Source organism: Gluconobacter oxydans DSM 3504 (genome assembly GCF_000583855.1).
Taxonomy (GTDB): domain Bacteria; phylum Pseudomonadota; class Alphaproteobacteria; order Acetobacterales; family Acetobacteraceae; genus Gluconobacter; species Gluconobacter oxydans.
On record NZ_CP004373.1, the window covers coordinates 2,625,280 to 2,740,622 of the forward strand.

Sequence of the window (115,343 nt, forward strand, 5' to 3'; positions counted from 1 at the left end):
GCGCCGAGACCGTAGGCATGATGAAGAAGGGCGAGATGACCATGATGCGGGCAATGCCGCGGCCGAAGAACTCCTGATCGTACAGGACGGCCAGCAGCGTTCCGCCGCCGACGCTGATGATCAGGACGCCCGCAACCAGTACGAACGTGTTCAGCAGCGAATGCAGGAAATCGGGGTCGGTCAGCAGGTACCAGTAATTGTCGATCCCCGCGAAGCCGTGCAGCGTGGGGTCAACGAGGTTGTAGTTCTGCACCGAGTACCACAGCGTCATGACGAGTGGGACGATCGACCACACCAGAAGAAGCAGGACGGACGGGGAAAGGAGCAGGAGACCTGTCCTTTTCCCGCGTGCCTTCGTCTGGTTCAGGACGGTCGCTCCGGCGGGCGGGCTGTGTTCGAGTACGGCCTGCATGGTATTGTTAACCTTGATCGGGCGGCGTTATCGCGCGCGGCCGGACTGGCGGAGCGCGCGGGTGATCGAAGCCTGGGCGGAGGTCAGGGCCTGATCGACGGTCATCTGATCGGACAGGGTCGCAGCAACGGTCTGGCCGACCTGGGTGCCGATGGCCTGGAATTCCGGGATACCGACGAACTGCGCACCGGTATAGGGACGCGGCTGGGCGGTCGGGCCGTTCGGATCAGCCGTCTTGATGGCGTTCAGCACGAAGGACGCGAAGGGGGCCGCCTTGACGTATTCCGGCGCGGCATAGGTGGAGGCGCGGGTTCCGGCCGGAACGGCGACCCAGCCTTTCTGTGCGGCGACCAGTTTCACGTAGTCCTTGGACGTTGCCCACGTAATGAAGGTCTGGGCATCTGCGCTCTGATGGGAGCTGACGGGGACGGCGAGGCTCCAGCTCCACAGCCAGGTCGGGCCTTTGCCATAAGGGCCTTTGGGGGAAGGTGCGAAACCGACCTTGTCGGCGACCTGGGACTGTTTGGGATCGAACAGCAGGCCGCCTGCGACGGTGGAATCAATCCAGATGCCGCAATGGCCGCTGGCGAACAGGGCCAGATTCTCGTTGAAGCCGTTGGAGGTGGCGCCCGGAGGACCGTCTGCCTTCAGAGCCGAGACGTACCAGTTCAGGGTCGCTTTCCACGCATCGGACGTCATGGTCGGCTTCCAGGACATGTCGAACCACTGCGCACCGAACGTGTTGGCGAGCGACGAGATATACGCCATGTTCTCGCCCCAGCCCGGCTTGCCGCGCAGGCAGATACCGTAGACCTGATTGCCCTTGTCCGTGATCTTGTCGGCGAACTGGCGGATCTGGTCGTAGGTGGGCGCGTCGGGCATCGTCAGACCGGCCTTCTGGAACAGGTCCTTGCGGTAATAGGTCATGACGCTTTCGGCGTAGAACGGCAGGGCATAGAGCTTGCCATCCGTCGTCAGGCTGTCGCGGACGGAGGGCAGGATGTCGTTCACGTCATAGGTGGCGTCCGGCTTGAGTTCGGTAAGCCAGCCCTGTTTGGCCCAGATCGGCACTTCGTAGTTGCCGATGGTGACGACATCGAACTGACCGGTTTTCATGGCGATATCGGTCGTGACGCGCTGACGCAGGACGTTTTCTTCCAGCGTGACCCAGTTCAGGTGAATGTCCGGATGGGCCTTCTCAAACTCCTGGGAAAGCTGCCGCATGACGATCATGTCACCATTGTTGACGGTGGCGATCGTCAGCGTTCCGGCGGCTTCGGCGCTGGACAGGGCGGAGCCCGTGAGCAGAAGGGCGAGAGTGCAGATGGCTGTGCGTGTGGCTTTGAGACGGGACATGGAAATCGGCCTCTGGAAAGGGATGGTGATGCGTTTCGGTAGGGCGGGAATGGCAGAACGGGTCGGACGGTTGTGCCGTCAGGCGGTGTTCTCCTTTTCCAGAACGTCACGCATCTGCTGACGCCAGGTGAGCTGCTGCGAGAGCATGTTGTGCGTGATGCTGCACTTGGCGGCGTGATAGGCAGCGAGGCGCGGGTCGGGGACGATCTCGTCTCCCGCGTGGCTCATCTGTGCCATGGCCTGTCGCAGATCGGTGTATGTTCCGCTTGCGACCGCGCCTAGGATGGCGGCGCCCAGCAGGACGGAATCCGGCTCCGCAGGGAGCAGGATGCGGCAGCCGGTAGCGTTGGCATGTTCGCGCAGGAAGACCGGGTTTTTGGTACTGCCGCCGGTCGCGAGGATGGTGTCGATCCGGTAGCCCTGCGCGTTGAGAGCCTTGATGATGTCTTTCGTGCCGTAGGCGAGGCCCTGCAAGGTGGCGAGGTACAGCCGGGCCAGATCATCGACCGTGTCTGACAATCTCAGACCACTGATCATGCCGGTCAGGTCAGGATCGGCATGGGGGGAGCGGTTGCCGTGGAAGTCTGGCAGCACGTGCAGGTCGGCTGTGATCGTCCCCGGCAGGCTGTTGCGTTCCAGAGCCTCGATCCGTGCGTTCAGCAGGGCGTAGACGCTGGTTCCCGCGTCTTTGGCTTCCTGCCTGAGCGCAGACCCAAAGGTATGGCTGGAAATGACGAAGTCGATCAGCGCGCCCGTCGCAGACTGCCCCGCTTCGTTCAGCCACATTTCAGGAACCATGGCGTTCCAGTAGGGGCCCCACACACCGGGCACGAAACGCGCCTCTTTCGACACGGCCATGTGACAGCTCGACGTCCCGCAGATCAGCGATATTGAGCGCTCAAGTTGATCGTCCGAGAGGGAGTCTTCGGTATTCAACCCGAACAGACCGATGCCACCGGCATGGGCGTCAATGGCGGAAACGCCGACGGGGATACCGGCTGGCATTCCCATTTCCGCAGCTGCTTGAGCGTTCAAGCAACCATCGACAAGACCGCCGAGGGGACGAATGTCGTTCCCGATGCGGCTGAAGCCGTCGCGTGCGAGGTCTTCAAGTCCAATGGACTGGAAATATCCTTCGTTCCAGCGGTTTTCGTGGGCGAGATAGGTCCATTTGCAGGCTGTCGAACAGGCCGAACGTGATAGCGAACCTGTAGCGCGCCATGTCAGGAAATCGGGAAGATCGAAGAAATGGGCCGCCTGTTCATAGACCTGAGGAAGATAGCGCTTCAGCCAGAGCAGCTTCGGCGTTTCCATTTCAGGGGAAATCGTACCGCCAACATAGCGCAGCACGTCCTGGCCACTGCTGTTGATTTCGCGCGTTTCTTCAAGGGCGCGATGGTCTGCCCAGAGAATGATATCCTGTCCCGGTGCGCCATCGGGATCTACCGAGAGACCCTGATCGTCGTCGCCAACGACGACGAGGGAGCAGGTTGCATCGAAACCGATGCCAATGACCTGTCCAGGTTCGTCAAGCATTTCCAGAGCGCTGCGGGTCGCTTCGCAGACGGCGGCCCAGATATCCTGCGAGGATTGCTGGGCATAACCGGGGCGCGGTGTCCATGTCTGGATTGGCCGGACGGAGGAGGCTTTCTTAAGTCCTTCAAGCGTGAAGAGACCCGCCCGGGCACTGCCTGTTCCAACATCAATTCCCAGAACCAGATCCATAGAATCACACCCAGATCTTAAAAAGCACAGACGGGACACGAGAAAAGATATACCCGAAGTCCGCCTAACGTTTGTTCGCGATGAAATATCACATTTCAACAACACAAACTATCGTTATCGATGTTACATATAACCTTCATGCTGTCCAGAAGCGGGCGGGAAGTTTTTCTGACAAAACTTGATTGCCCGTCTGAGAGCACGCGATGCGCACGCGGACTTGTGGATCCATGGCGGGTTCAGGCTGCTAGGAAGAACAGAACCGTGATTTTGAAGGCTGACAGATATGTCCCATCCCGATCTTTTTTCTCTCTCCGGTGCGCGCGCCCTTGTGACCGGGGCGTCACGGGGAATTGGCCTGACGCTGGCAAAGGGGCTTGCCCGCTACGGGGCTGAGGTTGTCCTGAATGGCCGGAATTCTGAAAGTCTGGACTCTGCGCAGTCCGGGTTCGAGGCGGAAGGATTGAAAGCCAGTACGGCGGTTTTCGATGTGACGGATCAGGATGCGGTGATTGACGGCGTCGCGGCGATTGAGCGGGACATGGGACCGATCGATATTCTGATCAATAATGCCGGGATACAGCGCCGAGCGCCTCTGGAGGAATTTTCGCGCAAGGACTGGGATGATCTGATGTCAACCAATGTCAACGCGGTTTTCTTCGTCGGCCAGGCGGTGGCGCGGCACATGATTCCCCGCGGACGGGGCAAGATCGTCAATATCTGTTCCGTCCAGAGTGAACTCGCCCGTCCGGGAATTGCGCCCTATACGGCCACCAAGGGAGCGGTCAAAAACCTGACAAAAGGTATGGCGACGGACTGGGGCAGGCACGGACTTCAGATCAACGGGCTGGCACCGGGGTATTTTGCGACGGAAATGACCGAAAGGCTCGTGGCGGACGAAGAATTCACGGACTGGCTGTGCAAACGGACGCCGGCAGGACGCTGGGGTCAGGTTGAGGAACTGGTCGGAGCAGCAGTATTTCTCTCTTCTCAGGCTTCAAGCTTCGTCAACGGGCAGGTGCTGATGGTTGATGGCGGGATTACCGTATCACTGTAGCCTTTCTGCGGGTGACTCTGTTTCAATTTATCAGAACTGTGTTAGGGGGCATTGTCTGTCGGGTTTGTGATGGAATGGTTTTCGATAAGATGGCTTCTTATGTCGGGATGCCACAGGAAAGTTGACATTTGATGAGCTCCATCTTTGCCATCTCGCTTGCGACCGCGGCCATTGCGGCGGTTGTCATTCTTATCGCCCGGTTCCGGATCAACCCGTTCATCGTCCTTTTTTCCGTCTCGATCCTGCTGGCCCTCGTTGCGGGTATGCCGGCTGACAAGGTCGTGGGGTCGTTCGAGGCGGGGGCAGGGCATGTGCTGGGGCATGTCGGAACCGTCATCGCCCTTGGCACCATGCTTGGGAAAATGCTGGCGGAGTCCGGTGGCGCCGATCGTATCGTCCTTACGATCTCGACCCTGTCGGGTCGTCGGCATGTCGACTGGGCCATGATGCTGATCGGTCTTCTGGTCGGCCTACCCGTATTTTTCGAAGTCGGCTTTGTGCTTCTGATTCCGCTAGCGTTTGTTCTGGCGGATCGGACGCAGACGCCTTTACTGCGTGTCGCTCTTCCCATGGGGGCTGCGCTGTCCATCACGCATGCTCTCATTCCACCGCACCCGGCCGCGCTTCTGGCGCTGAGCGCCTATCATGCAGATATCGGAAAGACCATTCTGCTTGGCATTGCGATCGGAACGCCGATTGCGGTGATTGCCGGGCCAGTCTTTGGGCGGTTCGCTTCCGCAAGAGTGATCCCCGAGGGGCCCAATCCGCTCGCAAAGCAGTTCGTGAACAGTAAGCCGCCAGGAAATCTTCCGGGGTTTGGCATCACGGTTTTCACAGTGCTCTCTCCCGTGATCCTGATGCTGGCCGGTTCGATGGCGGACCGCGTTGCCGCGCCTCATACGACCTTCAATAATATTCTGCATTTCATTGGCAATACGGATATCGCTCTGCTGCTGGCGACGGTCCTGTCATTTTATGTTTTGGGTCACGCACGGGGTTTTTCGCGAGAGACTGTTCTGCGATTTACAAATGAGTGCCTGGGGCCGACCGCCCTGATCATGCTCCTCGTTGGTGCAGGGGGTGGCTTCGGGCGTGTCCTCGTTGATAGCGGAGTTTCACGATCCATCACGGATACGGCACTGGGCGCTCACGTCCCTCTGCTGGTTCTGGCCTGGATGCTCGCTGCCATTGTGCGTGTTGCGTGCGGCTCCTCGACCGTTGCGATGGCCACAGCATCAGGGATCGTGGCCCCCATTCTTGCACGCTCAACAGGTGTGTCGGCCGAGTTGATGGTTCTGGTGACGGGTGCAGGCTCGGTTGCTTTCGGGCCCATGAACGACGCGGGATTCTGGCAGTTAAAAGAATATCTGGGCCTGACGGTTCCGCAGACCCTAAAGACGTGGTCGGTTCTCGAAACACTGATCGCCGTCTGCGGCCTGGTGTTCTGTATGATCGCTTCGATATTCGTTCATTAAGCTTTCCCAGCCCGTTCTGGCGGCAGACAATGCGCTGCGTATTTGACGCATGCTTGCGTGGTTGACGGGATGGGACGGGGCGAGAACCCGTTCAGGCGCTAGGGTATAATGAGGCCACTGCTTGTTGGGAAAAGCTTAATTTTCAAGGGGTTTCTTACCGGACCGAGTGGTGGGCGCAACAGGGATTGAACCTGTGACCCCTACCATGTCAAGGGAGGTGGAAATCTCTCAAAATGGCAGTTTTCTGCGGTAAAATAGATAGAAAGCTACGAGACTGCACGGGTTTTGCACTTCACGTCAGCATCCTGCCCAGATTTTCAACATAAAACTGAGCAGGAAGATTCTAGCGACAGGCCTGGAGATGCACTGAAGAGGGGCCGGCGTTTAAGGATGCATCAGGACATCTTCGGGACTCTCGAGATATCTCCTGACGTGCCTGAAGGCGTCCTGAGCCCCCTGGATACACCGCGCAGGGTCCAGTTCCGGCGCATGATCAATGGCTTCACGAAACCTGTTCCATGACAGTCCCCGGCCTTCTGGATCGGGGGCGAGGTGTCGGGCACCGAAGCTTGGTGTAAAGCCGATTTTCTGCGCAAGTTTTATGAGAAAACCGGCGCCGAGCTTGGATCCTTCCCCGACATACAACCATCCGGCTGCCACGGAGGCGTCCTCCACCGGCAAAAAGGTTTGGCGTGCCGGAAGAGGCTCGCCAAGATCGTTCAGATCTTCCTGAAGCATCGAAAAGCGGTTTCTGGCTGTAAGATCCGGGATGATGCCGGCGAGCACCTCATGACGATACAGAGGGTCAAGATGCTGGTGAAACCGATACTGCAGGAGCACAAAGTCGCGATAGCCCTTGGTCGTGGCAAACATGTTCCGCGACATGATGCTCTGATCCAACGTCTCATGCGTTGACGTTGTCGCTTCCTTGAGGCGGCGCGACAGGGGGAGTGTGTTCGTTTCGTTCATCAGGCTACGGGCCTTTCGATAAGATGCCGCTCTCTGAATGGGAGGCCGCAATTTAAATGCCGATCGGTCCGATGTGATCAGGAAAATACACTCGTATTGTTGCGAACGATAATCATAAGCAACAACGGTGAATTCCGGTTGACGGACGCTTTTTAAGGACCTTACATGCGATCGATTCTCATTTGCAATGCCTGAGGTTTCCCGCAATGCCAAGGTTCTGTCCACGACCACGTCGCGTCTTTTTTTCCTATATGCTGGCGACCACGGCACTGGCCTGCGCCTGCGCCTGCGTAGCACCTGCCGTTGCAGCGTCGGTTAATACCGATCCGAAGACGTCCAAATCTGCTGTTTCAACAACCACGTCCAAAAGCAGCGCGAGTACACCAACGTCTCCACAGGTCTCGATTGCCCTGCCGGCCGTGAAGGTGAAGGGGGCTCAGGACATCATTGATTCGATGAAATTCGATCCCGATGCAGATCACAGTTCGGTCGGCATGGCTGGTGTTCTCACGACAACGACCACTTACAAGACTTTTCGTGACCGGCAGATCGACAGCCTGGAAGATTATTCCCGTCGCGTGGATGCGTCCGTGAATTACAGTGCCGGGAATTCCAGCATCAACATCCGCGGCCTTGATCAGAACCGCATCCAGACAACCATTGATGGCGTTCGCATGCCCTGGGCGAATGATGGTGCCTATGCCGGGTCGTTCAGCACCGCGCAGGGTGGTGTCAGCGCTTTTGATTTCAATTCCCTCGGCGCCATTGATGTGGTCAAAAGCGCAGATTCCAGCTTTTTCGGCACAGGTGCCCTCGGAGGCGTTATTGCACTCCGGACACTGGATCCGGAAGATATCCTCAAACCGGGAAAGACCTTTGGCGGCATCACGAAGCTGACTTATAACGGCTCCGCTGAAGCGGCTCTCCTCGATCAGGCTTTTGCAGCCCGATACAAGAACACGGTTTTCCTGCTCCAGGGGGGCTATCAGAACGGCAGCGAGACAGGGAACGAAGGAAACATCTACGGTTACGGGCGCACCCGAACCGCTAAAGATCCTGCCAGTTATAGTCAGGGCAGCTTCCTAGGCAAAATCCGTCACTATTTTGAGGGCGGTCACCGGATCGGTCTGACTGGCGAATGGTTTGATCGCAATTACAATGAACGAACACGGACGTCTGAATCCACGGCCACGGACCACTACACAACCAAAAGCGAAAATCAGCGCTCGCGCGTCTCAGGCAATTACGATTACCAGGGCGAAACACCGACTTCGCTTTTCAGCGAGGCTCATCTTCTGGCGTACTGGCAGCAGATCAAGACCGATACCGATATTCTCAACAACGATACTGCCAAGGCTTCGACCTATAGCCATGAGCATCTGACGCTGCCGGTGCAGTCCTATGGAGTGAAAGGTTCAGCCACCAACAATGTCTTCACCGGTCCACTCCATCACGCCATTACCTATGGTGGTGAAGTTTTCCTGACCGATACCTACCAAACCCAGACCGGCCAGCAGGCGACATCCAGTCCTTATCTGCATGATAATTTCTCGGACATGCCGAAAGTTCATGGCACTGACCTTGGGGCACTGGTTCAGGATCGTATCGGCATGGGGGCAAAGGAATGGTTCCATATCACCCCCGGATTCCGTTTTGACTACTTCCAGCGCGATCCTCACAATACCGCCTCCTATCAGGCGAATTCGGGCTACACCGGTCTGCCGCATGGAGCTCATGGCTCCCACTTTTCTCCCAAAGTCCTCATCGAAGGAAAAGTCTCGAAGGATCTGACACTGTATGCTCTGTATTCACAGGCCTATCGTGCACCGTCCGCTACAGAAGAATATCTGAATTACAGTACGGCACCTTACTACCAGGTTGTCGGCAATCCCAATCTCAAGCCTGAAAGCAGCAAAGGTTGGGAAGTTGGCTTGAAGTATGGTGATTCCGAGCGTGGCGTCAACGTATCCTTCTACGACAATTATTATAAGAACTATATAGACATGGACGGAATTACCGGTTGCTCAGGTTATTACCTCTGCTACGGCTATACCAATCTTTCCCATGTTCGAATCTACGGTACGGAAGCCAATATCCACTGGGCCTTTGACAAGCACTGGCACACATGGGGGTCCTTTTCCTACACGGATGGACGCGATACCGACATGAACTTCCACCTTGCGTCGGTCGCACCTTTCCGCGGAATTATTGGCTTCGGGTACAAGACTGACCGTTGGGGCAGCGATCTGTCAGCCACATTCGCCACGCATCGAAACGACGCTAAATATCTGACCTCTACCGGAACACTGACCAGTCAGTGGAAGACACCCGGTTATGTCCTCTTTGACCTTACCGGCTGGTACAGCCCTTCTTTCTATCACGCCCTGCGCATTCAGGCCGGAATGTACAACATCTTCAACAAAGCCTATTACAACGCCGCATCACTCCCGTACGGAGCGTCGTCTTCATCTCTCTCCGAACGCTACTACACTCAGCCTGGTCGCTCCTTCAAAGTCACTGCAAGGATCGACTTCTGAAGCAGATCAGAAGCTCCAGAAGACAGATAGAGCTCCTCTGGAGCTAGCTGACTGCTGGTCGATGTTTTTAGAGTTATTGAGGGTATGGGAGTACTTTTCGTAAGTTTCTCATACCCCCTAACTGGAACCCTTCAATTCGATTCCGCGCTCGTCCATCGAATTCACAGGATTGCGGGTCATTCCCCCCGCAGATCCCGCGCCGCGCCGATCATGGCGAGTGTGATTCCCGAGAGTAAGGGAACGAGGATGATGACGGCGGCGAGGAGATCACGCAGCACGGACTTCTGCCAGCAATGCATCGAAATCCTCACCGGTCGGTGCTGTGCCGGGAACGCCCAGCCAGTTTTGCCGCGACAGCAGGCCATAAGCCTCATCGGCGATTGCCGAGAAGGTCGCCCAGGGCATGAAGGTGCGGGCGCCCCAGGTGTTGAAGAACACGCCGTCCGGATTGTAGCCCACAAGAGCGATCGCATGGCCGCCAGCAGGCTTGAGCGCATCGCCGGCAAGCGTATCCAGATCCCACGTCTCACCCAGGCCGAGCGACAGGAAGCCCTGTGGCACCTGCACCCCCGCCAGCACCCCACCAAGGAACGCGATACCGCGCTTGATGCTCATCTCGTCGCTCGGCTGGATGGAGCCGAACGCGGTCAGATAGTCGAGCGTCTGACCCGGCCGCTGGAAGCCCGTCCTTCGCCATGCGTTCAGTTCATCCAGCAGCACAGTACCGTCGTCGTTTGTGCCTGTGGCGGGATCGAAGCCGGTGACGGCGGCATAGTTTGCCAGCACCTGGTCGGTCGAAAGGACGACCAGCCCCTGCGCTGCTTTCGTCCAGGTCGCCACCAGCGCGGCGTGGGCAGCGAACGCGCAACAGCCATATCTGTCATTGCCCCACATCTGATAGGGCACAGACGCGGACCAGTCGCGGGCGTAGGGTACGGTAGGCAATGCGGCTTCCAGAACAGGCGCAAGGCGATAAGTGCGATAGTCGTGTTTGGGGTCTTTTTTCCCGAGGCAGCGGGTCATGCGTTCACCTTTGGGGCGGGGACGTAAATAGGGGCGGCCTGGCCTAGAAGGCGCGCGCGCATTCGCAAGGGCAGGGCGCTTCCAAGCGCCATATTCTCGACCCGCCCGGCCTGATACAGGTCGTTGAGAAGCTGCTCGCCCGTGACCAGCCGCCGGGATGTCGAAAACACGTCGGCAGCTGCGAGCGCGTCGTAAACGTATTCGAAGCAGTAGGCATGGCCGGGCCGTTGCAGGGACTGGATCCGGAAGGCCCAGGCCGCCATCGCCAGAACGTCGTATGACGTGCCCAGCATGGACTTGCAGTAAGTCTGGGCTCGTGCCGCTTCATCGTCCGTCAGGCGGATCGTGAAGGCATGCCCGTTCCGGGGTGGCATCCCGAAGTCTGGATCGGTAGGACCGCCCCCCACAATCCGCGGGTAGGTGGCCGAATAGATCGTCCCGTCCAGCTCGATCGTGGCGTGGCTGTAGTCGCTTTCGAGCCGCCAGCAGATCAGGCGGCCGAATACGTCCGCCGGGTAGTAGAATCGAACCGTCGCGGTCATGCGAACCGCTCCAGCCAGACGCACTCGGAGCGCCGGTTATAATTCACCATATCGCGCCGCTGGCGATGCAGCCGATACGAACGGGCTACGTCACTTTCTGCCCAGATTTCCATCAGCAGGGCCGCAATGCCCTTGCTCGATGTCGGATCTGCAAAGGCATAGTCCCCGAGCCACGGGAATTCGCTTGATGCGACAACCGGTACGGAAGATGCCATGGCGTCGGCCGCCACGATATTGAATGTCTCGGTGAAGGAGACCTGCATGCAGATGTCCATCGTGGCCATCAAGCGCAGGAAATCCGCGTGTTCCTGCCAGCCATGCTCGACCAGTTCATGCCGCGACGCACCGAACACTTCCCGCAGGTTCTTGAGGACCGGACTGCCGTTCCCTTCAACCCGCGTGGCATTGACGTGGAAGCGCAGGGACAGGCCTGCCGCATCAGCAAAAGCCATGGCGGCAATCGCCTGAACCATGTGGTTCTTGAGCGGACGGATAGCACCGAAACAGCCGATATCGATCACATCCGACGGCATGGGCTTGGCGCTGATTTCGCCTCCCGAAGGCGTCGGGTAATAGTTCGGCCCATACGTGACAAGCGTCTCCGGATGAGCGCATGCCGATGCGACAACCTGCATGTCACCGACTGCTCGGGGCGCATTGCACATGACCTCTACGCCACGGGCCAGATACGCCGCCGTCCAGCCAAACGCGATGCCCTCATTGGCGAGGAAAGGCGTTTCGGAATGGTCGCGCACAATCCAGCGGACGCGCGGATGAAGGGCTTTCAGAACGTCGAATTTCTCTGGCACGACCCAGAAGGCCTCGACAATGACATGTGTCGGACGATAGGCCGTCACTTCCCGGTCGATGCAGTTGTTGTCCTGCACTTCGACGGCCTTGGCCTCGATCCCATGGCTGGTGAGCATGTCCACGACAAAGCGCACCGAATTGGCTAGGCCGGAGGAACCGGAGGTATAGCCCCAGTTTCCCTCGCGGCTTTTCAGGATGAAGAGCAGGCGCATCAGGCCGCCACCTTCAGGATGCGGAGAGCCTGAGCTTCCGTCATGGCCGGTTCAGACATGGAGACGACGCCGAGGATGCCTTCGAAGACGGATACGATGGTCTTGAGAGCAGACAGGGCCGTATTCGCATCGGACAGGACGGAACTGGATACCGTGCTGCTCGCGCCTGTGATGGCCGAAGACAGATCGGCAGCGACCGTCTGAAGATCTGCCAGGACCGAGTTGATCGCGCTCTTCATGGTCGTGTCGTCGTAGTTGACCGTCACGCTTGATCCCGCAGCGGTTGAGAAAGCGCTCAGGGCAGCCGAAAGGGCTACCGATGCCGTCTCGATCACAGCGACAGCCGGTGCACCGATCGCCGAAGCTACCGCAGCGATGGACAGGACCGTCGAGACCGCGTTGATGCCGGCCTGACCGTAAGCCTTCACTTTGGCGACGTTGACCGTGATGGTCGTGACGTTTCCGGACTTCGTGACAGTGCAGGCGCCAAGCATGCCGATTGCGGAGCCGGCAAGAATTGTCCCGAGGAAACCGCGGCGCGTCTGGCGCGCAGTGAGGGAATTCAGATCAGTCACAGAGGCCTCCAATAAAAAAACCGCCCCGGAGGGCGGTTGGAACAGGTCATTCATTGGCATCCCCGATCAGGGGAGCATGCTTCTAGAAAAAGAAAATCGCGCGCACCTAAGAGAAAGCCGCGTCAACCAGATACTTTGGGCGGTTCACCCGATTTCGGGTGTGTGGAAGCCGGATCGAGGCCCAGCCTAGCGGCTTCAACGGCGCGGCTGGCATCGGCCGGGATCATCAGGGCCTTGGCATCGGGCTGATAGGCGTTGGTGTTCCAGCCCCTGGACTGTGCCAGGGCGGAGATGGTCTTGTAGAGCAGCGCCATCCTGCTGCCGGCAGCAGGCGGCTTCCAGAACCGCATGGCCAGAGCGGCGGCCGCGATCAGGAAGGTAAGGATCGAGACCAGATCCCCCGCATACTGCGCCGGCAGATACGGCAGGATCGTCTGGAACAGGGAGGTCCAGTCCATTTCAGTTCTCCAGATATGAAAAAACCGCCCGAAGGCGGCGTACTCAGGCGCTGGTCGCTCCGTTCAGCGGATCCGTCGACCCACTGGCGTTCACCCTGGTCAGGATGGCAGCGTAGACCTCGGCCTGGGTCGCGGCCGTGATGTCGCTTACTCCCAGATCTGCGGCTGTGAAGGCGAAGAACCGCGTTTGCAGCGGAGCGGATCCGGCAGCCTGGGCTGCCGATGACACATATCCGCCGAGATATGCGTTGCAGGTCCCGCTACCGATGACAGCCTGCATTGAGATCAGGGACCAGTAAGCCGCCACGGCTCCGGTCGACATCGTCACGTTTTTGGAAAGCGCCATGATCAAAATCCTTTGGCGGTGTATTCCAGCCCCAGCGTGGCTGAACTGGCATTGGCGAACTGGATCACAAACCCGGTGGACGTGATGTTATAGAGGTAAGCCGCACCGGCGGTCGTATCCTGGCCCAGGACGTTCCATTCCAGATGCGGCGCGCCTCCGATGAAAATCGGGTGTGTCGTACCGGCCCGGGTCGGAAACGTGACCGCGACCCGGTTTGAGCTATCCATGGTGACATTCTGGGCAGTCTGCAGGAGTTCGTAGCGTCCGGTCGCCGAGACCTCACCGTAATAGATGCCGCCAGTCGGATAGTGAACGGCCTCCTGGTTGATCTGGTTGGCGCCATGGTCCAGCACGCAGGTACCAGCCGTGCCGCCCCATTCGCCCCAGTAGGTGTCCAGCGCACCGCAGACATTGTTGCTGTTGCCGGACGCGTATTCGAAGCCGCCCGCGATGGTCTCGGGAACGATGATCGTCGCCCGCCGGGAGCGGAAATAGGACACATCGGAATGCACGTAGACCAGCGTAGACGTGCTATCGAGGTTGTTCCCGCTCTCGATATTCATCCCGTCCAGAACCACGTCCCCGCATTGCCGGAAGGACAGCATCGAGCGGTATGTCCGGACTGTTCCGTCGGGTGCAGCCGGGATGGCCATTCCGGACGGAAGCGTATTGGGCACGAAATAGCTTTTCTGCACCCGGACCATGCGGCATCCATAAAGGTCCAGTCCGAAGCCGTAGCCCTGCGTGTCGCAGCCGTCGAAAATCCAGATGGGCGCCTGGTAATTCGTGCCACCGAGAGCCGCAGGATTCAGCCAGGCCCGGACAAACCCCCAGCCATTATAGGCGGTGCAGCCATAGAAGCGCTGCCCTTCCCACGGGACCATGGAATGGAAATCCCAGCCGAAGAGGTAATTATCCACCCGACAGGCCACGAACACGCTGGTGAAATTACCGAAAGTATTGGCCGTGGTTCCGTTGAACCGGAAACCCGCCACCGTCTGCATCGTCCCGTCCGGCCCGTTTGCCACGACGTTGTGCCAGACGGTGTCGCGGGGACAGTTCGTGAAGTTTCCGGCCTGGGTGAAATACCGGAATCCCACATTGCTCCAGGACATGCAGCCGAACAGGCTGAGCGACGCCGCGAACACAGCCGAAACAGCAGGTGCGCCGGAGCCCGACGTATTGGCGTCAACGAAGGTCATGTCCCGGATCTGGAGCGTCCCCACAGCGGGCGTTTCCGTCGTACCGTGCTGTATGACACCGGCACCCCCTGACTTCATCAGGATCGTGGTGTTGTCCTTGCCGCCACCCGAAATCGACAGAGAAACCGTTCCGGTAGAAAGAGGGGTACCGATGAACAGGACGACGCCTGCGGGAAGCTGCAGCGCGACCGAAGGTGCGGGCAGCCCAGATGAGACCGTGCTGCCGATTGTGGCGATCAGGGTATTGATGGCCGGCCCGTCATCCGTCATCCCATCCAGCTGGCAGCCCGCACGCCGGAGTGCATGAGCGTCCAGCAGGACCGTGTCGATCGAAAGGTTGTTTCCGTTCGCAGCGAACAGCGCGGTCGTCGGGCCAATCTGACCATCTGCAGCATCGACCTTGCCGGCAAACTGGGCCGCAACCGTCGGAGACGCCACAATATCTGACGGGTTTCCTGTGGCCATATAGGACCGCCAGGATGGCTGGGAATTCGTAACTGTCGTCACAGTCATTTCTCTCTGTCAGGGAGACGCCAGACGAGTACCCGCAGGCGCAGAAGATGACGGCGCCACAGCGCCCAGAGGAGCAGGCTCACGCCGCAATGGCCGCCTGGAAATCAGGGATATTCGCCAGAGCGCAGGCCGAACCGAGCGGGGAATTGTACCAGCGCTTGTGGTACTGGGCCTGACCGGCCGCATCATCGGCTGCGGGGATCGGCTCAGGGGCCAGAAGGACTTTCGTGGCGCACATGGCCGCGCCGTAGAGCGGCAAGGTGATCATCAGACCGGCTGCGTGCGGCTGACCATAGAGCAGTCGGTTCAGGCCCGATGCGATCCTTGAGCGGGACGGAGCCGGAAGGGAATTCTTCCAGATGTCGTCATGGGTGGCCGGCTCCATCTGCCAGAAGCCCTTGGCCGGCCCACCGTTGAGCTGCTCCAGCCACACATAGCCGCTTTCGACCAGACCGATACCGGTGACGATGTTGAGATGTGCCGGATCATCCAGACCAATCGCCTGGAGTGCCGGCCGGATCCACAGACGCTTGATCTGTGAGAGGTTCAGGCCGGCCATTACAGATGCCACAGCAGGCGTGCCAGGGAGTAAAGTCCCACGGCAACACCGCCTCCGACCCCGGATCCGCCTGCAATGACCATGGCGCGCCGGCTGTTAAGGGAGTCCATCTTGGCACTCAGAGAGGCAAACCCGTTTTTCACGGTATCCTCGAGCGTGGCGACACGATCCGAGAGGGATCCCGTCGTATCTTCCAGATGTTCCTGCTTGGTTTCGATCCTGACAACACGCTCGAGGAGCTCAGTATTGCCAACGGCTTCATCGGGCATGCGGCCCTCCAATAAAAAAGCCGCCTCAAAGGGCGGCTATGTCAGTCAGATCGTGAATGGAGTCAGTTGCACGCCGTTGCGCTGTTCAGAGCTGCAGGGGGCCAGGAGAGCAAGAGCGGCGCGTTGATCCCGCGAACCCGGAATGCGGGTGGCACGTCCGCACGCACGATGCGCCGGCAGGATGTGTGCATCAGGAATATTCCCAGATCCGGATCAGGCCCGAAGCACCCGTCCCCCCGGTCGTGGCGCCGAGCTGACTGCCAGATGCCCCTGAGCCAGAACCATACCCACGGGGCGCATCGGTGGTGATCGCTGTGCTCGTCGTATTGACGGAGTTATTGCCACCCGTCCCGAAAGGACTGTTTGCACCCAGGGCCGGGAGAGGCAGCCCGGGATTGGAGCCGTTTGGAACGAGCAGCCCGTTCATGCCGTTCGCACCTTGGACGGCGTCCAGTACAGTGAGGCCCGTGGCTTCTGCGACCACTGCGGCACCGCCCCCGGACTGGGATGTCCACCCACCGGCGCCCGGAGCAGTTGACGTTCCGGCAATTCCACCTGACCCGCCTCCCGCAGTAAGCCATCCGCCGAACAGGGTGTTGCCACCGGTGCCACCGTTCGCCCCTTCGGCTCCGACGCCTCCCGCGCCGATCGCCAGGGGAACCGCTGAAAGAGTGATCTTGGACAGATCAAACAGGGCACGGATAAACGCCCCGGCTGCTCCCGCTGTGCTGACGGAGGCATAATTCGTCCCTGCAGCAGCCGGGCATCCCCCCGCCGCGCCACCAGCGCCCACCATCTCTACGAGAATTTTCGTGGCCGAAGCAGAAGGTGTGTAGGTGGTGTTTGCGGTATAATTGGTGACCGAAAGAAGCCGGCCACTCTGAACTCCGGAGAAGAAATCCACCCATGACGCCCCGGATGCTCCAGGGACAGTCAGGTTGGCATCTGTTGTCGAACGCCAGTATTTTCCCGCTGTCGTCGCATCCTGAATGACACACCCGATGGGGTAGCCCTCTACAGCAGTCTGAAAGGCTGCATCAAACCGAGGGACCATGCCAGCACAATACTGCTGCAGCAAAGCCGTGGTCATGAAGAGGATGCCGTTCATGTCCCGGCCGTCAGGTGGTGTGCCACCTGCGTCCGTTGGGATCATGGTGTTGGGCGGGAAGCCAAGATTGAAGGACGCTGAAACTGCGTCGGAAGCTGTGACTGGAATCGTTCGGATATTGGCGGATGTTGCGGACGCACCAAATGGAACCGCAATTTTCGTGGGGAAGTTTGCAGACTGCATCAGAGGAGATCCCCGCCAAAATCAGTGTCTTTGATGACAGGTGGAGTGAAAATATAGTTCATCTTCACGCCGCATGGTCGTGGAAGAATGCCGCTTGCAATGATGGAAATATCCACGGGCGAGGGGACGAACTCGAACACGAGGACGCCTTCGTTCCCAAAGAGGGACATCAGGATGGCGTTCAGGGCGGAGATCGTTCCGTCCCAGATGTTTGCAGCTGCCTTGGCAAAGATCAGACGTCGGAAAGCGTCGTCAGACAGGATATAGTTCGAAGTGACGGCCCCACCGTTGTAAAAGGCGCCGCTCCCGAACGTCTCTGCCCCCGGCATTCCTTGCGAAAAGCCGAAATAATCAGTTGTTGAGATCTGCAGAACCCGACTGACGCCGACGATCCGGCCCCAGACATCCAGGCCCCATCCTGTCGCCGTCTGGGGATTCCAGACATTCTCATACCAGTCATCAATCAGGGCTGAGGGGTCTATCGCCTGGTTGAAGCCCTCGATGATCGTGCCCAGGGAAGGGCTGTTGGCGAACTGGGCCTGGATGGTTGCTTCGACATTCAGCATATCACACCAGAGTCACGGAGATATTCGCCGCAGCCAGAGAGGGAGACTGGTTGATATTCAGCGCAACCTTCAACTCGCCCGCTGCTGCTGTCGTGCCAATGGTGATGTCTTCCACCGCTGCCCAGGAGCCGAGGTCGCCAACCGCGCAGTAATACCGTCCCGCAAGAATGGTGCTGCCGATACGGGGCGTGACATTGGCTTCACCGGACGTGAAAGCCGCGATCAGAGCGCTCTGTACCTGCGAAACGGCATCAGAGGGGACTGCAGAAGAATTCGTGATCTGCACAGAGAAATAGATCGGGGTATCGATCGCCACGTCATATTTGACGGTATAGGTCGGTCCGTTTCCCCCATAGGCGGACGCTGGATCCTGAACCGTTACGGATGTGGACCCGGCATAGCTGCAGCCGGGCGACTTTTTCTGAAAGATCGCATAACCGATGGCTGCTGCCGTCGCGCTTCCGGCAACGCAGCAATAGAGCGAATTGGCGGGCAGGGTAACGCCGCCAACGACTGTTTCGGCATTGGTCGGGTTGTCCACCACATACGCATCGGTCACTCCCGAAACGAGTAGCAGATTGCCAAGGACCGAGGCGTTCATGCCCGTGCTGTTGGCCCCGACGCTGTTCTGGCGTCGATACTCGAATGCCGCCCGGTCTTCTCCGGTCAGGCGCTCCATGAAATAGATATAGCCGATGGCGTCCTGCATCCGGCCAGACGCGTTCCGGGGATCAATGCCATTGAAGACGGCCAGGAGCTGGTCGTTGCAATCGCCTATGATGGCGGTTTCGCTGGTGGCGAGCTGTCCCTGAGGCGTATTGAGGGCCGGATTTACGTTCCCGCCAAGTGCCGCTCCGATATCGGCCTGCACACCCGCCAGAATGTCTGTCTCGGCCGGGGCAACATATCCTGCATCCGTCAGGGAAGGAGCGGGGACAGAGGTTGTGGCGTCAGAACTGGACACTCTGCGTCTCTCCTGTCGTGAGGGTGATGGCTATGGCGCCCCCGATAGAGCGGTCTTCACGCGGTCCGATCAGGGCGCATTGCGCGGCCGCAACCCCCGGAACGCTCATTGCTGCGCTTTCAGCCTGAGCGCGAAGAAGGGGAAGGGACGAAGAGCCATCGAAGATCCCGCTATCGAATGGCAGGCCGAGGCTGGTGTCGTACCAGCATTCTCCGAGCCATGTCCGGACGGCAGTGGCTACGTCCTGAAGAACGGAATAGGGCTCGGTACAGACGGCGAGATCACGGTTCGCATCAAGGGACAGATCCCATGTCGTCCGGTCGAGCAATAGCGATTTCATGGAGTATCCCGCGCAACGCGCTCGTGTGGGGATTTATCTGGACAGTAGTTCGTTCTGGGGACAAGTACAAGGCTATTCCGGGGCGCCCGTCTTGCTTCCGCCGCTCTGTACACCGCCGTGAACGTGGCTTTCGAGAGAAACAGACCCCGCCTGCACATCGCCGGTTGCGGTGATGGCGCCCAAGACCTTCAGGTTGCAGTTCACATCCATCTCTGACGCCTGCACCGTGACCTTGCCCGTCGTGACGATCCGGACGCCATCCGTGGTGATCTGGACATAATGCGCAGGAGCGTCGTTCAGGAAACCGCCCACATAGACGCAATCGGCCATGGAGTGCTGACGGAAGCTACCAGGAAGGGCGGGCGCGCGGGTTGCCACCACGTTCGACTGGTCCCGACCTGAGATGATGATGTAGCCAATGTCGCCTGCCACCGGGTCAACGATGACTGCGCAGGCCCCACCCTGAATGCGAAGGTATGGGACGCCATAGATCGTACCGTGCGGAACGGCCGTACCGTCGCTCGTCTGCTGATGGACCATGGGCGTGACGTCCACGGTGCCAACAATGCCATTACCGGCATGCACGGCAGACACTTGGACCAGAACGTCCGTCCCGAGGTCTGACAGATTGCGCCGGACGGCTGCGTCAATGGCACTGCTGTTCGTGTTGCCCTGCGTGATGCCGACGAAAGAAGAGCTTGATCCGGACATCAGTATGCTTTCGCTTGAGGGACGTCCGCCCGGATGGCGGTTATCTGGGTGAACCACGGGCCATTCGGGAGTTCAGAGGCCAGATCATGCGTGATGAGCGTCGGCTTCCACAGGCCTGAAGACGGCATCTGCGGAATGCTCTGCCCCATCTGATTGTTGGTCCATCCCTCGGGGAGATACTCGCTCACGAGCTGGAACGGGATCATGTATTGAAGGGCCGGATTGAAGAAGGACGTCACATTGATGCCGTTCTGATTATAGGCCGCATATCCGACCAGCCCCGTGGATTTGCTGAGCTTGACTGTGGTCTTTTCCTGCGTCCCGTCGCTGGAGCGGCCCCATGCATGCAGGGTCTTGGTTACGGTATCGACCCGGTAAACGGCGTGAATGCTGCGTGCGAGCTTGTCGATCTGTTTCATAAGATCACCAGCTTCATAGAAGGAGTTGATCGTCTGACTGACGCCATGATTGGCAAAGGTCAGTCCTGCCTTGGCAGCCAATTCACTGAAGATCGTCGCGGCAGGGGTTGGCGTGCCATATGACGTTGGAATGGCCGTTGTGACCTTGAGCGGCAAGGTGTCATAGGCCAGAACCTGAAATGCGACAGAAGGTGCGCCGGAGAAGTCCACGAAGGCTTCCGCGATATCTCCGAGGAAGATGGTCGAGAGCGTTCCGCCTGCATCACCAGCCTGGACCTCAACAAGAGCCCCGGAAAATCGCGTGTTTGTCTGATTGCTGACGTTCGTCATGGCCATGACGACAGAAAGCCGGTTCATCATGGCAAGGGTCATCCCCTCGACCCGCAGCGATAGCTGAGAGCCTGTGAGCATCCCCGCATTGGTCACGGTCGCACGCACACGAAGCCCGGAGAGTGTCACCTTGTCCGCCGTGCTGCCCGGTCCAATCGCCCCCGTCGGGACCGTAAACGAGACATCGATCTGTTTTTTGGCGAAGCTGCGAGGGAGGCGTGAGGCGGTGACGGTTGTGGTGCTGCTCACGGGCGGTCCTTTTGGGTAAGAAAAAAGCCGCTTCGAAGAGCGGCTGGTATTAGAGCAGGGTGCAGGGACGGGAAACACGCCGTTGCCATTCCTTACTGGCAATTCTCGGGTGCGCGTCTCAAGGGTAGGAGACCTACCTTGGGAAGATATTTATGAGCCCCAGAACTACAGCTCTGATCATTTTTGCTGCCGGTCTCATGCCTTTGCCGCTCCGGGCTCAGGGCACCACCGTTTATAACGGGCAGACCTATACAACTCTCAGCACAGCTGCTCCGTCGTACAACGACACCGAGCAAGGTGAGCGGGGTGGGGATGCAAAATCACATCACAGATGCGGGCCACCTCCTGGCGGATTTGATCACAGACCACCGCCGGGAATGGATAATGACGGCAATCGACCGCCACCTCCGCCTATGGACAGTAATGGCAGACCACCACCGCCGCCAGACGGCTGCCGCCCGCCGCCACCGCCTGAAGGTTCACCCGGTAAGTTCGAGGGATCGAACCAGTATCCTGACTGATTGCTTCATCGAAAACTGGCCGGTCAGGGGTAACTTCGTGGCCAGACCTCGAGTTTCTGGCTCCGGAAGTGCCTGAAGCAGGAAGGAAAGGGCGCGCTATGAATATCCCATCAAATCGTATTTACAATTAGATTGAGGTTATTAATTTTTCTGTATATACAATAAGCCATGAGATACGATTGGGACGAGGCCAAACGCCTGAGCAACATCGAGAAGCACGATGTTGATTTTCTGAGCGCTGAAGGTTTCGAGTGGGATGTGGCTTTCATCCGGGCAAGCCAGTCTTCGAACGAGCCGCGTCTTGTTGCGCTAGGCCCGATTGGTGACCGTCTTCATGTGCTGGTGTTCAGCATCGAAACCCGGACCGTTCGTATCATCAGCCTGCGGAAGGCCAACAAACGGGAGGTATCGCTCTATGTCTCGCAAGACTAACATCATCATGCCGACTGACGAGGAAGATGCCCGGATCAATCAGGGCATTGCACTCGATAGCGACAATCCGGAGCTTACTGAGGCTGACTTTCAGGCCATGAAGGTGGCAGCAGTGGTCGTCCCGACTTTGGCGAAGGCCAAGCGTGTTCGTGGCCCGCAAAAGGCCGCCACGAAGCGCTCAGTCTCCCTTCGTCTCGATCAGGATGTGCTTGAGAAGTTTAAGAGCACCGGACCAGGTTGGCAGACCAGGATCAATGAGGCGTTGCGTCGAGCCTAAACACTTGCTGCCTCCCCGTCTGGGGCAGCCGTGCTGGATGTGGTCGGCAGCTAACTGGTCGTCACAAAAGTCAGCACATACCGGTCGCCAAGCCCGTCATAGGTCGGGTCGGCGCTGCCTTGGGTGTCCACGAACACGAAGTCCCCACCCAGACCCAGGTAGTCCGCATGCACCACAGGGTTCAGGTTCTGGCAGATGGCGCCCGCCACGATCTGGGTGTCATTCAGCCAGACGTCCATATAGAGCCCGGTCGAGCGCTGGTAGACGTCCAGTCGGACAAGCTGCTGGTTCAGGATCACATTCAGCGTCTGGCTCGCTGTCGCATTGAGCGGGATCTGAACGGCGGTCACAACGTGACTCCCAGAAGAGAAGTCTGCACGGGCAGGGAAGGGGTTGTGGTCTGGACCGTTCCGTTCTGGACAGTCTGAGCCCCCTGCGGCTGCGAGGTGTTGGTATAGGCTGCCGTACCTGTGCTGCGGATCTGTCGGATCATGATTTCCGCCATCAGCATTGTGACGCCCTGGCTGCTTTCCCGGCGCCAGCGATAGCCAATGATATTGGCATTCGTGGCCGTGAACTCGGGCGTGACCCCCGAATAGAGGTTCGTGTCTGCGACCAGGGCCTCAAGGGTTGAGATGAAGGAAGAGCGGACGTGGTTTCCTGTCGTTCCCGTCAGATTGGGAATCAGGGTCGTGATCGCCGAGATGATCCCGTCCGATCCGGTCTCTGTTCCATCGCAGACCATGATGACCCGTGCCGAGTAAGACATCTTCACCTTGTTGTACGAGGCAAAGGCGCCCCCTTCGAGCGGGGCATCCGACACGGTGTAGCTGTTCTCGTACTCGATCCCCATCACTCGTCCGGACGTGAGAAGCTGCGTGTTCCCGCTTCCGAATATGCCCCATTGCTTCGCGGCCTGTGCGGTGAGGTAATTCTGAGCGATCCCGGCGAGGGCCGTGGACGCCGTGGCATCCACCCCGGTCGCGATAGACTGCCCCAGAAGAGCCGGCACACCGACAGCAGCAGGGATATCCCAGACGGACGGCAGGGTGACATCTGCAAAAGCCATCAGGTCTGTCCTTGCGCGTTGATGAGGGGGAGCGTGCGGCGCAGTTCGTTGTGGATGTCCTGCGCGAGTTGCTGAGGGTTGTTTGTGTCCGTGTGAATGTGGATGTCGCCCACATGGACCTGCGTTGAGTTGCCGCCCGGGCCTGCACCCTGCCCGGACAGCGCGGAGGCTGCTGCGTTTGAATAGCGGGTTCCGGCCGTGCCGAAGCCGTCATATCCCGTCTGACCTTTCGATCCTGACCAACGACAAGGGGAGTGGCTTCAGCTGCTCCCCTCTTTTTTTGTTTCCGGAGACTTCATGCAGGACAGAAAGCTGGGCAAGCGCGCCCCGAAACACGATCCGCGGACATACCGCCTCGGCCGGGTGCTGGCCGAACGCCTGCCGGCCGTGCCGGCTGAACGCGACTGGTCGCAGCACGTGCCCTATCAGATGTGGGGCAATGACCGCTTTGGCTGCTGCGCTTTCGCAGCGCATGCCGCCCTGGTGGCGACCTGGACAAAGGCTGCGCAGGGTCTGGTCATGCTCTCGACCGAGATCGTGCTGCAGAACTATGCCCTGGTCACGGGCTTCGTGCCGGCTACAGGGGCGAACGATGATGGCACCATCCTGCTGGATGAACTGAACGCCTGGCGACGGGATGGCCTGCATCGACCGGGGCAGACGCTCGACTATCTGACTGCCTATGGCTCGATAGCACCGACGGACGTCGTCGGGATCCGCCGCGCCATCGCCTATCTCGGCGGGGTGCTGGCGGGCGTGCAGGTGCCGCAAGGCTTCCTCGATCTGGGGCTCGGCGAGACCTGGGACTGGGATGCCATCAGCGACCATACCCCGGCAGGCGGCCATGCCATTGCGCTCGTGGGCTATAACGCGGCAGGCGTCTTCTTCAATACCGGGGGCGCTCGCACTTTCATGCCCTGGGCAACCTTCACGCGGATCGCAGACGAGGCTTACGGCCTGCTGTCGCGTCAGAACTGGCTGGGCGTTCCTGGCACGGCACCGACCGGTGAGGGCTTCGACGCCCTGCTGGCGGAAGTGAGGGCGGCATGAGGGCGCTGGCACTCTCCGGGCTTCTGGCTCTCTCGGCCTGCTCGGCCGGATCCGTTGCACCCGTCACGATCAGTCAGGCTATCGCCGGCGTTCAGGCCGACCTGACGAAGGCCGGCGTGGTCAGCGTGTCCGGCGTGCAGAACTGGACCGCCGATCAGGCTGCCCGGTTCGATGCCAACGTGCGGGCGCTCCAGTGTGCCCAGCATACCCCTGACCCGGTCGTGGCTATGATTGCCGGTCCGGTCACGATGGAACTGTCCGGGACGTTCAGTCAGTCGGGGTCGTTCTCCGTCTCGGAAGCGTCCGCCATGCCAGTCTTCGGATTGCAGGCTGATGCCAGTCGGACGAGGGGGCAGACACTAAACGTCCCGGTGCAGTTCGTGCCCCTGTCAGCACTGCCAAGTGCAGAGGCCGGGCGGCAGGTTGGTTATGCCGGGACGCTTCTGGGGCAGAACGACGCGGTGCGGCAAGATGTGGCAGGACGAATTGAGGCAGACCAAGCAGCACTGGCTGCACATATAGCATTGCTAACTCCAAATTATTCACCAACTTGCTCGACCGAGCCAGAACAGACATTTGTGGGGAGAAAATACATCCCACAATCTCGTGATTGAAAATCAAAATTGGGCGCCAATATAGGAAATTTAAAAGTGATGAAGGGCACTTATATTTTTCTATCTGCGCGCAATTTTTTTATGCAAAAAGGTATGCTCTGAACATGGAAATTTCTAAACCTTGAGTAATGCAGCCCTCAAATGATAGTTATATGATGATGTAGGAATCGGAAATCTAGAGCTGAAAAAATGATCATAAGCTGGAGTAATATAGGAAAGTTATCCGTTAGTATTTTTGCTGTTGGGGCAAGTATTGCAACTATATTCCAAGGTTATTCGGCTGTTGGTGCAGGAAAAGATGCTAAGAAATCTGCAGATACCGCGCAGACACAAGCAAAAGCAACAAAAGATTTAGCTGAAACTCTTAAAGAGTCGCTCACACTAACGGCTCGAGCATACGAAATTATAGAATTTCCTCATAAAGAGGAGATATTGATCAGTGACATTGGTAATATAGATTTATATTACAAAAATATTGGCGTTACTCCTGCTCGCAATATTCATTTTGTGGGCGGACACAAAATAGTAAGTGCAAGCGAGGCAGTAAATATATCAACCAGTGATTTGGTGGCTCTCGATGGAGGAAAAATTCGTACGAGCCAGATAACAGGAGCGGGTTCGGAAAAAACTTATATTAATTTTACTCCCACCAAAAGCGACATTCGACGATTAACTGAGGGGGATGCACTAATTGTATTCGCTCAGGTGGATTACGACGATGTATTCAATTCACATCATAAAACCCAAATATGTACGGAATATTTTTTTAATGTAGCGGGCAATGGTTCTACATTAAAAACATTAGAAAAAGATTGCCATAATTGGAGTGAGTCCACATAATGGATTTTGTAATAAGAAATAAATCCTATATAATATTATTTTTTTGTATCGAAGCGCTATTTCTTTATTCTGCCTTTTCTCAAGATAGCATTTCGCATATAAACCCACCACTTTCTAACCAAGCTACACAACCTGCATCAGGTCCAGGAGAAGGCACACAAAAAGTTCCAGCATTTTGTGAGGGTTTTAGAAAAAATCCTGATGGAAGTTGGACCGTAATTCATGAAATGACCATATCAACAAATAATGGAAAGATAGCTATCGGGCCTGGGCTAACAATTTCGGAGGGAGTTTCTTTTTTTGGAGTAGATATTATTGGTGTATTAAACAGGAGCTGCAGTAATATTGGATCTTGACTCTGGTCACTCTTCCGCTACTACCAAGTTTTAGCTTTCACAATTTCTTCTAGCCGCGTCGTGTAGCGTGCTGATAGCAAGGACTGTCGAGGTGACCAGCTGCGCCTCAGTCCAGTTGATCCTGGTCGAAGCGCACCACTTCCAAAGCGAGCATTCACTGCATCTAGTGCAGCCATGACGCATGCAGACTGCTCCGGATTACGGGATGCGAACATACGCCTCTGGCTGCCGGCAGGGCGCAGATCCGACAGAATTACTCCTGCCTTGAAATAGCGATATCCCGGAAGCCAGATGGAGGGATCGAAGAACTGTTGATTGGCGCGGCTGGCTCCTGATTTCAGGGTTGTGGCGTGCTGATTGACGGTTTCCGGGATGACTTTCGCTCTGCGTTTTGAGCGGATCGCGAGCTATCGCCATTGGGATGGCTACGCGCTCGCGTTCAACCTCTCGAGGAAGAGGAAGCGGCGCATATTGTAGACAATATTGGCCAGGCCGATCCGCATGGTGGCCCGGGTAATACCCACGGTTCGGACGAACAGCCCCATCTGCGATTTCTGATCGGCAAAGACATGCTCGACGCGCGATCGGATCACCGACTTCCCTGCATTGCACCGCTGGATATGGCGGGGCATGGGTTTGAGATGCGGCTTTTTCCTGTGAACTTTCGAGACGAAACCCTCTTTGTCCATGAAGTCCTCATTGGCTTTCGAGCGATACGCGGTGTCTGCCCAAACGGTTGAGGCCGTATTGGTTTTGTCCAGCAGCCCCTCGCGCAGTCTGGCACCATCACTGGCAGCGGCATCCGTTGTCTTCCATTTTCGGATCAGTCGGAACTTCCGGTCGATGGAAACATGCGATTTATAGCCAAAGAACGGAATGGCGAGGTCCGTAGCCGGGAGCGTCCCGTCCTCCTGCCGCTTTGCCTTCGTGAACTTCAGCGTCCAGCGGGCGTGCCTGTCCTTGTGGGACAGCTTTACCGGCTTGTCTTCCCAGCCTTCGGGAATTCGTCCTGCCCGAAGATCGGCTTTCTCTCCGTTGGTATTGCGCTGCTTTGGCGCTGCCACCAGTGTTGCATCCAGGATCTGGCCGGACATCGGCAGATACCCGGCGTTACGCAGGGTGGCGTCAAAGCGCTCGAACAGCTTCTGAACGGCACCAGCCTCGGTCAGACGTTCGCGAAACAGCCAGACCGTTTTGGCATCGGGTACCCGGTCCGACAGTCCCAGACCGAGGAAACGCATGAAGGACAGGCGGTCGTTGATCAGATATTCCGTTCGCTCGTCGGAGAGATTGTTCAGCGTCTGGATGACCAGGATCTTGAACATCATCACCGGATCGAACGGGGGGCGGCCGCCTTTGCTCCTGTCTGAATAGGCCAGAGCCTTCTCCAGATCAGGGCGGAACGCCTCAAAATCCACAGTCCGGGAAAACGCCTCGAGCTGATCGCCAAGCCCGCTTAACCGGGCAAGCCGCTCGTCAACATCAAAGAAACCCGGCTGCTTCATGAGCCATCCCTCCAATCATTACACAAGATAGGGAATTACAGCCAACAATTCAGAGCCAAGGGGTTTTTCGAACCCTCCAGGTTGGTTCAATAGTGATGGCCGCATGCTTCGCGTACCAGGGATCGCCATTGTGCGGATTGGTCTGCATCAGGACGGAGAGGTGCGCGGCCTCGAGGCCTTCCTCTCGCAGCTTTTCTGAAGCCCGGTTCGCATAGTGCGCAATAGCCTCACGGATCTCGTCCCATTTCAGCAGCAGGCGGCCGAACGTCCGGGTCGAGGCGATGCTTTTTCGCGTGGCGGCAATGTCGGACAGGGGAAGGCACGATTGACCACGCAACTCGGCCTGGACCCGGGCGCCCACAACAGTCAGGGTCTGACGGACCGTCTTTGCGTCAAGAGCCACGAAATCGGCAATCGTCTCGATGCCCATGGCCTTCAGCTTCTGCGTCGTCTGCCGGCCGATGCCCCAGACTTCATCGATGTCCGTGCGATAGTACCAATCCTGGCGGATACCTGGATCCGTGAGGTCACAGAGCCCCTCCAGTTCCGCGTGATCCTTCGCCAAGCCGTTGGCCAACTTGGCGATTGTCTTGGTCGGCCCCCAACCCACGCAAGTCGGGATTTTCGCATGATCGAGCACGTCCTGGCGGAGCTGCTGGCAGCGTTCATGCAGATTCCCTGGAAGATTGCTCAGATCGAGGAACATCTCATCGATCGAATAGGGCTCCACGCCAGGCACGCGCTCTGCCAGGACCTGATACATCCGGCGCGACATATCGGCATAGAGAGCATAGTTCGAGGAGTACCAGACGACCGGCCGGCTCTCGGGCCGTTTACGGGCAAGGTGCCAGGCATCTCCCATCTTGATGCCGAGTGCCTTGGCTTCCCGTGTGCGGGCGATCGCACAGCCGTCGTTGTTGCTCAGGACCACGACCGGCTTGCGCTTCAGGCGCGGCTCAAAAGCGCGCTGGCAGGAGCAATAGAAAGAGTTGCCGTCGATCAGGCCGAAAATACGCATCACACGTCCGTTCGGACCAGGCCGGTAGCCACGGCCCAGATCGCGACGTCCGTGTCATCATCGACCTGGACGGATGCGGCCTGAGGTGAGGAAGAGCGTAACCACCACTCACCGGCGCGCTGGGTCAACTCACAGACCCGCAGCTCGTCGCCCACGCTGGCGACCACCACGACACCCGCCCGGGGCGCTACGGCAGAATCCACGACCAGAATATCGCCATGCCGGATGGAACGGCCGAGCAGGGCATCGCCTTCCACGCGAACCGGATACCGACTGGGCTGGCGCAGATCGAGGGCAGCCGACATCAGGTCAATCGTGCCCTCGATGTTGTCGCCTGCAGGGGATGCGAAGCCGGTCGTGCGGTCGCCTTGGTAGTTCATGTTTCTGGCCTCCATAATGAGAACAGAAAGAGAACAACGGCGTGCGCGTCAATGCTCCTGTGAGAACGATTTTGGGAAGCTGTTTGTTTGCAAGGGGATAGACGACGCCACTGAGGGGACGATCATTGTTCCGATGTACCAGGCGCTAATTTTTGCTGTGTCGGGCCGAACAAAATTTGCGGCAGGGCAGCGCAGGCGCTGCCGATTACCGACTCGGCACACCGCCAGGGAAGCGATTCGGGTAGCATATCGGGCTCTCTGGATTGAAGTGCACCAGTTTTGCACACATTCAAGCGCCTATAAGCGCACCAATCTGCACAAACGTGAACGCTCGGAAGAGAGAATGCGATCTAGGTTACTTGGTCTAAGTCGCTGATTTTGTGGGATTTTTTACCGGACCGAGTGGTGGGCGCAACAGGGATTGAACCTGTGACCCCTACCATGTCAAGGTAGTGCTCTACCGCTGAGCTATGCGCCCCCGGTCCGGTGAGGCGGTTTCTAGCTGTGTCCGGAAAACCTTGCAACCCCCTGTGGGACGAAATATGAAAAAAATATGCAAATTCCTGTGCCACTGACGTCCTTCAGGGTGAATCGACCGCGGAATACTGCGATTCCTCTGCTTGTCTCGTCTCCACATTCCGGAAGGAATTATCCGTCGGATTTTCTCGACAGGGCCTCGCTCTCCTTTCATGAACTGCAGCAGAGCGAAGACCGGTTTGTGGACCGGCTGTTTGAAAACGCGCCGGATTTTGGCGCCACGCTGATCTGTGCCGAGTTTCCGCGTGTGTGGTGCGATGTGAATCGCGACTGGCGCGAAGTGGATGCGGAAATGTTTGATCCGCCACCGCCTGATGACGAGGTCCTGCTTACGGCGAAGGTGAAGGCGGGTTTCGGGGTCATTCCGCGCTATGTGTCACAGGGACGGCAGGTTTACGGCCAGCCTCTTCATCTCTCGGAAATAAAGGACCGGATTGCCGCGGCATGGCTGCCCTATCATGAGGCTCTTGCGGCGCTCCTGAGCGAAATGAAGGCGCGGTTTGGCTATGCCGTTCTTCTGGAAGCCCATTCCATGCCCAGGCTGCCTTATGCGCGATCGTGCGATATCGTTCTGGGGGACGTTCATGGCCGAAGCTGCGCCTCCGGCTTGCCGGACATGATTGAAAACATGCTCGGAAGCCTGGGCTATTCCGTTCGTCGGAATGTTCCTTATGCCGGCGGGTATATTACCCAGTATTACGGCCGTCCCGAGCAGAACATCCATGCCGTCCAGCTGGAAATCTGCCGCTCCCTTTACCTGAATGCCGCGACGCTTAAACCCGGGGCCGGGTTTGAGCAGACGCAGCGGAACATGCAGTCTCTCCTTGCCGGGCTGGCGGCGTGGATTGGGAGCGGAGCTCTGTCGCAGTCATCTGCATCGGAAGCAGCGCTTGCGGTTGAGGCATCGTCTTCTTAGCGCGGATATGCTCCTGTCCTTCTTTCCTGTGAGTTACAGAAGACAAGCCGGCCTTTGATCTATAGTTCTGAGAGCCAGGTTCTATGCTTGCAGGCGGGATTTTGCAGTGATTTTTCAGGACAAGGCAGGCTATTCGTTTCTCAGGCGGTCGGAGAGCGGCCACGTTGAGGTTACGACCGAAGAACTGTTCTTCGATCTGATTTATGTTTTCCTTGTCACCCAGATCAGTCACGGACTGCTGCATCATCTGGGCGGGATGGGCTTTCTCCAGACGTTTGTCCTGTGGTTCGCAGCCTGGCTGGGATGGCAGTATACGGGCTGGGTTACCAACTGGTTCGATCCGCGCTCTGCCTCGCTGCGCTGTGTCCTGTTTGCCTCCATGGCGCTTGCCCTCCTGTGTGGCGCAGCGGCTCCGGAAGCCTTTGGAGCAAGAGGGCTGAGTTTTGCGATCTGCTACACGGTCATGCAGACTGGTCGATCGGCCTTTGTGGTGTGCAGATTGCCTCGCAACCACGCGCTTCTTCCAAATTACAAGCGCATTCTGGGGTGGAACCTGATCAGCGCTGCGTTCTGGATCGCTGGCGCATTTTATCCTTCCGACCTGCGTCTCGTATTCTGGAGCACCGCCGTTCTGTGCGAATATGTTTCTCCCATGTTCGGTTTCTGGCTCCCCTTTCTTGGACGCTCCCATACGTCCGACTGGACAATTTCGGGCAGCCATCTCGTGGAGCGGTGTCAGCTTTTCGTTATGGTGGCCCTGGGCGAAACCATCATGGCTTCCGGATTGTCCATGGCGCGGGCGGAGCAGTGGACAGCACCGGTTTTACTCGGGTTCTGTGTAAGTTTCCTGTGCACGGTCGCCATGTGGTGGCTTTATTTCGGTACCTCGATCAGGCAGGCCGAACATGCCATCACGCATTCTTCCGATCCCGGGCGCCTGGGGGCGTATTTTCATTATATTCATGCCATCCTCATCGCTGGCATTATCGTGACAGCTGTTGGCATGGATATCCTTCTGGAAAATCCCCTTGAGGCCGTGTCAGGACCCGCTCTGTCCGTCATGATTGCGGGGCCAGTCCTTTATCTTTTCGGAAGCTGTATTTACGGAAGGATTGTGACGTCCACCTGGTCTGTCTGCCACCTGGTGGGACTGGGTGGATTTGTGATCCTGTTTTTTGCAGGTGCGGCATTATCACCCCTGGTCCTCTGTTCGATTGGCACCCTCATGCTTCTGGCGGTGGCTTGGTGCGTCGAGCAGGGGAAAAGGCAGGCCGCCTGAGAACCGAAAGGATATTGGCGGGCATGACAGAAGTCAGTTTGCCGGATCATTCATTCCATGAGGCTTGCGACGAATTTCTTCTGAATAATCCGGATCAGGCGAGGCATTGGCGGGGCGCTGGATACGGCTCTGGGCTTTCAGTTCGGGAAACGGAATGCTGCTATCGAGAAGCCCGAGATCATAGGCCAGAGAGGCGGTGTATCCGCTGAGCAGGACACGCCAGTCCAGCCGGTAGCGCAGTCTGGCCTGTGCCCGCGTCAGGATGCCCGTCGTACAGTTGTCGGTCAGGGTATTATACCATGCCGGGTGTTGGACCAGTGTGTGGATTTCCCGCAGATAACTCTCGAACAGTCTTCTGCGTTCTTCAGGCGATAGCGTAAGACGATAGAGATAGACGCGCTCATGCCGGACATCCGTCCGCACACCAATAAGGTCCCGTTCGTCGGCTGTGACGTAGAAAATCTCGTAATGGTGGAAGAAGCCGGCAATTGTCGAATACTGGAATTTCTTCTGGCGGCGGGTCTCGATGGACATGGCGACATGCCGCCCATCACGGAAGCCGAAGCTCAGAAAGACATGCGCAATGGCATTGCCGGCCCAGTAGGACGTAACGAGATCCACGGATGAAAGGTCGTCCAGGTTGTATGTCGCGTCGTAATAACGGGGGGTGTAGTCCTGCGTGGTCCGGTAGATGAAGTTCCGGATATTCCGGATATGGGCGACGCTTCCATCCATCGTGACATCAGCGGGGACGGCATATTCCCCCTGCCATTCCCGGTCATTGCGCGGTGGGTCGGTGACATACCAGATGCCAAGTGCGCCACACAGCGTGCCAATACCGGCCCGGGAGGCCAGCCTGTTCGGCAGACGGGACGCGCCGGCGACAAGGAGCGGGAAAAGAACCGTCAGGGCGATGCGAAGTCCATCGGGCTCAAGGGTCGAATAATAAAGCGCGGCCGTTCCAAAGAGAACGAACAGGACAAGTCCCACCCGCCCTGCGATCTTTCGGACCCGTTGCCAGCGGGGTGGCGTCTGCGGGTTCACTGGGCGTACGCCTGTTCAAGGGGAGTATAGGTGCCACCCAGAGAGGTAACCGTTCCTTTTCCGCCCTTGTCGGTTTCGGGTGGAACTGTTCCGTCTTCTTCGAGCTGCCTGATCAGGATGCGGCGGACTTCTGCGGTTGTGACCGGGTTGGACTGGGTCGAATGGCCGGAATGACGTACCACAAGTTCCGACTGCACATCCGAAATATGGGCGCTTTCGTACATGACTACGCCGTCATCGGCGGTTTTCAGGGGGCCATCTCCCAGAACCGGGATAATGGAATGGCTTTCGACGTCCGGAGCGACGGGAATAGCCGCCAGAGACCGGATGAACGAGCTGCGTGGAGACATGCCGTATACGCTGCCGACGCGCCAGGGGCGCATGTTCAGCTTGCGGATTTCCGGCGAGCTTGCGAACACGGCGCGTACAGTCTCCTGAACCGAGACAGGGAACGTCACGAGCCGGCCGACCAGCTGCGCCACGGACAGTCCGGCGACATAGCTTCCATGCTGGGGCGTGGAAATGAAGACGACGCTGCGGGCCTCGGGAAGCGGGGTCGGAAACAGGGCATCACGCAGCAGGGTCTCATCGCGCGGGCGCAGTTTCAGGCGGTCCAGCGGAACGGAGACCATGCCGTTCCAGAGCCTGTCCCCCGTATTCACAACCAGCATCTTGGCCAGCAGGCCGCCCTGACTGTGGCCGATCAGGGTCATTTTTCCCAGAGCGGGATCCGTCTTCGCGCCACCAAGCTGGGCCACGGCTTTTTCGAGCGCCTGACGAAGCTGGAGGGCGGAATAGGGAATGGGGTTTCCCGTCGCGTAGGAAAAGAACCAGAATTCATAATGATTTCTGATGGTTGTGTCTTCCATCAGATCATTGACCATGCTTGCCCATCGCGCCGCGCTGGACGCCGTGCCATGCACGAGCACAACCGGCCGGTGCCCATACTGATGAGGCTCGATGGTCAGCAGTTGCGGGTGATCGCCTTTATTGAACAGGCGCCCGTCGAGGAAACCGCGATATTCGACGGACCAGTCCATCGCGTCATTCAGGCTTTCGGCACGGGCGGTTGTCTGGTCGAACTGGAGCGGCGCTGTCTGGCCGGCGATGGTCTGGTCGATCGGGGTCAGCCGAAGACTGGCGGAAATATGGTCCGAGAGGATCTGCTGCCGGGGCGCGCTCATGATCAGCATCAGGTTCATCGGCACGCGCAGCGAATTGGCGATCTGGAAGGATTTGTTTTCCTGCGCGGTCAGACGGGGCAGGGCTCCTACGGGTTCGCCCAGGCCTTTCTGGCGATAGGTGTTTTCAATCCCACTAACCGCAAGGCGGGAGACGGGACGGATATCGGTGACATCATGTCCATGCCATCGGAGCTGTCCGGGGTCGACGTAAAGGGTCACGGGCCCGGAGGAGAGGCGCCATTCCTGTGAGACCAGATTGACCGGTGTTCCCAGAGCCTCGGTCAGGCCGAACATGTACAGGTCGCAGGCCTGCCGCAGGTGGGGATCGTAAGGGCTGGGGCGCTCGTCTGCAGGGGCATCCGGGTTGATATAGGCGTAGGCATAAAGCGCGGCAGCCATATAGGCCGCACGGTCCTGATGGCGCCGTCCCTGCAGGTAGTTCAGCTCCGCCAGGGCGAAAAGCTGATCGTCCAGTGTGCTGGTATAGAAATGTTTCCGGGTCCGGTCCTGCAGGGCAAGCAGCGCCTGTGCAGGATGGGCGTTCCACAGGGGCAGCAGGTTCTCGCGCTGCAGGACCGTGCGCGTCAGGTTGGTGAGGCGATCTCCGGCGAGGGCGCTCTGGTTCCGGTCCTGATAGGCGGATGTCAGGGAAAGCTGCCGGACGGAGATGGGAGAGGCACAGCCTTCCAGACAGAGGAGCGCGACAAGAGAAAACAGGGCCTTTTTCATGGGTGGACAGCTGCCTTCTGGGCGGGAACATGAAATCCGCCGCCGGTCGCCTTGTAGAGATCGACCGAGGCGTTCAGCCGCTGGAGCCTTGCCGAGACCTGTGCGAGCTGTGCCTGCTGGACGATGGCCTGTGCGGTCAGGAGGTCGATCCGGCTGGCGTAGCCATTTTCAAGCCGCAGCGTCGTGAGGTGCAGACGGTGCTCGTCCGACGCTACCCGGGAGGTGGTGTCGCCTTCGCGGTCTGCGGCGGTCTTCTGCGCCAGAATGGCGTCCCGCACTTCCTTGAAGGCGGAGCGGATGGACTGCTGGTAGAGGATCACCTGCTCGTTCTTCCCGGCTTTTGCGAGCCGGACGCCACTTTCCGTGCGTCCGAAATCAAGAACCGGCGCCGCCATGGCCGCTCCCAGTGTCCATGCGCGACCCGTGGCCCGGTACAGGTTATCGATATCGACGTTGTTTACGCCCGCAAGGGAGGCGAGGGAGATCGACGGGAAATAGGCCGCCCGCGCGAAGCCGACATTGAAATTGCTGGCCATCAGCATCTGTTCGTGCATGGCGATATCGGGCCGGCGCTCAAGCAGCTCCGCCGGCAGAAGAGACGGGGTCGCTTCCGGGACGGTCATGTCCCCGATATTCCGGCCGCGGGGAAGTTCGTTCTGGATGATGCTCTGCGGGGTTTGGCCGATCAGGACCGCGAGAGCGCTTTCAGCCCGGTCGCGCTGATCTTCCATGTCCGGCAGGAGTTCGTGAACGGTATCGCGCCGTTCCCTCACGCTCTCAAGGGTGAGGGCATCCGTGGCACCGACGTCGTATTGCCGCTGGACCAGCGCGAGGAGATCGTCCTGTGTCTGGGCCGTCTGTTTCATAAGAGCGACGTCCTCATCCAGCGCGCGTAGGCTGAAATAGAGTTTCGCAACACCCGCGACGACAGAGAGCCGTGCTGCATCCATCGCATAGACACCAGCGTGAACCCCGGCTTTCGCCGCGTTGCTGAGACTGGCGTTCTTGCCCCACAGATCGAGTTCATAAGTGAGCATTCCGCCGACAAACCCGAGATTGCTGGTCTTGTTCGGAAAATGGAGGCTCTGGTTCAGGGCGCTGACCCGTCCGTTCGCGAACTGTCCGTAGGCATCGGCTCCCGCAATCGACAGCATGGGGAGCTGGTTGGCGAAGGCATAGCCGTACTGGGCTCTGGCCTGCATCAGGCGGTTGCCGGCCAGGGCTATATCGTCACTGTCACTCAGGGCAGTCTGGACGAGCTGGTCGAGAACCGGATCGCCATAGCTGTGCCACCATGTGCGGTCATCGCGCGCCACGGCGGCGGCTCCCGGCCATGTTGCGGGAAGGGGCATCGCGGGGCGTTTGTAATCCGGTGCCAGCCAGGAACATCCCGCCAGAAGCAGCGGGGCAAAGAGAAGCCATCTGCGCATCATGCGGCTCCTTCTGCCGGATCAGGGGTAGGTTCGCGGACACGGAACCAGATGACGTAAAGCGACGGCAGGAAGATCAGGGTCAGGACTGTCGCAACGGCCAGGCCACCCATGATGACATCGGCCATAGGCCCCCAGAAGACGCTCGATGCGATCGGGAGCATGCCGAGAATGGCGGCCACGGCCGTCAGCATGATGGGTCGGAACCGGATCATGGCGGCATCGACCACCGCGTCCCATTCCGACTTGCCGGCCTGCTGCTCGATCTCGATCTGGTGGACGAGAATGACCGAGTTGCGGATGATCATCCCGACCAGCGCCACAAGACCCAGCATGGCGATGAAGCCCATCGGATGCTGCGAGATCAGGAGGGAGGCGACAACACCGATCAGGCCGAACGGCGCAACACTCAGGACCAGCGCGAGGCGCTTGAAACTCTGAAGCTGGATCATCAGCACCGCCATCATGATCAGGAGCATGACCGGCATGACCGCGACCACGGACCCCTGGGACTTCGCGCTTTCCTCAACCGTTCCGCCGACTGCAAGATGATAGCCAGGCGGCAGGCTGGCGTTGAATGCGGCCATTCTGGAGGCCAGTGCGGAGACCGCGGCATCGGGCTGTATGTTGTTCTGGAGCTGCGCCTGAACCGTCATGGTCGGCAGGCGGTCACGACGCCAGATCAGGGGATAGTCTTCCACATAGGAAACAGTCGCTACGGAAGACAGGGGAACGGTCAGGTCGTTCGGAAGGCGGATATCGAGATTGCGCAGCTGTTCGATCGACAGGCGTTCGTCCTTGTTGGCCCGTAGGACGACATCGACGAGATAGATGCTGTCACGCAATTGAGTGACAGTCATGCCGGTGACCGTGGAATTGATGGCCAGAGCAATGGCGGACGAGGAGAGGCCCAGTCGCCGGGCGTCTTCCTGACGGACATCGATCCTCAGTTTCCGCGCGGGATCGCCCCAGTCGAAGTTGATCAGGCGCAGATTATGGCTCTCGTCCATGATCCGCGCGACCTGCTGTGCATAGTCGCGGACTCGGTCCGGGTCGCGGCCGCTGATGCGATACTGCACGGGCCAGCCCACGGGCGGTCCGAGTTCCAGGGCGAACAGGCCATGCACAATGTCCGGGAACTGTCGGCTCAGGGCCTCGTCGAGACGATGGCGGACACGTTCGCGCGCCGCGGCGTCCTTGGCAACGATTACGGTCTGGGTGAAGAAATCGTTGGGAAGCTGTTCGTCGATCGACAGGTAGAAGCGGATGGCGCCGCGCCCGACATAGGAACTCCAGTGGTCGATATCGGGATCGTTGCGCAGCAGGGCGTCCAGCTTGCGGGAGACATCCGCTGTTGCCGTGATTGAGGAGCCCTGTCGCAGCGACAGATTGACGAGCAGCTCTGGACGGTCCGAGGCAGGGAAGAACTGCTTTGGCACAAGCGGTAGCAGGAGCAGGGCCACAGCGAGCGCGCCGAGGCTGGCAAAAACCGTTACCCGCGGATGGTGCATCGACAGAAGCAGGAAACGCCGGAACGTGGTCAGGATCCGTCCGGGTGGACGGGGCGTTGCGGTTCCGGTCGTCGCTTCGGGATGTTCGCGCAGGATCGTGATCCCGATCAGCGGCGCGACCAGAACGGCCACAAACCACGAGACGATCAGGGCGATGCCCACCACGGCGAACAGCGAGAACGTGTATTCGCCCGCGATGCTGTGCGCGAAACCAACCGGCACGAAGCCTGCAATCGTCACCAGTGTGCCCGTCAGCATGGGGAAGGCCGTGGACGTATAGGCGAAGGTCGCGGCCCGTGCGCGGGTCCAGCCTTCCTCCAGCTTGCTGACCATGCTCTCGACGGTGATCATGGCATCATCCACGAGCAGGCCGAGCGCGATGATCAGCGCGCCCAGGGAGACACGCTGAAGGTCGATCCCGAAGATTTCCATGCAGGTGAAGACGACGGCGAGGACGAAGGGAATACAGAAAGCCACCACCGTTCCCGCGCGGCCGCCAAGGCTGAGAAAGCTGATGCCCAGCACGATGGCAATGGCCTCGAAAAGGGCTTCCGTGAAGTCACCGACAGCGTCTTTTACGACCTTGGGCTGGTTGGCGACGAGATGGGCCTCGATCCCGACAGGCATCCGCGCATGCAGCTTCGCCATCGTGGCGGAAATGTTCTTTTCCATCGCAAGGACGTTGCCACCCGAACTCATGGAAATCGCCAGACCGATGGCGTCCTGTCCGTTCACGCGGAACATTGTCTGCGGAGGATCGGAATAGGAGCGGGTAACGGTGGCGATGTCTCCCAGCCGGATCTTGCGGCTTCCCGCATAGACCGTGACGTTCTCGATGTCCTGCACTGAATTGAACTGCCCGGTGGGCTGGATCCGGATCTGCTCCGTTCCGGTGTCGAGCGTGCCGGAAGGCATGAGGACGTTCTGCGCCAGAAGCGACGATGCAATCATCGCGCTGTTGATCCCCAGCCGGGCCAGATGGTGGCTGGACAGATCGACATAGATTTTCTCGTCCTGCGCGCCCAGCGTCTCGATTTTGGCGACATCGGGGACGTGCAGCAGTTCGTCGCGGACCGTTTCGACGTAATCCCTCAGGTCACGATGGGAAAAACCCTGTGCCGTGAAGGCGTAGATGATGCCGAATGTGTCGCCAAACTCGTCATTGAAGAACGGACCCGCGGTTGTAGAGGGCAGGAAGACCTTGAGGTCGCCTACCTTCTTGCGGACCTGGTACCAGATATCCGGAACCTTCGCCTTGGGTGTTCCCGACTGCAGATTGAGCAGGATCGTGGTTTTTCCCGCGACCGTGTAGCTTTTGACGTAGTCGAAGTAGGGCGTCTCCTGCAGCTTCTTTTCGATGGGATCTGTCAGGAGATGGGCCGTTTCCTCGACGGAGGCACCGGGAAGCATGGCCTGTACGACCATGGTCTTGACGGTGAACGGAGGGTCCTCGTTACGCCCCAGGGCGAAATAGGACCTGAAGCCCGCCACACCGATCAGGATCATGAAGAAAAGAACGAGCGCGCGATGGTTGATCGACCAGCGCGACAGGTTCACACCACCGGGGGCCGGAGACTCAGGGGCGGACATCGGCGTCATTCAGCAGCGTGACCTTCTGGTTCGGATAGAGCGCCTGCACACCTGCTGTGACGACGCGGTCCCCGGCGTTCAGTCCGGATGAGACGAGCACATCCGTGGCGGTGTAGCTGGCAATTTCGATCTGTCTCAGGGCAACGGTCGATGTGTCGGCAGCGACGACCCAGACAGCGGGCTTGCCGTCCTGTGCCGTAAGGGCCGAAGGCGGCAGGCGGATTTCCCGACGGTCTGTCAGCGTCATGCGACCGACCACGACCGACCCTAAAGTCATGTCCGCAGGCGGGGACTGCAGAAGTGCCTTGGCCCGGTAGGTCCGGGTCAGCGGATCGGCATCGGGTGCAAGTTCATAAAGATTTGCTGTTGTGCAGAGCTGGGGCTCGGCGTCCAGGCAGACTGAAAATGTCCGTCCCATCAGGCCGGTAGCGCGCACGAGGGAGGCCGGGATGTCGAACTGGATGTCACGCTCGCCACTCTGCGCCATGCGCAGGACCGGCTGGCCCGCAGCAACGACTTCCCCGACTTCAGCCAGGCGGTCCGTGATGATTCCATCGGAATCCGCTGTCAGCTGCGTGTGCTCCACACCTTCCTGTGCAATCCGCATGCGGGCCTGAGCGGACTGAAGGGTGCTCTGCGCCGTATGGTAGCGGCGGATTACGTCGTCATACTCGTTGCGGGAAATGGCCTGCACCGGGAGAAGGGCGACAGCGCGTTTACGGAGCGCTTCCATCTGGATGAGGTCGGCCTTTGCGGCTTCCACGTCTGCGGTCGCGGCGTGCAGGGTCTGCGTCGCGGCCACTTCGTCCAGGCGGGCTACGACCTGTCCGGCATGAACGGCACTGCCGACGCTGACGCTGCGTTCAACGATCTTGCCGGGCAGGCGGAACGACAGGGTCACGGTGCGGTGCGGGGCAACCTGACCCGTCAGGGGCTCGCCGGCTGTGCTGTCAACGGGCTGCACCACCATGGAGCGAACGGGACGGATGTCCGGAGCCGGTGCTTTCTTGTGACAACCTGCCAGAACAAGCAGAAGGCTGCTGCCCAGCATGACGGGCAATCTGCCGGCAGAAGCTCTCATCGGGACGTCTCCGCCGTGCTGGCCTGGGGTGGGACGAGGATTCCGCTCATGACGGCGTTCCAGGTCTGCTCAAGATACTGGTCGCGCTCCTGGGGCGTTGCGAGAACCATTCGCCCGAAGAGCCTCTGCTGGTGGGGCCAGCTCAGAAGAAGGGCGGAGAGCATCCGGGATGTCTCCTCGCACTCACAGGTCCTGTTCAGCAGACCGGCCTTTTCGACCTCACCCAGAAGCTTAAACGTGAGCTTTTCCAGCGGCTCGAAGACATGGGCCCCCGCATGTTCGACCAGATCGGGAAAACGCCATCCTTCAGCGATGAAGGTGCGGCTCAGCGCGATGGTGTCGGGTTGCAGCACGAGATCGATCAGCATGCGCATGGTCTGCCGCAGGGCCAGAAGGGGGTCTGCGGAGACCATGTCCTCTGGAGGAGCCGCGGCTCCGAGAAGGCTCTGCCCGAGTTCGGTGATGACCGTCTTGAACAGGATCTCCTTGGAGGCATGACGCCGGTAGATGGTCTGTTTGCCCACCTGCGCGACGGCGGCGATCTGCTCCATGGAGGTCGCGGCATATCCTTTTTCGCCGAACAGATGCACGGCCGTCTGGAGGATCAGGGCATCAAGTTCTTCGGACATCCTGGTATCAGGCCGTCCTCCATAACGTTTCGTAGCCATGCCATGTCTCCTTGCGGGTGTCTGAGTGGCGTCAGGATGGTCTGCCGTCAGTAGACGAGACGGTTCAGTCTCGCAAGAGTGCGTTCCTTGAATGTCTGTGGAATTTTTATGTCAGCCCGATCGAAAGAACTGCTGCAGTATCGTGGCGACCTGTTTCTTCGACGTTAAAACCGGGCGGCTTTTGTCAGTCTCTACCGTAGGGAGAGCAGACCTGAAGCCTATGCGGTCTGGTCGTTTCCGGGGTTCAGTTTCTTGCGCGCCATCAGTCCCACGATCAGCATAAAGGCGAGGAACATGAAGCTGCTGCTGACGGTCAGGCTCGCGCTGATTGACGTCTTGTAGGCGGCCTTCACCTGATCATGCAGGGCGGGAGAGAGCGTCTGGATGGCTGCCATGCCGTTTTCCAGAAATGTGGGCACATCGATCTTTTCGGGGAGGGCATTCAGGCTGTTTCGCAGCATCAGGGCCATCACGCCCCCTGAAAGCGCCACGCCAAGCGATCCGCCCAGAGAGCGGATGAATGCCATCATGGCTGTGGCGATCCCCAGCATGTTTCCGGGGACGGAGTTCTGGATGATGACCGTCGCATTGGGCATGCCAATGCCCATTCCGACTCCCAGGCATCCAAGGCTCAGAAGGAACGAAAGCGCGGGCGCACCATGACGGGCACACAGCGCAATCAGGGCCAGGGCCAGAAACTCGATACCGACACCGATCACGAGCAGAAGTTCGTAGCGCTGCGTCCTCGATGAGACATAACCGCCCAGGATCGAACTGATCATCATGGTGCCGACCTGTGGCAGCATCATCAGGCCTGAAGTCGCGGGCGTTTCCCCCAGGACGAGCTGATAATAGAGCGGCAGGAAAATCATCGACCCCATCATGGCAAACGACATGATCCCTGTCGCCGCTACGCAGACGGAAAAATCCGCAATCCGCAGAAGGCCCAGACTGACGAGAGGTTCAGGTGCGCGCCGTTCCTGCCAGAGAAACAGCAGGAAAACCGCCGTGCTTCCTGTCAGCAGCAGCAGGGTGAGGGGGGATGTCCAGGACAGGGCGGTTCCGAGGGAATTGAACAGAAGCAGAAAGCCAGCTGTCGCAATCGCCAGAAGCCCGGCCCCCAGATAATCAATACGTGGCCTTTTTTCAGCGCCGCCAGAGGGCAGGCTCAGCATGATCAGCGTAAAGGCCAGAAGTCCGACAGGCAGGTTGACCAGAAAGACCCATCGCCATGAAAGGGCACTGGTCAGCACGCCGCCGAGAAATGGCCCGGTGACGCTGCTGACGGCGAAAGCGCCGGTAAAGAGACCCTGATACCGGCCGCGCTGCTGCGGTGTGACCATGTCGCCGATTACGGTCTGGGACAGGGTCATCAACCCACCGGCTCCGATCCCCTGAAATCCCCGGAACAGGATCAGCTGCCACATGCTCTGGGCCACCCCGCACAGAAGCGAGGCCAGCAGGAAAGCCCCGATGCTGAACCCGAGCAGGGGGCGCCTCCCGAACATGTCGGAAAGCTTGCCGTATAGGGGGGTGGCAATCGTGGAGGTCAGCATGAAAGCCGTCACCACCCACGACATGTGGGCCAGACCGCCCAGATCGCTGACGACCGTAGGAAGTGCCGTGGAGACGATGCTCTGATCGAGCGCCGCCATAATCATGGTCAGGATCAGACCGGCAAAAACGCGGATGCGCGTCGAAGGCGTATAGCGGGATGGGAGATCTGCGGAGACGGATTGCACGAAAAATTCCATAATTTCAAAACGTCAGCAGCGTTTTTCCATAAGGATCACGACTGTCCGGACGCATTACCTGCCATTGGGCTGCAACCTGTCATCCGCGTCGGCCAGCCCGGATCAGCGCTAACGGACCACACCCGTCATGATTGATCAACCGTCAGTCCGGCCTGCTACCGAGGCAAAGAGGACGATCTTTCAGTTCGTCGGGATGAGCCTCCTGCAGATATCGGCTCTGGTTCCTTGTTCGGGCATCACAAAACAGACACTCACAATCGATTGATGGTGCTCATTTATTGTTTGCCATTAAGTGAAGTCACGCCCTTTGACGATGGAGTATATTTTTAAAAACGACTTACTTTAATTCAATAAATAATATGGAAACTCTCATTTTTATTTAACTTTAATGAAGAATGTTATTTTCCGTATTCTGTGGGATGCAGAGGAGTGAGGGCTTCTGCACGTTCGCAACTTCTTTATGGAAATCATCTCAGACGTTTTGTCAGACAGCATGAACATTCACGGACGGCGTCATTGTGGCAGCAGCCATGGAGTAAATACCAAACAAATAATGAAAATCCTGTTTCTGCATCTGAAATACAAACGTTCACATTGGAGGTAAAATGTCGAACGATATTCATATAGGATCAAGGCCCTGGGCCATCAGTGGCTTGATCTTCATTGTGAGCCTGACGCTCATCATCGGTGGAATAGAACTTATTGCTCTCGGTGGAACATTCTATTACCTGATCGCCGGTTTTGCCCTGGCGGCAAGTGCCGCGCTGGCCTGGACACGTCGCAGTCTTGCGCTCTGGGTCGTGGCCGTCACGATTTTCGGAACGCTGGTCTGGTCTCTGGCGGAAGTCCATCTGACGTTCTGGGAACTTGAACCGCGCCTTGTCGCATTCATCGTTCTTGGACTTCTTGTCCTTCTGCCGTGGTTCCGGGGCAGGCTGTTTCCGGTTTCCCGTGCTGCGACACTCACTGTCGGTGGTGTTACCGCGGTAACGTTCCTGACCCTGATTGTCGCAGCATTGCAGCCCAACGGTATCTCCGGGGCCGCACATCTGGCGTCCGGTTCTGACGGCGGATCTGATACATCCGTTCCGGATCAGGACTGGCAGTATTATGGCCGCACTCAGGGTCAGGATCGTTTCTCTCCGCTCAAGCAGATCAACGCCGGGAACGTGAAGAACCTGAAGCTCGCCTGGAGTATGCACACGGGCGACACCATGCGCGCTGGTGAAGATCAGGGTGGCACTGATGGTGGACATGAGTTCAACTTCGAGAATACGCCCATCAAGGTCAACGATACGCTCTATGTCTGCACCGGTCACAGTTGGGTTGAAGCCATTGATGCTGCCACGGGCAAGATCAAATGGAAGTATGACCCCAAGGCCAATACCGGCCCGGACGTCTATCTCGCCTGCCGTGGCGTCGCCTATTACAAGGCTGCCGAAGGGGCGAGCGCAGAGTGCCCGGAGCGTATCATTGCCCCGGTTCTCGATGCCCGGATGATGGCTCTGAATGCCAGAACGGGAAAGCCCTGCGAGGATTTCGGGGAACACGGTTTCATATCGCTGACGCAGTATCTGGGCCATGTCCCCGACGGTTTCCACTTCGTCACCTCCCCACCCATGATCATCAGCGATCGTGTCATCACTGGTGGCTGGATCTTCGACAATCAGGCGACATTCGAGCCTTCAGGTGCTGTGCGTGCGTTTGATCCCATTACGGGCAAGATCGTCTGGGCCTGGGATGTGGGCCACAATCCGCAGACCTGGACGCCAGGGCCCAATGACGAACTGACCCGCGACACGCCGAATGCCTGGGGCGTCTATACGGCCGATCCCAAATTGGGCCTTGTCTATCTGCCGACCGGCAATGCGCCGCCGGATTACTTCGGTGGCCATCGTCGTCCGTTCGATGACAAGTTCAGCAGTTCAATCATCGCGCTGGATGCGAAGACCGGCGAACTGCGCTGGCATTTCCAGACCGTCCATCATGACGTGTGGGATATGGACGTTCCGGTGGGGCCGTCGCTGATCGATCTGCCCGGGCCGGATGGTTCAACAATTCCGGCTCTGGTCCAGACAACCAAGCGCGGCGAATTCTTCATGCTCAACCGCGAGACGGGGGAGCCCGTTGCCGAGGTTGCGGAAAAGAAGACCCCCCAGGGCGCCGTTCCCGGAGACTGGACAACGCCGACGCAGCCTTATTCGGTCGGTCTTCCTTCTGTTTCGCCGAAGGACCTGACAGAGAAGCATCTGTGGGGCGCAACGCCGATCGACCAGATGATGTGCCGCATCCAGTTCCGCAAGGCCGCCTATCAGGGGCAGTTCACGCCCCCGCAGCTGAAGGAAACCATCGTTTACCCTGCGTTTGACGGTGTCGTGGATTGGAATGGCGCGTCTGTCGATCCGGTGAACAAGCTGGTCATTTCCACGGCCAACTATATCCCCTTCATGCTCCGTATGGCGCCGCGTGATGCCGTCGAGAAGGCGGGTTTTGTTCCCCCCTGGGATGGCAGCGGCAACGAACCGCATGTGAAGGGCGGTGTCTACGGTCCTCAGTACGGAACGCCGTATGTCGGCTACGTCCATCCCTGGCTGAACCCTCTTATGGTTCCCTGTGATGCGCCGCCGTGGGGCACGCTGACCGCGATCGATCTCGTCAGCCGGAAAATCGTCTGGCAGCATCCGATCGGCACAACACGGGATACCGGCCCGTTTGGCACGCACAACAATCTGCCGCTGCCAACCGGCATGTTCAACATTGGTGGCACGATGGTGACCGGAGGCGGTCTCGTCTTCCTGGGCGCAACGGCAGACGACTATCTGCGCGCTGTGGATGAAAGCACAGGCAAAGTGGTCTGGAGAGCACGTCTTCCGGCGGGCGGTCAGGCCAATCCGATGTCCTACATGATCAACGGCAAGCAGTATATCGTGATTGCCGCTGGCGGACATGCAGGCATGGGAACGCGTACGGGCGATTATATTCTCGCCTATGCCCTGGATGACGGGCAGACAGCTCAGGCCAACTGAGCCATTCTGGCGACAGGGTTTTCCAAGGCGGAAACCCTGTCGCTCCATTTCATATAGGGCATGTATTCAGACCCACAGGTTCCAAAGCTTTACAGCAGGCTGAACAGTGCCTTGCTCTGTCCCGGCATCGTCTCCCATCCCAACACGAAAATCAGTGCTTACATGCGCGGAAAACAGGCGTTTGATCCGTTTTCTACACGGACAAGTGAGGGACGGCTTTCTGCCCGTTTTATGGGCGTTCAGATGATAAATAATCCCATTTAAAACAATAGATTAGGTGTCCATTGGGACTAAAGTCCATCCCTAATGGATTTCAGTCCGGTTTTTGTCATCAGGGGAGCTATTTTTTTTGGTTCGGTTTTTTGATTTCTAGGCTCTGCGACTTCTTTTCTGAAGAAGGGGAGGCGCGCAGGGAGCCTTTAAATATATGTTGAACCACTCTAACGATCCTGGTCGTAAAAAAGGGGTCCTTTATGTAAGTACCTTAATACTTCTATGGATTCCCTGTGGACTGAAAGCGCAGGAGATTTCGAAAGTACCTGTCACACAGGCGGGCAATGTTCATGACCGTGTGAACTCGTATGTCTCTCCTGCAACAAGCAGTCCTACCAAGACGGTGAATCCGCGCCCGTTACTTGTGAAGCCTGCGCCGGTGGCGGATGGCAGCACAGGGATGGCCCGGACCTCGGATACGACGGAGAACAGCTTTTTTCCGGACAGTTTTCACGACTGGCTGACGCAAAGCACCATGACGGGAGACTGGGGCGGATGGCGCACATGGCTGACGAAAAAGGGCGTCAATATCGGGGGGCACTATTTTCAGGATAGTGCAGGGAACCCCATGGGCGGCGCTTCGAAAAATGTCCGTTATGCGCATGAGGTCGGGGTCAATGTGGATTTCGATCTCAAGAAGCTGACGGGACTTTCGATCGGACTGTTTCACCTCACCGTGACATCACGAGCCGGTCTCGGGCTTGGGGCAAAACTGCCGGCGCTGGATAGCCCGCAGGAAATCTACGGTTCTCCGACCGTACGCCTGTCGCTGCTGTCCTGGGAAATGCCCTGGAACCGGTATGTGACTACGGATGTCGGTGAAATGAACGCCGAAACGGATTTTGAATCCTGGTCCATGTACTGGGGGATGAACAATTATTGCCAGTTCGAAAGCAATGCGATCTGCGGCATGCCCCAGTCAATCGCTTTCAATTCCGGATACAGTTACTACCCGACCGCCCATCCAGGCGCATGGGTCAAATTCTATCCGGCGGGAAATGACCATTATTCCATCCAGTTCGGGGCCTATTCGGTCGATCCCACGATCGGCAATACGCATAACGGCTGGAAAATGAACCTGCATGGCGCGACAGGAACGTTTCTTCCGTTCCAGCTTGTCTGGCATCAGGGTGGGAAAGACGATTACAGCGGGCCGCTTCAGACCAATGTGAAAATTGGCGGATACTGGGATTCTTCCGAGGTGAAGAACGTCTATTCCCAGCTTGGGACTTTCGGAATTCCGGCGCAGTACCTAGTTTCCGCACCTGTTTCCAAAGTGCGGGGACGCTTTGGCGGCTGGTTCCAGTTCGACCGGATGCTGGAGCGTGATGAAAACGATCCGAACCGTGGAACATCGTTTTTCGCGTCCTTCACGTGGGGCGACCCTCGGACGTCTGTTGCGCCCTATTTCGTTGACTGGGGTCTGACACGCAAAGGGACGTTCCCAACGCGGCCGAACGATACGGTCAGCCTTGGGATGAAGATGCTCTGGGTCAGTCCAAAACTCACGAGCTGGGTTCGCGAACTGCAGGGGACGGGGGCTACGGGCATTTACAAACCTTCCGGTGAGCACGCGATCGAGCTCAATTACGGCTGGCGTCCCACCCCCTGGCTGCTGATCCGCCCGGGTGCCCAGTACATCTGGAGTACGGGCGGAACCAATAAATACAAAAATCCATTGATACTGGACTTTGAAACGGGAATCACACTTTGAGTTAATATCCAAAGTAACTATTATAAGAATACCAAGTTATATCACGCCGCCGTGAGGTATCTCGGAATATCTTATTTAAATCTGACTTTATGTAATCACTAGTTCCCATCCGGGAAAGGAAAGGTTCATGGTTAATTCATCCGGGAACGTAATGTTCCGGTGCCTTCATAATGCGACTTTTGTGGAGTGGCTTGTGCTGCTTCTTGGCGTGGTCATCACGCTCGTCGGGGTGGCATTCGTCATCGGCGGAGTAGATCTCGCCATGCTCGGGGGCTCTTTTTATTACGCGATCTGCGGCCTTGTTCTTCTGGCCGGGGGTGTCTTCATCATTCTGGGGCGCACAATGGGCGCGTTCCTGTATCTCGGCGCACTGGCCTACACCTGGGTGTGGTCCCTATGGGAAGTCGGTTTCAGCCCGATTGATCTGCTTCCCCGCGCTTTCGGGCCGACTCTTCTAGGCATTCTGGTCGCCCTGTCCATTCCGGTCCTGCGCCGTCAGGAAGTGCGTTTTTCCAGCAAGGGAGCCGTCTGATGCGCCGGCCATATCTTCTCGCCACAGTGGCTTCTCTGGCACTGACAACCCTGCCATTTGTGGCCCATGCGCAGTTTGCTCCTGCGGGAGCAGGTGGTCCGCCGTCTGCCTCCATTCCGGGGCCGGGCAAAGCCGACGAACCGGCACGGGATGCGCCGCCTGACCCGAGTTATTTCGCTGGACCTTCACCCTATGCCCCTCAGGCTCCGGGCGTGAATGCCGCCAATCTGCCGGATATGGATTCCATCGATGCGTCGGCACTGCCGGCTATGGTGCCACAGCAGAGCGCCAGTCCGGCGCATGACGACTGGGCGACCTACGGACACGACGACAACCAGACGCGCTATTCGCCTCTGGACCAGATCACGCCGGAGAATGTCTCCAAACTGGAAGTCGCTTTCACCTATCACACGGGCAGCTATCCGCGTCCGGGACAGACCAACAAATGGGCGGCCGAGACGACACCGATCAAGGTTGGCGACGGTCTCTACATGTGTTCGGCACAGAACGACATCATCAAGCTTGACCCGACAACGGGCAAGCAGATCTGGCGACACAATCTCAATGTGAAATATGAGTCCATTCCCTACACGGCCGCGTGCAAGGGCGTGACGTATTTCACATCGTCGCAGGTGCCTGAAGGCGAGCCGTGTCACAACCGTATCATCGAAGGCACGCTGGATATGCGGCTGGTCGAAGTGGACGCGGCGACGGGTGAATTCTGCCCCACTTTCGGTCATGGCGGGCAGGTCAACCTGATGCAGGGGCTGGGTGAGTCCGTTCCGGGCTTTGTGGCCATGACGGTTCCGCCAATGGTCGTGAATGGTGTGGTTGTCGTCAATCACGAGGTTCTGGACGGCCAGCGTCGCTGGGCGCCATCCGGGGTCGTGCGCGGCTATGATGTGGAGAGCGGGAAGTTCGTCTGGGCCTGGGACGTCAAGCGCCCTGATGACCATTCGCAGCCGACCGGCAACAACCATTACAGCCGCGGCACGCCCAATTCCTGGGCCGCGCTGACGGGCGATAATGCTCTGGGACTGGTGTATGTTCCGACCGGAAACTCGGCCGGTGACTATTTCAGCGGTTATCGCAGTCCGGAGGAAAATGCCGTTTCCACGTCAATCGTAGCCCTTGACGTCAAGACCGGATCTCCGCGCTGGGTTTACCAGACAACGCGCAAGGACGTCTGGGACTACGACATGGGCTCGCAGGTTACGATGATGGACATGCCGACGCCTGACGGGCAGACGGTTCCGGCCATTATCGTGCCAACCAAGCGGGGGCAGACCTTTGTTCTGGACCGCAGGACGGGCAAGTCCATCCTTCCCGTGGAGGAGCGTCCGGCTCCTGCAGGGAATGTTCCGGGCGATACGCGCGCGCCGACGCAGCCCTGGTCCGTCGGGATGCCGGCCCTGCGCATGCCGGAGCTTCAGGAAAAGGACATGTGGGGCATGTCCCCCCTGGATCAGCTCTACTGCCGTATCAAGTTCCGCAGCGCGCATTATGTGGGTGAGTTCACGCCGCCCAGTCTGGACAAGCCGTGGATTATGTATCCGGGCAACAATGGCGGCAGCGACTGGGGTTCCATGGCCTATGATCCGGAAACGGGCATCCTGATCGCCAACTGGAATGCGTCTCCGATGTATGCCCAGCTCATTACCCGTCGCAAGGCGGACACCCTGAAGCTGATGCCGATCGACGCCGTACATTACAAGCCGGGTGCCGGGGCTTCGGCGGAAGGGAATGGTCCGATGGAAGGGACACCTTATGCGATCACAATCGCGCCGTTCTGGGACCCGTTCACCCGCATGCTGTGCCACAAGCCGCCTTACGGGATGATCACCGCCATCGACATGAAGCATGGGCAGAAGGTTCTGTGGCAGCATCCGCTTGGAACGGCTCGTGCCAACGGTCCGTGGGGCCTGCCGACAGGGCTCCCCTGGGAAATCGGAACACCCAACAATGGCGGTTCCGTTATTACCAAGGGGGGACTGGTCTTCATCGGAGCGGCGACCGACAACCTGATCCGGGCCATCGACGAGCGGACGGGCAAGGTCCTGTGGTCGCATGTCCTCCCGGGTGGAGGTCAGGCCAATCCGATGACGTATGAAGCCAATGGACGGCAGTATGTTGCGATCATGGCCGGCGGTCATCACTTCATGATGACGCCGATCTCTGACCAGATGGTTGTTTTCGCTCTTCCCAAGGGAACGAACTGAAAAAACCGGAGGCCGCATGAGGTGCGGTCTCCGGGAAACGTCGAGGCGCGCCACCTGCCTTGTATGGGACATGAAAAAGGCCGTTTTGCCTGCGAGCAAAGCGGCCACATGTTTTCCCGATCCGTCGGAGAAAGCATTTCGTCTAAACAGGGCGTTCAGGCTGCGTTTCGATCATTTCGGCCATTCACGAGAAAAGGTTCTATGTCGAAAACTCCCAAACTGATTCAATCCATCGAACGCGCCGTGGCTCTGCTTGAAATCATTGCGCAGCAGGGCGGGGCCGCGCGACTGCGGGATCTGGCCGTCATCTCCGGTCTGGGCAAGACGACGGCCCACAACATCCTTCAGACGCTGGAGCAGCTTGGCTATGTCCACCGCCGTCTGGGGGACATGAATTATTATCTTGGAGGACGTATCCTTAATCTCTCCCGCATCGTGGGGAATGACTACGTTTTCCGCGACAAGATGCGCCCTGTTCTGGAGCAGATCGCCCGCGAAAGTGGCGCTACGGTCTATTTCGCGGTTCCCAGCGGGGACAAGGCTGCTTACGTCGATATCGTGGATCTGAAGGATCCGCTCTTCGCTGCATCCCGCCTGCATGACCGCGAAAAGCTCGAGGGCTCCTCGGTCGGGCTGGTGTTCTTGGCGTTTGTGCCGGGACTGGGGAAACGTGTGCTGGCCACGCGCGCAAATGCCCTGAGCAAGAACATTCTGCTGGAAATCGAGAATGTCCGGGTCAAGGGATATGCGCTGGATCTTGAATCCTATCGGCCCGGAATCAATGCCGTTGCCATTCCCTGGCGGGAAAGCAGCGGCGAAGTCCGTTCAAGCATCGCCCTGTCGGGGCCGGCCACGGAACTGCCACGGCAACGCCTGATCCAGCTCGCCTGGATGATGATGAAACATGTCGCAAGTGCCAATCTGGAAGGCTCCAGAAGCGTGTTTGGGAAAACGATCTGACAGCGCTTCCAAGAATTAAAGGGAAACCCGTTTCCTGATTAACAGGGGGGTGATGGCATTGAGTCGCATTGTCTCTGAACTGCTGGATCCGGTGGCGACCCGCGATGTGACCGCCACCCTCAAAAACGGGAGAAGAGCCTGATCCTCTCGTTCTGTAGCCTCAGAAATTAGCCAGTAGCGTTACCTTGAAGCTGCGACCCGGCTGGGTGTAGTACGCTTTCGGGACTGTAATGTTGTCGGGGATGTCCAGCGCGCTGTAATATTTCTTGTCAAAGATATTATACATACCTGCTTGAAGCCGCATGTTGCGATAGAACTTCGGGGAGTACCAGCCCGTCAGGTCGAATATTGCATAACCGGGCGTCTTGTTGACGTTCGATGACATGTCCTCAACCTTGTTGCGGGCTGCGGCAAAGGTTGTGGAAAGGTTGGTTCCCCAGCGATCTGTGACGTAACCGAAGCCGACGATCCCCCGGAAAGGAGCGACGGAGTTGAGGTGGACATGTTCCTGTCTGTCCTGTCCATCTGAATAGGCGAGGGACGTCCAGACTTCCCAGTGATCGGCGAAAGTCCAGTTGGCGCGGGCTTCGACGCCGTAAATACGGACACTCTGGCGATTGATGTACTTGTAGACGCCATAGGGGAAGTTGCCGAGGATTCCGGCTTCTTCCGCCGTTCCCGTCACGCTGTCGATGAAGTTGTGATAATAATTGTCGTAGAAGGAAATGCTCGCACCCTTTTTGGAATTTCCATAACGGGCGCCGATTTCCCAGCCCCTGCTGGTTTCGGGCTTCAGGTTCTGGTTTCCGATGGACGCATAGGTTCCCGTCCCACCATAGGCAAGATACATTTCATTGGCCGAAGGGGCACGGAATGCCTCGGCATATTGTGCGTAGACCGTGAAGTCCTTCAGAAGGCGCGCCTCGACGAGGATCTTCGGGGAATAATGCGATCCGCTCGCCCCGCGCGGTGTACCGCTGTAAATCGCATTGGCGACATAGCTCGGCGTATATTTCGGGCTACGTTTATACCAGTCGAACCGGAAGCCTGGTGTAATATGCAGCCATTCATGCTCGCCATAGCCGATGCGGTCCTGAACGATGGCACCAAGGTCCGTTCCGTGCACATCCGGCATGTCCGACTGGTTGTTATGCAGGAAGTAGCACGCATAGGTCGTGGCCGTGCAGTTATCCTTGCCCGCGGCATATTCGCTTGAATCGGTCAGATAGGCCTCGCCTCCCAGCGTGATCGCGTGGTGCAGGGGGCCGGTGAAGACGTTGGATGTGACGGAGCCAACAGCGCCATAGGACTGGGTGGAGAGGATATCATTGCGGTCATACTCCCCGATCGGAGCTGTCAGGCGATTGGCGGCCGTATCGTTGATCGTGTCCACGTTCTGCCAGTAGGCGGTCAAATGCGCTTCGCTGATGAAGGCCAGGGGATTGGCGGCCTTGTAGTCGTATCCGGCCGAGACGCGGGAGCGTTTTGTCTCTTCCAGCGTGTGATAGCGGCTGTAGGTACTGTTGACGCTGGAAAGGGTGTTTTCGTTATAGTTACGGTCGAAGACTTCCCCTGTCAGCGTCACGCGATGGCCGCCTGCGAAGTAATGATGGATTTTCCCAAGGAAATTGCCCTGCGTATAGGAAGCAGGGTCTTTTCTGGAACGTGTCGTCCCTGTTCCGCCAATATCACCGTGGTTTCCCGTTTCGCTGCCATTCTGGTAGCCGCCCTGGACGAGGATCATGGTGTTGCCGTAACGCGCGGCCAGAGCCTGGTTGAGATAGGCACTTTCGCTTGAGCCATCGTAAGTGGCTTTCGACAACCCGCCGAATGTCCGGTTCTCTTTCAGAATGTCCTCGGGGTTCAGGGTGCGCAGAGCAAGAACGCCGCCCAGGGCCCCCGTTCCGAAGAAGCTGGAATTGGCGTTCTTGACGACATCGATGCCGCCGAGGGCGTTGAAATCATAGGCGGAAACGCCCCCATCCAGACCACGGGCACCGTTATCGGTCCAGGTCGTTCGGATGCCGTCGATGGTGGTGAGAATGCGGTTCTGGTCGAGGCCGCGCATGTTGATGCTGAAATTGTTGGAATTGAAATTGACAGCCGCATCCACGCGCCGGCTGTAGTCCGAAATATTGTCGATCATGCGGGTCTGAAGGGTTTTGAGGGTCGTCGTCTGGGTGAAGACACGCGCCTTGCCGACATTGCTGTAGTCGGCATCTGGATCGATTTTCATGGACTCGAGGACATCTCCCTTTCCGGTCTGCCCCTGTACGCGGACTGGGGCCAGAGCGATGGGAGCGTTCTGCGGGGCAGACGACGTTCGGGCCGTGACGGCAGCAGATTTCTTTTCTTGTGTGTCGGGGAGCACGGACTGGGGCGTCGTATCCTGCGCATATAAGCGCCCGGGACCTCCAGAGCCCATCAGGACAAGAGCAGAGGTGAGGAGAAGCTGGCGTCGGCAGGAAATTCTGCGATGGCGGGAAGGCATGTGACCACGTCCTTGTTGAGAATCTGTCGCAACAAGATGCCAAGGCAAAACGCTTGTCAATAAGATGCGATTGATTCTCATTTTCACTTGTGGCAGCGTTGTCACATCGGATGGGACCATTCCTCTGTTCCTGCCGAAAAACTGCGGAATTCCGGAAGCGAGGAGAGCCAGATGTTCGTTGTTGTGAACCGTTTCAAAGTGCGGCTGGACCGGGAAGCCGACTTCCGGCGCCGCTGGCTGGATCGGGAGGTGCTTCTCAACACTGTCCCGGGTTTCCTCATGATCCAGTTCCTGAAAGGCGGCACCTATTCCGACCATGTGGCCTACGCTTCGCATGCGTCCTGGACGTCGCGCGAGGCCTTTGAGGCATGGCGGGGATCGGACCTGTTCCAGACGGCGCACAAGGATGCCGGCAAGAGCGAACCCCTGACAATCGGGCGGCGGGAGTTCAGTGCCTATGAGGTGCTCCGGACGGTCGAAGGGATGGAGCAGGCCGCGTGATGATGCAGAATTCTGCTCTTTCCCGCCGGCGTCTGGGCCTGTCCCTTGTCGCCATGAGCGTGACAGCCGGTCTCCTGCCAAAAACAGGGGAGGCAGCCACCGGGCGGACGATAACGGACTGCCGTGGCCGTCATGTTGTGATCCCGGGGGCACAGCGCATTGCCTGCATCGGCGGTACGATTACGGAAACGCTTTATGCGTTTGGGCGCTCGCAAAGCATCATCGGCGTTGATCTGACCTCTACATGGCCGGAACAGGCACAGCGGGAAAAGAAAAACCTGGGCTATATGCGGGCGATTTCCGCCGAAGGCGTTCTGTCTCTCAGGCCGGACCTGATCCTGGCCATGAATGATTCAGGCCCGGCCGCTGCGATGGATCAGCTTGCGGCTTCGGGCATTCCGGTCGTGTTCGTGGATGCAACGCACTCGCCGGAAGCGATCGAGGGACGTACCCGTTTTCTAGCCGAAATCGTTGATGCGAAGGCTGAAGGGGAACGCCTGTGCGCCACGATTTCGGACCAGTTCCGAAAGCTGGCCTTATGGCGTGAGGCCCATCCGCAGATGCGGCGTGTGCTGTTCGTGATGCGTATGACAAACAACCGTCCCATGGCCGCAGGGGCAGGAACGGCTGCAGATGCCGTGATCGGTCTTGCTGGGGCGATCAATGCCGGGGCGGGCATGCAGGGCTACAAGATCGTGGATCAGGAAAACCTTGTCGCACTCCGCCCGGATGTAATCCTGACGATGCAACAGGGTGGGGATGCAATCCGGGATGAACTTCTGGCCGATCCAGGGTTCCAGTTAACCCCTGCAGGCAAGAGCCGGGCGATCATTGCCATGGAAGGGGAGCGCTTACTTGGATTTGGGCCCCGCACGCCCCAGGCTGCGCTTGATCTGGCGCGCCTGATTGAAACGGCGGGTCATCCCGTATGACATTATCCCGGCGTCAGGCCCTGATCTTTCTGATCGCTCTCCTGCCATTACTTCTGCTGACCATAATCGCCGCGCTGAATATCGGAGCCACCGGCGTGCATCTGTCGGCTCTATGGCATGGAGTGACGGATCCTGACATCCGGGCAGACCGGATCGTGCTGCTTCGCATCCGCGGACCACGGGTGGTGATGTCGGGCCTGACCGGGGCGGCGCTGGCAGTTGCTGGAGCGGTCATGCAAGGGCTTTTCCGCAATCCCCTGGCCGATCCGGGGCTGATCGGCGTGTCATCGGGGGCGGCACTGGCGACGGCCTGCATGATCGTGCTGGGAGGTCCCTGGCTTGTTTCGGGTGCATGGGGTGTCTGGGCCATTCCTGCTGCGGGAATGGTTGGCAGCTTTGCCGCGGCCTATCTGCTGTATCTGTTTGCGACGCGCGGGGGTGTGACCTCCGTCAGCACGATCCTTCTGGCGGGTGTGGCGCTCGGGGCGTTTTCCGGTGCGCTGACGGGCATTCTCATTTTCCGTGCCAATGATACGGCCTTGCGTGACCTGACATTCTGGACCATGGGCAGCTTCGCCGGCGCGACATGGTCCCGCATCGGGCTGTTATGTCCGTTCCTGTGTGTTGCGGCTGCCGTGACGGCACGTCTGGCCACGCCGCTCAATGCCCTGCTGCTAGGCGAAAGCGATGCCCGCCTGATCGGCTATCCGGTCGAGCGGATCAAGCGTCTGGCCATGGTGGCGGTGGCCTGCGCTGTCGGCCCGACTGTTTCTTTCGTGGGGGCGATCGGGTTCGTGGGCGTCATCGTGCCGCATCTTGTCCGGCTGGTGACGGGCCCGGATCATCGCCTCGTTCTGCCGGGAAGTGCGCTTTTAGGGGCAAGCCTCATGATCGTGGCCGATACGCTGGCGCGCGTGATTGCCATCCCCGCTGACGTGCCGGTGGGGATCGTGACGGCTGTTCTGGGAACGCCGGTCTTCGTCTGGCTTCTGTCCGGCGCCCACGGACGCGAGGTGGTCTCATGAGCCTGGCTCTTCAGGATGTCGTCTGGTGCACGGGCGGAAAAACGATCCTGCACGGGACGTCGCTTCGCTTCGAAGCGGGACAGGTGACGGCCATTGTCGGGCCGAACGGTGCCGGGAAAAGCACGCTGCTCCGGATTGCCAGCGGATTGCTGTCGCCAACGAGCGGAACGGTGACGTTGCAGGGGACGGATTTGAACCACCTTGCTCCGGTACGCCTTGCGGCGATGCGGGCCATGCTGACACAGGAGACTGTTCTGCGGGCACGTTTTACATTGCGGGATCTCGTTGTGATGGGGGCCGGTGTCTCGGCGCCACGTCTGACCTCTCAGGAGCGCACAGTGCTGGCGGAAGACCTGCTCGGTCGTGCCGGGCTTGAGCACTTTGCGGATCGCGATGTCATGGATCTTTCCGGCGGCGAGCGCCAGCGCGCCCATCTGGCGCGGGTCCTGATGCAGCTTGAGGCCGCGATGTCGGACAAGGGGGATGCGCCGGGCTTTCTGCTGCTCGACGAGCCGATTTCCGCGCAGGATCCGGCCCGTCAGCGTCTGGTCCTTGATCTTGCCCGCGCGCATGCCCGTAAGGGAGGCGGGGTCGTGCTGGTCCTGCATGACCTCAACTGGGCCGTAGCCTGTGCTGACAGGATCGTGGTCGTGCATCAGGGCACCATTCATGCGCAGGGACCGCCACAGGACGTTCTGACAGACACTCTGGCCCGGACGGTATTCGGGCTGGAAGAGGGGCGCGTCCGAACCCATGAACGAACGGGCAAGCCCTACATCCTGCCACACGATATCATTCTCAGCTGATGAAAGAGCAAACAAATGCACCAGTATATTGCGATGAACCGCTTCAAGGTAGCGCAGGACAATGCCGAAGCTTTTGAAAAACGCTGGCTGGACCGGGAAGTCCTTCTGAAGACGGTGCCCGGTTTCGTCAGTTTCCAGTTCCTGAAAGGCCCGACGCAGGATGGTCTGACGCTTTATGCATCCCACACAGTCTGGGACTCCCATGATGCCTTCGTGGGATGGACCCAGTCCGAACAGTTCCGGCAGGCGCATACGGGCGCTGGGCAGGGACGAACGCTGATGGTGGGGTCCCCTGTTTTCGAAGGCTTTCTGGTCCTTCAGAACATCCCGGCCTGAAAGGCCCCATTCCCGCCCAGGTTCTTCAAAAAAATGGACGCGGAATGTCCGCCAGTGTTCTATGACGCATCATTCTGATGTGTTGGTGCAGACAAACGGAACATTGGACATAATCATTTTGCTGGGTCTCTTTTGAAGAAACATGAATGGGGTCATCGCACCATGAAGCGGACGGCCGATCTGCCGGACCGTCCGCCCCCGGTCGTGGGGTTTGCAGACCGTTATCTGGGCGGTTTCGTCGACGGGTATCACACGCATGACCGCTCCCAGCTCTCGCTGTTTCTGGGCGGAACGGTGACCATCAGTACGTTGGGGCGCAGTTTCGTACTCGGGTCAGGGCAGGGGATGTGGATCCCCGCCAACACGCTTCATCAGGCAAATTGCCGGACCGATCTGGCATTTCAGGTCATTTACGTTGATCCGACACTGCCGGAAGCCAAAGACCTTCCGTGCAAGATGTTCGACGCCTCATCCCTCATGCGGGGGCTCGTGGATGAGATTATCGCGATGCGATACGAGTTCTCCATGGATGAGCGCATGACGTCCATTGCGCGGCTTCTTGTCGGTGAAATCAGGCGCGCCCCCCCGATTGCGGACCGCTTGCTGTTTCCTGCCGATCCGCGTCTGCTTCGTGTCTGTGAGGCGATTGCTGCCCAGCCCGGAGACTGCCACGACATCGACCACTGGGCGCGGGAAGCGGGCATGGCCCGGCGAACCTTTACCCGACTTTTCCAGCAGGAAATGGGCATGGGGTTCGCCGCCTGGCGCCGGCGTGTCCGGGTGGTCGAGGCGGCTTCCCGCATTGCCGCAGGGCAGTCGATTTCCGAAGTCGCATTCGACCTCGGTTACGAGAACGCCAGCAGTTTCAGCACGATGTTCCATCGAACCTTCGGCGTCTCGCCCCGCATGGTGCGTTCAGGCACGCTGACACCGCCGCTGTAACCGGCGGTTTTCTTCGCCCCAATCTCCCCTCCAGACGGCAACGCAGAGAATTCCATTCTCGGCGATCAGGCAGACTTTGTTCGCGTTCGGGCCAATGGCCGTCGCGTCGGTTGATGCGCTCTGCGAATGTGGTTAGGAGCGCAACTAAGAGTCATTCTCAATACAAAGGCAGACCGCCGACCCTCTGGGTGCAGAAGCCGGTAACGACACATGGGTGGGGTATGCAGCGTAACAGGATCATCTACACGGCGCTTTTTTCGATCGTTCTGAGCGATACGGCGTTTGCTGCCGATCAGGACAGAAAAACCGACACGGACCGGCACTCCGGGAAAACAGCAGTTGGCCACGTCGCACGCAAATCCGTGGAAACACATGCAAAAGACGTCGAACAGATCAGGGTTCGCGGACACCTGGCTTCGACCGTTGCGTCATCCGCAACCAAGTCGAACACGCCCCTGATCGAGACGGCCCAGTCGGTAACGGTCATCACCCGTGACGAAATGGATGCGCGCGGTGTGCTGACCCTCAATCAGGCTGTCCGGTATGCCGCGGGCGTAACTGCGGACACACGCGGCGGAGAAGGGACGCGCTATGATCTTTTCGATCTGCGCGGCTTCACGGTTCCGACTTTTCTGGATGGCCTGAAATTTCAGGACAGTCCAACAGGTTTCGCGGTTGCTCAGACTGATACGTTCCGCCTGGATCGCGTCGAGCTTCTGAAGGGGCCGGCATCCGCGCTTTACGGTCAGTCCAGCCCTGGCGGCCTTACCGCAATGTCCAGCAAGCTGCCGACGGACCAGCGGTTCTACGGCGGTGTGAATGCGACGGGCGGTATGTTCGATCTTTATCGTGTCGATGCGGATGTGGGGGGCTTTGCGACGGATGACGGAATGGTCCGCTATCGTGTGTACGGCACCATCAACGGGCAGCACACGCAGTTGAGCAGGACCGGAAGTCGGCGTTTCAGCATCAGTCCGTCCTTCACCTTCGGCGGGGATGGTCCGACAACCCTGACGCTGCTCGGGAACTACCAGTATGATCCGGAGAATGGTTCCTATGGTGGTGTCCCGCTGATCGGTTCCCTCAAGCGCGCGTCCTACGGTTATTTGCCACGCAATTTCTATGATGGGGATGTCTCTGCGGAAAAGTTCAACCGCAGGCAGGGGGCTATCACCTATATCCTGAACCACCGCTTCAACGATGACTGGAGCTTCAGCACGCGTGGCCGTTATGACGACATCAGAACGGTATATCGCAGTGTCTATGATAACGGGTATTACGACAGCGATGACGGCACCAGCGGCCAGATGCTGTCGCGTTCCGCCTATGGGACGCAGGAGCATACCTATAATCTGGCGTTTGACAGCCAGTTCAAGGGAAAGGTCCGCACGGGGGCGCTGCGTCATGCGCTGATGTTCGGTTTTGATTACATGCAGCAGAAAGCGAACGATACGGAAGCCTATGGCGATGCGCCGGATCTGGATGTGCTGCATCCCGACTATCACATGGCCATTGCTGACCTGACGCCTTATCTGCGTTACGTCACAAAGTCCCATCAGATCGGCGCTTATGGACAGGACGAGATCCGCTGGAAGCGACTGATCCTGACGGGCAGCATCCGCAATGACTGGTATCGCTCCAATCAGACCGAATATTTCGAGCAGTCCAATGACCGGCAGAGTGCGAGCCAGATCACCTGGCGCGCGTCAGGACTTTATCATTTCGACTTCGGTCTTTCGCCCTATATCAGCTACTCAACGTCCTTTCAGCCGCAGTCGGGCACGGTCTCGAATGACGGCGGTGCGACGCTGCGACAGGCCCATCCGTCCATCGGCAAGCAGCTTGAAGGCGGCCTGAAATACCAGATCCCGGGGACGTCGGTCCTTTTTACGGCCGCGGGCTTTCATATCGAGCAGAGCAATGTCCTCGTTTCCGTTGCTAATACAGGATACAGCCTGCAAAGCGGTCTGGTTCATTCCGATGGTTTCGAGTTCGAAGCCCATGCCCAGCCATTCCACAACCTGATGGTCACGGCAGCGGTCAGTTTCCAGAAGGTCAGGGATGACTCGACCGGTAAGCCGCTGATCCAGTCCGGCAAGGGAAACGCGTCCCTGTTCGCCTTCTACACAATGCCGTCCGGCCCGCTCAAAGGGTTCGGTTTTGGCGGGGGTATGCGGTATTCCAACAAAACCTATGGTGGCGAAGCGACCTATGGCAGCGTCTGGCTCCCGCAATATGCCCTGTTTGACGCCTCAATCGCTTATGATCTCAACAACATGTCTCATTCCCTGCATGGCTGGAAGGTCGCTGCCAGTGTTAGGAACCTGTTTGACAGGAACTATATTGCAAACTGCTTCGCCTATGGCGCAGATGGGCAGTACTGTTACTACGGAGAGCGGCGGAACGCTCAGGCCAGCATAGGATACAGCTGGTAATGTTCATGCCTTTCTGACGGAAGGCGGGAACAGGCCGTGCGGTTCATGTGTGAGCCGCACGGTCATATCCTTGTCTTCTGGCAAAGCGCCATGTCACCCATGAGTAAAATTCATACTTAAATGAAATAAAATCATTTTTATTCAACGAACCTCTCAGGCATAAGATTCTGCATCGCTCTGAAACGCAAACTGAAGAAACATTCCTGAATAAAAAAGGGAATAATTCGGGATCTTCAGTAATCTAGGCAGTATCTATCATGTCGGTTGAATTTACATTCAATATCAAGAAAATCCCATTCAATGAAGATTACACGCCCTCAGACAGCACACGTCTGACAACCAATTTTGCCAATCTGGCGCGCGGGGAACACCGGCAGGAAAACCTGCGGAATGTTCTGCGCATGATTGATAACCGTTTCAATTCCCTGGCGCATTGGGACAATCCCAACGGAGACCGCTATTCCGTGGGGGTTGATATTATTTCTGCTGAAATGACGATCAAATCCGAGGGGAAAAATGAGTGTTTTCCTCTGATAGAGGTGCTGAACACCTCTATCTTTGACAGAAAAGACGACAAACGCATCCCGGGAATTGTCGGGAATAACTTTTCATCCTACGTCCGCGACTATGATTTCAGTGTCCTGCTGTTAAATCACAATAAAGATCTGTCAGAATTCAGAACGCCTGAGCGTTTCGGTGATCTGCATGGCAATCTGTTCAAGTGCTTTATCAATTCAGAGTGCTACAAGGCCCATTTCAGGAAAATGCCGGTAATCTGCCTGAGCGTTTCAAGCAACAGGACTTATTATAGGACCAGGAATCATCATCCGGTGCTGGGCGTTGAGTACGAGCAGCGGGAATTTTCGCTGACCGACCAGTATTTCGGGAAGATGGGCATGAAGGTCCGGTATTTCATGCCTGAGAATGCGTCCGCGCCTCTGGCCTTTTATTTCTTTGGCGATCTGCTCTCTGATTATTCCAATATGGAGCTCATTAGCACCATCAGCACGATGGAATCTTTTCAGAAGATTTACCGTCCTGAAATCTACAATTCGAATTCTCCGGCGGCTGACTGCTATCAGCCGAGCCTGAAGCACCAGGATCATTCGGTGACCCGGATTGTCTACGACCGCGAGGAGCGCAGCCAGCTGGCGATCGCGCAGGGCAGGTTTACGGAAGAGAGCTTCATCAAGCCGTATCAGGACGTTCTTGAGCAGTGGTCTGCCCAGTACTCCGTTTGAACACACCAGAACACAAGGTCATCTGTCATGAAAACACTGCTCCCCACCTCAACGGCCGGCAGCCTTCCCAAACCGTCCTGGCTGGCAAAGCCCGAAACACTCTGGTCCCCCTGGAAATTGCAGGGGGAAGAACTGGTCGAAGGCAAACAGGATGCGTTGCGTCTGACGCTGGACGATCAGGATCGTGCCGGCATTGATATCGTCAGCGATGGCGAACAGACACGTCAGCACTTCGTCACCACATTCATTGAACATCTGGGCGGCGTTGACTTCGAGAACCGTCAGACGGTCAAGATCCGCAATCGTTATGATGCGAGTGTGCCGTCAGTCGTGGGTGCCGTGACCCGTGAAAAGCCCGTCTTTGTTGAAGATGCAAAATATCTGCGGGCGCTGACGAAAAAACCGATTAAATGGGCGCTTCCGGGCCCCATGACGATGATCGATACGCTCTACGACGGTCATTACAAAAGCCGTGAAAAGCTGGCTTGGGAATTCGCGAAGATCCTCAATCAGGAGGCCAGGGAACTGGAGGCTGCCGGCGTCGATATCATCCAGTTTGATGAACCGGCCTTTAACGTCTTCTTTGATGAGGTCAATGACTGGGGCATTGCCACTTTGGAGAAAGCCGTTGAAGGGCTGAAATGCGAAACGGCTGTCCATATCTGCTACGGGTATGGCATCAAAGCCAATATCGACTGGAAAAATGCACTGGGAGCAGAGTGGCGACAGTATGAGGAAATCTTCCCGAAGCTGCAGAAATCCAGCATCGATCTGATCTCACTGGAATGCCAGAATTCCCGCGTTCCGATGGATCTCATTGAGCTTGTGCGCGGCAAAAAGGTGATGGTGGGGGCCATTGATGTGGCGACCAATACCATTGAGACGCCGGAAGAGGTTGCCAGCACGCTCCGAAAGGCCTTGCAGTTCGTGGACGCTGACAAGCTTTATCCTTCGACCAACTGCGGTATGGCGCCTCTGTCGCGTCGGGTCGCACGCGGAAAGCTGAATGCTCTGGGTGCAGGCGCAGAAATCGTGCGCAAAGAGCTCTCAGCCTGAGCGGCCGATCCCCTGGTTCAGCGGAACCAGGGGATCACGCAGCATGGACATCCAGGTTCGTCTTCCCCTTCAGAATCAGCGATCTCCGGGGCGTTGCATGTCAGGGATGACATTCCCTGTTCATGCCCGGCTTTGTCTGCCGAGGGCAGGGCACCTGTCCCGGTACTGACAGGGGACCATCCGTCCTGCGTTTCATCAAACATCATCACCCCTTCCGTGATTTCCGATTTTGCTTCTTCATGAATCCGTCTCGCTGGCTGGTCGCACACCCAGAAGATGTGCAATCGCGCAGGTCAGATCAGGACGGTTCAGCGTAGAGAAATGGAACTCGTTGATTCCGTGGGACTGCAGAGTGCGAACCTGCTCTGCCGCTACGATACAGGCCGCGATACGGCAGAGTTCCGGGTTCTTTGCCGTTCCTTCAAACAGGTGCGTCATCCAGGCCGGTACCGTAACCCCACAGAGTGCCGAGAAACGTGTAATCTGGTCATAGTTCGACACTGGCATGATGCCGGGAACGATCGGGGCAGTAATACCGGCCGCCAGACAGCGATCAAGAAAGCGCAGACAGGTCGAAGCCTCAAAGAAATACTGGGTGATGGCCCGGCTTGCACCGGCATCGAACTTGCGTTTGAGATTGTCGATATCGGCTTGGGAGCTCAGAGCCGTAGGGTGTGTTTCGGGGTAGGCAGCAACCGAGATTTCAAAGTCAGCAATGCGATGCAGGCCAGCGACAAGATCGCTGGCATAGGCATAACCACCCGGATGCGGCGTATAATCGGTGCCCGCAGGCGCATCGCCCCGCAGAGCCACGAGATGCCTGACACCGGCCTGCCAGTAGGTGCGGGCAATGTCGTCGATTTCTTCGCGGGTGGCGCCAATACACGTCAGATGGGCGGCCGGCACGAGCGTCGTCTCCTGCTTCAGGCGCAGGACTGTCGCCTGTGTCCGCGCCTGCATCGTGCCACCCGCCCCATAGGTCACCGAGACAAAGCGGGGAGAAAGAGGCGCCAGACGGCGTACGCACTGCCACAAACGCCGCTCCATCGCGTCTGTCCTCGGGGGAACGACTTCGAAAGAGAGGACAGGAACGGGCATGTCAGAATGACAGAGCGACGGATGGTCCGCCAGTGTCCCGGAAAGAAGGCGTTTCAAATTCGTATTCATATCAACTGCATCAGATCGGTGAGGCGGGATGACCGACGTTCAGATGATTTCAACTAGAACTTTATAATGATGAATATAAATGATATGTTTTCATGAATGTATTAATTTAATGCATATAGGCGGTAAGAGATGAGTGTTCTGCAACGCAATCATCTGATGATTATTCAGGAAGTTGCCCGGGAAGGTTCACTAACAGCGGCTGGCGCACGGCTGAATCTGACCCAGCCTGCTCTCAGCCATGCCGTCCGCAAGATCGAGATGCAGCTCGGCGTGAAAATCTGGCGACGCGAAGGTCGGTCCCTGATCCTGACTCAGGCTGGCCAGTGGCTGTTGTCTCTTGCCAACCGGCTGTTACCGCAGTTTTCGCTGGCTGAAGAGCGGCTGGAGCAGTTTGCGAATGGCGAGCGTGGCACATTGAGGATCGGGATGGAATGCCATCCCTGCTACCAGTGGCTTCTCAACGTTGTCTCGCCCTATCTCGAACGCTGGCCGAAAGTGGATGTTGATGTCCGGCAGAAATTTCAGTTCGGCGGCATCGGGGCGATCTTGAGCAACGAGATCGATATTCTCGTAACGCCTGACCCGCTTTACAAGCCAGGCCTGAACTTCACGCCGGTCTTTGATTATGAACTGGTCCTCGTCGTGGGAAGCGGTCACAGACTGTATGGTGTTGATCGCGTCACGCCTGAGCAGCTTGCCGAAGAAACTCTCATCACCTATCCCGTCCCCTCGGAACGGCTGGATATCTATACCCAGTTTCTTCAACCCGCCGGCATCGCCCCCCGTCAGCAGAAACAGATCGAGACGACGGATATCATGCTGGTCATGGTGGCACATGGCCGGGGAGTTGCAGCGCTTCCCCGATGGCTGGTGGATGAATATGCGTCACGCTTCGACCTTCATTCCGTCAGACTGGGTGAAAACGGAATTGCGAAGCAGATCTTTCTGGGGCGTCGGGAAACTGATGCGGATGTTCAGTATCTCACCGATTTCATCGGATTTGCAGCCGATCCGAAAGATTAGAAAGTATTTTTTCTGAGGAGGGAGGACTGCCTTTTCAACAGCACATATATCCCTGATCCCGCTATACTGGCCGCTACTGAGGCCTGCCAGGTTGCTCTCAGAATCATTTCATAGCGATGCCAAAACCCGTGTTCGGGAAACCCATCCAAAGCCATTCCGGGAAGAGAGGCTGCGAATAGTGGGGCAAGACCCACACTAAAAACAAAAGCCAAGGCAAATGGAAACCAAGGTTTCTTTGTTACGCTTGGGCCTGAAAAGGCTTTTGCCACACCGCACAGCAGACCAATTCCAATAATAGAAAAAATAGAAACCAGAACCCAAAGCAATAAATATAATTCTATATTTTTATTGGAAAAACCGGCTTTCGCGTTGCGCATAATGATGAAAACGAGCGCCGAAAGACATATCGATATTACGTATGATGCTTTAGGACTTAAGCGGCCCGACATCCTTTACATCTCTCTCCCGTATTTCAGGATGGGGCCGCAGATTCGATTTTTCGCTACACGCGATTAAATCTTTCTGAATCCCATCCTGCCATCAGGCCAGAGCTATGCTCTGCCCTGATCCAGAAGCCAGTGCCGTGCGGCGGCAATATGGAAGAATTTCCGTGCGGATCCCATGTGATCCACGCCTTGAAATGTCAGGAAGGTGATGTTGCCGCCTTCTGCAAGATAGCCGTTGATCTGTTTGGTCAAGGCATCTTGCCGATCGACTGGAAAGATCAGCGCAGGGTCCAGATTATGGTCGGGGCGCGTGATTTTCGCTCCTGCCTGTTTCCAGATGGGGAGACATTTCTCATTCCAGGGTGTGGCTTTGTTGTCTTCCGAACCGGTTATGATCAGAAGTTTCTGATTGGCCAGCGTGACAACATCGGATGGACGCTGCTGCCCGGCAATGATCAGTCCGGCCGCGAAAGTCTGGGGATGTTTTGCCATCAGCCAGAGCGAGGTCATGGCCCCCATGGACCAGCCCGTGCAATAGACCCTCCTGGGATCAATTTTCAGAACCTTGTCAGACCGGTCCGGCAGATTGGGGTTGCCGTAGTTCCACGTATTGCTCAGAAGCGATTCAACGAGCCTGTATGTGTTTTCGACGTCAGAAGTGTGCTCCCAGTAATCATTCATGGTCGTACGCTCATAACGCGGCGTGATGACCACACATTCATGCTCGTCCTGCACTTCAGGCAGGCTCCAGATACTGGCGATGCACTGTTCAGTCAGCGTCTGCGCGCAGGTTCCATCAGGGCTGGTTCCCGAATGGGTCACGGCCAAAATCAGCGGGTAGGAGCGGTTTTCGCCGCCCTTTTCCAGGAAGGATTTCGGCAGATAAATGCTGTATTCCAGCCAGGCCGAACGCGTATCGTCCCACCACCAGTGGTTCTGTTCCCACGCATCCACACCCCGGATTGCGACGTTGTTGCCGTGTCGGCCGCTATTGCTCCAGACGGTCTGGCTTGCGGCGTAGGTCACCCCGCCGACTGTGCGGACACCATGTTTCTGGACCAGACTTACCCGGTCACTGTCCGTGGTGGGGAGGCTGAGGTCCGGGTCGTGGTGGAATTCGGTAATGACAAACCGACCTTCCACGCTCTTGCCGTCGGGACGCAGCGCTGCTTCGCTGTTGGTATAGATCGCCGAAACGGGGCGAGGGCGGGCAACCGCCGACGTGTCGTTCTTGTCGGGTTCCTGCGGCATTCCGGCGAAAAAGCCTTTGGCTGCAGGAAAGACAGCAGCGGCATAGGTGTCTGTCGTCAGGCTGGCCGGATCAATGGCGACATCATATTCCGCAGCAATACCGTAGACTTTTTCACCGCCGCCAGTGACTTCGCATAATGCGCAGATCCCCTGAAGTCCCGGCGTTTTCTTGCGATGCGGTCCCGGGCCGTCAAAACCGTCTGGTCCAGCGGATGACGCTGCCATGAAACCATGTCCTCCACCGGCCGCGTGGGCCCGCGATGCTCCCAGTCCGATGGTCGAAGCGGTACTGGCAAGAGCGGCGCCGGCGGTCACGAACTTGCGTCTTGAAACAGCGGTCATGGTTTCTCCTGAGCTCGGTTTGGCCCTTGATCTGCGCCCAGCATTAATACTGAGATCTTTTGAAGACAAAACTCCTGAAATATTTTCTTACTCAGCCCGCTAAAGACCTTCGATTAGGCCCATTGCGGGAAGGGATCCGCAAGATGGTCGTAATGCCATGGCATAAAAACGGCATCCTGTGAGGGTGGGACAAGACAGCTCTCCAGTGCCGCCCGGATCGCGGTTTCATCCATGCCGGCGCCGATAAAGACGAGTTCCTGCCTGCGATCGCCATAAACATCGTCCCAATATCCCGCGAGCGTCGCTTTCCAAGCCTCATCGTCCGGCCAGTTCTGATGCGGCACACTGGCCCACCAGCGTCCGGCAGCCTGATGGCGGGCCAGTGCACCGGCAATACTCAGATCCCCGACCCAGTCCGGCCGGGTTGCGAGCCAGAAATAGCCTTTGACCCGCACAACGCCATGCCAGGATTGCGCGATGAAGTCCGCAAAGGCCTCCGGATTGAAGGGGCGGCGGGCACGATAGACAAAACTGCCGATGCCATATTCTTCGGTTTCAGGGCGGTGTTCTGCATGTCCGTACAGTTCCTGGAACCAGGTGGGATGCTGATGCGCGCGATCAAAATCAAAACGTCCCGTATTCAGGATCTGATCCAGCGCCACCCGGCTCTGGCTCGTTTCGATCAGAACCGCATCAGCGTTCAGAGACCGGATGATCAGCCGTGCAGCTTCAGCCTGCTCGGGCGTGGCCGTATCAATTTTGTTGAGAATGATGACATCCGCAAATTCGATCTGGTCGACGAACAGATCCACGAGCGCCCGTTCGTCGTCCTCTCCCGCAACTTCACCCCGGTCCCGCAGAAAATCGGTCGAACCATAGTCCCCCAGCAGATTCACGGCATCCACCACCGTGACCATCGTATCGAGGCGCGCGATATCGCTCAGACTGCGGCCTTCCTCATCGCGAAATTCAAAGGTGGCTGCGACCGGGAGAGGCTCGGCGATGCCGGTTGATTCAATCAGCAGGTAATCAAACCGGCCTTCTGCCGCCAGCCGCGCAACTTCCGTCAGCAGATCATCCCGCAGCGTGCAGCAGATGCAGCCATTGGTCATCTCCACCAGTTTTTCCTCCGTCCGCGAGAGGTTGCTCCCCCCGTTACGGATGAGCTGGGCGTCGATGTTCACATCGCTCATGTCATTGACGATGACGGCCACTCTCAGCCCTTCGCGATTGTGCAGGACGTGATTGAGAAGCGTTGTCTTGCCAGCCCCCAAGAAGCCAGAAAGGACAGTCACGGGCAATCGGGTATCCGACATGAAGGGAAGATCCTTGCAGAAAGAAAGAGGTTGATGCGCCTCTGTTGGTCATTATGTTATAACATAACAATATTAGGGAAAGCCATCCTTCATGCCTGTATGCCCAACACGCGGCCGTCTGGATCACCTGATGTCCTTCAGGGGCATCCTGTCTCCCCATCGCAGTCTTCAGAGTCACGAGATGGATATCCCGCCATCCCTGCAAGAAGCGGCTGAGGCCTATCTTCAGAGAGAGCCACGCCTGCTCATGGCGAAGGGCACGCTCCCCGAAATCGCGGCCCAGCTTCAAGTCCGAGTGCCTGAACAGGCGCGGCTTCTGATGCAAGACATGCTGGATCTTGCTGAACTTTACAGCACTGTTTCCGGACATCGGAACCTGCGTGTCCGGTTGGAACAGATCACCACAGACAGCTGCCGCAAATTCCACGTGGACTGTGTGGATCTGCGTCTGCTGCGAACCTATGTGGGGCCGGGCGTTCAGTGGACAGCCGATCAGGGGCATTCAGTCTGTGAAGCCCCGACAGGTGCTGTCGTTTTCATGAAGGGAAAACATTTCCCGGGATGGGAGGGGGCCGAAAAGATCCTTCACCGCTCCCCACCTCTGTCATCCCGTCCGGCCGCGGAGCGGATCAGGCTTCTTCTCACGATCGACGAGGCAAGTGCCTGCGCTGATGCGAATTTCGACATGGTCGCCTGACACGGCCAGCCTCCCCCTCCGGAACAGCGGGCTTTCCAAACGCATCACATTATATGTCACATATATTCGTGTTATATCACAGATAAATGTGTTCTAAATATCATCTATGATGTTATGAGGGCTCATCGTTCTTATCGCTCGATGAGCTGCCACGCTGTCTGGAGGGTGTTCAATGCGTCAGGATTTCACCATCGGAATCGACAGTGGTTCCACGACGACCAAAGCGGTGGTGTTTTCGCCGACCGGTGCAATCACAGGGACGGGGCGCCGTCGTGTTCCACAGCATATGGACCGGCCGCACCATGTTGAGCGGGATATGCATGAGGCCTGGGAGGCCGTCATCGGTTCGGTTCAGGACGCACTGGCGGATGCAGGGATCGATGGTTCGGCGGTTGCTGCCGTCGGAGTGACCGCACATGGGGACGGTGTTTTTCTACTTGACCGCTCAAGTAGCCCATTGGGGCGAGGGATCATGTCGCTCGACAGCCGTGCTACGGCGCTCCATGAACGCTGGCAGCGTGACGGCCTGTCTGATCTGGTTCTCCCGGTGGCGGGTCAGCGTCCTTATGCCTATTCGGCCAACACACTTCTGGCCTGGATACGGGAAAACGAACCGGAGCGTTATGCGGCGATCGGGTCCGTCATCTTCGCCAAGGACTGGATCCGGTACTGCCTGACGGGCGAGATTGCGACGGATCTGACGGAAGCCAGCACGTCTTTCACGGATCTGCATACACAGAATTACAGCGATGAACTGCTGGAAATCCTGGGATTGCAGGGCATCCGAAAGGCGCTGCCGGAGATGCGTCTGTCCTGTGAAAGCGGCGGCGTCCTGACGCCTGAGGCTGCTTCCCGGACCGGCCTGAGGGCTGGAACGCCTGTTTCGGTCGGGCTGCATGACGTCACGGCCGCGTCGGTCGGTGTGGGTCATACGCAGGCCGGGGATCTTTCGATTACGGCGGGTACGTTCTCGATCAATGAAGTGTTCCGGGACCGGCCGGTCGTCGGGGAGGGCTGGGCCTGTCGCGCCGGATATCGGCGCGGTCTGTGGAACTGCATGGCCATTTCGCCAGCGTCTTCCAGCAACCTTGACTGGCTGGCCCGGCTTCTGAAACCCGACGAACAGGACGCGGCCCGGCAGCTCTCGGCGGAAATGGAAAGCCGCCTGTCAAAACCGGGCGGACGTCATCAGGTTCCGCTGTACCATCCCTTCCTGTTCGGCTCGCCCTATGAAGCGCCGGCCAGTGCTTCGCTATTCGGGGTCCAGTCCTGGCACGACCGGGCGGACCTGTTCCAGGCCATGGTGGAAGGGACGATCTTCAATCATCGCGAGCATGTCGATGCCCTGCGTCAGACAGGCCCGGTCCGCAGGATCGGCGTATCGGGCGGCGGGAGCGGTCAGCCGGTGATTGCACAGATGTTCGCCGATATTCTGGGGGCAGACGTGGAAATACCCGAAGTGCGTGAAGCAGGCGCGCTGGGGGCTGCCCTGACAGCCAGCGTCTCCATCGGACGATACGCCGATCTGGAAGAAGCCGTATTCTCCCAGATCATTCCGATGCAGACATACAGACCCCAGACGGAACGGCGTCGCGTCTATGAAGGGATTTACCGGCGTTATGTCGCTCTGACCCAGGCCATGCGGCCTTTCTGGTCGGATCTTTATGATGGTGGCCCGGCTCCGGCAGAGCCCGTTGCAGAGCCGGCCGGCATGGAGACAGGCGCTGTCCTGAATTATGCCGCAATGGGCTTCATGCCGCAGGAGGCCAGACCATGAAGGGGCTCGCCGCCATACCGGACAACGCCACGTTCGACGTTGCGATCATCGGGGCCGGCATCAATGGGGCTGGCCTGTTCCGGGAACTGTCCCTGCAGGGCCTGCGTGTCCTTCTGGTGGACCGGAGTGACTTCTGCTCCGGTGCATCATGCGCACCCTCACGCCTGATCCACGGGGGCATCAAATATCTCGAGACCGGCGAATTCCGGCTCGTGGCGCAGTCCACGCTGGAGCGCAACCTGCTGCTGCGTAACGCGCCACATGTGGTCAAGCCTCTGCCGACCGTCCTGCCGATCCGTTCCTGGTTTGGCGGCATCGTGCCGTCGTTCCGGAAGTTTCTGAGGCTGGGCGGCAAAATGACGGATCGCGGTGCGCTCGTTCTGGAAGCCGGGCTGCAGATTTACGATTTCCTCGGGCGCCGTGCCCGGGTGATGCCGCGTCACAGCCTGTTCCTCAAGCGCCAGACACGGCAGGAATGGCCGCATATAGCGGCAGATGTCATGGCGACGGCCCAATATTATGACGCCGCCATCACCCAGCCGGAACGTCTCGGTTATGAATGCGTGCGCGACGGCCTGGATGTCGGGACGGACTGCGCGGTTTCGACCTACACGGTGCCGGTGTCTTTTGCGGATGGGGTTCTGGAGCTGCGGGACGAAAAAAGCGGCGAGACGCGCCATGTCCGTCCGCGCCTCATCGTCAATGCGGGTGGAGCGTGGATCGACCGGATCAATGCTGATCTGGGTCAGAAAACCCGTTATATCGGCGGAACGAAAGGCAGCCATCTGCTCCTGCGACATGAGGGGCTTTTGCAGGAACTACGTGGCCGCATGATGTATTTCGGAACGCCGGACGGGCGCATCTGCCTGGCTTATCCGTTCTATGGCCATGTGCTCGTCGGTTCGACCGATCTGCGGATTGATGATCCTGACAGCGCCGTCTGCACCGATGAAGAACAGGATTACATGCTGCGTATGCTCGGCAGCCTGTTCCCGGGCTTCCGGTTTGGCGCGGAGGATGTGATTTACCGCTACAGCGGTGTGCGCCCGCTGCCTGCGACCAATGCAGCCGATCCGGGAGCCATCAGCCGCGATCACATCATCCATGAAGACGTTCTGGACGGCATACCGCTCCTGTCGCTGGTTGGCGGGAAATGGACGACGTTTCGTGGGCTGGCGGAAGAAACGGCAGACAGGGTGCTGGAAATGCTGGGAGCGGAACGGCGCCTGTCCACCCGGGACTTCCCGATCGGTGGTGGCCGCGACTATCCCCCGCCGGAACGGTATTCCGCCTATCTGGACGAGTTCTTCGTTACGCACGGCCTGCCGAGAGCACGGGCGGCCCTGCTTCTGGAGCGTTATGGATCGCGGGCCCGGGCGTTCGCCGTGTTCTGTCAGGAAAAGCCGGATGCGCCGCTGCGCAGTCTGCCGTCCTACACGCGGCGTGAACTGGCCTTCATCGCCACTGATGAACTGGTGCGCACGCTGTCAGATGTCCTGTTCCGTCGCACGCCGATTGCGCTGAGCGGCCTTCTGACGCCGGACGTCGTCCGCGAAGCCGGGGCTATCGTGGGAGAAGCCCTTGAGTGGAGCGCTCAGGAAACAGAGCAGCAGTGTCTGCTGACCTGGCGGGAAGGGCAGGAGCGCCATCAGTTGAAAGGTGAGCTTCCTGCCGCATCGTTTTCACATACAGCCCTGAGGGCATGAACCATGAACCGTTACGAAGAAAAGATTGCCCGCATGGTAGCGGGTCAGGACAGCCGGACCGATTTCATCCTCGCGGATGCCAAGGATTCCGATATGGCGGCCGGGATCAGCGCCACGGGCCTGCATCGCCATCCGGTCTCCATGCAGGGAAAGCGCTCGCGCTTCCGCACCCGGCGCGACTATGTCGACGTGATCAGGACGATCCTCGATCAGGACGTCGTGGACATCATGCTGACTTCGGCTTCGATCCTGGAGACACTGCTGCAGGAAGATGCCTTCGCCGGGACGCGCATCCAGTCGGCCATCCGCGCCAATGACACCACAGATCTGTGGCGGGGCCGGGGAAGCAGCTATCAGAGCCAGAAATCGGTTCCGTTCCGTTCGGCATCGCTGATGAAGGCGCAGACCAATCTCGGTCTGTATTCCATGACCTTCAATGGCGATGCCGAGCAGGACAGTCTGGCGCTGGAGGAATTCGCCCGGTTTCGGGAAGAAGCGGCGGAGCGGCGTTTTTCGTATTTCCTGGAAGTGTTTAATCCCAATGAAGGGCGCATTTCCCGGGCGGATCACGGTTTCTTCCTCAATGACATGATTGTCCGCTCTCTGGCCGGTCTGCGGCGCGAAGAACGGCCGGTTTTCCTCAAGGTGCCGTTCAATGGCGCAGAGGCGCTGACGGAACTCTGCGAATTCGATCCATCAGTGATCGTCGGCATAATGGGCGGCGGAAGCGGCACGACCCGCGACTGTCTGGAACTCCTGCATCAGGCCCAGTGCTGCGGCGCCCGTGCTGCCCTGTTCGGTCGCAAGATCGTGGACGCAGACGATCCCGTCCTGCTGATCGAAGCCATGCGCAGTGTCACGGATGGCGCGCTGTCGCCCATGGAAGCAACCCATCTCTATCATGAGAAAATGGGCAAACGCGGACTGGTCGCCGGGCGCGATCTGGAGATCGACAGTGTGGTGACGGAAACTGTCCTGCTGGAACGGGCTGCGTGACGTTTGCGTGAAGGGTGGGGAACCTTTCGGATGTATCGTTATTTTTGATGATAATAACGTTTTTAGTGTTATTGTTTAGCGATAAAGTGGTTTAGATATCATTGGGGCTGGGAGAATCGTCATGAGCATTCAGCCAGTTGGTCAGTCTTTCGGGAGGTTGGTTGTGGATCAGAAGAGCGTCTGGATCGGGACGAGTTGGAAGATGAACAAAGGGCCGGCCGAAGCGATTGCGGCGGCGCGGGCGCTTGAATCCTTCCAGCCGCCGGAAGGGATCCGGTCGTTCGTGATCCCGCCTTTCACGTCGCTGCGGGATGTGTGCTCGGTGCTGGAAGACAGCGCACTGCTGGTTGGTGCACAGAACATGCACTGGGAGGACCGCGGCGCCTGGACCGGGGAGGTTTCCGCGCCGATGATTGCCGAGTGCGGGGCGTCCATCGTCGAAATCGGCCATTCAGAGCGTCGACAGCATTTCGGCGAGACGGACTGGACGGTGAACCTCAAGGTGAGGGCCGCGCTGCGGCACGGTCTGCGGCCGCTGATCTGCATTGGCGATACAGCGGATGAATTCGAGTTCGGGGTCTCGCAGGAGACGCTGGCACGACAGGTGAAAATTGCGCTGCATGGGGTGTCCAGAAAGGATCTGGGACAGGTCATGATCGCGTATGAGCCGGTCTGGGCCATCGGATCAGCGGGACGTCCGGCCGAGGCCTCGTTCGTGTCCGGGATCCATACCAGGTTGCGTGCTGTCGTGCGTGAACTGGCGGGGGACATTGGCGTGCGCATCCCGCTGCTTTATGGCGGCAGCGTCTCGCAGGCCAATATCCGCGATTACGTTGCATTGCCGGATGTGGACGGTGTGTTTGTCGGGCGTGCGGCGTGGGAGCCTGCAGATTTCATGACGCTGGTGGAAAGTGTGAGCGGGGTTGTGTCCCGCAAAATTGCCGCGTGATGACGGTCATCACGGGATCACGTCCTGTTTCCGGCAGCGGAACAGTCTGACTGAACGTCAAAGAAACGGAGAACAGTCATGCGTATTGCGATTGGTGGAGACAGTGCAGGCGAAGGCCTGGCACGGCTTCTGGTGGAACACCTCTCGACACTGGGGCGGCATGTCGTTGTTGACATGTCCCATCCCGAAGACGAGCGGGCTGAACTGTATTCGGAACTGAGCGAGCGCGTGGCGCTGGCCGTTCTGCAGGGAGAATACGACCGGGGTATCCTGTGCTGCGGGACGGGGATCGGGGTGTGCATTTCCGCCAACAAGATCCCGGGGATCCGGGCCGCGCTGACCCACGACACGTATTCCGCGGAGCGTGCAGCGCTGTCGAACAACGCGCATATCATCACGATGGGATCGCGCGTCATCGGGCCGGAAGTGGCGAAATCCATTGCCGAAGCCTGGCTGGCCTGCACGTTTGATCCGCGCAGTGCCTCGGCACGGAATGTGGCTGGCATTGATGCGCTCGGAAATAAATACCGCCAGCAGGCTCCTGTCGGCGCAAGTTGCTGAAGTAAAACTCCCGGTCTGGAACTGATCCGGCTGGTTCTTTGAAAGAATACACTTATGAAAACGGCATTTGCTTTTGCCGCAATGCTGACGGCTGCGCCATTTCTGGCGCCGCTTGCAGCAGGTCAGGCCCATGCAGCGGATAACAGCGCCCCCCTGCGCTTCGTGCTGATCCCCAAGACCGTGCATCCCTGGTTCGACAAAGCGAATAACGGGGCACAGGCGGCTGCGACGATGATCTCGCAGGCGACGGGGCGGAAGGTCGAGATCGAATACCGCGCGCCGCAGACGGCGGATGTGTCATCCCAGAACGACATTATCGAGCGTGCCATCGCGACCCATCCGGACGGGCTGATCCTCGATCTGCTGGACGAGAAGGGCAACCGCGCGACCATGGACGAGGCCGTGGACGAGAAGATCCCCATGACGGTGTTTGATTCCCTGCCGCCTGAAGGCATGGACATCACGGCCGTGGGCGCGGATTTCTGCGAGCAGGGCACGATGGCGGCCGAGCGGCTGGCGAACCTGGTCGGCAAGAAAGGCGAAGTGGCGATCATGATGGGGGTGCCGACGGCACCGAACCACACGCTGCGGGCCGAGTGTGAAAAGAAGGTCTTTGCCAAATACCCGGACATGAAGGTCGTCGCGACCGGCGTGGACAATGACAGTATCGAGACCGCGCAGAAGCAGGCATCCGCCATCATGCAGGCGCATCCGGATCTGGTCGGATGGGTTGAGTGCGATGCCTCGGGACCGGTGGGCGTCGGCCAGGCCATCCGCGAGAGCGGCAAGACGGGCAAGGTCAAGGAAGTAGGGCTCGATAACCTCAATGACATGATCCAGCTCATCAAGGATGGCGTTGCTGAGTCCTCTGCGTCGAGCCGGCCGGAAATGCAGGGTTACTGGGCCGTCGTGTCTGCCTGGCAGCGGGCCATGGGGCAGAAGACGCCCAAATACATCGATACCGGCATCGATCTTCTGACGAGCAAGAACCTCTGACGCAGCAGAACAGGAAGGGGAGTGACGGTCATGACAGTTCTTCAGATTGAAGGCGTCCGGAAGACCTATCCCGGTGTGGTGGCGCTCGATCATGTCGATCTGACGCTGGAGCCGGGGAAGATCCATATTCTCGCCGGGGAAAATGGTGCTGGAAAGTCCACGCTCATCAAGACGCTGACCGGGCTGGTCGTGCCGGATGAGGGAACCATCCTGATCGAAGGACAGGATGCGCTGCATGACCGGACACTGTTTGAGAAGGTCGCCTATGTTCCGCAGGAGCTGAACCTGTTCGGGCCGATGACGGTTGCCGAGAACATGTTCATGCCGTTTAACCGTTCCGGGTTCGGGCATCTGACGGTGTCGCGCGGGGCAATGGAGAAGGCGGCGGCGGAACTGATCGAGCGGTTCGGCATTCATGCGAAGCCGGGGCAGCTCGTGAACCGGATCAGCGTACCGGACCAGCAGCTCCTTCAGATTGCGCGCGCGGCATGCCGTGAAGAATTCAAGGTTCTGATTCTAGATGAGCCGACCTCGTCACTGACAGCCAATGAAACGGAGCATCTGTTCCGCATCATTCATCGGCTGCGCGACGAGGGCTGCGCGATCGTGTTCGTGTCGCACAAGATGGAAGAAATCTTTGCGCTCGGGGACACGGTGACGGTGCTGCGCAATGGCCGCAGTGTGGGCACCTATCCGATGGCGGAAATGACGGAGGGGCACCTGATCCGGCTGATGTCGGGCAGTTCGGTCTCGCTTGAGGAGAAGTTCCAGCCGCGTATGGCTGCGTCTGAAACTGACGTCATCTTGAGCGTTAAAGATATGTCCGGGCCCGGGTTTTCGGATGCGTCCTTTGTTCTGCGGCGTGGAGAAATCCTGGGCTTTGCTGGACTTGTGGGCGCGGGACGCTCGGAGCTGATGCAGACGATCTTCGGATATCTGCGGGCAACCGGGGGGCATGCCTTCCTCGAAAGGGAGGAAATCCCGAAGGGCCGTACTGATCGGGCCGTGGCTCTGGGCATGGTTTACCTGTCCGAGGAGCGCAAGCATCACGGCATTTTCCCGCTGCTGAGTGTGCGGGAAAATATCAGCCTCTCGGTTCTGGATCGCATGAAGCGCGGCGGAATCATTTCCCCGGCGCGTGAGAACGAGGTCGTGGCCGAAACGATCCGCCAGTTCGACGTGCGGACGTCCTCGGCTGGCAAGAAGATCGCACATCTGTCTGGCGGAAACCAGCAGAAGGCAATCATCGGCCGGGCGATGGCGCGGCGGCCGCGGGTGCTGATTTTCGACGAGCCGACCAAGGGCATCGATATCGGCACAAAATTCCAGATCTACCGCATCATGCAGCAGCTCGCCGAAGAGGGCGTAGGGATCATCCTCGTCTCATCCGAAATGACCGAGCTCCAGCGCTGCGCTTCGCGGATCATCACCATGTATTCCGGCCGGATCACGGGGTCGTTCGATCAGGCCACTACTGACGTCAACACACTTGTCGGCGCGATCATCGGCGCCCCGGAGAACCGTCATGTCGCTTGAAACCACTGTTCCGGCAGCGCCCTCACAGCAGCCGCCGAAGCTCCCCCCACTCAAGGCGCTCGTCTCCCGTCTGGCCGGAAATCCGCTGGGGGGCGTCATTGCGGCGCTGGTCATCATATTCGGGGCGTCCTGTGCGCTTTCGCCGCATTTTCTGACGACCTTCAACATGGTCATCATCGCCCGGGCGCTGGCCTTTATCGGGCTGGTTACCATCGGGCAGTCCATCCTGATGATCCTCGGCGAGCTTGATCTGTCCGTCGGTGCGATTGGCGGGCTTGCGGGTGTGGTGGGTGGCATCCTGATGGTGCAGCTCGGACTCAATCCCTGGCTGTCGCTGGGGCTGTGCCTGCTGATGGGAGGGGCGTGCGGATTGCTGAACGGCGCGCTGATCACGCAGCTCCGCCTGCATTCCCTGGTGCTGACGATCGGTATGGCCGGCGTATATGGCGGTGCCAACCTCGTTGCGACCAAGGGTGTTGCGATCACGGGTGTGCCGCGGGACATCACGTTCCTTGGCCGTGGGCTTGTGATGGGCGTGCCGGTGCCGTTCCTGGTGCTGCTGGTCTGTCTGGCGATCGTGGCATTCGTCATGCTGCGCACACCGGTCGGGCGTTATATTTACGCCATCGGCAGCAATCCTGATGCGGCGCGGATGCTGGGCATCCGGGTCAATGCGATCCGCATGGGCGCGTTCGCGCTGGCCGGGTTCCTTTCGGCGCTGGCGGGCATCCTGATGGTGGCGCGTCTGGGCACGGCCCAGCCTTCCATCGGTGACACCTGGGTGCTGGGGCCGATTGCCGCGGCCGTCATTGGTGGCGTGGCAACGACGGGTGGCATTGGTAGCCCGATCGGGGCGGTTCTGGGCGCCGTCATCATCGGCATCATCGAAGACATCATCGTTCTGTTTGGCATCTCGCCGTACTGGCAGTCGGTCGTCAGTGGAGGGATCGTCGTGCTGGCGATTTCCTTCGATGCGCTGGCCCGCCGCTACCTCAACCGCGATGCCGTCTGAAATCTGACAGGGAGACGTTCCATGACCAAGATCTGCGGTGACGCATCGACTTTCGCAGCGTCCGCCCTTCGGGGGTTCAGCCTTCTCCATCCCGATCTCGTGCGATATGTGCGCGGTGGTGTACTTCGGGCCACCCCGGCCCGTCGCGGGAAGGTAGCCGTCGTCCTGGGCGGGGGCTCGGGTCATTATCCGGCCTTTGCGGGCTATGTCGGTCCGGGCTTCGGGGATGCGGCGGTGGCAGGGGATATTTTCGCCTCGCCCTCCACGCAGGCCATCAAAAGCATTGCGCGCCAGGCAGATCTGGGCGGCGGGATCATTCTCGGTTACGGCAACTATGCCGGGGACGTGCTCAATTTCGGGATCGCAGCGGACCGTCTGCGCGAAGAGGGCTATGACGTCCGCGTTCTGGCGACAGCGGATGATGTGGCAAGCTCGGATGCATCCACACGTGAGAAGCGGCGCGGAATTGCCGGCGATCTGGTGATTTTCCGGATTGTAGGCGCTGCGGCCGAGGCGGGGCTGACACTCGATGAAGTCGAGGAAGTCGCGCAGCGGGTGAACCGTCAGACCTGCACATTCGGCGTGGCTTTTGATGGCTGCACGCTGCCGGGCGAGAAAGAAAAGCTGTTCGAAGTTCCGAAGAACCGCATAGCGCTCGGACTGGGCGTGCATGGGGAGCCAGGTATTGATGAGCAGGATGTTCCGGACCCGGAGCATCTGGCGCATATCCTGTTCGACCGCCTGCTGGCAGAGCTTCCGGAAGGGGCGTCGCGCCGGGTGGCCGTCCTGCTGAACGGTCTGGGCAGCACCAAGCAGGAAGAGCTGTTCGTCCTGTGGGAACGGCTGGTGCCAATGTTCGAAAAGGCAGGTCTGACGCTCGTGGCGCCGCTGGTGGGTGAGTACGTTACGAGCCTTGATATGGCGGGCTGCTCGCTGACGCTGACCTGGCTCGATGAGGATTTGGAACGGTACTGGCGATCCCCTGTAGAATCTGCCGCGTTGAGCCATGGTCAGTTGAGCGGGGACGGGATCACGCGGCTTGAAGTTCCTGAGGAAACCGAGATCCTGTACATGCGCTCCGGAACGGCGCAGGGGCGTCGTGGTGGGGCCTGTGTGGCCGCTGTCATGGATCATCTGGCCCGGACACTGGCGGAAGCGGAGTCCGACCTGGGGCATATCGACGCTGTGGCTGGGGACGGGGACCATGGTCAGGGCATGGCGCGTGGTTCTGCGGCGGCAGCGAAAGTAGCGCGGGCGGCGGCGGATGCCGGCGCTGGTCCAGCGACGGTTCTGGCCTCGGCGGCGGACGCCTGGGCGGACAGGGCCGGGGGAACATCCGGGGCACTTTGGGGCGAAGGGCTGCGGGCCTTCAGTCTGGCATTCGATGACAACAGCCTGCCCGATGCGCAGCAGCTTTCAGGCGGTGCGCGGAACAGCATGGAACGCATCATGGAGCTTGGCCGGGCGAAACCCGGCGACAAGACACTGGTAGATGCCCTGGTGCCGTTTGTTGAAACGCTGGAGAAGGCTCTGGCCACGGGGCATGGGCTTGTGGAAGCCTGGCAGATGGGTGCGCAGGCGTCTCATGAAGCTGCGCAAGCCACGCGTGATCTGCTACCCCGCATGGGGCGCGCGAAAATGCATGGTGAGCGTAGCAAGGGCCACCCGGATGCAGGTGCGCTCTCGCTGGCCCTCTGTGCACGGATCGTAGGGGAGGATCTGGGCAGGGGTCTGGCCTCTCCGGGCGGAGAAGGCGACCAGATAGAGGCGGTTCGTCTGGTGAAAGCCGGCCGGTAATCTATAGCCCGTCCTGAGAAAGGACGGGTCTTACAGATCCATATTGGACACTAAAAAAGGCAGCTCCTTCGAGCTGCCTTTTCTTTTGGTCTGACCGGTAAATGGTCTCAGAAGTTCACGCCAGCCTGCAGGAAGACGTAACGTCCCATGTAGAGGTTGCCATACAGCGCAGAGGCACTGTTATCCGTTGCGCTGGCAACGAAAGGTGGCTTCTTGTCGAGGAGATTGTTCACACCACCCTGGAAGTTCCAGCGGTTCCAGCGATACGTTACCGTCACATCGTGGGAGAAGATCCCCGGGGTACTGGTACGACCGTAGCCATTGGCGCGTGTCAGATCCTCGGTTCCGTCGTTCCAGCGCATGCCACCGATATAGTTCATCATGTAGGTGAAGCCGATGGCCCCGTGCTGCCAGCCAACCGTGGCATAGTCACGAACACGCGGCATACCGTAACCGGATTGATAAAGCATGCGGCCGGCATAGTTGTACCAGGAACCACCGGGCTCATACTGCTGGAGATAGCTGACGAGCTGCTGGAAATTGTTGGACAGCGTCAGCACGTCATGAGGCGTGATGCGGATACGGTAATCGAGGTCGAAGTCGATACCGCTTGTCTTCAGGCCGCCGATATTCTGGTACAGCGCCGAGACGGAGTTGAGCTGACCCGTGCTCGAATTGCGCGTGATATCACTGCAATACGATGTATCAGCTCCCGTGTAGCACTCATCCATGATGTACTGCGTCGGCAGGTATGAGATCATGTTCTTGAGCGTGTAGTGCCAGTATTCGACGGATGCCGAAAGACCTGGAATCCAGCGCGGGGTGATCACCGTACCAAAGGTATAAGTCCGGCCAGTCTCAGGCTTGAGGGCGCTGTTACCACCATAAATGGTCGGGGTCTGACCGGAATATGTGGAGCTGAACGTGGACGTGTTGATACCCTGCTTGGCACAGTTTGCAGCCACGGTTGCAGCCTTGGCGCCATAGGTGGCCGCCTGCACGGAGTCACAGGGATCCGTCGCGGATGCATAGCCGAGAGACTGCCCGCCATACAGTTCATACACATTCGGCTGACGGTAGGATGTGCCAAGTGTCGCACGGAAGCGGATATCCTGGATCGGCGCCCAGTTGATGGAGACCTTCCAGTTCTTCGTGCCGCCGAACGTGTTGTAGGACGAATACCGGCCCTGACCGTCAATCGTCAGATCTTTCGCGAGGAACGCGTTATGCAGCAGCGTCGCCTTGCCTTCGAGATACCCTTCCGTGACGTTGAACCCGCCACCCGTGTAGGAGGCGGAGTTTGTCAGCGTCTCACCGGCTTCGACCAGAGGATCCGGATGATAGGCGAGTTGTTCGCCACGATGTTCCATACCCAGCGCGATACCGAGATCGCCACCATTCGCCCACGGCATGTGAACAACATGGTTGTTGTTGATACGCAGGTTCAGGTCACGCATCTGGTAGTAGTAGTTCTCATGCGTGGTGTAGTTGGAATAGGCTGCAGCTGCCGAAGAAAGCTTCTCATACGGATTGGACAGCACACATCCTGCGGATGCATTGCAGACAGACGGATCGTAAACAAGCGCACTGCTGGAATCACCTGGCGTAACCTGACGCAGGCCGTATGTTTCCAGAAGCTTGGTGTAATTTCCTACGCCCTCGACCTGGTTTGAAACCTGGTTCCAGCCATAGGTGTAGGACAGGTCATAGTTCCAGCCGTGGGTGATTTCACCCTTGAGGCCGGCAATGCCCGTATAGGTGTCAGAGGCGGTTTCGGTGCGGCGGTTACCCCACTCGCCCATGCGCTTGTACATGTACTGGTCTTCACCAGACGTATTGTACGGATCATTTGCCGGAATATAAAGCGTTGTAGGCAATGTGGACGGATAGATACTTCCCGACACTGGTTCCGGCGCCATTGTGGTCGACGAATTACGGTGACTGTAGTTGAAGTTCAGGTACGGCGTAAAATGACTGTTGATGTCATAATGCGCATCGAATGACAGCGTCGCGTCCTGAAGGGAGTTCGTCAGGGACTGGTCATTTCCGTAGTTGTAGCGATCCGCGCTCGTGAATGAACTCAGCGTCCCGTTGCTGTTCGCGATCATGTCGTTGCCGCTGGTCGCACCGATGAAACGGCCTGCCGTCGGATAACCTGAGCCATAGGTCAGGGCAGAGACATCGGATGAGTCATTCTGCTGCACCGGGGTCGCCCAGGAGCGGTTTTTCTGCTTGATGCCGCTCTGCGTCATGTAAGAGCCGGAAACCGTGACATTGCCCTTGCCATGATCGAAATTCCAGCCCTTGTAGCCGGAGATCATGCCGGTCTGGCCGTCCCCCACATCCGTGATGCCACCACGGACCGTAATGTTACCGTCGCTCAGGTTATGCTTCAGCTTGATGTTGATGACGCCGGAAACAGCATCGGCACCATACAGTTCAGAGCCACCATCCTTCAGGATTTCAACACTGGCCACCTGATGGATATTGATGGTGTTCATGTCGAAACAGCTGGACTCACCGTTAATGGCAGCACGCTTGCCATCAACCAGCACCAGAACGCGCTGCTGACCCAGATTACGAATATCCGTGCAACTGACACCATCCGTACCGTTGGTCTGACTGTTCGTCGTTCCTTGCGAGCCGATCGAAGGCAGACGTTGCAGATAGTCACCAAGCGTGGTGGCGCCTGTCTGTTCGATCTGCTTGCTGCTGATGATCTGCACCGGATTGGCGTTCTGGTTGTTGGAGGTGCTCAGCGCAGATCCCGTAACAACCACCGTTTCCGCACGCCCGGTTTCAATGGAGTCAAGAGCGCGATTATGACGGGTCTGAGCTGTAAAGGTGGGGGCCGATGTGCCCGCTGCCACGGCCGAAGGAGCTGTCGTAGCCTGCGTTGCAGACGGTCCAGCTGCAGCTTTGCTGGCAGTTTTCACCGCACTCTTTTTATGAACAGACGCACCGTGTGAGGACGCACGATGATGCGTACTGGTCGCAGTCTGGGCTTCTGCTTTCGCAGAGATTCCCAGCCCGGTTGCGAGGATGGAAGCGCACAGAAGCAGCTCCCTGCGTCGATAAGGAATCATGTGGGCTCACTGTCAGACGATTTTTTTAAGCTCCCCAGAAGTAGTTTTTCATGCGGAACTTTGTCTATCCGGAAACAAGCGTCCTCTGGTGGATCAAAAGGGGCTGTTGCATAAGTGCCATACAATGGTTACATTTATACACATTGAATTTCTTCTTTGTTATTGATGATAATTAAAGACACAAATTCATTTTATCCGGAAACAATGTAGGGAAAATGATATCTATATTTTTGGTTTTTTCAAAACACTTCTATTGAATTCTGGATGTATCGTAGAATCACCAGTGTGACACCCTCGTGACAGAACACAATTATCCAGCACGATCAGATGATAAATGTGATGTGCATATGCTTCCGCGTACCGGGGGAGGTACCCCCACCGGGCCGGAAAGATATCTCCGGCAGGCATTTTCTACTTTTCGGTTCATCATGTCAGTTCAAGCAGAAACTTGCTTCGTGACGCACTAAGCTTCCAGTAGAAACAGCCATCCGTGATGGACATTGCTGAGCATGTCGGGGCCGCTCGAGAGGTCAATCCCGGCCTTGACCAAGCGACTTGTTAAGCCACCCCTCGTTTCTCAAAGGTCTGGCGAATTGTTTTTCCGGAGCTTTTGCCCAGTACTCAAATCCCATGTCGTTCAGGAAACATCTCGGTCCTGCAAGGCTTGCAGTGCGACTTGCGTTGCATGCGTCAATCGTCTCGGGAGCTGTTCAAGAGGAAACCACTTCACGTCTCCCAGGGCTTCAGGTTCCATAACTGCGGCGTTCCCGGTGAAGTCTTCGGCGATATAGACGGGAGCGATCCAGTGTTCATTCCGATCCGGCGCAATCTGATCCACGATACAGAGCAGGCTCATCCGTTCGATCTGAAGACCCGTTTCTTCGAGAATCTCCCGTCTGACGGCCTGCTGCAGGGTTTCAAAGGGGTCAACCTTCCCACCTGGAAGCCCCCAGTGATCACGCTCCGGATCACGCTTCCGATAAACCAGCAGCAAAGAATTTTCCCTGAGAAGAACTGCGCCACAGCCTACACGGGGCATGATTTCAGGATTCATAAACGAAGAACTCCTAGCGGAAAGTTTTTGAAATGCTTTTCATAATGCACTCGCCAAAACGAGCGATACCGACTGTTATCGTCAATAAACTTGAAAGACTTACCTTGCTTCGGGCTCTGCCAAGAGACTGAAGATGAGCGACCTGTATTGGCTGACGGACGAGCAGATGGACCGTTTGCGCCCCTTTCCCCCAAAAGCCACGGCAAATCCGACGTTGATGACCGCCGCGTGCTGAACTGCATCATTTTTATAAATCGGAACGGCTTGGACTGACACGATGAGTCCCAGGAATATGGATCGCACAAGACGCTCTGCAACCGCTGGAAGCACTGGGGTGGAATGGGTGTCTTTATGAAGAGGATGGGTAGCCTTTCTGCCGACAAGGCAGAACTCCGGACGGTTATGATCGATACGACGTCCCTCAGGGCATAACCCACGGCTTCGAGCCTGCGGTTTAAAAGGGTATCCTGGACATCTGACCGGCCGCATCAAAGGGAGCATGAACAGAAGCTGCATGCGGTCACCGACCAGAACGGACGACCGCTGAGCTTCTTCCTGCCAGCGGGACAGATGCCCAACCGTATCCTTCTCCGCCATGTGCTAGGCTACAATCTTCATGTCCTGGCTATGAGACATGGGTTTCAGTTGTCATGAAACTATCAAATGACTGGCCGTCCCCAGTCGCTACAAGCGGACGCATTCACCGTGACGTGGGATGCGCAGTTGGAAGACGAACCCGATAACGTCCTCAGCCAGAATGAGAAAATCATATGGCTCTCACGTCACATCATCCCCCATGAACGCGCCCTGCGCGGCTGGCTCCGCCAGTTCCGGGACATCGAAGTCGATGACGTCGTGCAGGAGTGCTACGCGACTTTTCTGGACGTCCATGTCGAGCTCATCAAAGCCCCGCAGGCTTATCTTTTCCGCATGGCCCGCAATATCGTCCTCCAGCATTATCGCCGCGCCCGCATTATTTCCATTACCGCACTGGCGGATTTTGACGCCCAGAACATCATGGATGAGTCGCCTTCACCCCAGCAGGTGGTCGAAGTGCGGCAGGAGCTTGAATGTCTCCACCAGATGGTTGAACAACTCCCCGAACGCTGCCGGCAGGTTCTCCTGCTGCGCAGGCTTGAAGGGTTATCGCAGAGGCAGGTTTCGGAACGGCTGGGCATTTCGGAGAACATCGTCGAAAAGCAGGTGGCGCGCGGGATCAGAGCCCTGAGCCGCTTCTTTTCCGAGGAACGCCATATCCCCGCAAAAGCCGGCCCGAAACGACACGGAGAGGTTAAGTCAGTCGTTGAAAAGCGATGATCTGAGCGAAAATCCCATCGACGCCATCGCTTTTGAGTGGGTTGCGCGACTGGACAGAGCGCCTTTGTCCAGCCGGGAAGACGCAACGCTGAAGGCATGGCTGGCGCAGGACATCCGCCATCGCGGCGCCTTTACGCGCGCCCGGACCATCTGGCTGTCGGCCGGACGTGTGGCGGCGTTCCAGGGAACGGCCCTGCCGGCCGAACCGCCGGCATCCGCTCCCCTGTCACGCCGCGCCTTCAGCCGGTTCGCGCTTGCCGCAGGCCTTGCCGCCGCGGCCGTCATTCCGGGAAAACCCGCAGAAGCCTCCCGGATCTACCAGGCCCGCTCCGGCCTCCTGCATGTGCAGGAGCCACTCTGCGGCGATCTGATTCTCGATCAGGAAACGGTACTCAGGGTCCGTCGCGGCCCGGGCGCCCCCTGTCTCGATCTGCTGCGCGGACAGGCGCATCTGACCGCGCGAAAAGCCCCTGTACGGCTGAACATGGACGGACTGTCCATCGATCTTCCCGACGGCGCGAGCCTGATCGCCCATGCCTGCGGGGCGGAGAGTGACGCCCTCGTTCTGGGCGGCCATATCCTGACCCGCTGCGCAGGGGAGAAGGAGCGGCGCGTGCTGCACAGGCGCGACTGGATCCGTTACGAGCACAACCGGATTTCCCTGAGCGTCCTGTCTGACGATGATCTGGAACGCGTCACGGCCTGGAGCCGGGGGCTGCTTGAATTCCAGTCCGTGAACGTGACCGACGCCATCCGGCAGATCAACCGCTACAACACCCAGAAAATCGTCCTGAAAAATCCCGCCTGCGCCAACCGCCGGATCAGCGGGATTTTCTCCCTTAGCGACCCCGTCATCTTCGCCCGCATCCTGAGCGAGATTTTCGGGACGAAAACCCTGATCGCCCCCACGGAAATCAGTCTTCTCTGATCCGTCAGACGTCACGGGAAGTAAGAAAAGCTTCACACTCCCGAAGCGGCGGATTTTTCAGCCCTTAACATCTTTTAAGCGAACGTATCCAAACGGGGATTCAATCTGCTGTGTTTCGCTTAAACAGTCGTGCGCAAATTTTTCCTGGCCTCGCCCTGTCCACTACCTGCCTCGCCGGTGTCCTGACCACGCAGGCCGCTTACGCCCAGACCTCCTCGTTCAGCATCAGCCGTATGCCGATTGCCCAGGCGATCATCGCCTATGGACGGGCGGCGAATGTCCAGATCGTCCTCGCCGATCCCGTACGCGGAACCATCATGGGCAACGCAGTTCATGGCACGATGGGAAGTGACAGGGCCCTGGAGCAGCTTCTGGCCGGAACAGGCCTGACCGTCATCTCCCGCCACAGCCATGTCGTCGTGATCGGCCTGCATCAGCCAACGCCGACAAAACCGGGCATCCGCCCGACTTCGGCCCGTAAATCCACGCTCGATGCATCCAGAACCGAAAATGTCAGCGTGCACGCCAACCGCGATTCCACATCCTCCAAGCGCTACTCGGCGCAGATGATCGATACGCTGAGCGCCGAACAGATCCGTACCGTCCCCGATCTGAGCGTGGTGGAAGCGGCACGGCGCATCGTCGGCATTTCCGTGATGCCCAGCACGGATGACAACCGTTCGGACAACAATATCGAAAACATCACCATCCGCGGACTGGACAACTCCTACAACCTCATCACGATCGACGGCGCCCAGCTCGCCAGCGCCAACAACACCTATCGCGGCGCACGGCTCGATCTCATTCCTTCTTCGATGCTGGGGGAGCTTCAGGTCCTCAAAACCGTGGACGCCTATAATGACCCGCAGGGTATCGGCGGGCAGGTGAACATGGTCACCAAGAACGCCTTCGATTACGGCAATACCTTCGACACACAGCTTCTGGGAGGCTGGAACAACCTTGCCGGCAGCGTGGTCCAGCCCATGCACGAGAACTGGCGCGTGGACGGCGCCCTGACCCGGGTTTTCGGCAAGAACAAGGAGTTCGGCTTCGTCCTGTCAGGCAATTATCAGGAACTGCACTCGGCAACCCATGCGATCCTTCCCGGTGACTCCAGCGGTGACGGCTGGAATTATTACACGGCCTCAGGGACGTCCGTCGGATCACCCACCAATACCGATGCCGTGGCCGCAACCGGTCACGCCGTTCCGGTCCGCTCGCAGGACTACGCATTCGATGATGCATACCGCCGTTACAGCCTGACCGGAAAGTTCCAGTACCGCCCCTCACACCGTTTCGACCTGTCCGTCTTCGGCGGATATTTCCACACACTCGATCAGGAAACCCGGAACGAAGCGCTCTCGATGCCGTCCGGAACATGGACCCAGGGCGCCACACCCGACACAGGATCGGTCAGCACCGGCCAGTATCAGTTCGGGATCACCCAGCAGCCCGAAACGCAGCGGACATGGTTCGTGAACGGCAAGATCCACTACGACATCAACGATCGGATGCACCTGAATTTCCTGGCGTCGGACTCCATAGCCTGGGACGACAGCTACAGGACCATGATCAAATACAACACCGGAATGAACGAAAACACGAACAAGACGACATACCAGAGCAATTACGGATACAGCTACACCCTCGATAATGGTGCACCATCCATTTATCTGAACGATCTGACTGCCGCGAATAACGCCGATAATTACAATCCGCGGTACTGGAGATTTTACGGCTTCCACGTCAAGAACGACGTCCGCTTCCTGCGCGGAGACTGGCGCTGGGATGTCGGGCATGGCTTCTGGATGAACGCCGGCGTCACCCAGACGATGACACATGTCACGAACAGCGAAACCTATACCCAGTGGATTCCAAAGGATGCCGCCGCCGCTGCCGAGATCGGCAACATGGATCAGGTCCTCGCAGCCAAAACCCTGACGATGGAATCCGCGCCGGGTCTGAAATATCTGACGCTGAATTATCAGGAAGCCCTGGACAAGCTGCTCAACAACAAGTCCCTGTTCAAGACGACGAACACGATCTCAACGACAAAGCCTGCCTATTACCACATGCAGGAATCCATTACGGCCGCGTATTTCCAGACGGGCTGGCACAACCGTTTCGTGTCCCTGCAGGGCGGTTTCCGGTGGGATCATACCCGTGCGGATATCGGCAATTTCAATGGCATCACACAGAATGGCGTCACGGATTACCTGTATGAGACCCGCGGCGCCGGTTACGATTACCTGCTGCCCTCCTTTCTGGCGACATTCAACCTGAACCCGACCATGAAAGTCCGCGCAGCCTTTACCGAAACCGTGGGACGCCCGAATTACGGCGATTACGGCGCCGCCACCAGCACGACCTTCGACGGCGCCACGGTCAATATTTCCCAGGGTAATCCGAACCTGAAGCCCCGCCATTCCTGGAACTACGACCTGTCCTACGAATGGTACCCGCAGAAGGACACGATCCTCACGGTCGGGCTCTTCTACAAGGACATCCACGACCAGATCTATACCCGCACATCCTACGGCAACATCATGATGGACGGCGCATCCTACGCCGCAGTCATTTCCGAACCCCTGAACGCCTCGGGGGCAGGGATGCGCGGCGTGGAAATGCAGCTCATGCGCCAGCGCTTCGGCTTCCTGCCCGGTATCCTCAAGAATTTCGGCCTGTCGTTCAACGCCACTTTCCTTCAGGGTTTCTACGAAGAAACCATGGATGACGGGACCCAGCGCCGGGTCAACGGCCTGTCGAACCAGCCCTCCCATATCTACAACGCGTCCCTGTTCTATGCCGACAAGAACCTTGAGGCTCGCGTCGCCTATAACCGCATCGGGAAGTCCCTGTATTCAACGTCCGGCACCGCGAAATGGCAGGACATGTGGCTTCAGGAGCGCGGCCAGCTCGACCTTCAGGCCAGTTACCGCTTTTACAAATGGCTTTCCGCCACCGGGCAGGTCCAGAACCTGACGGGAGAAGGCTACGTGACCCGGATGGGACCGCGTGAAAACCTGATCCAGGATCGCCATCCTGCCGGTCGCACCGTCTGGTTCGGCCTGCGCTTTCAGCCGGACTTCTGATTCATGAAACATCTTCTTTCCGCACTCGCCGCGCTTGTATTCGCCCCCCTGTGCCACGCAGCCGACCTGCCTCCGGCAGGTGCGGCCACCGTCATCCGCACCCTTCCGGCAAAGGAGGCCACGCAGGGCGTCGCGAACGACCGGCAGTTCCTCTACGCGATCCAGAACAGCACAATCGGAAAATATGACCGACAGACCGGCAAAAGGGTGGGGGGCTGGTCCGGTGACCCGGCCATCTTCATCCATATCAACAGCTGCGAGGTGCAGGGCACGGAACTTGTCTGCGCCATGTCGGATTACCCGCATCTGCCGATGTGGAGCTCCGTCGAGTGGTTCGACACCAGAACGATGCAGCACACCCGCACCCACAGCTTCGGTCCCGGTCGCGGTTCCCTGACCTGGATCGACTGGCATGACGGCAGCTGGTGGGCCTGTTTCGCCAATTACGATGGCGATGGCGGCGAAGCCCCCCGCGATCACCGCTCGACGCTCCTCGTCAGGATGGATCCCCGGTTCTCCACGCAGGAACAGTGGCTCTTCCCCGAGGATGTTCTCGAACGCTTCGGCCATCACAGTGCCTCAGGCGGCCACTGGGGGCAGGACGGCCTCCTCTACGTCACGGGCCACGACGCGCAGGAACTTTACGCCCTGCAACTTCCCCAGGCAGGCAGCCGCCTGCGCCATGTTGCAACCTACCAGCTCCCCACCCACGGCCAGGCCTTCGACTGGGACGCCCTGGCAGCCAACCGTCTCTGGACGATCGACCGGCAGACCCAGACTCTGGTCAACAGCCAGCTCTCAAGACCACCGACCCAGTAGTTACAGAATGCACTTTAACACAGAGAAAAGGGTATCAACGCGATTGCGTTGACAAAAGCTCTGCCGAGCCGGATTTAGGTTTAGGACTCATAGCCAGAACATGACGGTTGCGGGGAGGCAGATGGCAAAGAAGAAAACGGTCGCGCATCTGTCGTAGCGGGTTGCGACCCGCCGCCAGTCCTTGAGCCTTCCGAACATGATCTCGATGCAACCATCATCTTCTGGCTATGAGTCCTGAGCCGAGGACCATAGGGGATACATCCTCAATGACCTGATCGCGAAGGAAGCCAATGAGGTTCTCAGGCGGCTCTGCAAGCCCCTGCACATCGGCCAGATAGCGGCTGAAGTGATTTAGCGTAGCGCGAGCCAGAGATATGGCGGCTTGAGATGCATAGGTTTCACGCTCCTTCATCCACCTATCGAGCACGATAGCAAAAGGGGTCTACTCGCCTAGCGCGGTTTCCCGGAAGCGCCTCACATAGCCTGAAGGGTCCTTTCCAGCCTTCTCAAGCTGTTCGGATCGATCCTCCAGAAAGTAGTCCATGCCCTCAATCAGGCGGTGTTTGGGGTCAGTTCCACCCATCTGTTTATCGCCACTATCCGTCCTATCTGAGGGGGCCGCGATCTCCCGCTGGGCTTCCAGTGCCTCGGATAAGGGCCGCTCCTCACTCATCCAGTCCGGCTTCCAATCACCGTGGAGAGGCAGGAAGCCTTTCGCGGTCAGACGCTCATCCACTTCAGCCCGAAGAACTGCAAGGGCCTTGTCGTGCCTTCTAAGGGCTTCCTGCTTCTCCCGCGTCCCGAGTGATCGGATAAGTTCGTGTTTGATACCGGATTTGGTTCCGTAGGCTTGCCCTGCATCGGCCCAGCGATCCCGAGGAATGGAAAGCCTTGCCGACCACGTGTTGCCGCCTGTTTTTTCTGGGCCAACATATCCTCACCGTTCTTCACCATGGAAGGACTACCGATGAGGCACTACCGATGAGGCACTACCGAACGAGTAGTAGGCTACTACCGACAGGTGGTCGTAAGTGGCTGATTTTATTGGGGTTCTCGATCTCTGGCGGAGAGAGTGGGATTCGAACCCACGGTACGCTATTAACGTACACACGCTTTCCAAGCGTGCGCCTTAAGCCGCTCGGCCATCTCTCCTGTCGAGCGAGGCGGTGTTTACGAGAGCTTCGGCCTGAGATCAAGTGCCTTTCGGCTGTTCTGGACAAATTTTTCAATAAGTTCAGCGGATTTACAGCCAGGAGCGGCTTCCACCCCCGAAGAAACGTCAACTGCCGGTGCCTGGCTTTCCAGGATTGCGCGTTGGACATTGCCGGGATTCAGACCGCCTGCGAGCATCCAGAATGACGGTGGTGTCCAGTTCCGGGTCAGGGACCAGTCAAAAGTCCGGCCGAGGCCACCTGGACGGTGATCCTGTTCCTGCTTGGGGGCTTCGATGACATATCCTGCCATGTCTGGGTTTGTCGGCAGATCCGAATGTCTGGCGATGCCGCAAGCCTGCCAGACGGGACGTCCGAAGCGGGACTGGATTTCGATTGCCCGTTCCGGGGTGTCATAGATCTGAAGAATATCCAGCGGGACAGTCCGCAGAACCTGTGCGATGAAGTCGTCATCGGATTTCACGAACAGACCGACCCGTAAAGGGCCACCTTCCTGACCGGATGGTGCGCTCTCATGCAGGCGCAGGGCGTCATCAGCAGTTACAAACCGTGGCGAAGCGTCGCAGAATACGAACCCGACCCAGTCAACCTTCAGACGCGCACAAAGCGCCATCGTCTGGGTGTCACGAATTCCGCAGATCTTGACGCCGGTCATGCGCTGGCCAGTTCCTCCATGATGGCTCTGGCGGCCAGAACCGGATCTTCGGCTTTCGTGATGGGGCGCCCCACGACAATCCAGTCGGCGCCGGCTTGGGCAGCCTGTGCAGGCGTCATGATGCGCTTCTGGTCATCGGACGCGCTGCCAGCAGGCCGAATGCCCGGCACGACCAGAACGGGCTCGTCACCCAGAGCATCGCGTAGAGGCGCAATCTCATGCGCCGAACAGACCAGCCCGTCTGCCCCAGCGCTGATGGCCAGTTTTCCAAGTCTGAGCACCTGTTCCTGGGGCGTGGCGTTGACGCCGATGTCCAACAGACCCTCAGCGTTCATGCTCGTCAGAACCGTAACGGCAAGCAGTTTCGGGCGTTTTGTGCCAGCGGGAAAAGCGCTCTCAAGAGCTTCCCGGGACCGGGCGATCATTTCGGAACCGCCACTGGCATGGATGGTCGTCAGGGCGGGTCTGAGCGGGGCGAGGGCAGTCAGACCTGATGCGACGGTATGGGGAATGTCGTGCAGCTTCAGGTCCAGAAACAGTTCGTGCCCGGCCGATACGGTTTTTACCGCATCCAGACCGCAGGCATAGGTAAACTCGAGACCCAGCTTGATGGCGTCGACGTTATTTTTCAGGCTGTCGGCCCAGTGCTGGGCCGTGGAACGGGATGCGGTATCGAGGGCTGCGATCAGTCGTGTGCGCCTGGACATGGTGGAGATCAGACCTTCTGTTCAGGCTGGATGGGAGTGGTGGCGGGAAGGGGGGAACCTGCTGGGTTCTGAAGACGGTCGAGACGCTGATGGAGTTCAACCAGCTGACTTTCCAGGGTCCGGACATGCTGCTCGGCGCGACGTGCGCGCGAACGCTGCTGCATGTCACCGATCAGACCGATCAGGAAACCAAACAGGAGAGCGACCACGCCGACGCCCAGGACGAGGGTGCCAATGGACAGATGCCAGCCGAAGGAAACCAGCCAGATGGGTTCCAGATCCGTATTGCTCAGGGCAAAAACGATCAGGACCGCAAGAAGAATGACGAGAATGAGCAGTCTGAGCATGAACATGGTCCTATCGTGCTACCTGCAGCGCAACAAGACGTGCGGGCAGGAAGATTGATCCCTGTCAGCAGTCATGATGCCCAGTGCAGGCAGTATCATGCGCCAGTGCTGACATTGCGCCAGATGGCGATATCACCCCCAACGTATCACCGAAAGGGATGGCGGTGTCTGAAATCATCCCGTTCCGGTGACCGCCTCCGGAAAATGCTGTCTTCCGGGCTGTTTTGGCAGGCTGAAAACCGGAAGGGTGGGGCCTGTCGGGCTGATGGGGAAAAACACTCCATCCCCTCCAAGGAACCGGACCCGATTGCCAGCGTCTGGACCTTCAGACTGAAAGATCACCGGATTTCGCCCCGCTGGTCAAAACGTAAACATCATGACAGAGTATGGGGCGCCACATTTCCTTGCATTTCAGTGCAATATGAAATGTAGGGAATGATGATGACCGCATGAGGATGCAAACATAATGAGTCAAACATACGCCGACACCGTGACAGGCACTCCTGCCAGCCTGGATGTCTCGGATTCCCTGCCGTCTTCCTCATCTCTCATCATCGGTTCGCAGTATCTCCGGACGTTGTCGATTGACGTACAGAATACCCCGGACGTGTACCGGGAACTGCCGTCGCAGCCTCATATCGGCATGATGGTCGATGTGACAGGACGTCAGCTCGGGGAGCAGCCGACATTCGAGGTCAGTCTGGTCATCCGTGCCCAGGGTTTTGAGCGCGCGCCCACACAGGACGCGCCCAATCCGAAGGTGCTGTATGAACTCAGCGTGGCGTATGCAGGCCTGTTCGGTCTGACGGGGCGTATCCCGCAGGACGCCATCGAGCCCCTGCTGCTGGTTGAGGCACCGCGCTTCCTGTTTCCGCCCGCGCGCAGTGTCATGCTGAACACGGTTCGTGAAGCTGGATTCCCGTCTCCCAACATCCAGCCCATTGACTTCCATGAACTCTGGCAGAGCCGGCGCGCGCAGCAGCGTTAAACCTGGCACGACAGCTTTACCGTTCCGTGTGCGCTCCCAGAGGATCCAGCGTCAATGAAAGATCACATCCTTGCATCTCCGGCTTTCGCGGGCGACCGGCCGCCTCTGTGGGCTGCGTTTGACGCTGAATGGTACCGCACACGCTATGGGCTGCGTCTGCGGGAGGAAGCCAAGGAAAGCGGAGAGGCTGGCGAGCTTGATCTGAGTGACGAAGGGCTGGAGCAGCACTGGAAACGCAAGGGCGCCAGGGCGGGGCTCTCTCCCAACCGTTTTTTTGATGAAGAATGGTATCTGCGCCAGAATCCGGATGTCCGCGAAGGCATCAGTCTGGGGATTTTCGACAGCGGTTTCCTTCATTACTGCGAAAGTGGCTTCCGGAGCCGCTCGCCGCACTGGCTTTTCTCCGAAGAAAACTATTTCAGCTGCAATCCCGACCTGAGCCCCCATGTGCTGGCGTCACAGGGCTTCTGCAACGGATACGACCACTATCTTGCAATCGGCGATCAGGAACATCGCAAGTCGCATGTGTTTTTCGATCCCGAAGTCTTTCGTGCCGCCAGCATGGCGGAACGGCAGCATTATGATTTCGCGATTGGTGATTTTGCCCAGTTCATCAGGTTTTCAGTAGCCGGTCGGCGGCGCAGTTCCTGGTATTTCGATCCGCAATGGTATCTTGAGCGCTATCCGGATGTTGTGGACGCGCTGGAGAGCGGCAGATTCCAAAGCCCGCTTCATCATTACCTGACCAATGGCAATCCAACAGCGTACGATCCCAATCCGTGGTTCAGCGAAACCTTTTATGCTGCGCAGTATCCCGATGTCGGCAATATCGTGGCCAATGGAGGCTTTCGGAACGGCTATGAGCATTTCATCCGTTTCGGCATAGCCGAGAAACGACAGCCACAGGCCGGCGTCGATCTCGCCGCCTTCCTGAGCCAGAGCGGAACACAGCGTCTGCTGCGCAGGCCGGATATCACCGACATCTTCACGCTCTGGGTCCAGTCCCAGGGCAACCCGGTGAACGAGGTCGTTGCTGACATCCCTGCAGAGCAGTGCCAGCTTCTGGATCTTCAGCGGGCGCAGACCCTCATTCCCTCCCTGATCCGCGGCCCCCTGGATTTCCGCCCGGTCACCATACCGGACGTAACGGTCATCCTGCCTGTTTCGAACCAGTTTCTGGAAACCCTTGCGACGCTTGCCGCCCTTCATGCGAACAGTGAGCGCAACCTTCAGATCATTCTGGTGGATGCCGGCTCCACGGATGAGACGGCCCAGATCGAGAGGTTTGTTCGCGGCATTCACATCCTCCGTCCCCCTTACCGAACTACGCATGCCGAACAGGTCGCGCTCGGGCTTGAGCTTGCAAGGGCAGAGGTCATTCTGCTGCTGTCCGCTGGTGTTCAGCCTTTCCCCGGAAGCCTGAATATTGCCCTTGAAGCCTTCGCGAACCCGGAAGTCTACGCCGTAGGCGGACAATCGCTGGGACTTAATGGACGGGTCCGGGAAGCCGGCAGCATCGTCTGGCGCAATGCAGCCTTTACGCCGTTTGGGGAGGGATTGCGGGCGAATGAACCTGAAATCGCCTTCCGGAGATGGGTGGACGCCTTTACCGGCGGCCTTCTGTTCTGTCGCCGGCTTCCATTCCATGATCACAACCGGCTCAATCCCGACTGCATCGGCCCCGAAGCCGAAATGCTGGCGATCTGCCTGTCCCTGCGACAGGCCGGGGGCAAGATCCTCTATGATCCGGATGTGCTCGACCGCTCGGCTTCGGAGCCGGAAATTGCACCAGAACTGCGCGCCCGCAATGAGGCCTGGCTGAAACGCCGCTTTGCAGGACTGCTCTCGAGACAACCCTTTCCGGGAACCAGCCTCATGCGGGCCCGCTCCGCATCCGGAGCGCCAGCCATCCTGTTCCTGTGTGAACGGCTGCCCCATGTCGTTCTGGGCACACCTTTTCTGCGCCACCGCGACATGATGATCGGGCTGAGCCGGCTGGGATATCAGGTGACCGTCTTTCCGCTTGATGGCAGCCTTCATGACTGTGTCTCAACGGCGCTGGATTTTCCGGCAGACATCGAACTGATGGATGATTGTGACCTGTCCGAACTTGCAGATTTCCTGCGCGAGCGGGCCGGATGCTTCGATTATGTCTGGATCGGCGGCATGAAAACGCTCCAGCGAGCCGCGCCGATCCTGCAGCAGCATCCGCAGTCGCTGCCCAGACTGGGAATGGTCGCGGATATTCACGCAAGCCATGCCCGCGAGACCCATAACCGCCGGCTTGTCGGAGCGGTCAATGACCGCGAGCTGCTTTTTGATGATCTGGAGCTCGATATTGACCAGGTCTGGATGACGCAGGCGGTGGTCGCCGGAACGGAAGCCGAGAAGGCCGATCTGGAGGTTCTTGGTCTCACCAATGTGCGGGTCCTGGGTGCGCCGCCCGTGCCGACGACGCTCTCGCCCGGCTTTGGCGAACGCTCGGGCATTCTGCTTGTTCTTCCGGTTTTTGCCAGTGGCGATGCGGTTCATGACGGTCTGCACTGGTTCATCCACGAAGTCCTTTCAAAGCTGGATCGCGGTCTGCCGCCGGACGCAACCGTCCTCCTTGCGGGCCATAAGGCCGCCGGGGTCGATCTCTCCGCTTTCGCGCGATATCGGCGACTGGAAGCCTTCCCGGAGGACGCTGATCTTGCCGCTCTCTACAGGTCACGCCGTATTCTCGTGGAGCCCACCCGCGTTCTGCCAGCCATCCCGCGGGAAGTTCTGGATGCGGCCGCGGCAGGGCTGCCTGCCGTCCTTTCCGAAACAGTCTGCAAGACACTGGGATGGGAAAACGGAAAAGACTGCCTGTCGGGAGGCTTCTGTAATCCGGAGCAGTTCGCCCAGGCCGTGATCGGGCTGTATACGGACATGGATCTGTGGAATACGATAAGCCGTGGAGCACAGGCCCGAATGGAAGAGGAGGCGTCCCGTTCGAATTTTCATGATGGCCTCCGCGAGATCCTCTCCATCGCGGCAGGCACCACGCCTCTTGCAGCCTCGACCGTAACGCCCCGTGCGCACAGGCTGTCCGAGACCGCTCCCGGTTTTGCTCCCGCGCCGATCCGTCTCCAGCCGCGCCGACTTACGACCGAAGGCGATTGAAAGACCGGCTCTCCGGTCTGATTTTGGGTGACTGACACCCCGAACATGGAACACAAGATGACTGCCAATTCCGAGACACTTGATACCGTTCTCCAGACCGTCGATACCCATCTGGATGCTTCGGTCTCACGCCTGTTCGAGCTTCTCCGCATTCCGAGCATTTCCACGCAGCCCGCCCACGCCGCCGATTGCCGGAAAGCTGCGGACTGGATGCGGAAGGAACTTGAACAGCTGGGGATGAAGGCAGAGATCCGCGACGTTCACTGGGCGGCTCCGGGGCACCCGATGGTCGTGGGTCATGACCAGGCTGTCGGCAGCAGCGATGGTCGGCCGCATGTCCTGTTCTATGGTCATTACGATGTGCAGCCGACAGACCCGGAAGCGCTCTGGAATGCACCGCCCTTCGATCCGCGGCTGATCGAGGACGCCTCAGGACGCAAGGTCATCGTTGCCCGTGGCGCGAGCGACGACAAGGGACAGGTAATGACCTTCCTTGAAGCCTGCCGCGCCTGGAAAGAGGTCACGGGGTCGCTTCCGGTCAAAGTGAGTGTTCTTCTGGAAGGCGAAGAGGAATGTGGCGGGGCGAACCTGTTCCCGTTCCTCAAGGAAAATGCTGCCGAACTCAAGGCGGATGTGGCGCTCGTCTGTGATACAGGCATGGCGGATCGCAGGACGCCGGGCATTACGACGTCCCTGCGCGGCATGATGGCCGAAGAAGTGGTCATCCAGTGCGCCAGCCACGATCTGCATTCCGGTCTGTACGGCAACGCTGCCGCCAATCCGATTGCCGTTCTCTGTCAGGCTCTGGCGACACTTCGGAACGCCGAGGGTGGCGTCACGCTGCCGGGTTTCTATGACGGCATCCAGGATCCGTCTCCGGCCACGCGGGCGCAGTGGAGCAGGCTTTTCCCTGATGACCGCTCCCTGCTGGAAGAGGCAGGACTATCGGTTGCGGCAGGCGAAAAGGCCTATAGCGCGATCGAACAGACGTGGTGCCGCCCGAGCTGTGAAATCAACGGCATTTCCGGCGGATATGAGGGTGAGGGGTTCAAGACCGTTCTTCCCGCCAAAGCCATGGCCAAGGTCTCGTTCCGTCTGGTCCCCGGTCAGGACCCTGACCGCATCCGCGAGGCCTTCCGAGCCCATATCCGCGCAGCCCTGCCTTCCGACGCCCACGTCACATTTACGGCCCATGGCGGTTCTCCGGGCTTTGAAGTTTCCCGTGACAGCCGTTTTCTGGCACCGGCCCTGAAGGCCCTGAGTGATGAATGGGGCGTGCCTGCCGCGACTGTCGGCTCGGGCGGTTCCATTCCCGTGGCCGGCGAAGTCCGCGATGCGCTGGGGCTGGATGCCCTCATGATCGGGTTTGCCCAGAATGACGACCGGATCCATTCCCCGAACGAGCAGTACGGGCTGGATTCCTTCCACAAGGGTATCCGTTCCTGGGTGCGCGTCCTCGCGGCGCTGGCAGACGCGGGCTGACGATGAAACACCCGCTGCCGCTTGCACTGACGCTCGGAGATCCGGCGGGGATCGGCCCACAGCTTGCGGCAGAAGCCTGGCGGAGGCTGCGGCATTCAGGGGAAGGGACGTTCTTCTGGCTCGGTGATCCGCGGCTGGTTGAACGCGCCGTGCCCGTGACCTGCATCGCAATGCCGGAAGAGGCGGCAGCTGTCTTTGCTGACAGCCTGCCCGTTCTGCCGGTGCCATGTGAAGTGGAGGTCATTCCGGGCCAGCCTGACTCCCGGAATGCCGCAGCGACGATTACCAGTATCCGTCAGGCCGTTGAGTATGCTCTTGCGGGGCGTGCCGGCGGGGTCGTGACGAACCCGATTGCCAAACATGTTCTGGCCGCAGCCGGTTTTCCCTATCCGGGTCATACGGAATTTCTGGCGGCCCTGTGTGACATGCCGGGAGAAGAGATCATGATGCTGGCCTCGCCCCAGCTCAGGGTCGTCCCGGTGACGGTTCATGTCTCGCTCCGCAGGGCTCTGGAGACACTGACAACCGAACGCATCGTACAGGTGGCGGAGATCGCCAATGCCGCACTCAGGCGTGATTTCGGGATTATGTCTCCGCGTCTGGCAATCGCGGGGCTGAACCCTCACGCCGGTGAACACGGCATGATGGGCGGTGAAGAAATCACAATCGTCCAGCCCGCGCTTGACAGGCTCCGGGCGCAGGGGATCGACTGTCGAGGACCAATGCCGCCGGACACGATGTTCAGCGCCAAGGCCCGGCCGCATTACGATGTGGCGATCTGCATGTATCATGATCAGGCGCTCATTCCCCTGAAGACGCTTGATATGGAAGAAGGCGTGAACGTGACGCTCGGGCTGCCGATTATCCGCACCTCGCCTGATCATGGGACGGCTTTTGATATCGCAGGTCCTGTGACGGAAACCTGCCGGGCGGATGTGTCCAGTCTTCTGGCGGCGATCCGGCTGGCTGGCGAAATGAGCGCTTATCGGGAAGGAAGAGGATCATGATCCGTCTTGGAGTGAACATTGATCACGTCGCCACGCTGCGCAATGCCAGAGGGGGCACGTTCCCCGACCCGGTGGCGGCGGCCGAACTGGCCATCGCATCCGGCGCGGACGGGATTACGGCGCATCTGCGGGAAGACCGGCGCCATATCCGCGATGCCGACATGCCGCGTCTCAGGGCACTTTCCGCACCTTTGAACTTCGAGATGGCCGCGACGGACGAGATGGTCCGGATTGCCTGTGATCTTCGGCCGCATGCCTGCTGCCTGGTCCCTGAAAAACGCCAGGAAGTCACAACCGAAGGCGGCCTGGATGTCGTGGGGCAGAGTGAGGCACTCAAGCCGAAAATCGCGCGGCTGCGGGAGGCTGGCATCCGGGTTTCACTGTTCATCGATCCAGAGGCGCGACAGATCGAAACCGCCGCAGCTCTGGGAGCGCCCGTTGTGGAGCTTCATACCGGAGCTTACGCTCTGGGCGGCAGTGAGGAACTGGAGCGCCTGCGGTCAGCGGCGGAGACGGTCGCAGCCTGTGGGCTGGAACTCCATGCCGGACACGGACTGACTTACGACAATGTGGGCGCGATTGCGGGCCTGACAGGGCTTGCCGAACTGAATATCGGCCATTTTCTGATCGGACAGGCCATTTTTGACGGGCTGGGACCGGTGGTCCGGAAAATGAAAAGCCTCATCAATTCATAAAAGAAAAGAGGAGCGGGACATCTGTCGTCCCGTTCCCCTTTTTGGGGTTCACTTGACCGGCTGGATAACCGGCTGGGTGTCGTCGTTCGTGAACTTGGGAACGTATTTCCCGGACTGGTCCGAATAGGTTGCTGTCGCACTCTGCGCCGGTGTACGGGGCGGGTGGAAGCCAGACACGGGGCCAAAGGGGCCACCATTCACGCGGCGCATCGTGGATTCACGCTGGCGGGCACAGCCACGGGTAATGATGGAGCAGATACCGTCCGTTCCGATATATTCGTCGTCATTGCCCGTGTAATGCACTTCGGAAACCCGGTCGTGATCCATGCGGACCAGCATGCGGCAAGCCGTACCACCGCCACCAAATGCGGACTGATAGATGCTGATGGCAGACTGGACAGGAATGAAACCGGAATCCGAAGGCATCGTCGGAAGCGCCTTGCTGCCGTCATACTGCCAGATCTCGGTTGTATCGTTCAGCTTCTTCGTGGAAGCCGGAATACCGGCACAGGCCTGCAGATCGTAGCTTGTCATGCCAACCATTTCGTACTGCGCCTTATGGGCGCTGCGGGAATCGAAATAGCCACACCCCGAAAGGGCCGCAGTTGCCGTCAGGGCAACGAGAAGGCGTGTGTAAACCGGGCGCATCATGTCTCCTTTGCGCGTAAGGGAAGCAGACTGCAGACCCGGAACGATTCATGACGAACAGGTCACAATCAGATGTGAAGTGTCCTGTTTCTACAACAGCATCCCTGACGGGGATAGAGGAAGCGGGTTCCTTTGTTCCGGATGATGGGTTAGAGGGCAGTTCCCTTGCATCACAGGAATGCCACCAATGGCCGATATGACCCCATCCGAGGTGACACGCCTCCAGACCACGCTCCAGCGCCTGCTGGGCTCCCCAAAGCTCACGGTCAACAAGCCCAGCCGCAAGGGCATGAGCGTTGAACTGGCCGTTGCCGGAGAAGTCATCGGAACGGTTCACCGTGATGAGGACGAAGGCGAGGTCTCTTACGCCATCCACATCACGGTTCTAGAGGAAGACCTGCCGGCTGCCTGAAATCCCAGGCAGCGTTAAGACTCAGGCAGCGTGAGCCGGGGCAGGCATTTCGAATCGCGTGATCTTCCAGCCCCAGTGCTCGAACTTCATGTGAAGGACGAACGGTGTCTGTCCCGGCTGATCCAGACTGGCCTCGAATTTTCCGGGGCTCACGAAATGGGCATGCATGGAATGCCACATTCCAAGCCAGTCTGACGCGGCAGGGCCATGTGGCATCACCTGATGCGCTGTAGTCATCAGGGTCGCAGGTGTCAGATGCGTATCGATGGCATTGGACACGACCTGTCCTGCAAATGAACTCCCGAATCCCGGCAGATCGTCATCGGCAGGAGCAGCGGGCGTAAACTGTTCCTTGAGACAGTGCGTCAGCGCTGACCAGTCCACATGAGGCGCCAAGCGCGACGGATTGTTGCCGTTCATGGCCCGGTCGATATCCCACAGGGCGAGATAGGGCGACACCGCGTAGGCTGCCAGAACAGCGCCTGCACTGACACCAAGTCCCTGCCATGCGCGCGGCATGACTCTGCGAAAACCGTTTTTCATGATGACTTCTCTGCTCGGGTCCTGCGAGACACCAGGACAGTGTTGAACGACACTGAGGCTAACGTCTTTCAAGAGTGAAAGTCAGCAATTATCATCATTTCATGGACATGAATTTTTCCGACCACGAGCTGGAACGGTATTCCCGCCACATTCTCCTGCCTCAGGTCGGAGCGATCGGGCAGGCGCGGCTTAGCGGGGCCTCTGTTCTGGTAGTCGGCGCGGGAGGGCTGGGAGCTCCATTGCTTCAGCAGCTCGCTGCATCGGGAATCGGACGTATCGGAATCATGGACGATGACCGCGTCGATCTCAGCAATTTGCAGCGGCAGGTTCTCTATGGCACTGACGACATCGGAGCGTTCAAGGTCGAGGCCGCGACGAAGCGTCTGAAGGCGCTGAACCCGTTGGTTACGGTCAGTCCGCATCCGCTTCGCGCGACGGGTACGACGCTGGACGCGCTTGTGCCGCAATATGATCTGGTCTGTGACGGGACCGACAACGTCGCCACACGGTTGGCCGTCTCCGATGCCTGCGTGCGTCAGGGCCGTTCGCTGGTGTCCGGGGCGGTGCAGGGATTTTCGGGACAGCTGGCCGTATTCAGGCCGCAGAAGGGAGGCCCCTGCTATCGCTGCCTGTTTCCCGAGGCCGCACAGACAGAAGCGCCGAACTGCGGCATGTCCGGCGTGCTTGGCGCGGCGACGGGCGTCATGGGGAGCCTGATGGCCGTGGAGGTCATGCGGGAAGTCATCGGACTGGAAGGAACGGACCAGACGCGGGTGAGCCTGTGGGACGCGCTGTCGGGGACGATGGAGAGTTTCGTGTTGAAGCGGGATCCGGCCTGCCAGATCCATCATGATGAGCGGGTACCCGGATGACACAGCCCATGTTCCTGACGCTGGCCGACGATTCCTGGCAGCGGGCCCATTACGCACTTGTTGTTGCAGCGGGCGGCCTGTCGCTCGGACGCGATGTGACGATTTTTGCCGGCGGACGCAGCGTTCTGGCGCTGACGCCGGACTGGAAGGGACTTGAAGGCGTCATTGCGGACAGTGAGCTCGAGGCCCGTGGGATCGCGGGGTTCGGGGAACTCCGGGAGGCGGTGCTGGATCTCGGCGCGACGGTCATGGCCTGTGAGGCCGGCCTCAGAATGGCCGGTCTGTCTGAAAAGGATCTGCTGGACGGGGTCACGGTGCGGGGAATTGTCAGCTTTCTCGAACTGGCGGGAGACAATCCCGTCCTTGCGCTGTAAGTTTCTGCCCAAGACACGATTTTCGGACGTCTTTCCCGTTTTGATGACTTGCCCAAACCTTCGGCCCTTGGCAGGGATGCGCTCATGAGAATGTCAGTCTTCCCTCTGCGTCCCGCCAAAGGCCATTCCGCTCTTCTTCGCGCGCTGCTGGCAGGTACGGTCCTGCTTGCTGCTCCGGGCTTCGTGAGTTCCGATGCCTGGGCTGCCCATCATCACAAGAAGCATGGGGAGACGGCCGCGAAGGCTGCGGACAAGCATGCGTCGGCCAAAAAGCATCACAAGGCCGATGCGGTAAAACCCGCGTCACCGACTGCGAAGCACAAGGCAGCGCATCACGCCGCTCTGAAGCATGCCGCTCCGGCCGTTGCCGCGGGCGCTGCTGTAACGGCGGCGGGTGCAGCAGCAGCGGACCAGCCTGCAACTCCGCCCGTTCCGCCAGTGCCTGAAAATACGGACAAAGGCAGCAACACCGGACTGCCGCTGCCGCGCTATGCCGCGCTCCGGGCCGACAAGGTCTATATGCGTCGCGGGCCGGGAGACCGGTATCCGATCGACTGGGTCTATCACCGCCGCGGACTGCCCGTGGAAATCGAGCGCGAATTCGATGTGTGGCGCCTTGTCGAGGATTCCGATGGTCAGAAGGGCTGGGTACATCAAGCGACGCTCTATGGCAGCCGGACCTTTGTCATTCCGGGGCTGCCTCCTGAAGGCGTGAAGGCCCAGAACGGCGAGGCCAGCGCGCAGGAAGGCGACCATATCGGCAAGGCCGATGCCCGTATTCTCGCCCGTGTCGCCACTCAGGACGAGGCGCGGGCACATAAAAATGATGTGCTCCTCATGAGCCATCCGGAAGAAGATAGCACCGTCATCGCGGTGCTGCAGCAGGGAACGGTGGGCAACATCAAGCTGTGCCCCCAGAACTCCCAGTGGTGCCGTGTGAGTGTGAAGGGCTACGAGGGCTGGCTGCCCCGCCGTCTTTTCTGGGGGCTGCTCCCGGGCGAGACGATTCAACCAAACTGATTTTTTCGATCGAGGACGCCGTATATGACATCGAGTTCCCATTACCGCCGCACGCGGATCGTCGCGACTCTTGGGCCGGCCTCATCCTCACCCGAGATGATCCTTTCCCTGGCGCAGGCGGGCGTGAATGTCTTCCGGCTCAATTTCTCCCACGGCGCACATGAGGATCACGGAGAGCGTCATGCCGCCATCCGGGCCGCCGAGGAGAAGGTCGGACATCCGCTGGCCATTCTGGCAGATCTTCAGGGACCGAAACTGCGTGTCGGCGTGTTCGAGAACGGTCCGGTCATCCTCGAGGAAGGTAAGCCGTTCCGCCTGGATCTGGACCGGACACCCGGTACGGTTTCGCGCGTCTGCCTGCCGCATCCGGAAATCATTTCCGCCGCCAAGCCGGGCAGTCATCTCCTGCTGGATGACGGCAAGCTCAAGCTGCGTGTCGTAAAGACGGGCGAAGGGTTCCTTGAGACGGTTGTGGTCGTGGGCGGAAAGCTCTCGGAGCGCAAGGGCGTCAATGTGCCTGACGTGACGCTGCCCATTCCGGCACTGACCGAAAAGGATCGCCGCGACTTCGACTTCGCGCTGTCGCTGGGTGTGGATTTTGTGGCGCTTTCGTTCGTGCAGCGCCCCGAGGACGTGCAGGAAGCCCGCGAGATCGCGGCAGGTCGTGCAGCCATCGTGACCAAGCTTGAAAAGCCACAGGCGATGGATGATCTGGCAGCCATCGTGCACCTGTCGGACGCGATCATGGTGGCGCGCGGTGATCTGGGCGTGGAACTGCCGCCCGAGGAAGTTCCTGTCGCGCAGAAGCGCGCTATTGCCGAAGCCCGCAAGCAGTGCCGCCCGGTCATCGTGGCGACACAGATGCTTGAGAGCATGATCGAAAGCCCGACGCCGACGCGCGCCGAAGTGTCCGACGTATCCAATGCCGTTTACGATGGCGCGGATGCCGTCATGCTGTCAGCGGAAAGTGCGGCAGGCAAATATCCTGTCGAAGCTGTCTCGATGATGGTGCGGATTGCCGAACGTGTGGAGCAGGACACCGAGTGGCGTCTCCGTATGGACCGTCTGCGCCCGGCACCGGATGAAACCGTCCAGAGCGCGATCGTTCAGGCCGCCTGGCAGGTCAGCCGCACGCTTCATGCCGGCGCCATCGCATGCCGGACCCGGAGTGGAGCAGGGGCCATGCGCCTGTCTCGTGAGCGGCCGCATTGTCCGATCATCGCCCTGACGCCCGAACTGTGGGTTGCACGCCGGCTGTGCGTTGTATGGGGCGTCTTTCCGCATCTGATCAACAGCGAACAGAGCACTCAGGGCATCGAGCCTCTGGCCGGTCCTGTTGCCGAACTCGCACGCAACATGGGTTTCTGCAAAACCGGGGATCGGGTTCTGATCCTGGCCGGCCTGCCTTCAGGTCATTCCGGCAGCACGAACACCCTGCGCGTCATTACAGCCTGAACATGGCAGCGACTGCCGGACTCCGGTCCGGCAGTAAGTTCATTCCGAGCTGTTCAGGTGAGCAGGTTTCAGGCCTGACGGTTTTCAATCAGGGTCCGGCGAATAGCGCGGCCGCGTTCGATTTTGCTTGTGATGGCTGCTTCGTCGCCAGTGCGGATTGCATCGGCCATTGCCTGCGTGTCCGCCACAAACTTGTCGAGCGTCCCCAGCAGCGCTTCCTTGTTGGCCAGGAAAATATCCCGCCACATGACCGGGTCCGATGCCGCAATCCGTGTAAAATCACGAAAGCCCGACGCGGCATAATCCAGGACGGCCGCACGGATTTCATCGGACAGGTTGTCTGCGGTATCGCAGATCGTAAAGGCGAGGAGATGCGGCAGGTGGCTGACCATGGCGCAGATCCTGTCGTGCTTTTCATCAGACAGGATTTTCGTGCGCGCTCCGCACAACGTCCAGAGCTGTTCGATCGTATTCACAGCCTTCGTATCCGCGCCTTCAGGCGGAACGAGCAGGGCCCAGCGATCCTCGAACAGCGTCGAAAACCCTGCATCCGGCCCTGAATGTTCGGTTCCAGCCATCGGATGGCCGGGAACATACGCCACGTTTTCAGGCAGGATCGCCGCCAGTGTCGGGCCAAGCTGTCCACGAACGGAGGCCACATCCGTCAGAATGCTGCCGGGCTTCATAAAGGGGAGCACCTGACGGGCGACCTGTTCCACCGCACCAACAGGAACGCAGATCATGACGCAGTCTGCCTGCGCCGCGACGGCAGGATCGGACGTCGTGATATCCGCGATGCCCAGTTCCCGGACCCGTTCGAGAACGGCGGGGTTTGAGTCGGCTGCGATCAGGGTTTCGGCAATTGCCCCCGTTTCACGGGCGCGGCGCAGAACGGACGAGCCGATCAGCCCCGGGCCGATGACCGAGAGAGACCTGAAAAGAGGTGTCATAGAACTCTGGGAGCCGTCGCGAAGGGGGTGTCCTCGGTTTTCTTGCCGTCCCGGGACGTGGCCTCTTTCTTGATGTTACCGGCAAGGGCCGTCACTGCGGGGGGAATAACGGTCTTGCGGGCGGAAGCCGGAGACGGGGCCGACGTGCTTTTGCTTGCTTCCGCAGGAGGCGCATGACGCAGCCGACGCATTTCCACAATCTGCCAGACCAGCAGCACCGGAATACCGATCAGGATGTCCCGTCCGCGGCGCAGCAGGGAAAGGCTGAGCGAGATTTCGGCATCGATGCCAAAAATCATGCCCAGCGCGACATAGGCGGCTTCCTGTACACCAAGAGCGCCCGGAACGAGGAAACCGGCCGACATGATGCCACAGACCACGCCCTCGATTGCGACCGAGGAGAAAAATCCGACATGCGCGCCGAGCAGCTGGAGGGCCAGCCACGTCATGGCTGCACTGCCCATCCAGCATAGCAGATGGCAGAATGCGCCGAGGGAAATCCTGTCCGGCCGGCTCCAGAGGCTTTCGAGTCGTAACTGGAAGGTCTCCGTATTGCCGATCAGGGAATCGCGCCATTCCGCCGCAATGTGCTTCCCGAGAAACGCCGCAGCCTTGCGGACCATCACACCGCCACGCTGCTGGGTCCAGATAAAGCCGGCAATTCCAAGGCTCAGCAAGACCATGCCGCCGATGAGCGGCCAGACAAATCGTGAGGCCCCATGATGGCCGATCAGGCAGAGAAGGGCGATCAGGACGAAGGCGATCTGCCCCAGAACCTCGGTCGTGATGTCCACCAGATTTGCGGCGACACCTTCGGGCCAGTGCAGCTCTTCTCCCTTGACGGTGCGGGGATCCACACCGGCCAGCGTGGCGCGGACACCAATGACCATGCCACCAAGCTGGGAGAACGGAAGACATGCTCCCGCGCTGTCACGAACCAGACGCGCTCCCATGAGACGCCGCACGCTCAGCAGCGGCACTGCCGCATGCCACGCAACGCCGAGCCCCATGTCGATCAGAAGCTGGCAGGCCGCGAGAAGCAGGAAGCCACCAACACCGACTTTTGAAAGTGCTTCCATGACGGGATGAATACCCGCCTTGGCCGCAATGAAGGTGAAAAGGGCCACCCCGAGAAGGGAAAGCAGAACAGGGAGAGTTTTTTTCAACGTCTTCGTCACATACCGTTTGGACACGCTCTATCGCACACAGGGTGAATATTCCACCCTTTCAGACGCTTTCCCCGAAAAGCCGGGGGGATTATGCTGTCATAAATTGCAACCATCTGCTGATGACCCAAGGAGACTCTGCCACCATGAACGATGTCACACTCGTTACGGGGGCTACGGGGTTTGTCGGCTCTGCCGTCGCCCGCGTCCTTGAAGAACGCGGCCACCGCCTGAGGCTTCTCGTCCGGCCGACATCCGACCGTTCAAATATTGCTGAGCTGAACGCGGAACTTGCCGTCGGTGACCTCTCCGATCCCGACACGCTCGCTCCGGCGCTGAAGGGCGTCAAAATCCTTTTCCACGTTGCTGCCGATTACCGACTCTGGGTTCCGGATCCGGAAACCATGATGAAGGCCAATGTGGAAGGCACCCGCAACCTGATGCTGGCCGCCCTTGAGGCCGGCGTGGAAAAAATCATTTACTGTTCGTCGGTTGCGGCCCTGGGGCTGCGAAGCGACGGCGTGCCGGCAGACGAAACCACGCCGGTTTCCGAAAGCCAGGTCATCGGGATCTACAAACTTTCGAAATACCGCGCGGAACAGGAAGTCCTTCGCCTGGTCCGGGAGAAGAACCTGCCGGCGATCATCGTGAACCCCTCGACGCCGGTCGGGCCACGAGACATCAAGCCGACACCCACCGGACAGATGATCCTCGATTGTGCCAGTGGGAACATGCCGGCCTATGTCGAGACCGGGCTGAACATCGTTCATGTCGATGACGTCGCCGAAGGTCATGCCCTTGCGCTGGAGCGGGGAAAGATCGGCGAGAAATACATTCTCGGCGGTGAGAACATCATGCTGGGCGACCTGTTCCGCATGGTCAGCCAGATTGCCGGAGTGAAGCCACCTGCCGTCAAGCTCAAGCAGTCCTGGCTCTATCCCGTGGCGCTTGTGTCCGAATGGCTGGCCCGCGGGTTCGGCATCGAGCCGCGCGTCACGCGTGAGACGCTGGCCATGTCCAAGAAGCTGATGTTCTTCTCGTCCGACAAGGCGAAGAAAGAACTCGGATATGCCCCACGCCCGGCCCGCGATGCCGTGACAGACGCCATCGCCTGGTTCCGTCAGCACGGACGGATGAAATAATGCTGTTCGGAACTGCACTGACCAGTCTGGGAGCCTGGATCTATCTTTCGCTGTTCCATGGGAAGTTCTGGCAGAAAGGCCCCATTCTCGCCCAGAAACCCACGCCGGTCTGCGCACCGGACGTGGCGGTGGTCGTCCCCGCCCGGGACGAAGCGGACTCCATTTGTGAGTGCCTGACATCCCTTCTGGAACAGGATTATGACGGGAAACTGTCCGTCATCCTGGTCGATGACGAGAGCACGGACGGGACCGGCGACATTGCACGCGCGCTGCCTGATCCGCATCACCGCCTGACCGTCATTTCAGGCCAGAAGCGCCCTGCCGGATGGAGCGGCAAGCTGTGGGCGGTCCATCAGGGAGAACAGGAAGCCCTGACGCGGATCGGCCCTTATGGCTACATCCTGCTGACAGACGCGGACATCATGCATGCCCCGGGCCATCTTGCCTCTCTGGTCGCCAAGGCCCGGGAAGATGATCTGGATCTTGTCTCGGAAATGGTGGCGCTGAACTGCGAGAGCACTGCAGAGCGTTTTCTGGTTCCGGCGTTCGTCTATTTCTTTGCGATGCTCTATCCGTTTTCGCGAATTGCGAGCGAACATTCGCGGATCGCGGGTGCGGCAGGCGGGACCATCCTTCTGCGGCGTCGGGCGCTGGAGCGGATCGGGGGTATCAGTGCCCTGCGCGGCGCCCTGATCGACGACTGCACACTGGCCGCACATGTAAAGCGTTCGGGTGGCCGGCTCTATCTGGGGCACAGTGCCCTGGCGTGGTCCGTACGGCCGTATCGCGGCATGAAGGACGTGTGGCACATGATAGCGCGGACGGCTTATGTGCAGCTGCGCTATTCGCCGGTCCTGCTGCTTGCAACGATCGTCGGGATGGCCACGATCTGGCTTCTGCCTGTGGCTCTGGCCCTGTTCGGCAAGGGACGGGAACGACGGGTCGGGCTTCTGACCTATCTGCTGTCCTGCCTGACTTTCGTACCGACGCTCCGCCGCTTTGGCCTGCCACTATGGCGTGCCATTCCCCTCCCGCTCGTTGCGGCCTTCTATATGGCGGCAACCATCGGCTCGGCCCTCGATCACCACCGTGGGGTCGGCGTGCGCTGGAAAAATCGTTCCTACACGGATGAAACATCGTGACAGACAGCATCTGGGGGACGAAAGACGTCACCTCTGCCAAAGGCAAATCCGACGAGAACTTTCCCGTCGGTTCCTTCCTGATCGCCCCACGGCTGCGGCCTTACGTCCATACCTATTATAATTTCGCGCGTGTCGCGGATGACATGGTGGACACAACGGAGCTGACGCCTGCCGAAAAAATTGCACGGCTCAGGGGTATGGCCGCGGTCATCCGGGGTGAAATCACCGCACCTCCGCGCGCTGACGCACAGACTGCCGTCAAACTGCGCGAAGTGCTTCTTCAGACGGGCGTTCCGCTGGAAACGGCGACGGATCTTCTCGAAGCGTTCTGCATGGATGCGGAAAAGACCCGCTATGAAAGTTGGGACGAGCTGCTGCATTACTGCAAATACTCAGCAAACCCCGTCGGCCGCTTCCTGCTTCTGTTGCATGGTGAGGCCGAAGAGACGCTCGCGCCTTCCGATGCTCTGTGTTCCGCGCTTCAGGTCGTCAATCATCTTCAGGACGTTGCGGACGATCTGAAGGTCCTCGACCGGTGCTATGTGCCGTTGCCGTGGCTGGAAGAAGAGGGCGTCTGTCTGGATGACCTGCGTCTGGTGCGCAGCAAGCCGGGAGTTCGCCGCGTGTTCGACCGGATGCTGGATGGGGTGGACGTGCTCAACAGAAACGCCCGGATCCTGCCGCACCTGATCCGGGATCGCCGGATGCGGCTGGAAGCGGCCGTCATTGTGGAACTGTGCCATATCCTGACGGCCCGCCTGCGGCGTCAGGACCCGTTGCTGGAACGTGTGGCCCTGACGAAGACGGATGGGGCGAAGGCCCTGTTCCGGGCTCTGCGTTATTTCCCTGCCGCCAGCTGAGCCGGAACGGCAGGGAGACTGGATCGGATCAGGCGATGATCCGGTCCAGTGCCGTACAGAAGATCTTCATTTCATCCATGGAACCCACAGTAATCCGCGAGGCATTCGGCCAGACGGGCCAGGAGCGTCCGATCACGACTTTCTGCTGCAAGAACGCATCCTTGATCGGCTCTGCCGGTTTCTTCCAGTCAATGACGAACATGTTCGCGTCCGACGGAATGAAATGGATGCCACGCTTGCGCAGATGCTGGAATGTCATGTTCCGGGCTGCAATCATTTCCTGACGGCGGGCAGCGATGGCTGATTTCATGGTCAGGCTCATCGTGCCGCAGGCCATGGCCGGGACCGGCAGCATCGCGGTCGCGCTCTTGCCGTCATAACGCATCATGGCTTCATGCAGATCGGGTCTGGCGAATGTCAGTCCAAGACGCATGCCCGCCATGGCGAACATCTTGGAGAAGGTGCGCAGAACGACCACGTCCTTGTTTTTCGCGACCAGTTCCACGGCGCTCGGCGCTTCCGAAAAGTGGATATAGGCTTCATCGACCAGAACGACAGAGCCCTTCGGCTTGTGCTCGACCAGCCATGCGATGTCACGCAGGGGCGTGAGCGTCCCGGTCGGATTGTTCGGGGAGCAGATGTAGTAGACGCCGGCATTGGGATCGGCCGCCAGCATGGCGCGGACGTCGGTACGATAACCACCCTTGGCGGACAGTGGCACGCGGGCGAGGGGGATTTTCAGCCAGTCAGCAGCCACCCAACCAGCTTCATAGCTTGGATCTGCCGTAACAAGCCCGCGGGTGGGCGAGCAGAACGTGACAATCGCGCGGGCGAGAGGATCGGACGAGCCGCACCATGTCATGACATGGCTTTCGGGAAGTCCTTCCACGTCAGAAGCAGCCTTGATCAGATCATCGCGCATGTGCCCGGTCGGGTCGTAGCGGTTGCTTTGGAAAACGGAAGAAGCACCGGCCTGAGCGGCTTCCGGGAAGGGGCCCGTCCAGCATTCATTGCTGCCCAGACGGGTCATGCCTTCAAAGTTGATTCCTGACGGGAGGATGGCGGCATGCGCGGACTTCGTCAGGGCATGGACGGTCGCGCCGGCTGCCAGAAGCGTGGCAATCCGTCCGAAACTGCGGCGGGAGTATCCCCGGGCCAGAAGATCGCTGCGGGCGGCGGAAGAGAGGGGACTGGTCATTGTGGGCCATACTCCAGACTAGGGCCGGAACATGTTAGTTCCGAAACGTTTTCCCTGTCAAAGCAGGCCCGGAGGATATTTTCAGTATTCTTTCTGCTGGCCGGGCAGGGGGATGGATGTCGGCTTTCCAGGGGAACCGGCATAGGTCAGCAGGAGAACCATCTGCCCGTCACCGGTCACGCCGCGATGGACGTCATTGACCGACTCCGCGAAGGCTTCGCCCTGATGGAAGGTGCGCTTCTTGCCGCTTTCGCGGTCCTCGATCGTAAGGGTGCCTTCAAGCACATAGCCCGCATTGGGGTAGGGATGCACATGCCAGGGCAGGGCGGAATGCGCCGGGATCGTCAGCCGGATCATGCTGAGCATCGGGCGGGTCGTCGGGTAATGATCGTAAGGAGTGCCGTTCCACGAGTGATCGTCCGCGAGGAGATGCTCGGCGTGACCGCTGGCTGTCGCGGGGGATGTCGTCTGCGCGATGGCAAGCGGTGCCGAGAGGGTCGCGATTGCCACTACCCCTGCAAGAAGGGCGGGGTTCATCTGGGGAAGGAAACGCATGGCGCAAAGACTCCTCTTCAGGTGTTGCGTTTTGGCATCACCCTAACGCATGGCACGCCTTTCCGTTCAGGTCATCTTTGTCTCGGGGGGATTTGGGTCTAGAACCCTGATCTTCTGAAACGAGACAGGGGACAGACATGGTTTTCAGCAGGATGCGCGCTTCTTCCGGTCTTCCCTGCGCGCAGGCCGATCTGGACCATGTCGAGAGGATCGTCACCGCTTCGGGGACGTCCTTTGCCCGCGGGATGAGTATTCTTCCGCCGGACCGGCGTCAGGCGATGTTCGCGGTCTACGCTTTCTGCCGCCAGGTGGACGATATTGCGGATGGGGATGCCGGCGTTGCGGACCCGATGGCAGCCCTTCAGGAATGGCACCGCCGGATTGACCAGCTCTATGAAGGCGTGGCGACGGATGCACTTGATCGTATCCTGATCGTTGCCATCCATCGCTATCAGCTTCAGGCCAAGGATTTCCATGACGTCATCGACGGCATGGCCATGGATTGCGGCGCACCTATCGTTGCCCCCGACGAGGCGACGCTTGATCTGTACTGTGACCGCGTGGCCTCTGCGGTCGGACGGCTTTCGGTCTGCGTCTTCGGTGATTCGTCCGACAATGCGCGGCGCGTGGCCTATCATCTGGGGCGCGCCCTTCAGCTGACCAATATCCTGCGTGACATTGCCGAAGATGCGGGGCGGGGCAGACTGTATCTTCCCGCCGAGCTTCTGACGCGGTTCGATGTTCCCAAGGACCCGCAGGAAGCGCTGTACGCCCATGGCCTGGATCAGGTCGCCCGTATTCTTGCACAACGGGCAAAGGACCATTTCCGCGAAGCCCGCAATGCCATGCAGCTGTGTGACAGCGCCGCGATGCGGCCGGCCCGCATGATGGCGGCATCCTATGCGCCGATCCTCTCAGCGCTGGAAAAGCGCGGCTGGAAAACGCCGGATATCGCTCCGAAAGTCTGCAAACCCTGGAGACAGCTGCGCACTCTCGCAGCGTATGTGAAGTAAGACCCATGAGCCATGTCCACATCATCGGCGGTGGTCTGGCAGGCCTCTCCGCCGCAATCGAGCTGGCAGCACAGGCCCGGGTCACGGTCTACGAGGCAGGACCGGCCTGCGGCGGGAGGGCCCGCTCCTTTCACGACCGCTCCCTCGATGCCCGGATCGATAACGGCAATCACCTGATCCTGTCAGCGAACGATCTGACGTTCCGTTATCTGGACATCATCGGCGCGCGCCATACCCTGACTGGCCCGGGACTGCCGATCTTTCCGTATTACGATCTCGAGGACAGTCTGGCCTGGACGCTGCGCCTGTCGAAAGGAAAGCTTCCGTTCTGGGCGCTTCCAGGTGGCCGGCGTGTCCCGGGCATGAAGCTGTCGGAACTGGCTTCCCTGGGGCGCTTCCTGCGTGCTGGCGAGAATACGACCGTGGATGCCTGCCTGAGTTCCGGGCAGCTGAGCCGCAGGCTGCTCGTGCCTTTTGCGATTTCCGTTCTCAATACGGATATCCATACCGGCAGCGCGAAACTGCTTGGAAACGTGATCCGCAAATCCCTCGCCAAGGGCGGCATGGCCTGCTGCCCCTGGTTCCCGGAAGTTGGACTGTCCGAAACACTGATTGATCCGGCTGTGGCGTATCTGAAGCGCTTTCACGGCGATGTCCGCACGGGTGTCCGCGTCAGTGCCATCGAACAGCAGAATGGCCGCGCAACCGCGCTCGAAACCGCTGAAGGGCGGATCGAGCTCGGCC

At 58.9% G+C, this 115,343-nt stretch carries 103 protein-coding genes, 2 tRNA genes and 2 pseudogenes (2 of these 107 only partly in view); 56 read left to right on the forward strand and 51 right to left on the reverse strand.

Annotated features, from left to right (window positions below):
* From GLS_RS11660 to GLS_RS11670, 3 genes are all read right to left on the reverse strand, one after another.
* Positions 1-412, reverse strand: partial view of a carbohydrate ABC transporter permease gene (locus GLS_RS11660; protein ID WP_052327577.1) — the beginning only. It extends 512 nt beyond the left edge of the window; only the first 412 of its 924 coding nucleotides appear in the window; it begins with the start codon at positions 410-412; its stop codon lies beyond the left edge, outside the window.
* 27 nt (positions 413-439) lie between these two features.
* Complete coding sequence (locus GLS_RS11665; RefSeq protein ID WP_024717196.1) at positions 440-1,768, reverse strand: ABC transporter substrate-binding protein; 1,329 nt, start codon at positions 1,766-1,768, stop codon at positions 440-442.
* 78 nt (positions 1,769-1,846) lie between these two features.
* Positions 1,847-3,493 (reverse strand): FGGY-family carbohydrate kinase, encoded by a 1,647-nt coding sequence (locus tag GLS_RS11670; protein ID WP_041112347.1) that lies wholly within the window; start codon positions 3,491-3,493, stop codon positions 1,847-1,849.
* A 283-nt stretch (positions 3,494-3,776) separates the two neighbouring features.
* Here GLS_RS11670 and GLS_RS11675 point away from each other — a divergent pair, with 283 nt between their 5' ends.
* A complete protein-coding gene (locus tag GLS_RS11675; RefSeq protein ID WP_052327578.1) occupies positions 3,777-4,547 on the forward strand; it encodes an SDR family oxidoreductase in 771 nt (256 codons plus the stop codon).
* A 131-nt stretch (positions 4,548-4,678) separates the two neighbouring features.
* The gene (locus GLS_RS11680) at positions 4,679-6,022 is read left to right on the forward strand and encodes a GntT/GntP/DsdX family permease (RefSeq protein WP_024717195.1); all 1,344 of its coding nucleotides are present in this window, start codon (positions 4,679-4,681) and stop codon (positions 6,020-6,022) included.
* A 384-nt stretch (positions 6,023-6,406) separates the two neighbouring features.
* Here GLS_RS11680 and GLS_RS11685 read toward each other — a convergent pair whose 3' ends face one another.
* On the reverse strand, positions 6,407-7,222 hold the full coding sequence (locus GLS_RS11685) for a biliverdin-producing heme oxygenase (RefSeq protein WP_226986584.1): 816 nt from the start codon (positions 7,220-7,222) through the stop codon (positions 6,407-6,409).
* A gap of 20 nt (positions 7,223-7,242) precedes the next feature.
* Between GLS_RS11685 and GLS_RS11690 the strand changes: the two genes are divergently transcribed.
* Positions 7,243-9,528: a TonB-dependent hemoglobin/transferrin/lactoferrin family receptor gene (locus GLS_RS11690; RefSeq protein ID WP_041112350.1), complete on the forward strand. Its 2,286-nt coding sequence runs from the start codon at positions 7,243-7,245 to the stop codon at positions 9,526-9,528.
* 267 nt (positions 9,529-9,795) lie between these two features.
* Here the strand turns inward: GLS_RS11690 and GLS_RS11695 are convergent, their stop codons facing one another.
* From GLS_RS11695 to GLS_RS11770, 15 genes are all read right to left on the reverse strand, one after another.
* Positions 9,796-10,551: a C1 family peptidase gene (locus GLS_RS11695; RefSeq protein ID WP_041112351.1), complete on the reverse strand. Its 756-nt coding sequence runs from the start codon at positions 10,549-10,551 to the stop codon at positions 9,796-9,798.
* Entirely contained in the window at positions 10,548-11,093 is a 546-nt protein-coding gene (locus GLS_RS11700) for a hypothetical protein (protein ID WP_041112352.1), read from the reverse strand. The genes GLS_RS11695 and GLS_RS11700 overlap by 4 nt, the downstream gene beginning before the upstream one ends.
* Positions 11,090-12,115, reverse strand: a complete 1,026-nt coding sequence (locus tag GLS_RS11705; protein WP_041112353.1) for a glycosyltransferase — start codon at positions 12,113-12,115, stop codon at positions 11,090-11,092. Before GLS_RS11705 ends, GLS_RS11700 begins: the two co-directional genes overlap by 4 nt.
* A complete protein-coding gene (locus GLS_RS11710; protein WP_052327667.1) occupies positions 12,115-12,690 on the reverse strand; it encodes a hypothetical protein in 576 nt (191 codons plus the stop codon). Before GLS_RS11710 ends, GLS_RS11705 begins: the two co-directional genes overlap by 1 nt.
* 122 nt (positions 12,691-12,812) lie before the next feature.
* Positions 12,813-13,148, reverse strand: coding sequence for a hypothetical protein (locus GLS_RS11715; protein WP_041112354.1), 336 nt, complete (start codon positions 13,146-13,148; stop codon positions 12,813-12,815).
* 43 nt (positions 13,149-13,191) lie between these two features.
* A complete protein-coding gene (locus tag GLS_RS11720; protein ID WP_041112355.1) occupies positions 13,192-13,494 on the reverse strand; it encodes a hypothetical protein in 303 nt (100 codons plus the stop codon).
* A 2-nt stretch (positions 13,495-13,496) separates the two neighbouring features.
* A complete protein-coding gene (locus tag GLS_RS11725; RefSeq protein ID WP_148295932.1) occupies positions 13,497-15,161 on the reverse strand; it encodes a hypothetical protein in 1,665 nt (554 codons plus the stop codon).
* Positions 15,162-15,288: 127 nt separating this feature from the next.
* The gene (locus tag GLS_RS11730) at positions 15,289-15,768 is read right to left on the reverse strand and encodes a hypothetical protein (protein ID WP_041112357.1); all 480 of its coding nucleotides are present in this window, start codon (positions 15,766-15,768) and stop codon (positions 15,289-15,291) included.
* Entirely contained in the window at positions 15,768-16,037 is a 270-nt protein-coding gene (locus tag GLS_RS11735) for a hypothetical protein (protein WP_062368190.1), read from the reverse strand. The genes GLS_RS11730 and GLS_RS11735 overlap by 1 nt, the downstream gene beginning before the upstream one ends.
* A gap of 190 nt (positions 16,038-16,227) precedes the next feature.
* Entirely contained in the window at positions 16,228-17,328 is a 1,101-nt protein-coding gene (locus GLS_RS13005) for a glycine-rich domain-containing protein (protein ID WP_052327579.1), read from the reverse strand.
* Positions 17,328-17,894 carry a DUF2612 domain-containing protein gene (locus tag GLS_RS11750; RefSeq protein WP_052327580.1) on the reverse strand — a complete coding sequence of 189 codons (567 nt, stop codon included), beginning with the start codon at positions 17,892-17,894 and terminating at the stop codon, positions 17,328-17,330. Before GLS_RS11750 ends, GLS_RS13005 begins: the two co-directional genes overlap by 1 nt.
* A 1-nt stretch (position 17,895) precedes the next feature.
* On the reverse strand, positions 17,896-18,858 hold the full coding sequence (locus GLS_RS11755; protein ID WP_041112359.1) for a hypothetical protein: 963 nt from the start codon (positions 18,856-18,858) through the stop codon (positions 17,896-17,898).
* Complete coding sequence (locus tag GLS_RS11760; protein ID WP_041112360.1) at positions 18,845-19,198, reverse strand: hypothetical protein; 354 nt, start codon at positions 19,196-19,198, stop codon at positions 18,845-18,847. The genes GLS_RS11755 and GLS_RS11760 overlap by 14 nt, the downstream gene beginning before the upstream one ends.
* Positions 19,199-19,270: 72 nt before the next feature.
* Positions 19,271-19,909 carry a Gp138 family membrane-puncturing spike protein gene (locus GLS_RS11765; RefSeq protein WP_041112361.1) on the reverse strand — a complete coding sequence of 213 codons (639 nt, stop codon included), beginning with the start codon at positions 19,907-19,909 and terminating at the stop codon, positions 19,271-19,273.
* On the reverse strand, positions 19,909-20,907 hold the full coding sequence (locus tag GLS_RS11770; protein ID WP_041112362.1) for a baseplate hub protein: 999 nt from the start codon (positions 20,905-20,907) through the stop codon (positions 19,909-19,911). Before GLS_RS11770 ends, GLS_RS11765 begins: the two co-directional genes overlap by 1 nt.
* 689 nt (positions 20,908-21,596) lie before the next feature.
* On the opposite strand from GLS_RS11770, the gene GLS_RS11775 reads away from it, so the two are divergent.
* Positions 21,597-21,860: a BrnT family toxin gene (locus tag GLS_RS11775; protein WP_041112363.1), complete on the forward strand. Its 264-nt coding sequence runs from the start codon at positions 21,597-21,599 to the stop codon at positions 21,858-21,860.
* Positions 21,844-22,137, forward strand: coding sequence for a BrnA antitoxin family protein (locus tag GLS_RS11780; RefSeq protein ID WP_162472129.1), 294 nt, complete (start codon positions 21,844-21,846; stop codon positions 22,135-22,137). The genes GLS_RS11775 and GLS_RS11780 overlap by 17 nt, the downstream gene beginning before the upstream one ends.
* Before the next feature lie 50 nt (positions 22,138-22,187).
* On the opposite strand, the gene GLS_RS11785 is transcribed toward GLS_RS11780, so the two are convergent.
* Together GLS_RS11785 and GLS_RS11790 are read right to left on the reverse strand one after the other, a co-directional pair.
* Positions 22,188-22,487: a phage baseplate plug family protein gene (locus tag GLS_RS11785; protein WP_041112364.1), complete on the reverse strand. Its 300-nt coding sequence runs from the start codon at positions 22,485-22,487 to the stop codon at positions 22,188-22,190.
* Entirely contained in the window at positions 22,484-23,206 is a 723-nt protein-coding gene (locus GLS_RS11790) for a hypothetical protein (RefSeq protein ID WP_052327581.1), read from the reverse strand. The genes GLS_RS11785 and GLS_RS11790 overlap by 4 nt, the downstream gene beginning before the upstream one ends.
* 297 nt (positions 23,207-23,503) lie before the next feature.
* Between GLS_RS11790 and GLS_RS11795 the strand changes: the two genes are divergently transcribed.
* The 4 genes from GLS_RS11795 to GLS_RS13310 all read left to right on the forward strand — a co-directional run bounded on the left by GLS_RS11795 (position 23,504) and on the right by GLS_RS13310 (position 26,066).
* The gene (locus tag GLS_RS11795) at positions 23,504-24,256 is read left to right on the forward strand and encodes a C1 family peptidase (protein WP_041112365.1); all 753 of its coding nucleotides are present in this window, start codon (positions 23,504-23,506) and stop codon (positions 24,254-24,256) included.
* A complete protein-coding gene (locus GLS_RS11800) occupies positions 24,253-24,870 on the forward strand; it encodes a hypothetical protein (protein ID WP_041112366.1) in 618 nt (205 codons plus the stop codon). The genes GLS_RS11795 and GLS_RS11800 overlap by 4 nt, the downstream gene beginning before the upstream one ends.
* A gap of 189 nt (positions 24,871-25,059) precedes the next feature.
* Entirely contained in the window at positions 25,060-25,710 is a 651-nt protein-coding gene (locus GLS_RS13305; RefSeq protein WP_148295933.1) for a hypothetical protein, read from the forward strand.
* Positions 25,710-26,066 carry a hypothetical protein gene (locus GLS_RS13310; protein ID WP_148295934.1) on the forward strand — a complete coding sequence of 119 codons (357 nt, stop codon included), beginning with the start codon at positions 25,710-25,712 and terminating at the stop codon, positions 26,064-26,066. Before GLS_RS13305 ends, GLS_RS13310 begins: the two co-directional genes overlap by 1 nt.
* Before the next feature lie 20 nt (positions 26,067-26,086).
* Here the strand turns inward: GLS_RS13310 and GLS_RS13180 are convergent, their stop codons facing one another.
* From GLS_RS13180 to GLS_RS11820, 5 genes are all read right to left on the reverse strand, one after another.
* The gene (locus tag GLS_RS13180; protein ID WP_080691966.1) at positions 26,087-26,281 is read right to left on the reverse strand and encodes a DUF4113 domain-containing protein; all 195 of its coding nucleotides are present in this window, start codon (positions 26,279-26,281) and stop codon (positions 26,087-26,089) included.
* Between the two features lie 210 nt (positions 26,282-26,491).
* Positions 26,492-27,571 (reverse strand): IS5 family transposase, encoded by a 1,080-nt coding sequence (locus tag GLS_RS11805; RefSeq protein ID WP_041111054.1) that lies wholly within the window; start codon positions 27,569-27,571, stop codon positions 26,492-26,494.
* Positions 27,572-27,620: 49 nt separating this feature from the next.
* Positions 27,621-28,589, reverse strand: a complete 969-nt coding sequence (locus tag GLS_RS11810) for a Y-family DNA polymerase (RefSeq protein WP_226986585.1) — start codon at positions 28,587-28,589, stop codon at positions 27,621-27,623.
* Complete coding sequence (locus GLS_RS11815; protein WP_041112367.1) at positions 28,589-28,969, reverse strand: LexA family protein; 381 nt, start codon at positions 28,967-28,969, stop codon at positions 28,589-28,591. The genes GLS_RS11810 and GLS_RS11815 overlap by 1 nt, the downstream gene beginning before the upstream one ends.
* A gap of 403 nt (positions 28,970-29,372) precedes the next feature.
* Positions 29,373-29,447, reverse strand: a tRNA-Val gene (locus tag GLS_RS11820).
* 75 nt (positions 29,448-29,522) lie between these two features.
* Here GLS_RS11820 and GLS_RS11825 point away from each other — a divergent pair.
* Both GLS_RS11825 and GLS_RS11830 read left to right on the forward strand, forming a co-directional pair.
* Complete coding sequence (locus GLS_RS11825; RefSeq protein ID WP_041112368.1) at positions 29,523-30,422, forward strand: N-formylglutamate amidohydrolase; 900 nt, start codon at positions 29,523-29,525, stop codon at positions 30,420-30,422.
* Between the two features lie 106 nt (positions 30,423-30,528).
* A complete protein-coding gene (locus GLS_RS11830) occupies positions 30,529-31,701 on the forward strand; it encodes a low temperature requirement protein A (protein WP_193363820.1) in 1,173 nt (390 codons plus the stop codon).
* Between the two features lie 33 nt (positions 31,702-31,734).
* Here the strand turns inward: GLS_RS11830 and GLS_RS11835 are convergent, their stop codons facing one another.
* The 7 genes from GLS_RS11835 to GLS_RS11865 all read right to left on the reverse strand — a co-directional run bounded on the left by GLS_RS11835 (position 31,735) and on the right by GLS_RS11865 (position 42,680).
* Positions 31,735-32,691, reverse strand: a complete 957-nt coding sequence (locus GLS_RS11835) for an Lnb N-terminal periplasmic domain-containing protein (RefSeq protein ID WP_226986586.1) — start codon at positions 32,689-32,691, stop codon at positions 31,735-31,737.
* A gap of 50 nt (positions 32,692-32,741) precedes the next feature.
* Positions 32,742-34,658, reverse strand: a complete 1,917-nt coding sequence (locus GLS_RS11840; RefSeq protein WP_052327582.1) for an esterase/lipase family protein — start codon at positions 34,656-34,658, stop codon at positions 32,742-32,744.
* On the reverse strand, positions 34,655-36,091 hold the full coding sequence (locus tag GLS_RS11845) for an efflux transporter outer membrane subunit (RefSeq protein WP_041112370.1): 1,437 nt from the start codon (positions 36,089-36,091) through the stop codon (positions 34,655-34,657). The genes GLS_RS11840 and GLS_RS11845 overlap by 4 nt, the downstream gene beginning before the upstream one ends.
* Complete coding sequence (locus GLS_RS11850; RefSeq protein WP_041112371.1) at positions 36,088-39,198, reverse strand: efflux RND transporter permease subunit; 3,111 nt, start codon at positions 39,196-39,198, stop codon at positions 36,088-36,090. Before GLS_RS11850 ends, GLS_RS11845 begins: the two co-directional genes overlap by 4 nt.
* Positions 39,176-40,270, reverse strand: coding sequence for an efflux RND transporter periplasmic adaptor subunit (locus GLS_RS11855; protein ID WP_041112372.1), 1,095 nt, complete (start codon positions 40,268-40,270; stop codon positions 39,176-39,178). Before GLS_RS11855 ends, GLS_RS11850 begins: the two co-directional genes overlap by 23 nt.
* Positions 40,267-40,938: a TetR/AcrR family transcriptional regulator gene (locus GLS_RS11860; protein WP_041112373.1), complete on the reverse strand. Its 672-nt coding sequence runs from the start codon at positions 40,936-40,938 to the stop codon at positions 40,267-40,269. The genes GLS_RS11855 and GLS_RS11860 overlap by 4 nt, the downstream gene beginning before the upstream one ends.
* 218 nt (positions 40,939-41,156) lie before the next feature.
* Entirely contained in the window at positions 41,157-42,680 is a 1,524-nt protein-coding gene (locus GLS_RS11865) for an MDR family MFS transporter (RefSeq protein WP_193363822.1), read from the reverse strand.
* A gap of 617 nt (positions 42,681-43,297) precedes the next feature.
* Between GLS_RS11865 and GLS_RS11870 the strand changes: the two genes are divergently transcribed.
* The 5 genes from GLS_RS11870 (at position 43,298) to GLS_RS11890 (ending at position 51,416) form a co-directional block, all read left to right on the forward strand.
* Entirely contained in the window at positions 43,298-45,718 is a 2,421-nt protein-coding gene (locus GLS_RS11870) for a membrane-bound PQQ-dependent dehydrogenase, glucose/quinate/shikimate family (RefSeq protein ID WP_052327583.1), read from the forward strand.
* A gap of 427 nt (positions 45,719-46,145) precedes the next feature.
* The gene (locus GLS_RS11875) at positions 46,146-47,705 is read left to right on the forward strand and encodes a carbohydrate porin (RefSeq protein WP_080691969.1); all 1,560 of its coding nucleotides are present in this window, start codon (positions 46,146-46,148) and stop codon (positions 47,703-47,705) included.
* A gap of 127 nt (positions 47,706-47,832) precedes the next feature.
* Entirely contained in the window at positions 47,833-48,237 is a 405-nt protein-coding gene (locus GLS_RS11880) for a glycerol dehydrogenase (protein WP_405002418.1), read from the forward strand.
* Positions 48,237-50,456 (forward strand): pyrroloquinoline quinone-dependent dehydrogenase, encoded by a 2,220-nt coding sequence (locus tag GLS_RS11885; RefSeq protein WP_041112376.1) that lies wholly within the window; start codon positions 48,237-48,239, stop codon positions 50,454-50,456. The genes GLS_RS11880 and GLS_RS11885 overlap by 1 nt, the downstream gene beginning before the upstream one ends.
* Positions 50,457-50,657: 201 nt before the next feature.
* Positions 50,658-51,416 carry an IclR family transcriptional regulator gene (locus GLS_RS11890; protein WP_041112377.1) on the forward strand — a complete coding sequence of 253 codons (759 nt, stop codon included), beginning with the start codon at positions 50,658-50,660 and terminating at the stop codon, positions 51,414-51,416.
* Positions 51,417-51,576: 160 nt separating this feature from the next.
* Here the strand turns inward: GLS_RS11890 and GLS_RS11895 are convergent, their stop codons facing one another.
* On the reverse strand, positions 51,577-53,652 hold the full coding sequence (locus tag GLS_RS11895; protein ID WP_226986588.1) for a TonB-dependent hemoglobin/transferrin/lactoferrin family receptor: 2,076 nt from the start codon (positions 53,650-53,652) through the stop codon (positions 51,577-51,579).
* Between the two features lie 426 nt (positions 53,653-54,078).
* Between GLS_RS11895 and GLS_RS11900 the strand changes: the two genes are divergently transcribed.
* The 9 genes from GLS_RS11900 to GLS_RS11940 all read left to right on the forward strand — a co-directional run bounded on the left by GLS_RS11900 (position 54,079) and on the right by GLS_RS11940 (position 63,181).
* Positions 54,079-54,408: an antibiotic biosynthesis monooxygenase family protein gene (locus GLS_RS11900; RefSeq protein ID WP_041112379.1), complete on the forward strand. Its 330-nt coding sequence runs from the start codon at positions 54,079-54,081 to the stop codon at positions 54,406-54,408.
* The gene (locus GLS_RS11905) at positions 54,408-55,340 is read left to right on the forward strand and encodes a heme/hemin ABC transporter substrate-binding protein (RefSeq protein ID WP_041112380.1); all 933 of its coding nucleotides are present in this window, start codon (positions 54,408-54,410) and stop codon (positions 55,338-55,340) included. The genes GLS_RS11900 and GLS_RS11905 overlap by 1 nt, the downstream gene beginning before the upstream one ends.
* The gene (locus GLS_RS11910) at positions 55,337-56,365 is read left to right on the forward strand and encodes a FecCD family ABC transporter permease (RefSeq protein ID WP_041112381.1); all 1,029 of its coding nucleotides are present in this window, start codon (positions 55,337-55,339) and stop codon (positions 56,363-56,365) included. The genes GLS_RS11905 and GLS_RS11910 overlap by 4 nt, the downstream gene beginning before the upstream one ends.
* On the forward strand, positions 56,362-57,171 hold the full coding sequence (locus GLS_RS11915) for an ATP-binding cassette domain-containing protein (protein WP_041112382.1): 810 nt from the start codon (positions 56,362-56,364) through the stop codon (positions 57,169-57,171). The genes GLS_RS11910 and GLS_RS11915 overlap by 4 nt, the downstream gene beginning before the upstream one ends.
* A 15-nt stretch (positions 57,172-57,186) precedes the next feature.
* Positions 57,187-57,507 (forward strand): antibiotic biosynthesis monooxygenase family protein, encoded by a 321-nt coding sequence (locus tag GLS_RS11920; protein WP_041112383.1) that lies wholly within the window; start codon positions 57,187-57,189, stop codon positions 57,505-57,507.
* Between the two features lie 162 nt (positions 57,508-57,669).
* A complete protein-coding gene (locus tag GLS_RS11925; protein WP_041112384.1) occupies positions 57,670-58,449 on the forward strand; it encodes an AraC family transcriptional regulator in 780 nt (259 codons plus the stop codon).
* A 221-nt stretch (positions 58,450-58,670) separates the two neighbouring features.
* Positions 58,671-60,884, forward strand: coding sequence for a TonB-dependent siderophore receptor (locus GLS_RS11930; protein WP_041112385.1), 2,214 nt, complete (start codon positions 58,671-58,673; stop codon positions 60,882-60,884).
* A 257-nt stretch (positions 60,885-61,141) separates the two neighbouring features.
* Positions 61,142-62,125: a DUF1852 domain-containing protein gene (locus GLS_RS11935; RefSeq protein WP_041112386.1), complete on the forward strand. Its 984-nt coding sequence runs from the start codon at positions 61,142-61,144 to the stop codon at positions 62,123-62,125.
* Positions 62,126-62,152: 27 nt separating this feature from the next.
* Positions 62,153-63,181 (forward strand): methionine synthase, encoded by a 1,029-nt coding sequence (locus GLS_RS11940; protein WP_041112387.1) that lies wholly within the window; start codon positions 62,153-62,155, stop codon positions 63,179-63,181.
* Between the two features lie 237 nt (positions 63,182-63,418).
* Here GLS_RS11940 and metF read toward each other — a convergent pair whose 3' ends face one another.
* Positions 63,419-64,348, reverse strand: a complete 930-nt coding sequence (metF, locus tag GLS_RS11950; protein WP_041112389.1) for a methylenetetrahydrofolate reductase [NAD(P)H] — start codon at positions 64,346-64,348, stop codon at positions 63,419-63,421.
* Positions 64,349-64,477: 129 nt separating this feature from the next.
* On the opposite strand from metF, the gene GLS_RS11955 reads away from it, so the two are divergent.
* A complete protein-coding gene (locus tag GLS_RS11955) occupies positions 64,478-65,371 on the forward strand; it encodes a LysR family transcriptional regulator (protein WP_041112390.1) in 894 nt (297 codons plus the stop codon).
* On the opposite strand, the gene GLS_RS13315 is transcribed toward GLS_RS11955, so the two are convergent.
* The 3 genes from GLS_RS13315 to zigA form a co-directional block, all read right to left on the reverse strand.
* Positions 65,368-65,748, reverse strand: coding sequence for a hypothetical protein (locus GLS_RS13315; RefSeq protein WP_148295935.1), 381 nt, complete (start codon positions 65,746-65,748; stop codon positions 65,368-65,370). The genes GLS_RS11955 and GLS_RS13315 overlap by 4 nt on opposite strands.
* Positions 65,749-65,922: 174 nt before the next feature.
* Positions 65,923-67,410, reverse strand: a complete 1,488-nt coding sequence (locus GLS_RS11960) for an alpha/beta hydrolase-fold protein (protein ID WP_193363823.1) — start codon at positions 67,408-67,410, stop codon at positions 65,923-65,925.
* 113 nt (positions 67,411-67,523) lie between these two features.
* The gene (gene zigA, locus GLS_RS11965) at positions 67,524-68,726 is read right to left on the reverse strand and encodes a zinc metallochaperone GTPase ZigA (protein ID WP_041112391.1); all 1,203 of its coding nucleotides are present in this window, start codon (positions 68,724-68,726) and stop codon (positions 67,524-67,526) included.
* Between the two features lie 91 nt (positions 68,727-68,817).
* Between zigA and GLS_RS11970 the strand changes: the two genes are divergently transcribed.
* The 10 genes from GLS_RS11970 (at position 68,818) to GLS_RS12015 (ending at position 80,753) form a co-directional block, all read left to right on the forward strand.
* Entirely contained in the window at positions 68,818-69,423 is a 606-nt protein-coding gene (locus tag GLS_RS11970) for a DUF1826 domain-containing protein (RefSeq protein WP_041112392.1), read from the forward strand.
* A gap of 172 nt (positions 69,424-69,595) precedes the next feature.
* Complete coding sequence (locus GLS_RS11975) at positions 69,596-71,200, forward strand: FGGY-family carbohydrate kinase (RefSeq protein ID WP_041112393.1); 1,605 nt, start codon at positions 69,596-69,598, stop codon at positions 71,198-71,200.
* Positions 71,197-72,906: a glycerol-3-phosphate dehydrogenase/oxidase gene (locus GLS_RS11980; protein WP_041112394.1), complete on the forward strand. Its 1,710-nt coding sequence runs from the start codon at positions 71,197-71,199 to the stop codon at positions 72,904-72,906. Before GLS_RS11975 ends, GLS_RS11980 begins: the two co-directional genes overlap by 4 nt.
* A gap of 3 nt (positions 72,907-72,909) precedes the next feature.
* Positions 72,910-73,902, forward strand: coding sequence for a beta/alpha barrel domain-containing protein (locus GLS_RS11985; protein ID WP_041112395.1), 993 nt, complete (start codon positions 72,910-72,912; stop codon positions 73,900-73,902).
* A gap of 121 nt (positions 73,903-74,023) precedes the next feature.
* A complete protein-coding gene (locus tag GLS_RS11990) occupies positions 74,024-74,851 on the forward strand; it encodes a triose-phosphate isomerase (protein WP_193363824.1) in 828 nt (275 codons plus the stop codon).
* A 78-nt stretch (positions 74,852-74,929) separates the two neighbouring features.
* Positions 74,930-75,412, forward strand: coding sequence for an RpiB/LacA/LacB family sugar-phosphate isomerase (locus GLS_RS11995; protein ID WP_041112397.1), 483 nt, complete (start codon positions 74,930-74,932; stop codon positions 75,410-75,412).
* Between the two features lie 54 nt (positions 75,413-75,466).
* On the forward strand, positions 75,467-76,408 hold the full coding sequence (locus GLS_RS12000) for a substrate-binding domain-containing protein (protein ID WP_011253726.1): 942 nt from the start codon (positions 75,467-75,469) through the stop codon (positions 76,406-76,408).
* Between the two features lie 30 nt (positions 76,409-76,438).
* Positions 76,439-77,944, forward strand: coding sequence for a sugar ABC transporter ATP-binding protein (locus tag GLS_RS12005; RefSeq protein ID WP_041112914.1), 1,506 nt, complete (start codon positions 76,439-76,441; stop codon positions 77,942-77,944).
* Positions 77,934-78,956, forward strand: a complete 1,023-nt coding sequence (locus GLS_RS12010) for an ABC transporter permease (protein ID WP_041112398.1) — start codon at positions 77,934-77,936, stop codon at positions 78,954-78,956. Before GLS_RS12005 ends, GLS_RS12010 begins: the two co-directional genes overlap by 11 nt.
* 21 nt (positions 78,957-78,977) lie before the next feature.
* Entirely contained in the window at positions 78,978-80,753 is a 1,776-nt protein-coding gene (locus GLS_RS12015) for a dihydroxyacetone kinase family protein (RefSeq protein WP_041112399.1), read from the forward strand.
* Positions 80,754-80,860: 107 nt separating this feature from the next.
* Here the strand turns inward: GLS_RS12015 and GLS_RS12020 are convergent, their stop codons facing one another.
* Both GLS_RS12020 and GLS_RS12025 read right to left on the reverse strand, forming a co-directional pair.
* Positions 80,861-83,839, reverse strand: coding sequence for a TonB-dependent receptor domain-containing protein (locus tag GLS_RS12020; RefSeq protein WP_041112400.1), 2,979 nt, complete (start codon positions 83,837-83,839; stop codon positions 80,861-80,863).
* Positions 83,840-84,476: 637 nt separating this feature from the next.
* Positions 84,477-84,893: an NUDIX hydrolase gene (locus GLS_RS12025; RefSeq protein ID WP_041112401.1), complete on the reverse strand. Its 417-nt coding sequence runs from the start codon at positions 84,891-84,893 to the stop codon at positions 84,477-84,479.
* A gap of 133 nt (positions 84,894-85,026) precedes the next feature.
* On the opposite strand from GLS_RS12025, the pseudogene GLS_RS13545 reads away from it, so the two are divergent.
* From GLS_RS13545 to GLS_RS12045, 5 genes and pseudogenes are all read left to right on the forward strand, one after another.
* Positions 85,027-85,466: pseudogene (locus GLS_RS13545) on the forward strand (transposase); the annotation flags it as partial.
* A gap of 90 nt (positions 85,467-85,556) precedes the next feature.
* Positions 85,557-86,210, forward strand: a complete 654-nt coding sequence (locus GLS_RS12030) for an RNA polymerase sigma factor (RefSeq protein ID WP_052327584.1) — start codon at positions 85,557-85,559, stop codon at positions 86,208-86,210.
* Complete coding sequence (locus tag GLS_RS12035) at positions 86,197-87,138, forward strand: FecR family protein (protein WP_041112402.1); 942 nt, start codon at positions 86,197-86,199, stop codon at positions 87,136-87,138. Before GLS_RS12030 ends, GLS_RS12035 begins: the two co-directional genes overlap by 14 nt.
* A gap of 110 nt (positions 87,139-87,248) precedes the next feature.
* Positions 87,249-90,230, forward strand: coding sequence for a TonB-dependent receptor (locus GLS_RS12040; protein WP_148295936.1), 2,982 nt, complete (start codon positions 87,249-87,251; stop codon positions 90,228-90,230).
* A gap of 3 nt (positions 90,231-90,233) precedes the next feature.
* The gene (locus tag GLS_RS12045; protein WP_041112404.1) at positions 90,234-91,049 is read left to right on the forward strand and encodes a hypothetical protein; all 816 of its coding nucleotides are present in this window, start codon (positions 90,234-90,236) and stop codon (positions 91,047-91,049) included.
* Between the two features lie 87 nt (positions 91,050-91,136).
* On the opposite strand, the pseudogene GLS_RS13320 reads toward GLS_RS12045, so the two are convergent.
* The 5 genes and pseudogenes from GLS_RS13320 to GLS_RS12070 form a co-directional block, all read right to left on the reverse strand.
* Positions 91,137-91,256 (reverse strand): annotated as a pseudogene (locus GLS_RS13320) (IS5/IS1182 family transposase); the annotation flags it as partial.
* An 854-nt stretch (positions 91,257-92,110) separates the two neighbouring features.
* A tRNA-Ser gene (locus GLS_RS12055) sits at positions 92,111-92,201 on the reverse strand.
* Positions 92,202-92,219: 18 nt separating this feature from the next.
* Positions 92,220-92,876, reverse strand: a complete 657-nt coding sequence (locus GLS_RS12060; protein WP_041112405.1) for a phosphoribosylanthranilate isomerase — start codon at positions 92,874-92,876, stop codon at positions 92,220-92,222.
* Entirely contained in the window at positions 92,873-93,583 is a 711-nt protein-coding gene (pyrF, locus tag GLS_RS12065) for an orotidine-5'-phosphate decarboxylase (protein ID WP_041112406.1), read from the reverse strand. Before pyrF ends, GLS_RS12060 begins: the two co-directional genes overlap by 4 nt.
* Positions 93,584-93,591: 8 nt before the next feature.
* Positions 93,592-93,930: a LapA family protein gene (locus GLS_RS12070; RefSeq protein WP_041112916.1), complete on the reverse strand. Its 339-nt coding sequence runs from the start codon at positions 93,928-93,930 to the stop codon at positions 93,592-93,594.
* A gap of 466 nt (positions 93,931-94,396) precedes the next feature.
* Here GLS_RS12070 and GLS_RS12075 point away from each other — a divergent pair, with 466 nt between their 5' ends.
* The 5 genes from GLS_RS12075 to GLS_RS12095 are packed head-to-tail and all read left to right on the forward strand — an operon-like array spanning position 94,397 to position 101,249.
* The gene (locus GLS_RS12075) at positions 94,397-94,918 is read left to right on the forward strand and encodes a protein-export chaperone SecB (protein WP_041112407.1); all 522 of its coding nucleotides are present in this window, start codon (positions 94,397-94,399) and stop codon (positions 94,916-94,918) included.
* A gap of 54 nt (positions 94,919-94,972) precedes the next feature.
* A complete protein-coding gene (locus GLS_RS12080) occupies positions 94,973-98,065 on the forward strand; it encodes a glycosyltransferase (protein ID WP_041112408.1) in 3,093 nt (1,030 codons plus the stop codon).
* 57 nt (positions 98,066-98,122) lie between these two features.
* A complete protein-coding gene (locus tag GLS_RS12085; protein ID WP_041112917.1) occupies positions 98,123-99,547 on the forward strand; it encodes a M20/M25/M40 family metallo-hydrolase in 1,425 nt (474 codons plus the stop codon).
* Positions 99,548-99,549: 2 nt separating this feature from the next.
* On the forward strand, positions 99,550-100,554 hold the full coding sequence (gene pdxA / locus GLS_RS12090; protein WP_052327586.1) for a 4-hydroxythreonine-4-phosphate dehydrogenase PdxA: 1,005 nt from the start codon (positions 99,550-99,552) through the stop codon (positions 100,552-100,554).
* Positions 100,551-101,249, forward strand: coding sequence for a pyridoxine 5'-phosphate synthase (locus GLS_RS12095; RefSeq protein WP_041112410.1), 699 nt, complete (start codon positions 100,551-100,553; stop codon positions 101,247-101,249). Before pdxA ends, GLS_RS12095 begins: the two co-directional genes overlap by 4 nt.
* Before the next feature lie 48 nt (positions 101,250-101,297).
* Here GLS_RS12095 and GLS_RS12100 read toward each other — a convergent pair whose 3' ends face one another.
* Positions 101,298-101,897 (reverse strand): hypothetical protein, encoded by a 600-nt coding sequence (locus tag GLS_RS12100; protein ID WP_041112411.1) that lies wholly within the window; start codon positions 101,895-101,897, stop codon positions 101,298-101,300.
* A gap of 187 nt (positions 101,898-102,084) precedes the next feature.
* Here GLS_RS12100 and GLS_RS12105 point away from each other — a divergent pair, with 187 nt between their 5' ends.
* Positions 102,085-102,309 carry a DUF3126 family protein gene (locus GLS_RS12105; RefSeq protein WP_011253749.1) on the forward strand — a complete coding sequence of 75 codons (225 nt, stop codon included), beginning with the start codon at positions 102,085-102,087 and terminating at the stop codon, positions 102,307-102,309.
* 21 nt (positions 102,310-102,330) lie between these two features.
* Here the strand turns inward: GLS_RS12105 and GLS_RS12110 are convergent, their stop codons facing one another.
* Entirely contained in the window at positions 102,331-102,852 is a 522-nt protein-coding gene (locus GLS_RS12110; RefSeq protein ID WP_041112412.1) for a DUF2939 domain-containing protein, read from the reverse strand.
* A 101-nt stretch (positions 102,853-102,953) separates the two neighbouring features.
* Between GLS_RS12110 and GLS_RS12115 the strand changes: the two genes are divergently transcribed.
* The 4 genes from GLS_RS12115 to pyk all read left to right on the forward strand — a co-directional run bounded on the left by GLS_RS12115 (position 102,954) and on the right by pyk (position 106,573).
* The gene (locus GLS_RS12115) at positions 102,954-103,724 is read left to right on the forward strand and encodes a HesA/MoeB/ThiF family protein (RefSeq protein WP_041112918.1); all 771 of its coding nucleotides are present in this window, start codon (positions 102,954-102,956) and stop codon (positions 103,722-103,724) included.
* Positions 103,721-104,098 carry a DsrE family protein gene (locus tag GLS_RS12120; protein WP_041112413.1) on the forward strand — a complete coding sequence of 126 codons (378 nt, stop codon included), beginning with the start codon at positions 103,721-103,723 and terminating at the stop codon, positions 104,096-104,098. The genes GLS_RS12115 and GLS_RS12120 overlap by 4 nt, the downstream gene beginning before the upstream one ends.
* Positions 104,099-104,182: 84 nt before the next feature.
* Entirely contained in the window at positions 104,183-105,118 is a 936-nt protein-coding gene (locus GLS_RS12125; protein WP_193363825.1) for an SH3 domain-containing protein, read from the forward strand.
* Positions 105,119-105,142: 24 nt separating this feature from the next.
* Positions 105,143-106,573, forward strand: a complete 1,431-nt coding sequence (gene pyk, locus GLS_RS12130; protein WP_041112415.1) for a pyruvate kinase — start codon at positions 105,143-105,145, stop codon at positions 106,571-106,573.
* A 68-nt stretch (positions 106,574-106,641) separates the two neighbouring features.
* On the opposite strand, the gene GLS_RS12135 is transcribed toward pyk, so the two are convergent.
* Both GLS_RS12135 and GLS_RS12140 read right to left on the reverse strand, forming a co-directional pair.
* The gene (locus GLS_RS12135) at positions 106,642-107,523 is read right to left on the reverse strand and encodes a prephenate dehydrogenase/arogenate dehydrogenase family protein (protein WP_041112416.1); all 882 of its coding nucleotides are present in this window, start codon (positions 107,521-107,523) and stop codon (positions 106,642-106,644) included.
* Entirely contained in the window at positions 107,520-108,701 is a 1,182-nt protein-coding gene (locus tag GLS_RS12140) for an HpnL family protein (protein WP_041112919.1), read from the reverse strand. Before GLS_RS12140 ends, GLS_RS12135 begins: the two co-directional genes overlap by 4 nt.
* Before the next feature lie 134 nt (positions 108,702-108,835).
* On the opposite strand from GLS_RS12140, the gene hpnA reads away from it, so the two are divergent.
* From hpnA to hpnC, 3 genes are read left to right on the forward strand one after another with little or no spacing between them, the layout of a single operon-like run.
* Positions 108,836-109,831: a hopanoid-associated sugar epimerase gene (hpnA, locus tag GLS_RS12145; protein WP_041112417.1), complete on the forward strand. Its 996-nt coding sequence runs from the start codon at positions 108,836-108,838 to the stop codon at positions 109,829-109,831.
* Positions 109,831-110,973: a glycosyltransferase gene (locus GLS_RS12150; RefSeq protein ID WP_041112418.1), complete on the forward strand. Its 1,143-nt coding sequence runs from the start codon at positions 109,831-109,833 to the stop codon at positions 110,971-110,973. The genes hpnA and GLS_RS12150 overlap by 1 nt, the downstream gene beginning before the upstream one ends.
* Positions 110,970-111,833, forward strand: coding sequence for a squalene synthase HpnC (gene hpnC / locus GLS_RS12155; RefSeq protein WP_034953957.1), 864 nt, complete (start codon positions 110,970-110,972; stop codon positions 111,831-111,833). The genes GLS_RS12150 and hpnC overlap by 4 nt, the downstream gene beginning before the upstream one ends.
* Positions 111,834-111,861: 28 nt before the next feature.
* On the opposite strand, the gene GLS_RS12160 is transcribed toward hpnC, so the two are convergent.
* Both GLS_RS12160 and GLS_RS12165 read right to left on the reverse strand, forming a co-directional pair.
* Positions 111,862-113,031: a pyridoxal phosphate-dependent aminotransferase gene (locus GLS_RS12160; RefSeq protein WP_041112419.1), complete on the reverse strand. Its 1,170-nt coding sequence runs from the start codon at positions 113,029-113,031 to the stop codon at positions 111,862-111,864.
* A gap of 81 nt (positions 113,032-113,112) precedes the next feature.
* Entirely contained in the window at positions 113,113-113,586 is a 474-nt protein-coding gene (locus GLS_RS12165) for a cupin domain-containing protein (RefSeq protein ID WP_405002419.1), read from the reverse strand.
* Between the two features lie 137 nt (positions 113,587-113,723).
* Here GLS_RS12165 and hpnD point away from each other — a divergent pair, with 137 nt between their 5' ends.
* Complete coding sequence (hpnD, locus tag GLS_RS12170) at positions 113,724-114,599, forward strand: presqualene diphosphate synthase HpnD (RefSeq protein WP_041112420.1); 876 nt, start codon at positions 113,724-113,726, stop codon at positions 114,597-114,599.
* A gap of 5 nt (positions 114,600-114,604) precedes the next feature.
* A protein-coding gene (gene hpnE / locus GLS_RS12175; protein ID WP_041112421.1) for a hydroxysqualene dehydroxylase HpnE crosses the window boundary here: on the forward strand, positions 114,605-115,343 show its 5' portion. 557 nt of this gene lie beyond the right edge of the window; the window shows 739 of its 1,296 coding nt (coding positions 1-739); it begins with the start codon at positions 114,605-114,607; the stop codon falls past the right edge of the window.

Coding starts and splice junctions, on each gene's coding strand:
- GLS_RS11665 (WP_024717196.1), bottom strand. CDS start 1,768: ATGTCCCGTCTCAAAGCCACACGCACAGCCATCTGCACTCTCGCCCTT.
- GLS_RS11670 (WP_041112347.1), bottom strand. CDS start 3,493: ATGGATCTGGTTCTGGGAATTGATGTTGGAACAGGCAGTGCCCGGGCG.
- GLS_RS11675 (WP_052327578.1), top strand. CDS start 3,777: ATGTCCCATCCCGATCTTTTTTCTCTCTCCGGTGCGCGCGCCCTTGTG.
- GLS_RS11680 (WP_024717195.1), top strand. CDS start 4,679: ATGAGCTCCATCTTTGCCATCTCGCTTGCGACCGCGGCCATTGCGGCG.
- GLS_RS11690 (WP_041112350.1), top strand. CDS start 7,243: ATGCTGGCGACCACGGCACTGGCCTGCGCCTGCGCCTGCGTAGCACCT.
- GLS_RS11695 (WP_041112351.1), bottom strand. CDS start 10,551: ATGACCCGCTGCCTCGGGAAAAAAGACCCCAAACACGACTATCGCACT.
- GLS_RS11700 (WP_041112352.1), bottom strand. CDS start 11,093: ATGACCGCGACGGTTCGATTCTACTACCCGGCGGACGTATTCGGCCGC.
- GLS_RS11705 (WP_041112353.1), bottom strand. CDS start 12,115: ATGCGCCTGCTCTTCATCCTGAAAAGCCGCGAGGGAAACTGGGGCTAT.
- GLS_RS11715 (WP_041112354.1), bottom strand. CDS start 13,148: ATGGACTGGACCTCCCTGTTCCAGACGATCCTGCCGTATCTGCCGGCG.
- GLS_RS11720 (WP_041112355.1), bottom strand. CDS start 13,494: ATGGCGCTTTCCAAAAACGTGACGATGTCGACCGGAGCCGTGGCGGCT.
- GLS_RS11725 (WP_148295932.1), bottom strand. CDS start 15,161: ATGGCCACAGGAAACCCGTCAGATATTGTGGCGTCTCCGACGGTTGCG.
- GLS_RS11730 (WP_041112357.1), bottom strand. CDS start 15,768: ATGGCCGGCCTGAACCTCTCACAGATCAAGCGTCTGTGGATCCGGCCG.
- GLS_RS11735 (WP_062368190.1), bottom strand. CDS start 16,037: ATGCCCGATGAAGCCGTTGGCAATACTGAGCTCCTCGAGCGTGTTGTC.
- GLS_RS13005 (WP_052327579.1), bottom strand. CDS start 17,328: ATGCAGTCTGCAAACTTCCCCACGAAAATTGCGGTTCCATTTGGTGCG.
- GLS_RS11750 (WP_052327580.1), bottom strand. CDS start 17,894: ATGCTGAATGTCGAAGCAACCATCCAGGCCCAGTTCGCCAACAGCCCT.
- GLS_RS11760 (WP_041112360.1), bottom strand. CDS start 19,198: ATGAAATCGCTATTGCTCGACCGGACGACATGGGATCTGTCCCTTGAT.
- GLS_RS11765 (WP_041112361.1), bottom strand. CDS start 19,909: ATGTCCGGATCAAGCTCTTCTTTCGTCGGCATCACGCAGGGCAACACG.
- GLS_RS11775 (WP_041112363.1), top strand. CDS start 21,597: ATGAGATACGATTGGGACGAGGCCAAACGCCTGAGCAACATCGAGAAG.
- GLS_RS11780 (WP_162472129.1), top strand. CDS start 21,844: ATGTCTCGCAAGACTAACATCATCATGCCGACTGACGAGGAAGATGCC.
- GLS_RS11790 (WP_052327581.1), bottom strand. CDS start 23,206: ATGGCTTTTGCAGATGTCACCCTGCCGTCCGTCTGGGATATCCCTGCT.
- GLS_RS11795 (WP_041112365.1), top strand. CDS start 23,504: ATGCAGGACAGAAAGCTGGGCAAGCGCGCCCCGAAACACGATCCGCGG.
- GLS_RS11800 (WP_041112366.1), top strand. CDS start 24,253: ATGAGGGCGCTGGCACTCTCCGGGCTTCTGGCTCTCTCGGCCTGCTCG.
- GLS_RS13305 (WP_148295933.1), top strand. CDS start 25,060: ATGATCATAAGCTGGAGTAATATAGGAAAGTTATCCGTTAGTATTTTT.
- GLS_RS13310 (WP_148295934.1), top strand. CDS start 25,710: ATGGATTTTGTAATAAGAAATAAATCCTATATAATATTATTTTTTTGT.
- GLS_RS13180 (WP_080691966.1), bottom strand. CDS start 26,281: ATGTTCGCATCCCGTAATCCGGAGCAGTCTGCATGCGTCATGGCTGCA.
- GLS_RS11805 (WP_041111054.1), bottom strand. CDS start 27,571: ATGAAGCAGCCGGGTTTCTTTGATGTTGACGAGCGGCTTGCCCGGTTA.
- GLS_RS11810 (WP_226986585.1), bottom strand. CDS start 28,589: ATGCGTATTTTCGGCCTGATCGACGGCAACTCTTTCTATTGCTCCTGC.
- GLS_RS11815 (WP_041112367.1), bottom strand. CDS start 28,969: ATGAACTACCAAGGCGACCGCACGACCGGCTTCGCATCCCCTGCAGGC.
- GLS_RS11825 (WP_041112368.1), top strand. CDS start 29,523: ATGCAAATTCCTGTGCCACTGACGTCCTTCAGGGTGAATCGACCGCGG.
- GLS_RS11840 (WP_052327582.1), bottom strand. CDS start 34,658: ATGAAAAAGGCCCTGTTTTCTCTTGTCGCGCTCCTCTGTCTGGAAGGC.
- GLS_RS11845 (WP_041112370.1), bottom strand. CDS start 36,091: ATGATGCGCAGATGGCTTCTCTTTGCCCCGCTGCTTCTGGCGGGATGT.
- GLS_RS11850 (WP_041112371.1), bottom strand. CDS start 39,198: ATGACGCCGATGTCCGCCCCTGAGTCTCCGGCCCCCGGTGGTGTGAAC.
- GLS_RS11855 (WP_041112372.1), bottom strand. CDS start 40,270: ATGAGAGCTTCTGCCGGCAGATTGCCCGTCATGCTGGGCAGCAGCCTT.
- GLS_RS11860 (WP_041112373.1), bottom strand. CDS start 40,938: ATGGCTACGAAACGTTATGGAGGACGGCCTGATACCAGGATGTCCGAA.
- GLS_RS11870 (WP_052327583.1), top strand. CDS start 43,298: ATGTCGAACGATATTCATATAGGATCAAGGCCCTGGGCCATCAGTGGC.
- GLS_RS11875 (WP_080691969.1), top strand. CDS start 46,146: ATGTTGAACCACTCTAACGATCCTGGTCGTAAAAAAGGGGTCCTTTAT.
- GLS_RS11880 (WP_405002418.1), top strand. CDS start 47,833: ATGGTTAATTCATCCGGGAACGTAATGTTCCGGTGCCTTCATAATGCG.
- GLS_RS11885 (WP_041112376.1), top strand. CDS start 48,237: ATGCGCCGGCCATATCTTCTCGCCACAGTGGCTTCTCTGGCACTGACA.
- GLS_RS11890 (WP_041112377.1), top strand. CDS start 50,658: ATGTCGAAAACTCCCAAACTGATTCAATCCATCGAACGCGCCGTGGCT.
- GLS_RS11895 (WP_226986588.1), bottom strand. CDS start 53,652: ATGAAAATCGATCCAGATGCCGACTACAGCAATGTCGGCAAGGCGCGT.
- GLS_RS11900 (WP_041112379.1), top strand. CDS start 54,079: ATGTTCGTTGTTGTGAACCGTTTCAAAGTGCGGCTGGACCGGGAAGCC.
- GLS_RS11905 (WP_041112380.1), top strand. CDS start 54,408: ATGATGCAGAATTCTGCTCTTTCCCGCCGGCGTCTGGGCCTGTCCCTT.
- GLS_RS11910 (WP_041112381.1), top strand. CDS start 55,337: ATGACATTATCCCGGCGTCAGGCCCTGATCTTTCTGATCGCTCTCCTG.
- GLS_RS11915 (WP_041112382.1), top strand. CDS start 56,362: ATGAGCCTGGCTCTTCAGGATGTCGTCTGGTGCACGGGCGGAAAAACG.
- GLS_RS11920 (WP_041112383.1), top strand. CDS start 57,187: ATGCACCAGTATATTGCGATGAACCGCTTCAAGGTAGCGCAGGACAAT.
- GLS_RS11925 (WP_041112384.1), top strand. CDS start 57,670: ATGAAGCGGACGGCCGATCTGCCGGACCGTCCGCCCCCGGTCGTGGGG.
- GLS_RS11930 (WP_041112385.1), top strand. CDS start 58,671: ATGCAGCGTAACAGGATCATCTACACGGCGCTTTTTTCGATCGTTCTG.
- GLS_RS11935 (WP_041112386.1), top strand. CDS start 61,142: ATGTCGGTTGAATTTACATTCAATATCAAGAAAATCCCATTCAATGAA.
- GLS_RS11940 (WP_041112387.1), top strand. CDS start 62,153: ATGAAAACACTGCTCCCCACCTCAACGGCCGGCAGCCTTCCCAAACCG.
- metF (WP_041112389.1), bottom strand. CDS start 64,348: ATGAATACGAATTTGAAACGCCTTCTTTCCGGGACACTGGCGGACCAT.
- GLS_RS11955 (WP_041112390.1), top strand. CDS start 64,478: ATGAGTGTTCTGCAACGCAATCATCTGATGATTATTCAGGAAGTTGCC.
- GLS_RS13315 (WP_148295935.1), bottom strand. CDS start 65,748: ATGCGCAACGCGAAAGCCGGTTTTTCCAATAAAAATATAGAATTATAT.
- GLS_RS11960 (WP_193363823.1), bottom strand. CDS start 67,410: ATGACCGCTGTTTCAAGACGCAAGTTCGTGACCGCCGGCGCCGCTCTT.
- zigA (WP_041112391.1), bottom strand. CDS start 68,726: ATGTCGGATACCCGATTGCCCGTGACTGTCCTTTCTGGCTTCTTGGGG.
- GLS_RS11970 (WP_041112392.1), top strand. CDS start 68,818: ATGCCTGTATGCCCAACACGCGGCCGTCTGGATCACCTGATGTCCTTC.
- GLS_RS11975 (WP_041112393.1), top strand. CDS start 69,596: ATGCGTCAGGATTTCACCATCGGAATCGACAGTGGTTCCACGACGACC.
- GLS_RS11980 (WP_041112394.1), top strand. CDS start 71,197: ATGAAGGGGCTCGCCGCCATACCGGACAACGCCACGTTCGACGTTGCG.
- GLS_RS11985 (WP_041112395.1), top strand. CDS start 72,910: ATGAACCGTTACGAAGAAAAGATTGCCCGCATGGTAGCGGGTCAGGAC.
- GLS_RS11990 (WP_193363824.1), top strand. CDS start 74,024: ATGAGCATTCAGCCAGTTGGTCAGTCTTTCGGGAGGTTGGTTGTGGAT.
- GLS_RS11995 (WP_041112397.1), top strand. CDS start 74,930: ATGCGTATTGCGATTGGTGGAGACAGTGCAGGCGAAGGCCTGGCACGG.
- GLS_RS12000 (WP_011253726.1), top strand. CDS start 75,467: ATGAAAACGGCATTTGCTTTTGCCGCAATGCTGACGGCTGCGCCATTT.
- GLS_RS12005 (WP_041112914.1), top strand. CDS start 76,439: ATGACAGTTCTTCAGATTGAAGGCGTCCGGAAGACCTATCCCGGTGTG.
- GLS_RS12010 (WP_041112398.1), top strand. CDS start 77,934: ATGTCGCTTGAAACCACTGTTCCGGCAGCGCCCTCACAGCAGCCGCCG.
- GLS_RS12015 (WP_041112399.1), top strand. CDS start 78,978: ATGACCAAGATCTGCGGTGACGCATCGACTTTCGCAGCGTCCGCCCTT.
- GLS_RS12020 (WP_041112400.1), bottom strand. CDS start 83,839: ATGATTCCTTATCGACGCAGGGAGCTGCTTCTGTGCGCTTCCATCCTC.
- GLS_RS12025 (WP_041112401.1), bottom strand. CDS start 84,893: ATGAATCCTGAAATCATGCCCCGTGTAGGCTGTGGCGCAGTTCTTCTC.
- GLS_RS12030 (WP_052327584.1), top strand. CDS start 85,557: ATGACTGGCCGTCCCCAGTCGCTACAAGCGGACGCATTCACCGTGACG.
- GLS_RS12045 (WP_041112404.1), top strand. CDS start 90,234: ATGAAACATCTTCTTTCCGCACTCGCCGCGCTTGTATTCGCCCCCCTG.
- GLS_RS12060 (WP_041112405.1), bottom strand. CDS start 92,876: ATGACCGGCGTCAAGATCTGCGGAATTCGTGACACCCAGACGATGGCG.
- pyrF (WP_041112406.1), bottom strand. CDS start 93,583: ATGTCCAGGCGCACACGACTGATCGCAGCCCTCGATACCGCATCCCGT.
- GLS_RS12070 (WP_041112916.1), bottom strand. CDS start 93,930: ATGCTCAGACTGCTCATTCTCGTCATTCTTCTTGCGGTCCTGATCGTT.
- GLS_RS12075 (WP_041112407.1), top strand. CDS start 94,397: ATGAGTCAAACATACGCCGACACCGTGACAGGCACTCCTGCCAGCCTG.
- GLS_RS12080 (WP_041112408.1), top strand. CDS start 94,973: ATGAAAGATCACATCCTTGCATCTCCGGCTTTCGCGGGCGACCGGCCG.
- GLS_RS12085 (WP_041112917.1), top strand. CDS start 98,123: ATGACTGCCAATTCCGAGACACTTGATACCGTTCTCCAGACCGTCGAT.
- pdxA (WP_052327586.1), top strand. CDS start 99,550: ATGAAACACCCGCTGCCGCTTGCACTGACGCTCGGAGATCCGGCGGGG.
- GLS_RS12095 (WP_041112410.1), top strand. CDS start 100,551: ATGATCCGTCTTGGAGTGAACATTGATCACGTCGCCACGCTGCGCAAT.
- GLS_RS12100 (WP_041112411.1), bottom strand. CDS start 101,897: ATGCGCCCGGTTTACACACGCCTTCTCGTTGCCCTGACGGCAACTGCG.
- GLS_RS12105 (WP_011253749.1), top strand. CDS start 102,085: ATGGCCGATATGACCCCATCCGAGGTGACACGCCTCCAGACCACGCTC.
- GLS_RS12110 (WP_041112412.1), bottom strand. CDS start 102,852: ATGAAAAACGGTTTTCGCAGAGTCATGCCGCGCGCATGGCAGGGACTT.
- GLS_RS12115 (WP_041112918.1), top strand. CDS start 102,954: ATGGACATGAATTTTTCCGACCACGAGCTGGAACGGTATTCCCGCCAC.
- GLS_RS12120 (WP_041112413.1), top strand. CDS start 103,721: ATGACACAGCCCATGTTCCTGACGCTGGCCGACGATTCCTGGCAGCGG.
- GLS_RS12125 (WP_193363825.1), top strand. CDS start 104,183: ATGAGAATGTCAGTCTTCCCTCTGCGTCCCGCCAAAGGCCATTCCGCT.
- pyk (WP_041112415.1), top strand. CDS start 105,143: ATGACATCGAGTTCCCATTACCGCCGCACGCGGATCGTCGCGACTCTT.
- GLS_RS12135 (WP_041112416.1), bottom strand. CDS start 107,523: ATGACACCTCTTTTCAGGTCTCTCTCGGTCATCGGCCCGGGGCTGATC.
- hpnA (WP_041112417.1), top strand. CDS start 108,836: ATGAACGATGTCACACTCGTTACGGGGGCTACGGGGTTTGTCGGCTCT.
- GLS_RS12150 (WP_041112418.1), top strand. CDS start 109,831: ATGCTGTTCGGAACTGCACTGACCAGTCTGGGAGCCTGGATCTATCTT.
- GLS_RS12160 (WP_041112419.1), bottom strand. CDS start 113,031: ATGACCAGTCCCCTCTCTTCCGCCGCCCGCAGCGATCTTCTGGCCCGG.
- GLS_RS12165 (WP_405002419.1), bottom strand. CDS start 113,586: ATGCGTTTCCTTCCCCAGATGAACCCCGCCCTTCTTGCAGGGGTAGTG.
- hpnD (WP_041112420.1), top strand. CDS start 113,724: ATGGTTTTCAGCAGGATGCGCGCTTCTTCCGGTCTTCCCTGCGCGCAG.